At 59.5% G+C, this 112699-nt stretch carries 112 protein-coding genes, 1 other RNA gene and 3 pseudogenes (2 of these 116 cut by a window edge); 51 read left to right on the forward strand and 65 right to left on the reverse strand.

The window, feature by feature from the left end; all coding sequences use genetic code 11:
* The 6 genes in view from HZ993_RS07415 to HZ993_RS07440 are tightly spaced (at most 28 nt apart) and all read right to left on the reverse strand, a layout consistent with a single transcriptional unit that may run on beyond the window.
* Nucleotides 1-378: the beginning of a phage portal protein gene (locus tag HZ993_RS07415; RefSeq protein ID WP_209396599.1), read on the reverse strand. Its footprint begins 1131 nt before the window's first position; only the first 378 of its 1509 coding nucleotides appear in the window; it begins with the start codon at nucleotides 376-378; its stop codon lies beyond the left edge, outside the window.
* Nucleotides 378-599 carry a phage head-tail joining protein gene (locus HZ993_RS07420; RefSeq protein WP_209396600.1) on the reverse strand — a complete coding sequence of 74 codons (222 nt, stop codon included), beginning with the start codon at nucleotides 597-599 and terminating at the stop codon, nucleotides 378-380. The genes HZ993_RS07415 and HZ993_RS07420 overlap by 1 nt, the downstream gene beginning before the upstream one ends.
* Complete coding sequence (locus tag HZ993_RS07425) at nucleotides 599-991, reverse strand: hypothetical protein (RefSeq protein ID WP_209396601.1); 393 nt, start codon at nucleotides 989-991, stop codon at nucleotides 599-601. The genes HZ993_RS07420 and HZ993_RS07425 overlap by 1 nt, the downstream gene beginning before the upstream one ends.
* Nucleotides 991-1482, reverse strand: a complete 492-nt coding sequence (locus HZ993_RS07430) for a hypothetical protein (protein WP_209396602.1) — start codon at nucleotides 1480-1482, stop codon at nucleotides 991-993. Before HZ993_RS07430 ends, HZ993_RS07425 begins: the two co-directional genes overlap by 1 nt.
* 20 nt (nucleotides 1483-1502) lie before the next feature.
* The gene (locus HZ993_RS07435) at nucleotides 1503-3458 is read right to left on the reverse strand and encodes a phage terminase large subunit family protein (protein ID WP_209396603.1); all 1956 of its coding nucleotides are present in this window, start codon (nucleotides 3456-3458) and stop codon (nucleotides 1503-1505) included.
* Nucleotides 3459-3486: 28 nt separating this feature from the next.
* Nucleotides 3487-4026, reverse strand: a complete 540-nt coding sequence (locus HZ993_RS07440) for an elements of external origin (protein WP_209396604.1) — start codon at nucleotides 4024-4026, stop codon at nucleotides 3487-3489.
* A 103-nt stretch (nucleotides 4027-4129) separates the two neighbouring features.
* Between HZ993_RS07440 and HZ993_RS07445 the strand changes: the two genes are divergently transcribed.
* From HZ993_RS07445 to HZ993_RS07460, 4 genes are all read left to right on the forward strand, one after another.
* Nucleotides 4130-4369 carry a hypothetical protein gene (locus HZ993_RS07445; RefSeq protein ID WP_209396605.1) on the forward strand — a complete coding sequence of 80 codons (240 nt, stop codon included), beginning with the start codon at nucleotides 4130-4132 and terminating at the stop codon, nucleotides 4367-4369.
* Between the two features lie 73 nt (nucleotides 4370-4442).
* Nucleotides 4443-5021: a DUF3489 domain-containing protein gene (locus HZ993_RS07450; RefSeq protein ID WP_209396606.1), complete on the forward strand. Its 579-nt coding sequence runs from the start codon at nucleotides 4443-4445 to the stop codon at nucleotides 5019-5021.
* Nucleotides 5022-5144: 123 nt separating this feature from the next.
* Nucleotides 5145-5507, forward strand: coding sequence for a hypothetical protein (locus tag HZ993_RS07455; protein ID WP_245213862.1), 363 nt, complete (start codon nucleotides 5145-5147; stop codon nucleotides 5505-5507).
* Between the two features lie 100 nt (nucleotides 5508-5607).
* Nucleotides 5608-5976 carry a hypothetical protein gene (locus HZ993_RS07460; RefSeq protein WP_209396607.1) on the forward strand — a complete coding sequence of 123 codons (369 nt, stop codon included), beginning with the start codon at nucleotides 5608-5610 and terminating at the stop codon, nucleotides 5974-5976.
* On the opposite strand, the gene HZ993_RS07465 is transcribed toward HZ993_RS07460, so the two are convergent.
* The 17 genes from HZ993_RS07465 to HZ993_RS07545 form a co-directional block, all read right to left on the reverse strand.
* Nucleotides 5940-7211: a site-specific DNA-methyltransferase gene (locus tag HZ993_RS07465; protein ID WP_209396608.1), complete on the reverse strand. Its 1272-nt coding sequence runs from the start codon at nucleotides 7209-7211 to the stop codon at nucleotides 5940-5942. The genes HZ993_RS07460 and HZ993_RS07465 overlap by 37 nt on opposite strands.
* Nucleotides 7208-8614, reverse strand: coding sequence for a site-specific DNA-methyltransferase (locus HZ993_RS07470; RefSeq protein ID WP_209396609.1), 1407 nt, complete (start codon nucleotides 8612-8614; stop codon nucleotides 7208-7210). The genes HZ993_RS07465 and HZ993_RS07470 overlap by 4 nt, the downstream gene beginning before the upstream one ends.
* A 352-nt stretch (nucleotides 8615-8966) precedes the next feature.
* On the reverse strand, nucleotides 8967-9371 hold the full coding sequence (locus HZ993_RS07475; RefSeq protein ID WP_209396610.1) for a DUF6362 family protein: 405 nt from the start codon (nucleotides 9369-9371) through the stop codon (nucleotides 8967-8969).
* Nucleotides 9364-9573: a hypothetical protein gene (locus HZ993_RS07480; protein ID WP_209396611.1), complete on the reverse strand. Its 210-nt coding sequence runs from the start codon at nucleotides 9571-9573 to the stop codon at nucleotides 9364-9366. Before HZ993_RS07480 ends, HZ993_RS07475 begins: the two co-directional genes overlap by 8 nt.
* A 1-nt stretch (nucleotide 9574) precedes the next feature.
* A complete protein-coding gene (locus HZ993_RS07485; protein ID WP_209398335.1) occupies nucleotides 9575-10033 on the reverse strand; it encodes a crossover junction endodeoxyribonuclease RuvC in 459 nt (152 codons plus the stop codon).
* Between the two features lie 308 nt (nucleotides 10034-10341).
* Nucleotides 10342-12534, reverse strand: a complete 2193-nt coding sequence (locus HZ993_RS07490) for an AAA family ATPase (RefSeq protein WP_209396612.1) — start codon at nucleotides 12532-12534, stop codon at nucleotides 10342-10344.
* On the reverse strand, nucleotides 12531-13238 hold the full coding sequence (locus HZ993_RS07495; RefSeq protein WP_209398337.1) for a hypothetical protein: 708 nt from the start codon (nucleotides 13236-13238) through the stop codon (nucleotides 12531-12533). Before HZ993_RS07495 ends, HZ993_RS07490 begins: the two co-directional genes overlap by 4 nt.
* A gap of 56 nt (nucleotides 13239-13294) precedes the next feature.
* The gene (locus tag HZ993_RS24335) at nucleotides 13295-13558 is read right to left on the reverse strand and encodes a DUF6511 domain-containing protein (protein ID WP_245213863.1); all 264 of its coding nucleotides are present in this window, start codon (nucleotides 13556-13558) and stop codon (nucleotides 13295-13297) included.
* Between the two features lie 155 nt (nucleotides 13559-13713).
* On the reverse strand, nucleotides 13714-15387 hold the full coding sequence (locus tag HZ993_RS07505) for a DEAD/DEAH box helicase (RefSeq protein WP_209396614.1): 1674 nt from the start codon (nucleotides 15385-15387) through the stop codon (nucleotides 13714-13716).
* A gap of 12 nt (nucleotides 15388-15399) precedes the next feature.
* Entirely contained in the window at nucleotides 15400-16008 is a 609-nt protein-coding gene (locus HZ993_RS07510; protein ID WP_209396615.1) for a hypothetical protein, read from the reverse strand.
* 2 nt (nucleotides 16009-16010) lie between these two features.
* The gene (locus tag HZ993_RS07515) at nucleotides 16011-16904 is read right to left on the reverse strand and encodes an ATP-binding protein (protein WP_209396616.1); all 894 of its coding nucleotides are present in this window, start codon (nucleotides 16902-16904) and stop codon (nucleotides 16011-16013) included.
* Nucleotides 16901-17284 (reverse strand): radical SAM protein, encoded by a 384-nt coding sequence (locus HZ993_RS07520; protein WP_209396617.1) that lies wholly within the window; start codon nucleotides 17282-17284, stop codon nucleotides 16901-16903. The genes HZ993_RS07515 and HZ993_RS07520 overlap by 4 nt, the downstream gene beginning before the upstream one ends.
* Nucleotides 17285-17289: 5 nt before the next feature.
* A complete protein-coding gene (locus HZ993_RS07525; RefSeq protein ID WP_209396618.1) occupies nucleotides 17290-17760 on the reverse strand; it encodes a hypothetical protein in 471 nt (156 codons plus the stop codon).
* Complete coding sequence (locus tag HZ993_RS07530) at nucleotides 17757-17969, reverse strand: helix-turn-helix domain-containing protein (protein WP_209396619.1); 213 nt, start codon at nucleotides 17967-17969, stop codon at nucleotides 17757-17759. The genes HZ993_RS07525 and HZ993_RS07530 overlap by 4 nt, the downstream gene beginning before the upstream one ends.
* A 190-nt stretch (nucleotides 17970-18159) precedes the next feature.
* Nucleotides 18160-18384 (reverse strand): DUF2188 domain-containing protein, encoded by a 225-nt coding sequence (locus HZ993_RS07535; protein WP_209396620.1) that lies wholly within the window; start codon nucleotides 18382-18384, stop codon nucleotides 18160-18162.
* 55 nt (nucleotides 18385-18439) lie between these two features.
* On the reverse strand, nucleotides 18440-19375 hold the full coding sequence (locus HZ993_RS07540; protein ID WP_209396621.1) for a hypothetical protein: 936 nt from the start codon (nucleotides 19373-19375) through the stop codon (nucleotides 18440-18442).
* A 25-nt stretch (nucleotides 19376-19400) separates the two neighbouring features.
* Nucleotides 19401-20648, reverse strand: a complete 1248-nt coding sequence (locus HZ993_RS07545) for a hypothetical protein (RefSeq protein ID WP_209396622.1) — start codon at nucleotides 20646-20648, stop codon at nucleotides 19401-19403.
* Between the two features lie 234 nt (nucleotides 20649-20882).
* Here HZ993_RS07545 and HZ993_RS07550 point away from each other — a divergent pair, with 234 nt between their 5' ends.
* The 6 genes from HZ993_RS07550 to HZ993_RS07575 all read left to right on the forward strand — a co-directional run bounded on the left by HZ993_RS07550 (nucleotide 20883) and on the right by HZ993_RS07575 (nucleotide 26089).
* Nucleotides 20883-21203, forward strand: coding sequence for a helix-turn-helix domain-containing protein (locus HZ993_RS07550; RefSeq protein WP_209396623.1), 321 nt, complete (start codon nucleotides 20883-20885; stop codon nucleotides 21201-21203).
* Nucleotides 21200-22114, forward strand: coding sequence for an ImmA/IrrE family metallo-endopeptidase (locus tag HZ993_RS07555; RefSeq protein ID WP_209396624.1), 915 nt, complete (start codon nucleotides 21200-21202; stop codon nucleotides 22112-22114). Before HZ993_RS07550 ends, HZ993_RS07555 begins: the two co-directional genes overlap by 4 nt.
* A 385-nt stretch (nucleotides 22115-22499) precedes the next feature.
* Entirely contained in the window at nucleotides 22500-22961 is a 462-nt protein-coding gene (locus HZ993_RS07560; RefSeq protein WP_245213867.1) for a DUF2924 domain-containing protein, read from the forward strand.
* Nucleotides 22958-24319, forward strand: a complete 1362-nt coding sequence (locus HZ993_RS07565) for a recombinase family protein (RefSeq protein WP_209396626.1) — start codon at nucleotides 22958-22960, stop codon at nucleotides 24317-24319. The genes HZ993_RS07560 and HZ993_RS07565 overlap by 4 nt, the downstream gene beginning before the upstream one ends.
* Nucleotides 24316-24750 carry a LacI family transcriptional regulator gene (locus tag HZ993_RS07570; protein ID WP_209396627.1) on the forward strand — a complete coding sequence of 145 codons (435 nt, stop codon included), beginning with the start codon at nucleotides 24316-24318 and terminating at the stop codon, nucleotides 24748-24750. The genes HZ993_RS07565 and HZ993_RS07570 overlap by 4 nt, the downstream gene beginning before the upstream one ends.
* Before the next feature lie 172 nt (nucleotides 24751-24922).
* Entirely contained in the window at nucleotides 24923-26089 is a 1167-nt protein-coding gene (locus tag HZ993_RS07575; protein WP_209396628.1) for a hypothetical protein, read from the forward strand.
* 285 nt (nucleotides 26090-26374) lie between these two features.
* Here the strand turns inward: HZ993_RS07575 and ssrA are convergent.
* From ssrA to ompA, 4 genes are all read right to left on the reverse strand, one after another.
* Nucleotides 26375-26763: a transfer-messenger RNA gene (gene ssrA, locus HZ993_RS07580) on the reverse strand.
* Between the two features lie 12 nt (nucleotides 26764-26775).
* On the reverse strand, nucleotides 26776-27444 hold the full coding sequence (locus HZ993_RS07585; RefSeq protein WP_209396629.1) for an HAD-IA family hydrolase: 669 nt from the start codon (nucleotides 27442-27444) through the stop codon (nucleotides 26776-26778).
* 14 nt (nucleotides 27445-27458) lie between these two features.
* Nucleotides 27459-28172 (reverse strand): bifunctional 2-polyprenyl-6-hydroxyphenol methylase/3-demethylubiquinol 3-O-methyltransferase UbiG, encoded by a 714-nt coding sequence (gene ubiG, locus HZ993_RS07590; protein WP_209396630.1) that lies wholly within the window; start codon nucleotides 28170-28172, stop codon nucleotides 27459-27461.
* A 96-nt stretch (nucleotides 28173-28268) separates the two neighbouring features.
* Nucleotides 28269-28907: an outer membrane protein OmpA gene (ompA, locus tag HZ993_RS07595; protein WP_209396632.1), complete on the reverse strand. Its 639-nt coding sequence runs from the start codon at nucleotides 28905-28907 to the stop codon at nucleotides 28269-28271.
* A 213-nt stretch (nucleotides 28908-29120) separates the two neighbouring features.
* Here ompA and gyrA point away from each other — a divergent pair, with 213 nt between their 5' ends.
* From gyrA to HZ993_RS07655, 12 genes are all read left to right on the forward strand, one after another.
* Complete coding sequence (gene gyrA / locus HZ993_RS07600; protein ID WP_209396633.1) at nucleotides 29121-31766, forward strand: DNA gyrase subunit A; 2646 nt, start codon at nucleotides 29121-29123, stop codon at nucleotides 31764-31766.
* A 5-nt stretch (nucleotides 31767-31771) separates the two neighbouring features.
* Nucleotides 31772-32872 carry a prephenate dehydratase gene (pheA, locus tag HZ993_RS07605; protein WP_209396635.1) on the forward strand — a complete coding sequence of 367 codons (1101 nt, stop codon included), beginning with the start codon at nucleotides 31772-31774 and terminating at the stop codon, nucleotides 32870-32872.
* Nucleotides 32873-32893: 21 nt separating this feature from the next.
* Nucleotides 32894-33769: a prephenate dehydrogenase gene (locus HZ993_RS07610; RefSeq protein WP_209396636.1), complete on the forward strand. Its 876-nt coding sequence runs from the start codon at nucleotides 32894-32896 to the stop codon at nucleotides 33767-33769.
* A complete protein-coding gene (locus HZ993_RS07615) occupies nucleotides 33769-35775 on the forward strand; it encodes a bifunctional 3-phosphoshikimate 1-carboxyvinyltransferase/cytidylate kinase (RefSeq protein ID WP_209396637.1) in 2007 nt (668 codons plus the stop codon). Before HZ993_RS07610 ends, HZ993_RS07615 begins: the two co-directional genes overlap by 1 nt.
* 95 nt (nucleotides 35776-35870) lie before the next feature.
* Nucleotides 35871-37553, forward strand: a complete 1683-nt coding sequence (gene rpsA, locus HZ993_RS07620; protein ID WP_209396639.1) for a 30S ribosomal protein S1 — start codon at nucleotides 35871-35873, stop codon at nucleotides 37551-37553.
* 128 nt (nucleotides 37554-37681) lie between these two features.
* On the forward strand, nucleotides 37682-37993 hold the full coding sequence (locus HZ993_RS07625; protein ID WP_209396640.1) for an integration host factor subunit beta: 312 nt from the start codon (nucleotides 37682-37684) through the stop codon (nucleotides 37991-37993).
* Nucleotides 37994-38045: 52 nt separating this feature from the next.
* Entirely contained in the window at nucleotides 38046-38360 is a 315-nt protein-coding gene (locus tag HZ993_RS07630; RefSeq protein ID WP_209396641.1) for a lipopolysaccharide assembly LapA domain-containing protein, read from the forward strand.
* On the forward strand, nucleotides 38350-39507 hold the full coding sequence (lapB, locus tag HZ993_RS07635; protein WP_209396643.1) for a lipopolysaccharide assembly protein LapB: 1158 nt from the start codon (nucleotides 38350-38352) through the stop codon (nucleotides 39505-39507). Before HZ993_RS07630 ends, lapB begins: the two co-directional genes overlap by 11 nt.
* A complete protein-coding gene (gene rfaE1 / locus HZ993_RS07640; RefSeq protein WP_209396645.1) occupies nucleotides 39504-40439 on the forward strand; it encodes a D-glycero-beta-D-manno-heptose-7-phosphate kinase in 936 nt (311 codons plus the stop codon). Before lapB ends, rfaE1 begins: the two co-directional genes overlap by 4 nt.
* 15 nt (nucleotides 40440-40454) lie before the next feature.
* Nucleotides 40455-41474 (forward strand): ADP-glyceromanno-heptose 6-epimerase, encoded by a 1020-nt coding sequence (rfaD, locus tag HZ993_RS07645; RefSeq protein WP_209396648.1) that lies wholly within the window; start codon nucleotides 40455-40457, stop codon nucleotides 41472-41474.
* Between the two features lie 134 nt (nucleotides 41475-41608).
* Nucleotides 41609-42217, forward strand: coding sequence for a helix-hairpin-helix domain-containing protein (locus tag HZ993_RS07650; RefSeq protein ID WP_209396659.1), 609 nt, complete (start codon nucleotides 41609-41611; stop codon nucleotides 42215-42217).
* 135 nt (nucleotides 42218-42352) lie between these two features.
* Nucleotides 42353-43144 carry an ABC transporter substrate-binding protein gene (locus HZ993_RS07655; protein ID WP_209396662.1) on the forward strand — a complete coding sequence of 264 codons (792 nt, stop codon included), beginning with the start codon at nucleotides 42353-42355 and terminating at the stop codon, nucleotides 43142-43144.
* 54 nt (nucleotides 43145-43198) lie between these two features.
* Here HZ993_RS07655 and HZ993_RS07660 read toward each other — a convergent pair whose 3' ends face one another.
* From HZ993_RS07660 to HZ993_RS07695, 8 genes are all read right to left on the reverse strand, one after another.
* Nucleotides 43199-44929, reverse strand: a complete 1731-nt coding sequence (locus HZ993_RS07660; protein WP_209396675.1) for a PAS domain-containing sensor histidine kinase — start codon at nucleotides 44927-44929, stop codon at nucleotides 43199-43201.
* A 39-nt stretch (nucleotides 44930-44968) separates the two neighbouring features.
* Entirely contained in the window at nucleotides 44969-48628 is a 3660-nt protein-coding gene (locus tag HZ993_RS07665; RefSeq protein ID WP_209396677.1) for a hydantoinase B/oxoprolinase family protein, read from the reverse strand.
* Between the two features lie 36 nt (nucleotides 48629-48664).
* On the reverse strand, nucleotides 48665-49624 hold the full coding sequence (locus tag HZ993_RS07670) for a TRAP transporter substrate-binding protein (RefSeq protein WP_209396679.1): 960 nt from the start codon (nucleotides 49622-49624) through the stop codon (nucleotides 48665-48667).
* Between the two features lie 56 nt (nucleotides 49625-49680).
* Nucleotides 49681-50976, reverse strand: coding sequence for a TRAP transporter large permease (locus HZ993_RS07675; protein ID WP_209396682.1), 1296 nt, complete (start codon nucleotides 50974-50976; stop codon nucleotides 49681-49683).
* Between the two features lie 29 nt (nucleotides 50977-51005).
* On the reverse strand, nucleotides 51006-51518 hold the full coding sequence (locus HZ993_RS07680; RefSeq protein ID WP_209396684.1) for a TRAP transporter small permease: 513 nt from the start codon (nucleotides 51516-51518) through the stop codon (nucleotides 51006-51008).
* 125 nt (nucleotides 51519-51643) lie between these two features.
* Nucleotides 51644-52615, reverse strand: coding sequence for a TRAP transporter substrate-binding protein (locus HZ993_RS07685; protein WP_209396686.1), 972 nt, complete (start codon nucleotides 52613-52615; stop codon nucleotides 51644-51646).
* Nucleotides 52616-52638: 23 nt separating this feature from the next.
* Nucleotides 52639-53463, reverse strand: a complete 825-nt coding sequence (locus HZ993_RS07690; protein ID WP_209396688.1) for a putative hydro-lyase — start codon at nucleotides 53461-53463, stop codon at nucleotides 52639-52641.
* Nucleotides 53464-53581: 118 nt separating this feature from the next.
* A complete protein-coding gene (locus HZ993_RS07695) occupies nucleotides 53582-54502 on the reverse strand; it encodes a LysR family transcriptional regulator (RefSeq protein ID WP_209396691.1) in 921 nt (306 codons plus the stop codon).
* A gap of 116 nt (nucleotides 54503-54618) precedes the next feature.
* Between HZ993_RS07695 and HZ993_RS07700 the strand changes: the two genes are divergently transcribed.
* The 6 genes from HZ993_RS07700 (at nucleotide 54619) to HZ993_RS07725 (ending at nucleotide 58780) form a co-directional block, all read left to right on the forward strand.
* Nucleotides 54619-55587, forward strand: coding sequence for a TRAP transporter substrate-binding protein (locus HZ993_RS07700; protein WP_209396693.1), 969 nt, complete (start codon nucleotides 54619-54621; stop codon nucleotides 55585-55587).
* 18 nt (nucleotides 55588-55605) lie between these two features.
* Nucleotides 55606-56115 (forward strand): TRAP transporter small permease, encoded by a 510-nt coding sequence (locus tag HZ993_RS07705; protein ID WP_209396695.1) that lies wholly within the window; start codon nucleotides 55606-55608, stop codon nucleotides 56113-56115.
* Complete coding sequence (locus tag HZ993_RS07710) at nucleotides 56108-57409, forward strand: TRAP transporter large permease (RefSeq protein WP_209396697.1); 1302 nt, start codon at nucleotides 56108-56110, stop codon at nucleotides 57407-57409. The genes HZ993_RS07705 and HZ993_RS07710 overlap by 8 nt, the downstream gene beginning before the upstream one ends.
* Nucleotides 57410-57413: 4 nt before the next feature.
* Nucleotides 57414-57794 (forward strand): fluoride efflux transporter CrcB, encoded by a 381-nt coding sequence (gene crcB / locus HZ993_RS07715; protein ID WP_209396700.1) that lies wholly within the window; start codon nucleotides 57414-57416, stop codon nucleotides 57792-57794.
* Between the two features lie 108 nt (nucleotides 57795-57902).
* The gene (locus HZ993_RS07720) at nucleotides 57903-58457 is read left to right on the forward strand and encodes an NADPH-dependent FMN reductase (RefSeq protein ID WP_209396702.1); all 555 of its coding nucleotides are present in this window, start codon (nucleotides 57903-57905) and stop codon (nucleotides 58455-58457) included.
* Nucleotides 58458-58525: 68 nt separating this feature from the next.
* Nucleotides 58526-58780, forward strand: a complete 255-nt coding sequence (locus HZ993_RS07725) for a hypothetical protein (protein WP_209396705.1) — start codon at nucleotides 58526-58528, stop codon at nucleotides 58778-58780.
* 2 nt (nucleotides 58781-58782) lie between these two features.
* On the opposite strand, the gene HZ993_RS07730 is transcribed toward HZ993_RS07725, so the two are convergent.
* Nucleotides 58783-59748: a DUF6544 family protein gene (locus HZ993_RS07730; RefSeq protein ID WP_209396708.1), complete on the reverse strand. Its 966-nt coding sequence runs from the start codon at nucleotides 59746-59748 to the stop codon at nucleotides 58783-58785.
* Between the two features lie 250 nt (nucleotides 59749-59998).
* On the opposite strand from HZ993_RS07730, the gene HZ993_RS07735 reads away from it, so the two are divergent.
* The 3 genes from HZ993_RS07735 to HZ993_RS07745 are packed head-to-tail and all read left to right on the forward strand — an operon-like array spanning nucleotide 59999 to nucleotide 63660.
* Complete coding sequence (locus tag HZ993_RS07735) at nucleotides 59999-60601, forward strand: TRAP transporter small permease subunit (RefSeq protein WP_209396710.1); 603 nt, start codon at nucleotides 59999-60001, stop codon at nucleotides 60599-60601.
* Complete coding sequence (locus tag HZ993_RS07740; RefSeq protein ID WP_209396713.1) at nucleotides 60602-62410, forward strand: TRAP transporter large permease subunit; 1809 nt, start codon at nucleotides 60602-60604, stop codon at nucleotides 62408-62410.
* On the forward strand, nucleotides 62407-63660 hold the full coding sequence (locus tag HZ993_RS07745; RefSeq protein ID WP_209396715.1) for a putative Na+/H+ antiporter: 1254 nt from the start codon (nucleotides 62407-62409) through the stop codon (nucleotides 63658-63660). The genes HZ993_RS07740 and HZ993_RS07745 overlap by 4 nt, the downstream gene beginning before the upstream one ends.
* Nucleotides 63661-63687: 27 nt before the next feature.
* Here HZ993_RS07745 and fumC read toward each other — a convergent pair whose 3' ends face one another.
* The 4 genes and pseudogenes from fumC to HZ993_RS07765 form a co-directional block, all read right to left on the reverse strand.
* A complete protein-coding gene (gene fumC / locus HZ993_RS07750) occupies nucleotides 63688-65079 on the reverse strand; it encodes a class II fumarate hydratase (protein WP_245213868.1) in 1392 nt (463 codons plus the stop codon).
* Between the two features lie 51 nt (nucleotides 65080-65130).
* A complete protein-coding gene (locus HZ993_RS07755) occupies nucleotides 65131-65676 on the reverse strand; it encodes a bacterioferritin (protein ID WP_209396718.1) in 546 nt (181 codons plus the stop codon).
* Nucleotides 65677-65749: 73 nt separating this feature from the next.
* The gene (locus tag HZ993_RS07760; protein ID WP_209396720.1) at nucleotides 65750-66022 is read right to left on the reverse strand and encodes a hypothetical protein; all 273 of its coding nucleotides are present in this window, start codon (nucleotides 66020-66022) and stop codon (nucleotides 65750-65752) included.
* A gap of 137 nt (nucleotides 66023-66159) precedes the next feature.
* A pseudogene (locus HZ993_RS07765) lies at nucleotides 66160-66840 on the reverse strand (TRAP transporter substrate-binding protein); the annotation flags it as partial.
* Between the two features lie 130 nt (nucleotides 66841-66970).
* Between HZ993_RS07765 and HZ993_RS07770 the strand changes: the two are divergent.
* Nucleotides 66971-68133: pseudogene (locus HZ993_RS07770) on the forward strand (IS4 family transposase).
* Nucleotides 68134-68164: 31 nt separating this feature from the next.
* On the opposite strand, the pseudogene HZ993_RS07775 reads toward HZ993_RS07770, so the two are convergent.
* The 4 genes and pseudogenes from HZ993_RS07775 to xseB all read right to left on the reverse strand — a co-directional run.
* Nucleotides 68165-68587, reverse strand: a pseudogene (locus tag HZ993_RS07775) (ABC transporter substrate-binding protein); the annotation flags it as partial.
* A 204-nt stretch (nucleotides 68588-68791) separates the two neighbouring features.
* A complete protein-coding gene (gene dxs, locus HZ993_RS07780) occupies nucleotides 68792-70678 on the reverse strand; it encodes a 1-deoxy-D-xylulose-5-phosphate synthase (RefSeq protein ID WP_209396723.1) in 1887 nt (628 codons plus the stop codon).
* Between the two features lie 84 nt (nucleotides 70679-70762).
* On the reverse strand, nucleotides 70763-71761 hold the full coding sequence (locus tag HZ993_RS07785) for a polyprenyl synthetase family protein (protein ID WP_245213870.1): 999 nt from the start codon (nucleotides 71759-71761) through the stop codon (nucleotides 70763-70765).
* Nucleotides 71758-72021: an exodeoxyribonuclease VII small subunit gene (gene xseB / locus HZ993_RS07790; protein WP_209396725.1), complete on the reverse strand. Its 264-nt coding sequence runs from the start codon at nucleotides 72019-72021 to the stop codon at nucleotides 71758-71760. Before xseB ends, HZ993_RS07785 begins: the two co-directional genes overlap by 4 nt.
* A gap of 349 nt (nucleotides 72022-72370) precedes the next feature.
* On the opposite strand from xseB, the gene HZ993_RS07795 reads away from it, so the two are divergent.
* From HZ993_RS07795 to HZ993_RS07805, 3 genes are read left to right on the forward strand one after another with little or no spacing between them, the layout of a single operon-like run.
* Nucleotides 72371-73462 (forward strand): aromatic ring-hydroxylating dioxygenase subunit alpha, encoded by a 1092-nt coding sequence (locus HZ993_RS07795; protein ID WP_245213872.1) that lies wholly within the window; start codon nucleotides 72371-72373, stop codon nucleotides 73460-73462.
* A 3-nt stretch (nucleotides 73463-73465) separates the two neighbouring features.
* Nucleotides 73466-74353 carry a DMT family transporter gene (locus HZ993_RS07800; protein ID WP_209396738.1) on the forward strand — a complete coding sequence of 296 codons (888 nt, stop codon included), beginning with the start codon at nucleotides 73466-73468 and terminating at the stop codon, nucleotides 74351-74353.
* Between the two features lie 22 nt (nucleotides 74354-74375).
* The gene (locus HZ993_RS07805) at nucleotides 74376-75269 is read left to right on the forward strand and encodes a sulfurtransferase (protein ID WP_209396740.1); all 894 of its coding nucleotides are present in this window, start codon (nucleotides 74376-74378) and stop codon (nucleotides 75267-75269) included.
* Between the two features lie 60 nt (nucleotides 75270-75329).
* Here the strand turns inward: HZ993_RS07805 and HZ993_RS07810 are convergent, their stop codons facing one another.
* From HZ993_RS07810 to polA, 5 genes are all read right to left on the reverse strand, one after another.
* Nucleotides 75330-75842: an Imm42 family immunity protein gene (locus HZ993_RS07810; RefSeq protein WP_209396742.1), complete on the reverse strand. Its 513-nt coding sequence runs from the start codon at nucleotides 75840-75842 to the stop codon at nucleotides 75330-75332.
* A 161-nt stretch (nucleotides 75843-76003) separates the two neighbouring features.
* The gene (locus tag HZ993_RS07815) at nucleotides 76004-76834 is read right to left on the reverse strand and encodes a ZIP family metal transporter (protein ID WP_209396744.1); all 831 of its coding nucleotides are present in this window, start codon (nucleotides 76832-76834) and stop codon (nucleotides 76004-76006) included.
* Nucleotides 76835-76936: 102 nt separating this feature from the next.
* Nucleotides 76937-77842, reverse strand: coding sequence for a dienelactone hydrolase family protein (locus tag HZ993_RS07820; protein WP_209396746.1), 906 nt, complete (start codon nucleotides 77840-77842; stop codon nucleotides 76937-76939).
* An 84-nt stretch (nucleotides 77843-77926) separates the two neighbouring features.
* A complete protein-coding gene (locus tag HZ993_RS07825; RefSeq protein WP_245213873.1) occupies nucleotides 77927-79942 on the reverse strand; it encodes a methyl-accepting chemotaxis protein in 2016 nt (671 codons plus the stop codon).
* 63 nt (nucleotides 79943-80005) lie between these two features.
* On the reverse strand, nucleotides 80006-82861 hold the full coding sequence (gene polA, locus HZ993_RS07830) for a DNA polymerase I (protein ID WP_209396748.1): 2856 nt from the start codon (nucleotides 82859-82861) through the stop codon (nucleotides 80006-80008).
* Between the two features lie 120 nt (nucleotides 82862-82981).
* On the opposite strand from polA, the gene HZ993_RS07835 reads away from it, so the two are divergent.
* The 5 genes from HZ993_RS07835 (at nucleotide 82982) to HZ993_RS07855 (ending at nucleotide 86859) form a co-directional block, all read left to right on the forward strand.
* Nucleotides 82982-83971: a homoserine kinase gene (locus HZ993_RS07835; protein WP_209396750.1), complete on the forward strand. Its 990-nt coding sequence runs from the start codon at nucleotides 82982-82984 to the stop codon at nucleotides 83969-83971.
* Nucleotides 83968-84747, forward strand: a complete 780-nt coding sequence (locus HZ993_RS07840) for a BPSS1780 family membrane protein (protein WP_209396752.1) — start codon at nucleotides 83968-83970, stop codon at nucleotides 84745-84747. Before HZ993_RS07835 ends, HZ993_RS07840 begins: the two co-directional genes overlap by 4 nt.
* On the forward strand, nucleotides 84744-85463 hold the full coding sequence (locus HZ993_RS07845) for an iron dicitrate transport regulator FecR (protein WP_209396754.1): 720 nt from the start codon (nucleotides 84744-84746) through the stop codon (nucleotides 85461-85463). The genes HZ993_RS07840 and HZ993_RS07845 overlap by 4 nt, the downstream gene beginning before the upstream one ends.
* A 188-nt stretch (nucleotides 85464-85651) precedes the next feature.
* Complete coding sequence (locus HZ993_RS07850) at nucleotides 85652-86305, forward strand: hypothetical protein (protein ID WP_209396756.1); 654 nt, start codon at nucleotides 85652-85654, stop codon at nucleotides 86303-86305.
* Complete coding sequence (locus HZ993_RS07855) at nucleotides 86302-86859, forward strand: FlgO family outer membrane protein (RefSeq protein ID WP_209396758.1); 558 nt, start codon at nucleotides 86302-86304, stop codon at nucleotides 86857-86859. The genes HZ993_RS07850 and HZ993_RS07855 overlap by 4 nt, the downstream gene beginning before the upstream one ends.
* A gap of 59 nt (nucleotides 86860-86918) precedes the next feature.
* Here HZ993_RS07855 and HZ993_RS07860 read toward each other — a convergent pair whose 3' ends face one another.
* The gene (locus tag HZ993_RS07860; RefSeq protein WP_209396760.1) at nucleotides 86919-89303 is read right to left on the reverse strand and encodes a UvrD-helicase domain-containing protein; all 2385 of its coding nucleotides are present in this window, start codon (nucleotides 89301-89303) and stop codon (nucleotides 86919-86921) included.
* Nucleotides 89304-89430: 127 nt separating this feature from the next.
* Between HZ993_RS07860 and HZ993_RS07865 the strand changes: the two genes are divergently transcribed.
* The 3 genes from HZ993_RS07865 to HZ993_RS07875 all read left to right on the forward strand — a co-directional run bounded on the left by HZ993_RS07865 (nucleotide 89431) and on the right by HZ993_RS07875 (nucleotide 92122).
* Entirely contained in the window at nucleotides 89431-90027 is a 597-nt protein-coding gene (locus HZ993_RS07865) for a chalcone isomerase family protein (RefSeq protein ID WP_209396762.1), read from the forward strand.
* A gap of 131 nt (nucleotides 90028-90158) precedes the next feature.
* Complete coding sequence (locus HZ993_RS07870) at nucleotides 90159-91136, forward strand: GMP reductase (protein WP_209396764.1); 978 nt, start codon at nucleotides 90159-90161, stop codon at nucleotides 91134-91136.
* Nucleotides 91137-91252: 116 nt separating this feature from the next.
* A complete protein-coding gene (locus HZ993_RS07875) occupies nucleotides 91253-92122 on the forward strand; it encodes an NAD(P)-dependent oxidoreductase (RefSeq protein ID WP_209396766.1) in 870 nt (289 codons plus the stop codon).
* A gap of 84 nt (nucleotides 92123-92206) precedes the next feature.
* Here HZ993_RS07875 and HZ993_RS07880 read toward each other — a convergent pair whose 3' ends face one another.
* Nucleotides 92207-94138, reverse strand: coding sequence for a DEAD/DEAH box helicase (locus tag HZ993_RS07880; RefSeq protein WP_209396767.1), 1932 nt, complete (start codon nucleotides 94136-94138; stop codon nucleotides 92207-92209).
* Between the two features lie 207 nt (nucleotides 94139-94345).
* Nucleotides 94346-94921, reverse strand: a complete 576-nt coding sequence (gene orn, locus HZ993_RS07885) for an oligoribonuclease (protein ID WP_209396769.1) — start codon at nucleotides 94919-94921, stop codon at nucleotides 94346-94348.
* 37 nt (nucleotides 94922-94958) lie between these two features.
* Here orn and HZ993_RS07890 point away from each other — a divergent pair, with 37 nt between their 5' ends.
* Both HZ993_RS07890 and rsgA read left to right on the forward strand, forming a co-directional pair.
* The gene (locus tag HZ993_RS07890; protein WP_209396771.1) at nucleotides 94959-96245 is read left to right on the forward strand and encodes a M48 family metallopeptidase; all 1287 of its coding nucleotides are present in this window, start codon (nucleotides 94959-94961) and stop codon (nucleotides 96243-96245) included.
* A gap of 11 nt (nucleotides 96246-96256) precedes the next feature.
* Nucleotides 96257-97207 (forward strand): ribosome small subunit-dependent GTPase A, encoded by a 951-nt coding sequence (rsgA, locus tag HZ993_RS07895; protein WP_209396773.1) that lies wholly within the window; start codon nucleotides 96257-96259, stop codon nucleotides 97205-97207.
* A gap of 21 nt (nucleotides 97208-97228) precedes the next feature.
* Here the strand turns inward: rsgA and HZ993_RS07900 are convergent, their stop codons facing one another.
* The 6 genes from HZ993_RS07900 to rpsP form a co-directional block, all read right to left on the reverse strand.
* The gene (locus HZ993_RS07900) at nucleotides 97229-98149 is read right to left on the reverse strand and encodes a cobalamin biosynthesis protein (RefSeq protein ID WP_209396775.1); all 921 of its coding nucleotides are present in this window, start codon (nucleotides 98147-98149) and stop codon (nucleotides 97229-97231) included.
* 136 nt (nucleotides 98150-98285) lie between these two features.
* The gene (locus HZ993_RS07905; RefSeq protein ID WP_209396777.1) at nucleotides 98286-98978 is read right to left on the reverse strand and encodes a CoA pyrophosphatase; all 693 of its coding nucleotides are present in this window, start codon (nucleotides 98976-98978) and stop codon (nucleotides 98286-98288) included.
* A 58-nt stretch (nucleotides 98979-99036) separates the two neighbouring features.
* Nucleotides 99037-99408, reverse strand: coding sequence for a 50S ribosomal protein L19 (gene rplS / locus HZ993_RS07910; RefSeq protein WP_209396779.1), 372 nt, complete (start codon nucleotides 99406-99408; stop codon nucleotides 99037-99039).
* A 114-nt stretch (nucleotides 99409-99522) separates the two neighbouring features.
* Complete coding sequence (gene trmD, locus HZ993_RS07915; RefSeq protein ID WP_209396781.1) at nucleotides 99523-100269, reverse strand: tRNA (guanosine(37)-N1)-methyltransferase TrmD; 747 nt, start codon at nucleotides 100267-100269, stop codon at nucleotides 99523-99525.
* A gap of 10 nt (nucleotides 100270-100279) precedes the next feature.
* Entirely contained in the window at nucleotides 100280-100843 is a 564-nt protein-coding gene (gene rimM / locus HZ993_RS07920) for a ribosome maturation factor RimM (protein ID WP_209396790.1), read from the reverse strand.
* A gap of 55 nt (nucleotides 100844-100898) precedes the next feature.
* A complete protein-coding gene (rpsP, locus tag HZ993_RS07925) occupies nucleotides 100899-101150 on the reverse strand; it encodes a 30S ribosomal protein S16 (protein WP_209396792.1) in 252 nt (83 codons plus the stop codon).
* Nucleotides 101151-101270: 120 nt separating this feature from the next.
* On the opposite strand from rpsP, the gene HZ993_RS07930 reads away from it, so the two are divergent.
* Together HZ993_RS07930 and HZ993_RS07935 are read left to right on the forward strand one after the other, a co-directional pair.
* On the forward strand, nucleotides 101271-101804 hold the full coding sequence (locus tag HZ993_RS07930; RefSeq protein WP_209396794.1) for a GNAT family N-acetyltransferase: 534 nt from the start codon (nucleotides 101271-101273) through the stop codon (nucleotides 101802-101804).
* The gene (locus tag HZ993_RS07935) at nucleotides 101801-102274 is read left to right on the forward strand and encodes a TM2 domain-containing protein (protein ID WP_209396796.1); all 474 of its coding nucleotides are present in this window, start codon (nucleotides 101801-101803) and stop codon (nucleotides 102272-102274) included. Before HZ993_RS07930 ends, HZ993_RS07935 begins: the two co-directional genes overlap by 4 nt.
* On the opposite strand, the gene HZ993_RS07940 is transcribed toward HZ993_RS07935, so the two are convergent.
* From HZ993_RS07940 to HZ993_RS07970, 7 genes are all read right to left on the reverse strand, one after another.
* Nucleotides 102255-103265: an inorganic phosphate transporter gene (locus HZ993_RS07940; RefSeq protein ID WP_209396798.1), complete on the reverse strand. Its 1011-nt coding sequence runs from the start codon at nucleotides 103263-103265 to the stop codon at nucleotides 102255-102257. The genes HZ993_RS07935 and HZ993_RS07940 overlap by 20 nt on opposite strands.
* A 19-nt stretch (nucleotides 103266-103284) precedes the next feature.
* Nucleotides 103285-103932: a DUF47 domain-containing protein gene (locus tag HZ993_RS07945; RefSeq protein ID WP_209396800.1), complete on the reverse strand. Its 648-nt coding sequence runs from the start codon at nucleotides 103930-103932 to the stop codon at nucleotides 103285-103287.
* Nucleotides 103933-104019: 87 nt separating this feature from the next.
* Entirely contained in the window at nucleotides 104020-104388 is a 369-nt protein-coding gene (locus tag HZ993_RS07950) for a DMT family protein (protein ID WP_209396802.1), read from the reverse strand.
* A gap of 84 nt (nucleotides 104389-104472) precedes the next feature.
* A complete protein-coding gene (acnB, locus tag HZ993_RS07955; protein ID WP_209396804.1) occupies nucleotides 104473-107070 on the reverse strand; it encodes a bifunctional aconitate hydratase 2/2-methylisocitrate dehydratase in 2598 nt (865 codons plus the stop codon).
* 68 nt (nucleotides 107071-107138) lie between these two features.
* Nucleotides 107139-107756: a hypothetical protein gene (locus tag HZ993_RS07960; protein WP_209396806.1), complete on the reverse strand. Its 618-nt coding sequence runs from the start codon at nucleotides 107754-107756 to the stop codon at nucleotides 107139-107141.
* A 25-nt stretch (nucleotides 107757-107781) separates the two neighbouring features.
* Nucleotides 107782-108852, reverse strand: a complete 1071-nt coding sequence (locus tag HZ993_RS07965; protein ID WP_209396808.1) for a CoA ester lyase — start codon at nucleotides 108850-108852, stop codon at nucleotides 107782-107784.
* Between the two features lie 78 nt (nucleotides 108853-108930).
* Complete coding sequence (locus HZ993_RS07970) at nucleotides 108931-109917, reverse strand: malate dehydrogenase (RefSeq protein ID WP_209396810.1); 987 nt, start codon at nucleotides 109915-109917, stop codon at nucleotides 108931-108933.
* Between the two features lie 224 nt (nucleotides 109918-110141).
* Here HZ993_RS07970 and HZ993_RS07975 point away from each other — a divergent pair, with 224 nt between their 5' ends.
* From HZ993_RS07975 to sdhA, 4 genes are all read left to right on the forward strand, one after another.
* Nucleotides 110142-110918, forward strand: coding sequence for a GntR family transcriptional regulator (locus tag HZ993_RS07975; protein WP_245213968.1), 777 nt, complete (start codon nucleotides 110142-110144; stop codon nucleotides 110916-110918).
* A gap of 104 nt (nucleotides 110919-111022) precedes the next feature.
* Complete coding sequence (gene sdhC, locus HZ993_RS07980; protein WP_209396814.1) at nucleotides 111023-111466, forward strand: succinate dehydrogenase, cytochrome b556 subunit; 444 nt, start codon at nucleotides 111023-111025, stop codon at nucleotides 111464-111466.
* Nucleotides 111467-111517: 51 nt separating this feature from the next.
* Nucleotides 111518-111883, forward strand: coding sequence for a succinate dehydrogenase, hydrophobic membrane anchor protein (gene sdhD / locus HZ993_RS07985; RefSeq protein WP_209396816.1), 366 nt, complete (start codon nucleotides 111518-111520; stop codon nucleotides 111881-111883).
* 27 nt (nucleotides 111884-111910) lie between these two features.
* Nucleotides 111911-112699: the start of a succinate dehydrogenase flavoprotein subunit gene (gene sdhA, locus HZ993_RS07990; protein WP_209396818.1), read on the forward strand. Its footprint extends 1002 nt past the window's final position; only the first 789 of its 1791 coding nucleotides appear in the window; the start codon lies at nucleotides 111911-111913; the stop codon falls past the right edge of the window.

A 112699-nucleotide genomic window follows, 5' to 3' on the forward strand; every position in this document is an offset into this window, starting at 1 on the left:
ACCTTCGAGCATGGCGCGGCATGCCATCGCCTGCAGTCCATAAAAGTCGGTGAGTCCAGCTGCATCAGCTTCCACGGTCCAGTTGCGCCAGAGCGCCTGGACTGCCTCGCGTTGCTGCGCATTGGCCAGCATCGACTGGGGCTTGATACCCGTTCCGATGGCATTGGCCACATAGGACTCCAGCGCAGAGTTGGCCCACGCGTTGCGGCGCACCAGATCGCGGCTCTTTGCACGCAATTCATTCTGGTTGAACAACATGGCTGCAACCGCGCCGGGATTGCCCACCGACCAAGACAGTGCGCGCCTGCCGCCACCCACTCCGTCGTAGGTGGGCGTGGAGGCCAGCAGCCTCTTGCGAATAGATTTAAACCAGCCCATCAGGTGCCTTTAGACGTGTTGATACGGATCTGGCGTGGGGCACCGGGCCACAGACCCGTGGCCGTAGCCTGCTCCGAAAGCCCACGACGGACGTCACGCATGGCCACGCGCAGTTCTTCCACCGAGCGGTACTCCACCGTCTTGTCACCAAAGGTCACCCTGCGTTCACCTTTGGCAAGAGCGCTCTCTAATGCCTGGAGTTGGGTTTCTGTAAAGGCCATCAGCGATACACCACGAGGTTGATTTCAGAGGAGTCGTCAAACGACGATGCAGCGGTCGCGCAGGAGATGTCGACGTACTGCACAGTTTTAAGGTCGGAGCTGGCACGCACCAAGACCAAGCGCTGCTGGCCGGTATTGGTGCTGCTGCGAGCCAGCGCCGTCCAGCAGTAGTTCGTATCCGGCATCGCCACAGCGAAACGCACGCGGTACCGGCCCGCCGCTGTGCGCGCCACACTAGCGACGTTGTGCGAACCATGGATCACCACCTGACCACCCACGTAGCCAAAGCTCACCCATACCCGGGCAATACCGGGATGCGTCGCGTCGATCTTGGTTTTGACCTCAATGCCAATACGCGCAGCCAGGGCAGCAATGCTGGACGCAAGACTCATCAGACCAGTGCCCCATTGAAGATCAGGATAAAGTCGGTATCGGTGTTGCCCACATCGCTGGCTGCGACTGCCCCAATGTTGGTGCGGGCCTGAAGCTGTTCAGCCACCGTCAAGGTCTGCGCCGCATCGAAGCGCACGCGCAAATTGACGGCACTCAGAATCGCGTCAAGGCCGCTTGTGCCGTTCTGCAGAGCCTGCTGGATCTCCAGCAGAGTGTCATAAGCGGCGTCGGCACCACCCAAAATGTCGGCCTTGAGCGCGTCCAGCAGAGTCACGATCTTGTTGGACGAGTAGGTGCTGGTCGTGGCGATCTGGCTGTCGTCGATGGCGATCGCGGACAAGACTGCTGCCTTGAGTTCGTTAATGGCAGCGACCAGGCTCGATTTGTCGGTCGTCGACAGGCTGGCCAGACTGCCTGCGGTGGCCCGGACATCGTTAAATTCCTGAGCAACCCGGATGACCAGGCTCTCAATACGCGTAGCGAGACTCATAAAAACACTCCTTTAAAAATTCATGACAGCCATCGGCTGCGCACCACACGCCTGGCGACCCTGCGCCCGTCAGAAATAACAAGGCCACCGCTAGGGGTGGCCAGGATTTCAGTGGGGATTGCAACGGGTTCGGGCGGTGGTGCCAGACCAAGTTGCTTTTCCAACTCGCGCCAATGGCGCTCCTCGAACCGGTCCAGGCCTGCCGCACTGGCACTGGCCCGGGCATAGACATAGCAGTCCAACGCCTCGTTGCGCTCGCGCATCTTTTGCCACTCACGGATGGCGAAACCATTGCGGTCGCGCCGGGTGACCAGCTGCTCGGCACAAAGTTGCTGCACGTATTCCGCATCAACCTTGGGCAGGTGCACGAAACCAGCGGGGTACTTGACGGTGACTCCGTCCTCCTGGACGTCTGCGGCCTTGCGCAGGTTGTTGTAAAGCTCCAGCTTTGCCATGCCCACCGTGACGGAGAACACCTTGATACCCCGGCGCAGCTTCTTGCCGCCCTGCGTGATGTCGACAGCCGTCGGCGTGCCGATCAAGGCTGCACCGCGCGCTACGCCTTTGACCGCCATCACGCGGGAGTCACGGCAGGCACGCACAAATGCATACGCTTCCTGCGTGGCAAAGCCGGTATCCAGTGCAAACCGCACCAGGGGCAGCGACGCACCCGACTCGTGTGTCCAGGTCTCTGCGAGCATTGCCTGGAGTTGCTTCCAAACTGCGTCTCGCGCGGTATCACCCATCAGAACCCGGTGTTCGACCAACCAGCATTCCTTGCCTCTACCGAAGGCCCAGACCGAGGCTTCGATCCGGTCCTTCTGCACGTCCGCACCGCCCACTAGCAGCAGGCCGCCAAGGGGCACAGTGCCTATCGAATAGTCCTCACGGCGCTCAATGAGCCGCTGCCAGTCTGGCGCTTCACCTTCTTCGACCCAGGTCTCACCGAGTTCGGTGTTCTTGAAGGTCTTGATGGCCGCTGCTGAGCCAGATACCTTACTCACAGCGCCTTCCCAGGCCACAGCAATGTCCTTCCAACTGCGCCAGCCCACTGGGCTGTACAGGCTGGAGAGGTGAAAGCCTGCAGTCTTGGTGCCGTGCTCCGGGACCATGGCCCGCCACTCACCGTGCTCAAGCATCCAGGTTTTGTGGTGCTCAAGGATGGCGGTGTCACAAGACTCGCAGATATAAGCTGCGGTCTCTGCATGTCCTTTGTCCCAGCGCAATTGCTCGAATCTCAGCCATTGGCGGTGTGCACAGTGCGGACACGGCACGAAATAGCGCTGCTGGTCGGAGTCCTCGTACTCCCGTTCAATGGCACTCACACCAGAGATCGTCGGCGTCGAGACTATGAAAATCTTGCGCCGCGCGAAGGTCCGGGTGCGGGCCTCGGCCAGCGAAATCGCGTCGCCTTCGCCTTCCACGTCCAGCGGGTACCCATCAACTTCATCCAGGAACAGGTAACGCACTGGCATCGAGCGCAAACCCACCGCGCTGTTGGCACCGGTCATCACCAGAACACCACCCCGAAACTCCTTGGCCAGGATGGTGTTGCCCGAATCACGCGACCGGGCTGGAGAAATCAGAGCCGACAAGGCTGCGGACTCCTCAATCAACGGATCGATCCGTTGTTTGGAGTTGCGCTTGGCCATGTCCACCGTGGGCCAAACCGCCATCATGGGCCCTGGCGCGTGGTGGATCACATAGCCAATCCAGTTCGACCCCATCTCGGTCGCACCCAGCTGCGCCGCTTTCATGAACACCACCCGCTCCACCGCCGAGGTGGGCGACAGGCAATCCATGATGGCCCTCAGGTATGGCGTGCGGCTGGTGCGCCAGCGGCCCGGCTCAGCTGACGCTTTGCTGGAGAGCATGCGGTGCCGATCCGACCATTCCGAGACCGAAAGCAGCGGATCTGGAGTCAGCCCCTCCCGCCAAGCCCGCTCAATTTCTTGGGCACCTTCGTAATCTTCCATATACCGTGCCCCAACTTATTGCTCGGATTCAATCTACCCGGGGACGCAAGTCACCCAGTTCCTGCAGGTGGTCGCGCAGTGCGGCTTCTAGTGCCACGTGCATGGCGTGCGCATCCACGCCCAATTTGGCTGCCATCTGGGCTGAGACCCGTGCGGGCCAGTTCAGCCAGGCATCGCGCTCCGAGCGCGCCAGCTTGAAAACATGCGCGATGGCCTGCGGCCGATCCACCAGTTCACCCTTGAGCCTGGCCAGTCGGACCTTGTTCGTTTGCGCCTTGACCACTTCGTTGACGGTGCGCGCCTGAAGTAGTGATGTGCCGCCAGTACCCGGTGAGGATGGCAACACTGCGGACGATTCGCCGTTGGTCTCCCGGACCACCACGCTCTCTGCACGCTCCCTTGTTCCCCTTTTGGGCGCATCGGTATTGCGTGCCCAGTCGGCATCGGCCCGGTCCGCATCAATGGTTCCATCAGCTTCTGGCGTGACACGGCCAGTGCGAATTGCCTTGTGCACAGCGGTGTCGGTGACCCCCCTGTGGCGGGCATAGGCACGAATCGAGATTCCCATTGGATATTTCAAACATTTGTTTGTCTTCTTGCAGATTTAGCTTGGCTTCCATCTGGAACAGCGCGTTCATAGAGGCATCGCAACACCACACGGAAACAAGCAAATGAAATCGATCAACGCACAAGTCACCGACACCAACCACCGTCCACGCGGCGAGATGCGCATCCAAGTCGACTTTGACAAGACTGGCCCCAGTCTGGTCGAGCACGACGGCCAGACCTACTGCTACACGTACAAGGCGGGCACCAACCGCAAGACCGGATTGGAAGTGCGCGAGATGGCCACCATCGAGGACGCACGCCTTTGGATCACCCTGGACGGCACACAAGTGTGGGAAGACTGAAAGCCACCCCGCTGAAAAACACTACCAAGCAGCAAATCTTCAACCCAATCACCAACCGACCTAAGGATCTCAAATGACCACGATTCAACTCACCCACACCCAAACCCAAGTCCTGCAATACGCACTGGATCACAACGACGGCCAGGTCGTCTGGTTTCCTGAAAGCGTCAAGGGCGGAGCCCGCAAGAAGGTGCTCGACGGACTTTTCAACCGCGCCTTGGTCACCACCGATGGTGGCACCCACTGGTATGTCGCGGCCGAAGGCTACGACGCACTGGGTCGTCCACGCCCCACAGTCGCATCGATCGCACCTTTGGCACCCTTGGTCGCAGACCTGGAAATGGAGGCCACTGTGGCGCAACACGAGGCTCAGTGGGCCAATGAGGCACAAGCCTCAGCGCCCGCGGCACCGGCCACAGATCTGTCACCCGATCCCGTCAAGGTCCGCACCCGCGAAAACAGCAAGCAAGCCACTGTGGTCCAAATGCTCAAGCGTCCCGAAGGAACAACGATCGCGCAGATCTGCGAGGCCACCGGCTGGCAGGCCCACACGGTGCGCGGCACCTTTGCCGGAGCCTTCAAGAAGAAGCTGGGCCTGACCATCGAGTCCGACAAGGTCCAGGGTGGCGAGCGCGTTTACCGCATCGCCTAACTCAAAGTATTGATCGAAAAGATGCTGCAAATAGCTTGGCTTTTGATCGGAACAGCGCGTTCATGCAATTGTCGTGATTGACAACGAATAAACGGGATATCCACTATGAACGCACCCACCACCATGACATCAACCATGACCATATCCATCGAGCGCACGCCACTCACCATCACCCGAGAGGGCCTTGCCATCCAGGTCGAGGAGTTGAGCGTGCGCCTGCCCTTTGCCAGAAAACCTGCCGACCTCAGCGAGGTGGGCGGCTTTGGCAACACCAGAATCCTTGTCACCGAGACACGGGAGATGACCCAAAGCGACTTCGACTCCTTTGCCAGCAACCTGATGAAGTCACGCGACTGGCTGCGCGGCAAAGGTGGCGGGACCGGCGATGGCTACTTCTGCGTGGAGGTCCACGCGCCCGGTCGCCCGTACCTGTATGTCAACCCGGAGGGCGGCGACTACGCCCGGTATGTTGCCCGCCTCGGATGACTCAAAAAATAGATTGAAAAGATGCCAAGAACAACTTGGCTTCTCAGTGGATCAGCGCGTTACTACGGGTGTCGCAACAATCACCATCAAGGTCCAAACCATGAACACCAACACCAGCATCCCCGCCACTCAGAATGAAGACTGGGGCTTTTGGGGCACGATGCAAGATAAAGCACCAGCAGCATGGGCGATCGCATTGCCTGCCATTGCACAGATCACTGGCTGCGCTCCCGACGCAGTCCGCGCGTTTCTGGACAGCCGCCATGGACGCCACTTTGCGGACGAAGTGCAAAACCATCTGTATCTTGGCAAGGGCTTGGAGCAGGCGGTGCAAGCAGCCACCCAAAAGTGGATGGGCTGGAGCATCGGACGCCATACTGCCAAGGACTACGGAATCCCTCGCGGCCTGCCTTACCTCACAGGATTTGTAATTCACTGCGAAATTTCTGAAGAACAACTCGCTGACTGAGCATCAAATGCCACTCCGTCGGACTCGCGGGTGGCTTGCTTGCCAGTCCAGTCCTGCCAGCGGCGCACGATCACGTCCACGTACTTGGGATCCAACTCGATCATGCGGCCCACGCGCCCCGTTTTTTCTGCTGCGATCAAAGTGGTGCCGGAACCGCCAAAAGGATCCATCACCGAATTTCCCGGCCGACTCGAGTTGCGAATGGCACGCTCCACCAGTTCGACCGGCTTCATCGTGGGGTGCAAATCGTTCTTGTGGGGCTTCTTGATCTGCCACACATCACTCTGGTCCCGGTCGCCACACCAATGGTGCTTGCCACCCTCGGGCCAGCCATAGAGGATGGGTTCGTACTGGCGCTGGTAATCCGAGCGCCCCATGGTGAAGGTGTTCTTGGCCCAAATCACAAAGGTCGACCACTTGCCACCTGCTTCCCGAAAGGCTGACTGGAGTACGTCCAGCTCACTGGAGGACATGGCCACGTAAATGGCACCCTTGCAATTGGCGACCGTAGGCGTCAGCGCCGCCAGCAGGAAGTCATAAAACCCATCGCCCAGGTTGTCGTTGAGGATGGCGCGGTTTTTACCGCGCATCTTGTCCTTGGCGGTATTGGCGTAGTTGACGTTGTAGGGTGGATCGGTGAACACCATGTCCACTTCCTCGCCTTGCAGCAACTGCGCATAACTCTCCGCCAACGTGGAGTCGCCACACAAAAGCCTGTGTGGACCAAGCAACCAAACGTCGCCAGCGCGTGAGATTGCGGTCTCAAGGACCTCCGGCACGTCATCGTCATCGGTGTTGCCTGACTCATCACCGCCGCCTCCGGCCATCAATTCGGCCAGCGCATCGGCATCGAAGCCGGTGAGCGACATGTCGAAGTCGTCGAGCTGCAGGGCCTCCATTTCCACGCGAAGCATGGTCTCGTCCCAGCCTGCGTTCTCCGCAATCCGGTTGTCCGCAATGACCAGGGCTCGGCGTTGCGTGGAGCTCAAGTGCTCCAGCACCACCACCGGGACCATCGCCATGGCAAGCTTTTGGGCTGCGGCCACCCGGCCATGACCCGCGACGATCACACCGTCGGCACCGACCAGGATGGGGTTGGTAAATCCAAACTCTGCGATGGACGCCGCAATCTGCGCCACCTGTTCGTCAGAGTGGGTCCGGGCATTGCGGGCATAGGGAATCAATTTTGCAACAGGCCATTGCTGGATCTTGTCTGCCAGCCAGGAAGTGGTCATTGCACCACCTCAGCCGACTTACTGCGCTCGGCCACCACTGCCCCATAGGTCTGACCGGTCGAGAGCAGTTTGACCGGCACGCCGGGAAAGGTCTGTTGAAAGCGTTTGATCGCAACGTCCACGTACTCGGGCGCAATCTCAACCGAGCGACACTGGCGAACAGAGCGCTGGGCAGCCAGCATGGTGGTGCCACTCCCACCAAAGGGCTCGTACACGATGCCCCCAGTGCTGGAATAGGCCTCCAGAATGAACTCAGGCAGCGCGACCGGGAACACTGCCGGATGATCAATGTCTTGGCCGATCTTGCCCTTGTGGCGCATCACCCGGATCACCGAGTCAGGAATCTTGCTGTCCTGTGTCGGCTGACCCTTGTGTGCCCAGCCACCGACTTCACCTTCCTTGCTGCGCATGGCGGTGGAGGACCCGTCCGCGCGCAGGTGCGATTCTTCACCCGCATGCTTGCAGGGAACGATCTTGTTGGGTGTACGGCTTTGCCGGTTGAAATGGAAAACGAACTCAAAACTCGGGGCCAACCGTCCTGACCAGTCACCCGGCATGCCCGGACCCTGGTCCCAGACGTACCAAGCAAAGCGCCGCCACTCTTGCGTGCGCATCCAACCAAGCCAGCCGTCCCAGTACGCAACGACCTCGTTGTCGCGGTGGATCAAGCCCAAATTGACCAGAACCTGTGCGTCGTCAGTCACCGGCAGTTTGGCAAACACACCACGCATCAGGCCATCCCAATCGGTGATTCCGCCACTGGTGTAGTCCCGCTGATTGCCATAGGGTGGCGAGGTGAAGCACAGAGTGGCTTTGTCACCCTGCATCAGAGTGGCGACCACAGACTGATCGGTGGCATCGCCACAAATCAACCGGTGCTGGCCCAAAGCCCAAACATCACCCGTCCTGGAGATGGCGTCCACTGGCGTTGGCGGAACATCGTCCGCTGCGTCCTCACCATCGTCAGGATCGCCCCCATCGGAATCGGTTGCACTTTGTGCGCCAAACATGGTGTCCAGTTCGACATCGTCAAATCCTGTCAGGGTAAGGTCGAATCCTGCGTCGGTCAGCTCGGCAAGCTCAAGCCCCAGCAACTCCTCATCCCAACCCGCATCGAGTGCCAATCGGTTGTCGGAGATCACGTAGGCGCGTTTTTGGTTGGGCGACAGGTGTGCCAGTTCGATGACCGGCACTGCGTCCAAGCCTAGCTTACGGGCAGCCGCCAACCGACCGTGGCCAGCAATGACGCCGTTCTCACCATCGACCAAAACCGGGTTGGTCCAGCCAAACTCCACGATGCTGGCGGCAATCTTGGCCACTTGCGCCTCACTGTGCGTGCGGGGATTGCGGGCGTACGGAATGAGCGCCTCGACCTTTCGGTACTCGACGTTGAGTGTTTTCAAGCGACGGATCCTCAAAATAGAAAACCCGCCGACAGTAAATACCGTGGGCGGGTCGAAGGGAAAACTGGATGGGCCTGCGGGGCGGTCTGGGCTGCAACCCTGCAAACCCTGCAAACCTGGGTTTGCACTCTGTCGCTAGGGGACTCTTGCGCTCGCTCCCCCCGCATAGCATTTCGGTGAGGGAGGACCCGTCGAAATCTGACGGGCCATCTGATTTCTCAGACCTCTCGCAACCATAGCTGTAAATGTAGAGCAATGACCTGTGAAATGCGACACCCTGTTTTGAAGGTGAATCCGCATCGGCTGTCGAAGGTTGGCATCTGTTCTACCCACTTATCAATTCCCTTCAAACTTACGCACGAACCTTCAAGGCACTGTTGAGTTGCTCGGTTACGCGCTGAAGCGACTGTGCCCACCTGCGTTGTGCTGTCTTGGTGCAGCAGCCAAAGCGAATGCTGATCTCGCGCCAGCCGTAGCGCTTGGCTCGCATCCACACGAGGTGACGCTGCTCAACCTCCAGCCACTGAACCCAGTGCATGACCTCAAGCATGGCATCGACCTCACTCGGACTGGGTTGGAAGTGCATCTTGGGTCGTTCATCTGCCGACATGCGTTCCCACTCTGACCGCACCACTGTGGGCCAGAGGGTGAAGTAACCCTGCACACGAACAGGTGGCAGGCGACGTGCCGTGCTGGCAGCCTCCTCAAAGCGGTTGGCCACATCATCGGCAGTCCAGTTTGTCTTGATGTTAGCCATTGCGCTTGCCCCCCTGACCAAACAGCCGCTCACCGATCCGTTTGACAAACGCCTGCTCGACGAAGTCCAGGCGCGAGTCCGTCTCGCTGACCACCAGGATGTGCTGCTCGCGCCATCCCGTGCGTTTGATCTCATCCAGGTCTGCAACCTGTGGCTGCAAGCGACCCAGCGGGCATTGGTAACGATGGGGTGTGATCTTCATGTCAAAGCTCCTGTGTATCGATCGCCCAACCCAACAGGGCCAGAGCATCTGCTTCGTTGTCGTCGGTGACCGGGTGGCCTTTCGCACGCATGGCCGCAATGACCTCTGCCTTTCCAGCGTTGCCTTTGCCCGTGGCGTGCTTCTTGATCGTGCCCACAGGGATGCCCTGGTATGGCACGTTGTGGTGCTCGCACCAGGTCGTGAGCGTGGCCATGAGGCCTCCGTAGACGTGAGCGGCATCGACACCGCTGTGCCGACGCACCTCCTCAAAATAGACCGAATGGATTTCACCGACCGCGCCTGTGATCTCTGAGAGCCAGCGCTTGAACCGCAGGTAGCGCATGCCACCGCCTTCAAAGCGTTGGGGTTTGAAGTTCACAAAGCCATGTGCGATCTGCCCGTCGCGTGAACGCAATGCCCAACCGGTGGTGGTGCCCAGGTCTAGGGCCAGCACAACCAGTCGTGTCGATCGGGCTTTACTTCCATCCGCATCAACACTCCCACGTAGGTCAGAGGGAACTGCTGTTCCCTCTCCTACGTAGTAGGAGAGAGAGTTTTCGCCAACTGCAATATCCCCGAAAACCCAATAGGCATGAGGGTTAGCGCCAGTTGGCAAGTTGGCAGTCTTGCCAACTGCCAGCTTTGCCAACTTCGGCATAAGCTGTTGATTTTTAAAGGAATGAAGTTGGCAGGGGTTTGCCAACTGAGCCCAGTTGGCAAAAGTGGGGTTCCAGTTGGCAGCGATTCTGCCAACTTGCGCGCACGGATTCATGTGGACTCCTTCGGGTCGGTGATGTCGTCTTGGTAAACCCACACATCCGGGTTCTCAACGGGCATTGCAGCACCGGATTGCGGGCATTTGTAGTGGGTGGGAAGCACTGCGAGCGCCCGAATAGGCAGCTCGCCAGTGAGCGGGTCAGGCGTGTCGCCCGGCATGTTCAGGACCATGCCTTCGACGCACAAATAGCCGAACTTGCTGCGGCCACAGGACGGCAGACCGTAGTCCTTGCCATTGCGGAAATACTTGATGTAGCCCTGGGTGGACAGGACCGAGAGACGCTCGCGAATGGTGCGCTCGCCGCCAAGACCTGCCTTGCCCTCGAAGGTCTCTGCGAATTGATTGCCGGTGTAGCCGCGACCCTGAGCTGCCTCCTCAAACAGGATCTGCAAAATGGCATCCCGTTTGCGGCGGCGCTCTGCGTCAAGGCGCTCACCGTACTCCTTCAGGACCAGACGATCATTGACATCGACTTGTCGCCATTCATCGTCAACCTTGTCAACAAACTTGTTGGGAATGGCAGCACCGTTGCGCAGCTCATAAATCAATTGCCGAGTGGTGCGCGCCTCGTCGGGACGCTGCAGCAACATGCCAGTGGAGTAATAGCCGCGCAAACTTCCTGCCCCGGCAAGCGCCTGAAACGGGTCCTCTTCGAACTGTTTTTTGGAGAGTTTCTTGGTGTGGTGAGCCAGAATCACACCCGCGTCGACATTGACCTCACGACGGATCCGATCCACCCGTTGCGACAGAAAGAACAGCATGGCACCGTTGTCGTTCTCGCCACCGGCATCGCCGCCATCAAAGACATTGCGAATCGGGTCGATAACGATGATGTCGGGTGGCGGACCGCCAAAGGCCATCTGAATGGTTGGAATGATTTGGGCAAGACCCGCGTCGTTGAGCAGCGTTTGAAGCTGGGGAGTGGCCACAAAATTGACTCTGGCCAACAAAAGTGCGGGTTCTGACAGTCGGATCTTTTTGGCACGTTCGCGCAGGTAGTGGTATTGCACTTCGGCTTGCAGATAGAACACCCGCAGTGGCCGTGCTGGTGTCATGCCCAAAAACGGCTGCCCTGCCGACATGTGGGTTAGCCATGCCAGCAAAAAGTCACTCTTGCCGACCTTGGGCGCTCCGCCGAATACCAGCATCCCACCAGGAGTCACTACCCGGGGAGCAATGAGATCATCTGGCAAGGGCGTATCGTCATCCAGCAGCTGACCGAGGGTGAAACTTGGCAGCAAAGGGGTGGCTGCCTTGACGACCCTGCGCTCGCCGTCTCCGATGAACGCTTTGCAATCAAACCCTTCTGCCAAACCGTCTGCAGCATCCCACTTGGCGGGCTTGTCAGTCGGTGGGACCAGGATCGCCACGGAATTGCATCCTGCAAGTGCACAGGCCTTGGCCGCGTTCTCTGCATACTCCCAACCCGGTGAATCCCGGTCTGGCCAGATCAGGACATCCTTACCTCTGAGCGGACTCCAGTCTGTCTTGTCGATAGGAGCCTTGGCCCCATTCATGGCCGTCGTGGCGACAATGCCCAGGCCAATCAAGGCGTCGGCACATTTCTCGCCCTCTACCAACACAATTGCGCGTGAGGTTGATACGGTTGGCAGGTTGTAGATAGGTCGGGGGTCGGGCGCGCGCCACATACGGGCACGCACGTCCCAAGGGCGAAACTCCTTGCCGGTTGGCGGGTCATACCGGTAGACACACGCAATGAGTTCGCCCTGGGCCGTGCAGTAGTCCCACTTGGCGGTATATGGCCCCAACTCATCTATCGGCACAGTGCGCGTGTCGCGCATGACGGGTCGGACGATGGGTGGTGCAAAACCCAGCCATTGCCGGATCTCATCGACAACCCGCGGAAAGTCATGACGCGCTGACAAGCCTTGGGACATCGCCCAAAGGTCAAGGACATCACCACCGTCCTCCGTCGAGAAGTCCTTCCACAACCCGCGTCTGGAACCATCCAGTTCGACCACCATGCTTTTGCCTGGTGTGCCGTCGACATCACCAATGTAGAACTTGCTGCCTCTTATCCGCCCCTGCGGAAACAGGTAGTGGAGAACGGATTCGAGTCGATCTAGCAGCGCTGCCCGCAGCGTCTCAGTATCGGCAGCCAGGTCGTCGCGCTGCTCAGGAGCGTTGTTGTAGTCCAACCAGACAATGTTGTCCTGGGTCATGCACCACTCCAGCACCGATCCTGCCAAGCGCAGAACTTGCACTCCAGATGGGTCGGCGTAGTGGTATGGCGTGCGAGCGTCTCCCCCACAGCTGTGGCGGTAATCACCCGCACTCCGCGATCTGACATGCGCTGCGCCAGCCCGCCGTCGAAAGGCAATAACTCGAACCAAAGCTCCTGGGTGTCCTTGTTGATCGCAGTGAACAGCGCCGGGTTACTTGCAACGCCGGGTACCGATGCCTCCATGTAGGCCTGGTAAATGGCCACTTGAGCCGCATAGATGGGTTTCGACTTAGCCACGCCTTGTTTGACGGTATCCCGCCAGGACTTGTCATTCATGGTTTTGAACTCCCAGATGGCCGGGTAAGCCATGCCGAAATCCCCAAGAACCGGAGGACCGCCATTCAGGATGCCGTCGACGTGACCCTGAATCCGGTCACCCGCCACAGAGAAGCCAAACTGACCACCTTGTGCCTTACGGGTATACAAGTCGAACCCTGCCAGCTTGAGCCAACGGATTGCCAAGTCCTCCAGGGTGTGCCCGACTTCAAATATGCGCAGCAGACGGCCGGAAAACTCACGATTGACGTCTACAGGCGTCCTTGTGTACTCATATTGAAGCGCGCGCTCACAGGCCACGCCGAGTCGGGACGCGCCCAGGTAATTGCGCGGCACCTGGCTCTCGCGTTCCCGCGCCAATCCCATATCGATCAACGCGCTGATCTGTTCATCAAGCTTGGGGCGGTGATTGAAGTCCAACGTCACATTGCACCCCTTATTTCCGCAGTCGTCTGCTGCTGCGCGATGCGCTGCTCCAGAAACGTGCGGTCTCGGGCTGCCATGCGCTCATGCTCCGCGAGCATGTGCGCCTGATATGCCGAGACCACTACATCGACCAGAGTCAAGACTTCCTCGCGGCTGTAATCCGCCAGAGGTCGCGTCATACCAATTTCCCCAACATACTCACCCAATGGTGAGAGACAGGATCGCATCGCGGCGATTTCCATTTCCGTGGGATCAATCATGTGTCCCTCCGTTTTGTTCATGATTTGAGAAAAGGCGTTCTGGCACGCCATAGAACAGAACACCCACCGGTCCGAATACCTGCCTGGATCGCTGCGGCGCAAGCGGGCGTTAAACCAGCCCAGCCCCTTGGCCTGGCGACTGCAGACAGCGCATTTCAAGCTGCCTCCCGGTAGTTGTCGTTGGCAGCGACGACCAGGCGTTGGATCTGTGCCTTGTTGAACTGAAAGGAGAGCAGCGCCGATGCCTGATATCGGGTCAGGCCAAAGTCGGCACGCATCGGCTCGGGCAGAAAGCGCAGTTGCTTTTCAGTGGGCGGCTCGTTGAGCCAGCGCCGCGTCTTGTGAGCGGAATCCTCCGACTCATGGTCGTTAAGCCAATCGTCGGCCTTAGCCATGCACACAGTACGCTCGCCAACTGCCAATAGATGGGTACCCATGCCTTGACCGCCACCCACTGCATGCCAGCGACCAGCCAGGAAAAACACACCACCCCAAGCTGTGAATCCGGTGGCCATCAGTGCGTCGTCACAGCCAAAAAGGTCACACCAGCGAAAGTTGGAGCGCTTGAGCAAATCGATTTCACTCATCACGAAGTCGCTCAAAACACCGCCATCCTGCGGCTGACGCTCCCATGTATGGCCACAAAACGGACACTCCATGACCGCCAAGGGAACAACGGCACCACATTCCGGGCAATCTTTGGTTAGGGCCTCACCATCGTGCTGGTGGCCATCCAAGTTGACATCCTGCTCCAGTGCGCCATGCATGAGGCTGGCCGTACCAAAGTCGAGCACGATGCAGTCTGTCTTGATGACGTGCGGATGTTCCTCGGGGTCCACTGTGCGCAGGCCCCGGCCCACCATCTGAATGAAGGTGGATTTGTAGGAGCTTGGCCGCAGCAACACAACACAGGCGGTTGGTGTGAAGTCATAGCCTTCGGTAAGGATGGCCACGTTGACTATGACCTGCGCATCGCCGCATTCGAAGCTGGCGATACAGGCTTTGCGTTCGCTCTCTGGTAGATCGCCATGAATGACCACTGTGGGAACACCGGCCGCATTGAAGCCATTGCACACGCACTGGGCATGAGCGACGGTCGAACAAAACACGATGGTCTTGCGATCGCTGGCTTTTTCCTTCCAGTTCCTGATGACGGCATCGGTGATTAGGGTTTTGTTGAGAATGGACGCGACTTCGTCCATGTCAAAGTCCACTGCAGTGCGCCGCACCTTGCTCAACGCTTCCTGCGCGCCGACATCGATCACAAAAGTACGCGGCGGAACCAGGTGCCCGCTTGCAATCATCTCGGCCAGAGTGATCTGATCTGCAAGATTGGAAAACACATCACGAAGACCCTGACCATCGCCCCGGTTCGGAGTAGCAGTCAGGCCGCAGATAGCAGCATCCGGATTGCGGCTTTGCACCTTGTCGATCACTGCTCGGTAGCTGGGCGATGACGCGTGATGCGCTTCGTCAATCACCAGCAGGTCCAGAGTCGGAATCTGGTCCAGATTTGCACCCTTTGAAAGGGTCTGCACCATGGCAAAGGTGGCCCTGCCGGACCAGGATTTCTCGTTGGCATCGACCACCGAAGTGGTCAGGCTTGGATTTACACGAGAAAACTTGGTCCGGTTTTGACCAGTGAGCTCGGTGCGGTGTGCGAGGATGCACGCTTTAGCGTCCGGCTCGGCCAACACACTGCCAGCCACCGCCGACAGCATGATGGTCTTGCCAGAGCCAGTGGGAGCAACAGCCAGCGTGTTGCCATACTGGCGCAAGGCCGCCAGCGTGCGCTCAACCAATTGGGTTTGACGGGGACGGAGCATCATGGCGGCGGCTCCTTACTGCGCCCAGCTGGGGCGACCCGGCACTGGCGAGCGACCGGTAGCCTGCGCATAGGCGTTCGGGGCCGGTGATGCCTGCGATGGCGGTGCAGACGGCTGGCGTGCGGCGCCCATGAGTGCGGCGTAGTCCTTATGGTCTGGCGTGACTGCTGACTTGATGACGCTCTTGTCCTGGCCGTTCTGGTCCTTATCCCAATCGACTTTGCCGAGAAATTCAATGCCTTCCAGGTCCGAGAAACCACTGATACGGCGCGCGTTTTGTGCAGCAGGACTGCTGTCGCCTGGGTGGATGCCGCGCGCAGAATTGAGAATGGCCTTCACGAAGGTGCGACCCATGTTGGCCCACTCTGGGCCCTTGGGGCTGTGCAGGCCAATGAGGGACCACATCTTGCGACGCGCATATTCACCCTCCATCACCACAAATTCGCAGTTCAGATAGACGGAACCAGTGTTGATGTTGCGCGTGGCAAAACCACCAGTCCAGCCTTGGGTCGCGTCGTCGTGACCGCCGGGTTTGATGGTCATGCGCACACGCACGACAGTGCCTTTTGGGATCAGGTCGAACGAAGTTTGTTCGGATGCGGAATTGAAATCGAAGTAGGTCATGATCAGATCTCCTGAGTTGCAATGGATTCGGGGATGGCGGGAGCACCAGCGGTACTGGCAGAAATGGGGCGCGCAAAGGCAAGTCGCTCGCTGGCGGGCTTGGCGGGGCCAGCGATCTTTTCCATGAGGCGACCCAGGTGCGGCTCCTCAATGGCATCGAGTCGACCGGAACGGTCCTTGGCTGGGTATCCCCAGGTGTTGAGCGTGTGGCAGACGAATGCCCGGTAGTTCACTCCGTCGTCCCCCTTGACCTCAGCCAAGGTGACGACCTCATCAACAATTCCTGGCAACTCCAGACCGGTCTTCGAGCCGTCGATCTGCAAAGAGAAAATACGGCGATTGAAATCGTCCAGTGACTCATTGAGGATGCCGACAAACCAGACGTTCTTGCGACGGGTGTGTTGCAGATGCGTGAGCCAGGCAATCATTTCCTGGCCCATCAAGCCGTAGGCACCACGGCTGTCGGGCTTGCCAGTCTTCTCGGAGTACGCCTGAGGCTGTCCCTTGCTCCACTGCAGGCACAGACGACCGGCGACGGTGATCGAGTCCACAAATACTGTGTCGTATTTGTCCAAATCTGTGGGTTCGCCAAAGCGTGTGCAAACCGCATCGAAATGCGCTTTGCTGTAAGGCTGGTCATCGCGCAACGCTGGGTTAGGACCACCAATGAAGACAGCGAAATCACGGCATTCCTGCCATGTGCGTGGACGGATGGTGTCGCCCGCCCAACCCTCGACCGCCAAGTCACCTGCTTCCAGGTCAAAGAACAAGGTGGCTGTAGCTTTCAGTGTCCAAAGCTGAGACGTCTTGCCTATGCCGCTTTTGCCAACGAGCACGCCCTTGACGCCACGCTGCTCAGCAAGGCGCTGGTCCGCAGTAATGATGGGGAGTTTCATTTGCGCAACTCCTCATCAGACAGGGACGCAAAAGCATCTGCAACCGTCGTGGTGCCAAGTGCACCGCGTTTGCGCGCTGCCTCGTACAGTTCTTTCAAGGCTCCCGAGCGGCGAATGATTGCGCTGCATTCAGCTTCGGTACCCTGGATGGCAAATGCAATGTCATCAATCGTCGCATCAGTCAGATTACGAATCACTTCGTCGGGACGGGTTGTGCCATTCGCGGGAATGCGTACAGAATCGGGCAAAGCTACCGAATGAAACGACAGGTGCTTGCGCAGCCGTGACATCAGCGACTTCGGTGCGCTCGGCGCGAGAACGAGGGGCTTGGGGCCGGAAACCTTTGCGGCGGTCGGTTTTTTGAAACTTGGAAACTTCATGGTGGTTACTCCTGAATGAGTGCGAGACGGAAGCTGGGCTTGCCAGTTTTGAGGGTGCGCGCCTGCACGAAGGCAGACTTGAGTGATTCAGGCCATGCGCCGAACTTGGTTTCGGACACGCGGTAGCTGATCTCCACGTACTGGACGGGGTCATCGCCATTGGCTGCAATGCGGCGAGTGATTTCTGCCAACTTGGACTGATCCCAGTCGACCTTCTTGGGCAGGTCGGCAGTGATACGCACACGACCATCGTCAAAATGGACAACGCCCGTGTCCTTGCCCGCTTCCAGGCGAAGACCATGCGCACGATCGGCGAACTTGAGCTCAATGGCGCGATCAACGTGATCAGCTTTTGCTTTGGCCGCAGTTAGCTGATCAGCGGCTTCGTTCTTGAGCTGGAACAGAACCTCACTGGAATGCGCTGCCAAATCTCCAGCGGGTGTGGCGATCGCCTGTTCAAGGGTCAGTTGGCTCATGCTGCACCTCCTGCGTCTGCACGCTCAGAGGTACTCTTGCGCAGGCTGTTAGTCTCGAACGCTTCCACGTCCTCGACGCGGTACAGCACGCGCCCTTGCAGTTTCAAAAATACCGGTCCGATACCTTCGGTCCGCCAGCGTTCCAGTGTGGCTTCGCTAACGTCCCAACGGTCGGCCAGTTGGCGTTGGTTGAGGTGTTTGACACTCACGTTTTGGTCCTTTCATGTGATTGCTAAAACGTGCTGCCAGTTTCGAATTGGGGGGGTGGGCAAACCGGTGGGCAAAGTGGACAACCAGGGTGGGCAAATTCAGCAAATAGGCCTGGTGCAATCCAAACGGACGAAAAAAAGCCCGGATGTTTAGTCCGGGCTGTGTAGGAGAGTCTGGCCAGGGTGCTGGTCAGCCTTTCGGCGGATAAGGGTCGTTTCCGTAGCTATTGCGCTCGCGGATACGACCGTTTTCTCCATGAATCAAAACTTCACTTTTTTGATTCATGGCGATTTCTCGTGCCGCGCGTTCAGCTTCTGACTGGGTGCGGTGATGCGAGGTGTCGCGACTATTTCCAGCGCCGCGAACAGCCCATTGGTCATCGCGGGGTACAACGTGTTGATTTTTTCCGGCCATGGTGGGTCCTCATGAAGTTGGTCAATGCTTGGGGTATTTGGGGCTTACTCTCTGATCAATACCCCCTTTCCAAAACCAGGAAATCCGGGTGCAACCAGTAATTGCCTTGTTGGTCGCTCTGGACGAAGGTGTCAAACACTGTGCGATGGTGTTTCTTGATATCGGCATAGCGGAAGTTCTCAGCTATACCTAGTGCGGCTGCGATCTTGCGTTTGTGGACCTCATCACCGTCGGCCTCATCTAGTACTTTCAGGAATCCGTAAACCTGGGGTGACAATGAAATTTCGGTTCCCGCAATCAGTGCAACACGCTTGCTGTCCAGAAGGCGCAGTGAAGTCTCATCTGTAACTGCTGTGCGGGCGAGTCCATCAAAATAGGCATCCAGACCTTCAATTGCAAAATTCCCTTTGCGCAGTTGCGCAATGGCTTGCAGCGGAATGAATAGACGCCCCTTCAAGTTCGTGGACTGCAGTGCCAGTAGATCACTTGTTGTGATTACAGCCTCCGTTCCAGGAGACGCAAGTCGGTCGATTTCCCCCTGAATTGCGTTCGCGTCACCACTGAGCAAACACCCAAAAAAGAAGTTGTGTCGCTTGCGCTTGTGCTCCCGCGCGCCAAGATGCCAGAGTCTCCCTCTTACCACCTCGGAAACTGGGTGCCGAATTTTCAATCCTAAGGCTGCATTGAGCCAAATCGCCACCTTGGATGGATTTACCTGCCAAAGCCTTGCTCGCTCTTTTGGCAGATCAACCCACCCACATTCGCCGCAATAGCATTGATAGGGGAGTTCAGCTCCTGCATGTGTTGGCACTGGTCGAACTGAAACACTCAGGCAGTCAGGGCAAAGCACACACTCCGCAACGTCACCAGACAAGCTCAACGCCTCATTGCTGCGCAAATGTTGGTAAATCGATGGCTGTCCACTTGCCCAAACGGAATCTGGCAGCAACTGATGTGTCGGCTGCTCCAGAAGCGCGCAGAGTGCGGCCATGGCTTGTGCATTGATTGGCCCCAACTCAGACCTCTCCGCTGTTTTCGGTTGCCGGTGCTGGCACAGTCGAGTTCGGTGGGAGCTGCATTACCCCAAGCGCCTGCATCAGTGCCTCTGCCAGCCCCGCGTCAGCCTCCTCCATGTCACGCAGATTGCTGATTCCTGTGGGCTTCAGTCCAATGTGCACCGAGCGCCCCTTACGGGACTCGCCCTCCGGGTCGAAATACAGACTGACAACAGCACTGATGATGTTGAATCCTCCCCCCATCAACGAGTGAAGGTGTTGAGCCTGTAGGCATTCCAGGGCATCCGGTGCGGTCCGCTCGGAGGGAGGCTTGATAAAGTAATCGCATAGCGGTGCCGAAATCGATCGCACGCGGAACTCCGAAATCCGCACCTTGCCAACTCCGTGATCACGCAGGTCCAATCCACTGTGCTCATCACAGTTGACGCCGTGACGCAAGCGATTCAACAGAAAGAGTGGTTGCGGCACCGCCAAGGGTTCGATTGGATGCTTGAATACATGAGTGCCAAGAGGCGCAAGGATCTTTTTGCGGGCTTTCTCACCGCCAAAGACCAACAAGTCCATCACACCGCTGTCCGGATAGATGATCACTGTCATGCGCAGCGGCGGACGGATGTCACGCCATGTGGTTCGATCGTCTGCACCGAACTCAAGGTTGCGTTGCAGGTTGTCTTCAACACGAATATCGAGCTGTACCCCACCGTCCAGATGGCGTGTCAGCACGTCAATCTCACAAGCCCGGGGACGGCCCTTGCGAGGCGTAAATGCCTCTGCCAATGCTTGCCTGAGTGGATCGATATCCGCCGCCGTGCAATGCAATACCTGACTTGGCGGCAGATGGATGCGCCGCCAAATACGCTTGCCAACTTCCGCATCAGCATTCAGGAAAGCCTCAGCGATGGCAAAACGTCCAGGCCAGTTTGTCATAGCCCACAGCGCACGCTCCGCATCACTCACATGGTGCTCAAAATCATCCAGCATCGCGTCACCCAGCGGCACGGTATTGCGCAACGCTTGGACACCACGCAAATGGGCCAGAGTCTTGACACGACGAAGTTCAGCGTATGTGGACGCTTGCCTGTCGTCGGTCAACGCCTCCAGCGCTGACAAGATGGGTTGGTGCAACTCCTCTGCAGCTTGCTCCCAAGAGGCACCCTCGAGCAACGGAATTGCTCGTGCATTGAAATAGAAATTCCAACTGCGCGGTGGGATCAATCGAACGAGGTCACGGTAATTGAAGGCTGCCATTGGTGGTTTTCTCCTTTAAAGACATGGCCGCCATACGCCTCCCTTAACTTGGCGCATTCAGGGCCTACAGTGTTGGGTCGACAGTACTCACCAAGCATTGACGACCAATATCGTTCGGTGTACCGAACTTGATTGAATTATGAATGGCTCCTAATGGGTTTGTCAAGCAGGTACGCAATCGTTCGGTACGGTGGTATTATTTTGGGCTTGAATCAAACAATTTAGGAGAAAACAGTGCCTTCACCCCTGGGCGACAAGATCCGCGCACTGCGAAAACAAAAAAAGCTCAGCCTTGAGCAACTGGCAGAGCTGACAGAGTCCAGCAAAAGCTACATCTGGGAGCTGGAAAATAAAGACGATCCGAAGCCATCGGCTGACAAGATTGGCAAGATTGCGGCCGTCCTCGAGGTCACTGCCGAGTTCCTGCTCACAGAATCTTCGGCCACACCGGACGAGGCAGTGCTTGATGAAGCGTTCTTCCGCAAATTCAAAACCATGTCCGAACCGGACAAGAAGAAGATCCGAAAAATCCTGGATGCCTGGGAGGACGAATGACGGAGGCGAAAGGTCCCATGGTTGAGGCCAACCGCATCTCGAAGATGCTCAACATGGTGCTCGGCCCAGAACGATTTCCGGTCAAGGTTGATGAGTTGGCGCAGGAATATTCGCGGCAGTGCTTTGCAGATTCCCCGATCGACAAGGTTCAAGGCGAAGACCTCGACGGATTCGACGGCCTTCTGAAGGCAAACAAGTCACGATCGAAGTGGTTGATCCTCTATAACAGTGCAGTCCGATCCGAGGGCCGCAAGCGTTTCACGATCGCGCACGAGTTTGGCCACTATCTTCTGCATCGTCATCAGCAGAGCGAATTCCAATGCGGTGACGATGACATTGAGACTGGTGATCGCAACAAGAACGACATTGAAACCGTCGCAGATCAGTTTGCATCAACTTTGTTGATGCCACTTGACGATTTCCGAAAGCAAGTTGACGGGCAGTCAGTCAGTTTTGATCTCCTGGGACACTGTGCCGATCGGTATGGCGTATCCCTGACTGCAGCTGCATTGCGATGGATTGAGATCGCAGACAAGCGAGCAGTCCTTGTGGCCAGCCGCGACGATCACATGCTTTGGGCAAAATCGAACGAGTCTGCGTTCAAGTCTGGCGCGTATTTCGCAACACGCAAACGGACAATCCCCGTCCCGCGCGCGTCATTGGTTTACAGCGATAACTGTTCAGGAGCCGCGCAATCTCAGTCAATACAGGCAAAGGTCTGGTTTCCGCGTGAGCCTGCCTATGTTGAACTGACAGAGATGTCGAAGATCGCAGGAAATTACGACTACACGCTATCCCTGCTATTGATGCCTGAAGCCGAGTGGCGGCAGCCTCAGCACGACGACGGCGAGCCCGAGGAAGATAGCTTTGACCGATTCATAAATAACGGCCAATTTCCAGACAGAAAGTAATCGGCCCCAGTCCGGCTTTTCGCATTAGCCCGCATCCACCAGCGTTCGCCCGCAACTCCCTCATGGCGTTGGCCGCAGCCCTTCAGGACAATTTTGCTTCGAGCAAGTTGGACAAAAAGGACCGCTAACCAATGCATGAAATCAACCACACACCACCGGAGCGAATGACTCCAGAGCAACGCCGACTTGAGGTCGCGTCGCTTTTAGCCAGAGGGTTGGCGCGCCTTCGGACAGCACATCCCGCCCAGTCCGCAATCGTTGTCAAAAGCAGCGATGTTTCACTTGCCTTTTCTGGCAACCAGCGCGTTCATTCAGACCCCGTCAACAACAGACATACGGAGTCCTGATGAGACCAAGCAAGCCAACCCCCACCACGCCACTGTCTGTGGCATCGCAAATTTCTCAGTTGCCCGAACTGGCCATGGCGGACATCAAGTCGCTTTGGCAACGGCTGTTCCACGCTGCGAACCCCACCCACAACCGGCAATTTCTGGAACGCCGGATTGCCTACAAATTGCAGGAAATCGAGTTTCGCAAGGTCGACCCAGGACTTCTTGATCGCAATAAGCGCCGCATCGAAAACTTGATTGAAACCGGCAAGGTCAAGACTCGCGATCCTGACTACCGTCCTGTGGCTGGCACCATGCTCACCCGCGAGTACCAGGGCAAGGAATATCGCGTCATTGCCAGCGCCGATGGCAATTACAACTTTGACGGCCGGACATTCCAAAGCCTGTCCCAGATCGCGCGGGAAATTACGGGCACGCGGTGGTCGGGGCCGGTTTTTTTTGGTCTCAAAGCGCGTACCGAGAAAAAGGCAGCGACTAGGAAGGGAGGTAGGTCATGAGCGACGTGCTGAAACGGCGCATGCGCTGCGCCGTCTACACCCGTAAGTCCAGTGAAGAAGGGTTGGATCAGGAATACAACTCGATTGATGCGCAGCGTGACGCAGGCCATGCATATATTGCCAGTCAGCGCGCCGAAGGCTGGATTCCGGTCGCCGACGACTATGACGACCCGGCCTTCTCCGGCGGAAACATGGAACGCCCCGGACTCAAGCGCCTGATGGCCGACATTGAGGCAGGCAAGGTTGACGTGGTTGTGATCTACAAGATTGACCGACTGACGCGCAGCCTGGCCGACTTTTCCAAGATGGTCGAAGTGTTTGAGCGCCAGGGTGTGTCCTTTGTCTCCGTGACGCAGCAATTCAACACCACAACCTCCATGGGGCGACTCATGCTCAATGTGTTGCTTTCGTTTGCACAGTTTGAACGCGAAGTTACAGGGGAGCGGATCCGGGACAAGATCGCGGCCAGCAAGCGCAAAGGCATGTGGATGGGCGGTGTCCCACCCCTTGGCTACGATGTGGAAAACCGACGCTTGGTCCCCAATCCACAGGAGGCCAAATTGATCCGCCACATCTTCACCCGGTTCGTTGAACTGGGGTCCAGCACCAAACTGGTGAAAGAACTGAAACTTGATGGCGTGACCTCAAAAGCGTGGACTACGCAGGACGGCAAGGTTCGTGAGGGCAAGCCCATTGACAAGGGTTTGGTTTACAAGCTTCTGGGCAACCGAACCTACCTGGGCGAACTTCGCCACAAAGAGCAGTGGTACCAGGCCGAACACCTGGCGATCGTCGATCAGCCTGTTTGGGACAGCGTGCACGCCATCTTGGCCACCAATGGACGCTCTCGCGCCAATGCCACACGAGCGACAACTCCATTCCTGCTGAAAGGTATTGTCTTTGGCCATGATGGTCGGGCATTGACACCTTGGCACAGCACAAAGAAAACAACCGGAAAGCGGTACCGCTATTACTTGCCCATGCGTGACCTCAAGGAGCATGCTGGTGCATCCGGATTGCCTCGTATGCCAGCGGCTGAATTGGAGTCGGCGGTACTCGACCAACTGCGCAACATTCTGCGCGCCCCAAATTTGCTCAGCGACCTGGTGCCGCAAGCAAAGAAACTGGATCCAACTCTGGACGAAGCCAAAGTCACGGTGGCCATGACGCGCTTGGACCTGATCTGGGATCAGCTGTTTCCGGCAGAGCAGACTCGCATCGTGAAGATGCTGATCGAGAAGGTGATTGTGTCGCCGAGTGACCTTGAGGTCAGGTTACGGGCGAATGGCATTGAACAGCTGGTCCAGGAATTACAGGCGGATCGAGCGAGCACAAAGCGTGAAGAGGCAATGGCATGAATGAGGTGCGCATCCACAAAACAGGGGAGCCAGAAATCATCCAGTCAAGCGACGGTAGGCTGACTTTGTCGGTTCCCATCCAGTTCAAACGGCGTGCTGGACGCAAGCAAGTGACGCTGCCCAATGGTCAACCCAGTCTACCTCGACCGTGGGATACGGCTGCGACTTCATTGCAACTGGCCCTGGCCAGGGGCCACAAATGGCTGGCAATGATGGAGTCTGGAGAGGTCAGCACCTTGACCGAAATAGCCAAGAAGGAGGGTATCGACAACAGCTACGTCAGCCGGATGGTCAACCTGACAACCCTGGCACCGGACATCATTGACGCCATTCTGCTCAATGAATTGCCGGACCATCTGACACTGTTCGATCTAGCTGTGGACCCACCCGCGCTGTGGGATGAGCAGCGCGCACGGCTTCAGATTGTGTAGACCAGCCGATGTGACTGGGATAGAATTTCCGCAGGTGCCCACCATACTTGCACACGAGTAAAAAAAGGCGTTTCCTCACAATTGTTGAAAACCTCTCTTTGAGCCTCGCCGTCGGGGACTTAAACGTGTGCGTCTGACCCGAAATTGGCGTGGCACACAGGAAAGGTTCGTTATGACAATCAAAGAGCTCGCGTATTCCGCGCAGCAACAACTCCAAGCCAGCACCGGCAAACCCCTCAAGAGAGCGCACATCTACGAACTGCTGGCAGCCTCGTTCGGCTTCAACTCCTACGCCGCACTCGGGGTTGATTCCATTTTTACGCAGCAACGCCCGGGAGACAAGCGCCTTGGCGCCGACAGCGCTTTAGTTAGTGGGCGCTGCATCGAGCTTGGGTATCCACCGGAAATCGTGGATCTGGTCTCGGTTTCGCTAGGGTCCTTCCTGGCAGAGCGCCAGATTGGCATCGTGCGGATTTCAGCGTTGATCAGCCAACTTCGAGGGGATTGGTCCGGCCCAGAAGGCAATCCGATTGGCGGCGACACTGAGCAGTTCAACGGCGAGAAAGTCGATTGGTTCGCTGATCGGTGGGGCGATAGTGAAGAAGGTGATTTCGCACCGCTCATGCTAGATGGGTTGGAAACTGCGGCCAGCAAAGGCAACGCTCTCGCTCACTACGCACTGGCGCTGATCCATGCCCCCGACAACGATGAAGACACCGATCAGGGTGCTGGAAGCCCTTATTGGCATTCCCAGGCACAAAAAGGTCATGTGCTCACCGGCGTAGAAAAGGAGTGGGCAGACGCTCATGCAGCTCGACTCGCCCAGGATGATAAGTACGCCCGCCATCTTCGCGAGGCCGGTCGACTCGGCAACCAACATGCGCTCATCGACCTTGCGGAGCGGTTTGACAATCCGTCGTTCTTTGAGGTGCCGCGTCACGATGTTGGGGCAGATCCATCGGCCGTTGCCGAGATTGCCGAGCGGCTCGGGCGCGTGGCTGATGCAAAGCACTGGCTTACCGTGGCTGCCGAGAGTGGGGACACCCGTGCCATGCTCCGCTTGATCGAAGAACACGATCAGGGAGATCTGGCTCGGCGCTGGACTTGGGTGTACCTGTCTCGGCTGGTAGGCACGGACCTCTCCAAGGACGATCACTACGCAATCAACGAGGACGGCTCGGAGTACGACGACGATGTTGGCGGTCCCGTCTATGCAGCGGGCCGCGACGGCGTAGATCTCGAGTCTCTCAGTGCGGAGCAAGATGCCACAGCCAAGGATGCCGCGCGGAAACTTTTCGATCGAATTCAACGAGCTGCTGCTCCGACGCACCGAGGGTAGGGTGGCGGAAGTTGCTCCCTCCGGGTAGCAATGACGAAATCTAACTGATTGATTAGTCCGGACGTAACCCATTGATTTTTATGGGCATGAACCGAAAATCTTGCGGACTTCGGGTCGTTTGGGGTGCTCTCCGCTGCGGAGACTATCGGCACGGAGAGAGCAAAAGTGGCGAATTTCTGGGTGCCAGGAATAACCGCGAAGTCCGCAAGAACCCTCGGGAACCCCAATGAACACGCGGGGATAGGCAAAAAAAATCCAACCGGAGACCCGGTTGGATTTTTAATCTGGTGGAGCTGGCGGGATTTGAACCCGCGTCCGCAAGCCTTCTTCGAACAGTTCTACATGTGTAGCCGTCTGGTTTAAGTCTCGCCTTTTGCATCGCGCAGTGGCACGCTACGCAAAACGCCAGTAACCTATTTTCTCGACCCGCCCTAAGTCACCCAAGGCGGGCCCAGCCGAATGAAATTACCCCACAGCCTGGACAGCCCGACCTTGCGATCTGACTACCCTTGCCCAGCCTATCGGCTTGCTGTTGTGAGGCTCACGTGCAATTAAGCAGCGAGTGCGAAACGTTCGTCGTTTGCAGTTAGTTTTTTTCTGCGGTTTTACGAGGTAACAGAACCTCGACATGCCCTGCTGCGCGTCCGAACCCACGTCGAAACCAGTGCAGCCCCAAGTCTTCTATTTTAGGCGCTTGCCAGCAATTGCAAGAGCGCAAGTGGTGAATTAATCTCGGCGTGGGCGCCCCAGGCGTGAATTTCGGTCTTTTTACCCAAATAACCGTAACTGGCAGCAACGGTTTTCATGCCGGCAGCCAGACCAGCCACAACATCGCGCTCGTCATCCCCCACATACAAACACTGTGCAGCATCCACGCCCAACTGCCGTGCGGCCTCCAGCAAAGGCGCCGGATGGGGCTTGGCGTGTGGTGTGGTGTCACCACTCACAATCGTCCCCGCATTGGCGAACAAGGGCATGGCACGGGTCAGCGGGTCCGTGAAGCGCGACGACTTGTTGGTCACCACACCCCAGGGTAGTTTTCGCTGCTCCAAATGGGCAATCAGCTCCTGAACGCCATCGAAGGCATAGGTGCGCTCGGTCATACAGGCCGCGTAGTTAGAGAAAAACTCTTCCCGCATGGCATCAAAACCCGGGTCTTGCGGAGCAATGCCAAAGGCGATCTCCAGCATGCCACGGGCGCCCGCACCGGCCATATGGCGGTAAGAAACCAGGGGCAGAGAGGGCATGCCACGCGCAACACGCATTTGGTCTGCAGCTGCGCCCAAATCTGGTGCACTGTCAATCAGGGTGCCGTCCAGATCAAACAGAACGGCGGCGATATTCGGAAAAAGCACGGTGTTGGGCAAGACTAGAGAGGCTTTTGGGTGGCCAACAGGTAGTTGACACTGGTGTCGCGGCTCAGGGAGTAACGTGTGGTGATGGGGTTGTATTCTAGGCCGCTGGTTTGGCGAACGTCCAGCTCTGATTGGCGGCAGTAACCGGCCAATTCACTGGGGCGTATCATTTTGGCGTACTCATGGGTGCCGCGTGGCAACATGTTGAGCAGGTACTCGGCCCCCACAATCGCAAACAGAAAAGACTTGGCATTGCGGTTGAGCGTGGAGAAGAACACCCAGCCACCGGGTTTGACCAGATCGGCACAGGCCTGCACCACGGACGCAGGGTCGGGCACATGCTCCAGCATCTCCATACAGGTCACCACATCAAAGGAGGCCGGGGCTTCTGCCGCCAGTGCTTCGGCACTGACTTCACGGTAGTTGATATTGGGGGTTTGCGCCTCTAACGCGTGCAGTTGGGCTATTTTGAGCGCTTTTGTCGACAAGTCGATACCCAGCACATCTGCAGCGCCCCGTCTGGCCATGGAATCGGCCAAAATACCGCCCCCGCAGCCCACATCGAGTGCGCGAAGACCGGTCAGGGGACAGATGGAGTGGATCCAATCCAGCCGCAGCGGATTGATCATGTGCAGCGGGCGGAATTCGCTGTCCATATCCCACCAGCGGTGGGCCAACTCGGAAAATTTGGCTAACTCAGCCGGGTCTGCGTTCACTGTATCGTTCATGCCGCAATTATGTCCAGATTGGGGCGACCACATTTCAACAGGCAACAAAAAACCCGCCGAAGCGGGTTTTTTGGAGATTAGCCTGGGCTAGTCGAATTACTTGTTGGTACGTGTACCAACAACTTCGATTTCCACGCGGCGGTTCTTGCTACGGCCTTCGGCGGTCTTGTTGTCAGCAACGGGTTGCTTCTCGCCCTTGCCTTCGGTGTACACGCGGCTCTTTTCGATACCTTGAGACACCAAGTAAGCCTTCACAGCTTCGGAACGCTGAACGGACAGCTTCTGGTTGTAAGCATCAGTACCGACGGAGTCAGTGTGACCCACAGCGATGATGACTTCCAGATTGATGCCCTTGACCTTGCTGGCCAGATCGTCCAACTTGGCTTTGCCTTCGGGCTTCAGGACAGCCTTGTCGAAGTCAAAGAATGCGTCAGCAGCGTAAGTCACCTTGCTGGCAACTGCGGGAGCAGGTGCTGGAGCGGGTGCTGGCTTGGCAGCAGGTGCTGGAGCGGGTGCTGGAGCAGGTGCTGGAGCGGGTGCTGGAGGAACAATGGCGCCATCGCAGCCAGGGGCTGCAGTTGCAGGAGTCCAGAAATTGCTGCGCCAGCATTCGCCAACAGAGTTCTTCCACACTTCACCGGAGCTGTTTCTCCAGTTTTGGATCTCTTGTGCACCAGCAGCGGTGGCGAGTACTGCGGCAGCGAGGGCGATTGCTACTCGATTCAATTGTTTCATGGCGTTCCTTTTGCGTAACAAACTGCAGCATCGCTGCGAATAATTTTAGGGACGCCCCAAATAGGGACGTTCCGGTCATTGTGCCATACCACAACGACTACTTTTGACTGCTATTGCATAGTCCTGCGCACAATTGGCCCGAATGTTGCCATCTAACGACATCTGCCGGGCCGTAGAATCCTGGGTTGTCTTTGATATAGCTTTAAGCCATCCATGACCCAGTTCGCCAAAGAAACCCTGCCCATCAGCCTTGAAGAGGAAATGCGGCGCAGCTACCTCGATTACGCCATGAGCGTGATTGTGGGCCGCGCCCTGCCCGATGCGCGCGACGGCCTCAAGCCCGTTCACCGGCGTGTGCTGTTCGCCATGCACGAGCTGAACAACGACTGGAACCGGGCTTACAAGAAGTCGGCCCGCATTGTGGGCGACGTGATCGGTAAGTACCACCCCCACGGCGACCAGTCGGTGTACGACACCATCGTTCGCATGGCGCAGGACTTCTCCATGCGCCACATGCTGGTGGATGGACAGGGCAACTTCGGATCGGTGGACGGCGACAACGCGGCGGCTATGCGGTACACCGAAATCCGTTTGGCCAAGATTGCACACGAACTGCTGGCCGACCTGGACAAGGAAACGGTTGATTTCGGCCCCAACTACGACGGCTCCGAAAAAGAACCCCTGGTACTGCCCACCCGCTTGCCCAATTTGCTGGTCAACGGCTCCGGCGGCATTGCCGTCGGTATGGCCACCAACATCCCGCCGCACAACCTGAACGAAGTGGTGGATGCCTGCCTGCATTTGCTGAAGAATCCGGAAGCCTCGATTGACGAGCTGATGGAAATCGTGCCAGCCCCCGATTTCCCAACTGCCGGCATCATCTACGGCATCAATGGCGTCAAGGACGGCTACCGCACCGGCCGCGGCAAGGTGGTGATGCGCGCGCGCTGCCACTTCGAGGACATCGACAAGGGCCAACGCCAAGCCATCATCGTGGACGAACTCCCCTACCAGGTCAACAAAAAGACCTTGCAGGAGCGCATGGCCGAGCTGGTGCACGAGAAGAAGATCGAAGACATCAGCCACATCCAGGACGAGTCCGACAAATCGGGCATGCGCCTGGTAATCGAACTCAAGCGCGGCGCCGTTCCCGAGGTGGTGCTCAACAACCTGTACAAGCAAACGCAGTTGCAGGATACGTTTGGCATGAACATGGTGGCCCTGATCAACGGCCAACCCAAGCTGTGCAACCTGAAGGACCTGATCGAGGTCTTCCTGCAGCACCGCCGCGAAGTGGTGACACGCCGCACCGTGTTCAACCTGCGCAAGGCCCGCGAACGTGGCCATGTGTTGGAAGGCTTGGCCGTTGCCTTGGCCAATATCGACGACTTCATCCGCATCATCCGCGAGTCACCCACACCGCCGGTTGCCAAGGCCGAGTTGATGACCCGCCCCTGGGACAGCAAGCTGGTGCGCGAAATGTTGACCCGCGTGCGTGCCGATGGCGGCCTGATCAATGCCGATGACTACCGTCCCGACGGTCTGGAAAAAGCCTTTGGCATGGGCAGCGATGGCCTGTACCGTCTGTCTGACACCCAGGCACAAGAAATTCTGCAAATGCGCCTGCAACGCCTAACCGGGCTGGAGCAGGACAAGATTGTTGCCGAGTACAAAGAAGTGATGGCCGAGATCGACGACCTGCTGGACATTCTGGCCAAGCCCGAGCGGGTTTCCATCATCATCGGTGAAGAACTGGGTGCCATCAAACAGGAATTTGGCCAATCCAAATTGGGCGCACGCCGCAGCCTGGTCGAACACTCTTCCTACGACCTGAGCACCGAAGACCTGATCACCCCCACCGACATGGTGGTGACAATGAGCCACAGCGGCTACATCAAGAGCCAGCCGCTCAATGAATACCGCGCGCAAAAACGCGGTGGACGCGGCAAACAGGCCACCGCCACCAAGGAAGACGATTGGGTAGACCAGCTGTTTGTGGCCAACACCCACGATTACATGCTGTGTTTCTCCAACCGTGGCCGCATGTACTGGCTCAAGGTCTGGGAAGTGCCCCAAGGCTCGCGCGGTTCGCGCGGACGCCCCATCGTCAACATGTTCCCACTGCAAGAAGGCGAGAAGATTAACGTGGTGCTACCGCTCACAGGCACCAACCGCACCTTCCCGGCCGACCACTACATCTTCATGGCCACCAGCATGGGAACGGTCAAGAAGACGGCCTTGGACGAGTTCAACAACCCCCGCAAGGGCGGCATCATTGCCATTAACCTGGACGACGGCGACTATCTGGTTGGCGCCGCGCTGACCGATGGCAAACACGACGTGATGCTGTTCAGCGATGGTGGCAAGGCCGTGCGTTTTGACGAAAACGACGTGCGCGCCCTGGGCCGCAACACACGCGGCGTGCGCGGCATGGACCTGCCAGACGGCCAGTCAGTCATCGCCATGCTGGTGGCCGAGGACGAGCAGCAAAGCGTGCTCACGGCCACCGAGAACGGCTACGGCAAACGCACCAGCATCACCGAATACACCCGCCATGGCCGCGGCACCAAAGGCATGATTGCGATCCAGCAATCCGAGCGCAACGGCAAGGTGGTGGCAGCAACGCTGGTACATGTGGACGACGAAATCATGCTGATCACCGACAAGGGCGTGCTGGTGCGCACCCGCGTCAGCGAGATCCGCGAACTCGGCCGTGCCACACAAGGCGTGACCTTGATCGGTCTGGACGAAGGCTCCAAGCTCAGCGGCTTGCAACGCATCGTAGAAAACGACGCGAATGCGGCCGGAGAAGACGACACGTCTGACGCAGCGGACGGCAACGAGGCCAGCGACCAATAAGAACCATGACAGAACCGAGTGCACCCCTGCCCAATCTGTCGGAGCTGCGCGTCCAGATTGACGCCATAGACCAGCAACTGCTGCGCTTGCTCAATGACCGGGCACTGGTGGCCGAGAAGGTGGGCGAAGTTAAAAAGCGCGAAGGCACAGCCTTCTTCAGGCCAGACCGTGTGGCGCAGGTTATCGACAAAATCCAGACCGCGAACCCAGGCCCCCTGAAGGACGCCCATGTGGCCGACATCTGGCGTGAAATCATGTCGGCCTGCCTGGCGTTGGAAGCGCCACAACGGGTGGCGGTGTTGGGCCCGGCGGGTACCTTTTGTGAGCAAGCCGCCATTGAGTTTTTTGGCGGTGCCGCCAACCTGATCTATTGCGCAAACTTTGACGAGGTCTTCCACGCCACGGCCGCTGGCAGCGCCCAATACGGTGTGGTGGGTGTCGAGAACTCGACCGAAGGCATGGTCACCCGCTCCTTGGACCTGTTCCTGCACTCGCCAACCCATGTCATCGGCGAGGTGACCCTGCTGGTGCGGCACAACCTGCTGCGCCTGGAAAACTCCCTGGAAAATATTGAAGCCGTGCTGGCCCACCCATTGGCGCTCGCCCAGTGCCAGGCCTGGCTGACCAAACACTTACCCCACGCGGAGCGCCGCCCCGTTTCCAGCAATGCCGAGGGTGCACGCCTGGCCACCACCAACCCCGCGTGGGCGGGTTTGGCCAGCGAACGCGCTGCCACGCAGTTTGGCTTGCACATCGCAGCCCATGCGATACAGGACGAAGCCTACAACCGCACACGTTTTGCGATCATTTGCCTGCCGCAGACACTGGGCACACCGCCGCCATCGGGCAAGGACTGCACCAGCCTGATCGTGTCCGTACCCAACAAGCCCGGTGCCGTGCATGACCTGCTGGTGCCGCTGAAGGCGCATGGCGTGTCCATGACGCGTTTCGAATCACGCCCTGCACGAACCGGCCAATGGGAATACTATTTCTATATCGACCTGCAGGGCCACCCCTCGCAGCCCCACGTGGCGTTGGCGCTCCAGGAGCTTCAGCGTCTGTGTGCCTTTTACAAAGTACTGGGTACCTACCCGGTCGCCGATTGATGCCAATCTTCAGGAACCCTTATGTTTGAACAGCTTGGCTTGATCGGATGCGGCCTGATGGGCGGCTCGTTTGCACTCGCACTCAAACGTGCGGGTTTGGTCAAACGTGTGGTCGGTTACAGCAAGTCGCCCAGCACCACGGAACGCGCCCGGTTGATGGGCGTCATCGACGTGGAAGCGCCCTCCGCGCTGCTGGCCGTGTCGGGTGCCGATATTGTGCTGATTGCGGTGCCGGTAGCTGCCACCGAAGCCACGTTCAAGGCCATCAAACACCTGGTCACGGCCAATATGTTGGTCATGGATGTGGGCTCCACCAAACGTGACGTGATCGATGCGGGCCGCCGCGCTCTGCGTGAGCACGTCGGGTCGTTTGTGCCTGCCCACCCCATCACGGGCAAGGAAGTCTCGGGTGTGGACAACGCCGACCCCGATTTGTACGCGGGTCGCCAGGTCATCCTGACACCGATCGAGCGCACGCTGACCGTGCAGCTGCAAAAAGCTGTGGACGTGTGGACCGCGCTGGGTTGCCGGGTGCTGAAAATGTCGCCCGAACAACATGACGCCGCGTTTGCAGCCGTCAGTCACCTGCCGCATCTGATTGCCTTTGCGTTGATGAACGCCATTTCGGGCCAGCCTCAGGGCAAGGACTACCTGTCGCTGGCCGGCCCAGGCTTCCGCGATTTCAGCCGTATTGCCGCCAGTGACCCCAAGGTCTGGCGCGACATCCTGATTTCCAATCGGGAAGAGCTACTGGCCCAGTCCAAAATTTTCCAGCGCAACCTGCATGCGTTGGAGCTGATGATTTCCAGCGGCAACACCGAGGCGCTGGAAGGCCTGCTGGAGCAAGCCAGCATCACCCGTGGCACCTGGAGCATGACCTCCCGACACAATCCCTGATGTATTCCACCGCATTTTTAGACATCCCCCCACTGGCCGGCGCCGCTGGCACGGTCACCCTCCCCGGCTCCAAAAGCATCTCCAACCGGGTTCTGCTGCTGGCGGCCATGTGCACCGGCACCACCACCGTCCATGACCTGTTGGATTCGGACGACACCCGCGTCATGCTGGACGCCCTGCGCGTGCTGGGCTGTGGCCTACGCCAGTCGGGAACCACCGTGCAAATTGACGGATTGGGCGGCAAACCGGTGTCTACACACGCCAAACTATTCCTGGGCAATGCGGGCACTGCCATGCGCCCGCTGACCGCCGCCTTGGCGGTACTGGGTGGTGACTTCGAGTTGAGCGGCATCCCCCGCATGCACGAGCGCCCCATCGGCGACCTGGTGGATGCCCTGCGCCAACTGGGTTGCCGCATTGACTATTTGGGTAACGACGGCTTCCCGCCGCTGCACATTGGCACGCCGGCCTTGGTCCTGGATGCGCCTATCCAGGTACGGGGCGACGTATCCAGCCAGTTTCTGACCGCACTGCTGATGGCTCTGCCCCTGGTTGCACAGAAGGACATCGTCATCGAGGTTGTGGGGGAGCTGATTTCGCGCCCCTATATCGAGATTACCCTGAAGCTGCTGGCGCGTTTTGGCGTCGTTGTGCAGCGTGACGGCTGGCAGCGCTTCACCATTCCGGCGGGGTGCCAACTGCAATCCCCGGGTGACATCCATGTCGAGGCCGACGCTTCATCTGCTAGCTATTTCATAGCGCTAGGTTCAATAGCGACGGGGGCTACAGGCCAAAATTCCATAAAGATACTGGGCGTTGGGGCCGATTCGATCCAGGGCGACATCCGTTTTATGGAGGCGGCCCAGCAAATGGGCGCACACATCGCAAGCGGGCCTAACTGGCTGCAAATCTCCCGTGGCAGCTGGCCCCTGAAGGCCATAGACCTGGACTGCAACCACATCCCCGATGCAGCCATGACGCTGGCAGTGATGGCGCTGTATGCAGAAGGCACCACTACGCTGCGCAATATCGCCAGCTGGCGTGTCAAGGAAACGGACCGGATTGCCGCCATGGCCACCGAACTGCGCAAGCTGGGCGCCACCGTCGTGGAAGGCGCGGACTTTATCCAGGTGACGCCGCCCGCCGCCAAAGAAGCCTGGAAAGCAGCCAGCATCCACACGTATGACGACCACCGGGTTGCCATGTGTTTCTCGCTGGCAGCCTTCAATCCGGCCGGGATTCCGGTGCGTATTGAAGACCCCAAATGTGTGGCCAAGACCTTCCCCGACTATTTTGAAGCCCTGTTTTCGGTCGCGCACACGCCACAACCCGGCATTCCTGTGGTCTGTGTGGACGGCCCCACCGCTTCGGGCAAAGGCACGCTGGCCGTGGTGCTGGCACAAAAGCTGGGCTACCACTTTCTGGATTCCGGTTCGCTCTACCGCATCACCGCATTGGCGGCCCAGCGCGCGGGCCTGGGGCTGGATTTGGCGCACGAAGCGGCCATCGCGGAGCTGGTCAAGGGCCTGCACATCCACTTCACCAACGGCCGGGTTCTGCTGGACAGCGATGACGTAAGTGACACCATCCGCACCGAAGAAGCCGGCATGAACGCATCCAAAGTGTCCGCTTTGCCCCGCGTACGCGACGCTTTGATCGATTTGCAGCACAGTTTCCGCCAATTGCCGGGCCTGGTGGCCGACGGCCGCGACATGGGTACGGTGATCTTTCCGGACGCCCCGCTCAAGGTATTTCTGACCGCCAGCGCCGAGCGCCGGGCCGAGCGCCGTTATAAGCAGTTGATTTCTAAGGGTATTTCAACTACACTCCCATCTCTTCACGCGGACCTGGAGGCACGTGACGCCCGGGATTCATCCCGAGTGGTCGCACCGCTCAAGCCCGCAGAAGACGCCCGGTTGCTGGACAACTCGGATTTGACGGTTGAAGAATCGGTAGATCTGGTGTTGGACTGGTGGCAGGGCAAACAGCCTTTTCAAACCGTTTGAAATAGCTGGTCGGTCCTCACCGCCCCTCTCGCGCAGCAGCGCACTGGTGGTGTGGTTCAACAACTTAACCCCGCGGTCATTTGACCGCAAAGCAAATGTCAGAATCTTTCGCAGACCTATTTGAAGAGTCACAAAAACGCTCGGAAACCCGCATCGGTGAAGTCGTTACCGCTGAAGTCGTTCGCATCGAACACAACTTCGTCGTGGTCAACGCCGGCCTGAAGTCCGAAGCGTATGTTCCATTGTCCGAATTCAAGAGCGACAAGGGTGAACTCGAAGTTCAAGTAGGTGAGTTTGTGTCCGTGGCTATCGTCGCCATGGAAAACGGCTACGGCGACACCATCGTCAGCCGCGACACCGCCAAGCGCCTCGCTTCGTGGATGTCTCTGGAAAAATCTTTGGAATCCGGCGAATTCGTCACCGGTACCACTTCCGGCAAGGTCAAGGGCGGTCTGACCGTTCTGGTCAATGGCATCCGTGCCTTCCTGCCCGGTTCGTTGGTTGACACACGTCCTACCAAGGATCTGTCTCCGTACGAAAACAAGACCATGGAATTCAAGGTCATCAAGCTGGACCGCAAGCGCAACAACGTCGTGTTGTCCCGCCGTGCCGTGGTCGAAGCCTCCATGGGCGAAGAGCGCGCCAAACTGATGCAGACCCTCAAAGAAGGTTCTGTGGTCCAAGGCGTGGTCAAGAACATCACCGAATACGGTGCGTTCGTGGACCTGGGCGGTATCGACGGCCTGCTGCACATCACCGACATGGCATGGCGCCGCGTCCGTCACCCATCCGAAGTGGTGACCGCTGGCCAAGAGATCACTGCCAAGATCCTGAAGTTCGACACCGAAAAGAACCGTGTCTCGCTGGGTCTGAAGCAAATGGGCGACGATCCTTGGATGGGCGTCAACCGCCGTTACCCCCAGTCGACCCGCATGTTCGGCAAGATCACCAACATCGCCGACTACGGCGCGTTTGTGGAACTCGAACCCGGAATCGAAGGCCTGGTCCACGTGTCCGAAATGGACTGGACCAACAAGAACGTTGCTCCTTCCAAGATCGTTGCCCTGGGTGACGAAGTCGAAGTCATGGTTCTGGAAATCGACGAAGACAAGCGTCGCATCTCCTTGGGCATGAAGCAATGCAAGGCCAACCCATGGCAAGAGTTCGCTCAAAACACCAAGCGCGGCGACCGCGTGAAGGGCCCGATCAAATCCATCACCGACTTCGGCGTGTTCGTCGGTCTGGCTGCTGGTATCGACGGTCTGGTGCATTTGTCCGACCTGTCCTGGAACGAAACCGGCGAAGCTGCCGTGCGCGAATTCAAGAAGGGTCAAGAAGTCGAGGCTTTGGTCTTGGCTGTGGACGTGGACCGCGAGCGCATCTCCCTGGGTATCAAGCAGTTGGATTCCGATCCTTTCACCACCTTCGTGTCGATCAACGACAAGGGCCAGGTTGTGACCGGTAAGGTCAAGACGGTTGATCCTAAGGGCGCTGAAATCGACCTGGGCGATGACATCATCGGTTACCTGCGCGCTTCCGAAATCTCCCGCGACCGCGTGGAAGATGCTCGCAACGTGCTGAAGGAAGGCGACGAAGTGACCGCTGTGGTTGTCAATGTGGATCGCAAGACCCGCAACATCCAGTTGTCCATCAAGGCCAAGGACATGGCTGACCAAGGCGAAGCCATGGCTGCCCTGAGCCAGTCTTCTGCCCGCGAAAACGCTGGCACCACCAGCCTGGGCGCTTTGTTGCGCGCCAAGCTCGACAACAACAACTAATCAGCTGGGGACAGGGTTAAATCTGTCCCTCAAGATTATTTGACATGCTGTTGAATTGAACAAACGGCCGGCGCCCCAAGCGTGTGTTTGGGAACCGGTCGTTTTTTCTTGGATAAAAATACTTTGCCATGACACGCTCCGACCTTGTTGAAGAACTCGCCAACCGTTTTGGCCAGCTCACCCATCGCGATGCCGAATTTGCCGTCAAGGCCATTCTGGACGCCATGAACGACGCCCTGGTCGCAGGCCACCGCATAGAAATTCGCGGTTTCGGCAGTTTCTCGATCAACCACCGCCCGCCCCGCATGGGTCGCAACCCCCGCAGCGGCGAAAGTGTGGCCATCCCCGAGAAGCGTGTACCCCATTTCAAGCCTGGCAAAGCCCTGCGCGAATCCGTGGACCAGCGCACCGCTGAACTCGAAGGCAAAGTCAAAGCCTGACAGGCTTGGGGCGCTTCTGCCCCGTTAGAATCCCTCGACACCGAGGAGATCAATGAAACAACTTGCATGGTTTTTGAAGTGGGCGCTGAAGGCGGCCATTTTTTTTACCCTCTTCGCCTTCGCACTGAACAACCAGCACGATGCCACTGTGCGTTTTTTCTTCGGCCAGCAATGGACGGCGCCGCTGGTTCTGGTGGTGCTGAGTGCATTTGCGCTGGGCCTGGTGATTGGCGTACTGGGCATGGTGCCCCGCTGGTGGCAACACCGCCGTGCGGCGGCCCTGGCGCGCAAGGAATCCGCAGCCGCAACCAGCCTGACACCCACCGAAAAACCTTCCGCACCGCAGCAACCCCCGTATGGAATTTGACCTGAGCCTGATATTGCTGGCCTTGCCCATTGTTTTTGTGCTCGGCTGGCTGGCATCGCGGTTTGACCTGCGCCAACTGCGCATTGAAAACCGGCAAGCACCCAAGGCCTACTTCAAAGGTCTCAATTTCCTGCTGAACGAACAACAGGACCAGGCGATAGATGCCTTTATCGAGGCGGTACAAAACGACCCCGACACCTCCGAACTGCACTTCGCACTGGGCAACCTGTTTCGCCGCCGCGGCGAATACGAACGCGCGGTGCGGGTACACCAACATTTGTTGTCACGCGGCGATCTGGCGCAGGATGACCGGCACCGCGCCCAACACGCGCTGGCACTGGACTACCTCAAGGCCGGCCTGCTGGACCGCGCGGAAGAGGCCCTGCTCAAGCTCGATGGCACCCGCTTCGAAGCCCAGGCCCACCTGGCCCTGCTGGCCAACTACGAACGCTCCCGCGACTGGGAACACGCCGCGCAAATTGCACGCAGCCTAGAATCCAAGGGCCAGGGCAGCTTCAAGGGGCGGCTGTCGCACTATTTGTGTGAACAGGCACACGCCTGCATCGCCACTAACGATATGGCCCAGGCCGAACAGCACCTCACCCAGGCCATGCACACTGCGCCCGACGCACCGCGCCCCCGCATGGACATGGCCAAGCTCCAGTTTCTGCAAGACAAACCCGCACTCGCCTGCGAAACACTGACCCAGGCCCTGGTCACCGCCCCCACCGCCATAGGCCTGATTGCACCCCTGCTGGCCCAATACGCCATTGCCGCAGGACAAGGCGTGCGGACGCTGGCCCGCCTGAAGGCCGCTTATGCCCATACACCGTCACTCGACGTGCTGGACGCCATCGTGGCGCTAGAGGCGGCCAGTGGCGCCCCTACCGCCACCGCACGAGAGTGGTATGCCCGCCACCTGGAAATTGAACCCTCGCTGGTGGCAGCCGCCAAATGGATTGCAGGCGAAAAACTGGAGCACGAACAATTCCACCCCCAAGTGCAGCGCGCACTGGACCAGGCCGTCAAACCACTCACTCGCTACCGCTGCGCCGCCTGCGGGTTTGAGGCCAAACAACATTTCTGGCAATGCCCCGGCTGCCAAGCCTGGGACAGTTACCCCGCCCGCCGTGTAGAAGAACTATGACTATCTCCAAAGAAAAAATGGCCACCGCCCAGGTGCTGGTGGTCGGCGATGTGATGTTGGACCGTTACTGGTACGGCGCCGTCGATCGCATCTCGCCCGAAGCACCGGTGCCCGTGGTGCGCATCACGCGTGAAGAAGAGCGCAACGGCGGTGCGGCCAACGTGGCTTACAACGTGGTCACACTGGGCGCGCAGGCTTCACTGCTGACCGTGGTGGGGGACGATGAAGCCAGCCACAAGCTCGAAGCCCTGGTGGCACAAACCGGTATCCAGCCCCATTTCGGGCGCGATGCGGAGCTCAAGACCACGGTCAAGCTGCGGGTGATTGGACGCCAGCAGCAGTTGTTGCGCCTAGACTTTGAAAACACACCCAAGAACGAGTTGCTGGCCTCACAAACGGCCGCGTTCGAAAACCTGTTGCCGGTGCACGGGGCCGTGCTGTTCTCGGACTACGGCAAGGGTGGACTGGGCCACATCACCGACATGATTGCCCGCGCGCGCGCCGCCGGCAAACCGATCCTGGTTGACCCCAAGGGCAGCGACTTTGCACGTTACACCGGCGCCACCGTCATCACCCCTAACCGCGCCGAGCTTCAACAGGTCATTGGCGCCTGGGCAGATGAGGATACCTTGCGCAGCAAGGTACATGCCCTGCGTACCGCGTGCAAGCTGGACGCGATTTTGCTGACCCGCAGTGAAGAAGGCATGACCTTGTTTGATGCCCAGGGCGACTTACACGTCAGCGCTGTCGCCCGTGAGGTGTTCGATGTGACCGGCGCAGGTGACACGGTGATCGCCACCATGGCGGCCCTGGTGGCCGCAGGCATGAGCCTGCGCGACGCCGTGCCCATCGCCAACCGGGCCGGTGGTGTGGTGGTGGGTAAGTTTGGTACGGCTACCGTCAGTTACGACGAGCTGTTCACCAACCGCTGAAGAGGAACAGAAAACATGACACGTATTGTTGTAACCGGCGCCGCAGGTTTTATTGGCAGCAACATCATCAAGGGTCTGAATGCGCGCGGCATTGACGACATCATTGCGGTGGACGACCTCAAGCAGGGCGACAAATTCCGCAACCTGGCCGGCCTGCGCATTGCCGACTATGTAGACGCCGACATCTTTTACGAGGCCTTTGCCGGTGGCTCCTATGGCCAGATCGAAGCCGTGTTCCACGAAGGTGCCTGCAGCGACACCATGGAACTCGATGGCAAATACATGATGGCCAACAACTACACATTGTCGTGCCAGTTGTTCCACGCCTGCCAGAAGCGCGGTGCACGCCTGTTGTATGCATCGTCGGCAGCCACCTACGGCGGCTCGGACACGTTTCGTGAAGAACCGGCCTTTGAACTGCCGCTCAATGTCTATGGCTACTCCAAGCTCTTGTTCGACCAGCGCATGCGCAGAGAATGCGGCAGTGATTTTCAGCGCACCAAGGCCGGCAAGACCAACCAGGTCGTGGGCTTTCGTTACTTCAATGTCTATGGCCCGCACGAGCAACACAAGGGCCGCATGGCCAGCGTGGCCTACCACCAGTTCCACCAGTTCCATGCCGAGGGCAAGGTCAAGCTGTTCGGCGACTACGGTGGTTATGCAGCCGGTGGCCAGATGCGCGACTTTGTCTACATCGACGACGTGGTGGCCGTCAACCTGTGGTTCTTCGACCACCCCGGCGAATCTGGTATCTACAACCTGGGCACAGGCCAGGCACAACCGTTCAACGATGTGGCACTCACCGTGGTCAACACCCTGCGCGAGCAGCGTGGTGAAAGCGCGCTGTCGCTACAGCAGGCGGCCGCAGATGGGCTGATCGAATACATCGCCTTCCCCGAGGCCTTGCGTGGCAAATACCAAAGCTACACCCAGGCCGATCTCAGCGCGCTGCGCAGCACCGGGTGCCAACACGCGTTTGCCAATGTGCAAAGTGGTGTGCGCGCCTACGTACAGGCATTAACAGCCAGTCGCTGACCAAGGGTAGGTGCGGGCGGGGTTGTCGGCCGGTCAGTCAACCGCGCCAAGCTAAGGTACGTTGTAGGCTGGACACCAAGACTCTGGTGCCAGCCTCTTAGTTAACCACTCCACACACTCCTGAAGGAATGCACATGTTGAAGAAAATCCTGGTCCTCGCCGTGCTGCTGTACGCAAGCCTTTCTTTTGCTGCAGTCGATGTCAACAAAGCCACTGCGGCAGAGCTCGACGGCATCAAAGGTATTGGCCCCGGCATCTCCACCAAGATCATTGACGAGCGCAAGAAGGGCAATTTCAAAGACTGGAACGACTTCGTCGAACGCGTCAAAGGTGTGGGTGAAGGCAATGCCGCCAAGTTCTCTGCCGAAGGCATGACCGTCAACGGCGCAGCCTTCAAGGGCGCCGCTGCTGCACCAGTCGCCAAGGCAGATGCCAAGCCTGCCGCTGCTGCACCAGCCGCCGCACCGGCGCCTGCAGCAGCCCCCGCTGCCAAGGAAGAAAAGAAAGACCCCAAGGCCGAAGCCAAGATGAAGGCTGAGGAAGCCAAGAAGGCCAAGGCCGAAGAAAAAGCCAAGAAGGCAGAAGAAGCCAAGGCCAAAAAAGAAGCTGCCAAACAAGCCAAGGAAGATGCCAAGAAAGCCAAGGCTGACGCTGCTGCAACCGCAGCTCCTGCCACGCCCGCAGCACCTGCGGCACCTGCCGCCAGCGCACCCAAGGCCACTGCCAGCGCCGCCAAGAAATAAGCGCTACGCCGCTGACCCCACCCACCCGCTTCGGCGGGTTTTTTGTTTCTGGTTTTCGCCATTGCGGCGACGGATGCGCCAGCGTATGCTCGCGCTTGCCAGACCGGCCAGAACCCCAAGACAAAGGCACACCCCATGACCCCATTGCCCCTGGTGAAGCTGAGTTGCATGGTGCTTTTGGCAGGCGCTGTGTCAAGCGCCCATGCACAGTGCACACGCCTGGTCTTGGCTGCAGACCCGGACTACCCACCCCTGCACTGGTACGACGGCAACACCATGCACGGCGCTTCCATCGCCATTGCCAAGCGGGTGCTGGACGATCTCAAAATCCCCTATGAGGTGCGTTACCTCGGCCCCTTCCCCCGGGTGATGGCGGCAGCCGAACGGGGCGATATCGACATGGTGGCCACCCTGAAAAAAACGCCGGAGCGCGAAGCGTTTTTGCTGTACCCCAAAACAGCGGCCTTTGTGAACCCGGTCGCCGTCTTCACATCCAGAGACCGCCCCATCACCTTCAACAGCCGCGCAGACCTGATTGGCCTCAGGGGCGGCATCACACGCAGTAATGTCTTTGGTGATGGTTTTGACGAATACATGAAGCAGAACCTGACCATCGAAGAGGCCAACAGCCCCGCGAACAATTTCAGCAAACTTGGCGCGGACCGGTTGGACTACTTCATCACCGGGTATTACACCGGCATGGCCCACCTGCTCAAGCGCGGCGACGAAGAGCGTTTTGTCGCCAAGTCACCGTTCCTGGTGGAGACCGCCAACTACATGGTTCTGACACGCAAAGGCCAGTGCGCCGACAAACTCGACGCCATTGACACCCGCCTGTCCCTGCTCAAGAAAAGTGGCGCGCTGGATGAGCTGATACGACAGAGTTTTGCCCAGTGGAAGGCCAACCCGGTGGTGGTGGTGAAGTGACTTCAAGCAAAACGTGCCTCTAGCCCCCGTGATTGCTAACAGTAGTGCTATTATTTATATAGCTACTGGCATGCGGTTCAATTGCGAAGACTGAGCCGACCCCACCCGGTCGAGCACACGTTTGCAGGCGGGTGCGACCAAGGGGATGGTGATGGTGAATGTCGCACCCTGCCCCTCCACACTGTCCACCGCCACCGTGCCACCCAGCACACCCGTGGTGATGTTGTGCACGACGTACAAGCCCAGGCCCGAACCCCCTTGCCCCAGCCGGGTGGTGAAGAAGGGTTCAAACAGGTGGCGCCTGTGCGCCAGCGGAATGCCACTACCGAAGTCACGCACGCTGATGGTGGCGTGGTCTGCCCCCACACAACACGCGTCCACCGCTATATGACCCGCGGTTTGGCCCTTGTCGTAGCCATGCAAGATGGCGTTTTCAATCAAGTGTGTCAGTACCTGGCCCAAAGGACCTGGAAAACTGTCGAGCGCCGCGTCCTGCAGGGCATCACATGTGAGCGTACAAGCCGACTTGGCCACCAGGGGTTTGAGCGTCAGCAATATCTCTGCAATCGCCGTGGCCAGGGAAAACTGCCGGCGCTGCGAACTGGTCTGATCTACCGCCACCTGCTTAAAACTGGTGATCAGCGTGGCTGCGCGGGTAATGTTGCGCCCCATCAGGTCGGTGGCCTGGCGCGAATCGTCCAGAAAACTTTGCAGGTCTGAGCGTTTGAGCCCCGCCTCCGCCAACTGCGCCAGTTCGGCGACACGGTAGTCCAGTGCACTCACGGCCGTCACGCAGTTGCCAATGGGTGTATTCAACTCATGGGCAACACCCGTGACCAGCGAACCCAACGCTGCCAACTTTTCCGATTGGACCAACTGGTCTCGGGCCAGCTCCAGCGTGGCCAGGGCCTGCGTCAACTCCTGGTTGACCAACAGCAACTCCGCAGTGCGCTGGGCCACACGCGCCTCAAGCTGGGTATTGAGCGCCAACACTTCCTCTTGTGCGAGCCGACGCTCGGTGACATCGAAATAGGTGAACACCACCAGCGTACGGGTGGCCTCCACAAATGATCGGCTGGACAGCGATACCCAGCGAATGGCACCATCGGCGCGCTGGAGCTGGGCTTCTTCGTTATGTATAGCCTCGCCACGCAAAGCGCGGTCCAACCGATGCACCCGCTCCTGGGGATTGACCCACAACCCCAGGGTCAGGCCCGACTGACCCTGGGCCGCGGCGCGGTCAAAGCCAAAGGTTTCAAACCAGGCGTCGTTCCAGACCGTCGAACTGAAGCCATCGCTACTGGAGGAATATCCCATGGGCATGGGGGACTGGTCAAACAGCCGAACAAAACGCGCCTCACTTTCCTGCAAGGCGATGCTGGCGGCCCGCGCCAGCGTCACGTCTTCCATCAACCACACCGCACCTTCATCAGGGTTGTCTGCATGGACCCAACTGGCCGTTACCCGGCACCAGATGGGTTCACCCCGGTGGTTGCTGTAGCACAGCTCTCCATCGAATCGTCCATGCGCAGACAGCGCAGGGTAGACCAATGCACCATTCTCCGCCCAGGCCTGGTCACTGGCATACATGACCCGCGTGGGCTGGCCCTGCATCTGGTTATGCTCCCAGCCGAAGATGGCCTCAAACGCCGGGTTGCAACGCTGGATGCGCCGGTCCCTGGTGAACAGAATGCCCGTCGCCGCCCGGTCAAAGATCATCTGCTGTTCTCGCAGCAGACGCTCGGTCAGCGCAACGGCTATGTCGACACTGTCTTTGGAGTTCATGGTCGATCCCCGATCCGGTCGGTGCAGTTGGCGGCGGCGTTACGCGCCGTACCCACCACCCCCTGGTGTGGATATTTCGAAGATGTCGCCAGCGTGCATCTCGGCCTGGCCGATATGCCCCAATTGCTCCACCTCCCCATTGGCCCGCAGCACCCGATTGACACCCACCTGCCCTGGCTGGCCACCCGCCATTCCAAACGCGCCGTGGCTGCGGCCGTTGGACAGAATGCTGGCCGTCATGTTCTCCAGGAAACGCACACGGCGCACACCACCGTCGCCACCGTGCCACTTGCCAGCGCCACCCGAACCGGCGCGGATTTCGTAACTCTCCAGGCGCACCGGGAAGCGGAACTCAAAAATCTCGGGGTCGGTCAAGCGCGAGTTGGTCATGTGGGTCTGGACCACGCTGGTCCCGTTGAAGCCACCCACTACCTCGCCTGCGAGATTGGTCATCACGCCAGCGCCCGAGCCACCCGAAATGGTTTCGTAGTACTGGTACTGCGCATTGCCAAAGGTGAAGTTGTTCATGGTGCACTGGCTGGCCGCCATCACACCCAGGGCGCCGTACAGGGCATTGGTGATGCAGCTCGATGTTTCAACATTGCCCGCCACCACCGAGGCCGGCGGATTGGGGTTGAGCATGGAGCCCTGCGGAATGATCACCTCCAGCGGCTTCAGGCATCCGGCATTCAGCGGAATGTCGTCGTCCACCAACGTGCGGAACACATACAGAACCGCCGCCATACACACCGCTGTGGGTGCATTGAAGTTGTTGATCTGCTGGGGCGAGGTACCGGTGAAATCGATCACCGCACTGCGCTCCTTGGCATTGACGCGAATCGCAACCTGGATCTGCGCGCCGTTGTCCAGCGGCAGCGTAAAGGCTCCGTCTTTCAAACGGGTGATGACGCGGCGCACGGACTCTTCCGCGTTGTCCTGCACATGGCGCATGTAAGCCTGCACCACGTCCAGGCCAAACTGCTCCACCATCTTGCGCAGCTCTTGCACACCCTTTTCGTTGGCAGCGATCTGCGCGTTCAGGTCGGCCATGTTTTGCTGGGTGTTACGTGAGGGGTATTCACCACTGCTCAGCAGCGCCACCATCTCGGCCTCGCGCAGCACTCCGCGGTCCACCAGCTTGAAGTTGTTGATCTGTACGCCCTCTTCCTCGATGCGCGTGGAGAACGGAGGCATGGAGCCCGGTGTAGTGCCGCCCACATCCGCATGGTGACCGCGGCTACCAACGTAAAACGTGGGCTTGCCGTCCATGTAGACCGGCGTAATGACGGTGATGTCAGGCAGGTGGGTGCCACCATGGTAGGGATCGTTGAGCACATAAACGTCACCCGGCTGCATGGTGTTGGCGTTCTCGCGCACTACAGTCTTGATGCTCTCGCCCATGCTGCCCAAATGCACTGGCATGTGGGGTGCATTGGCGATCAGGTTGCCGGCGGCATCGAACAACGCGCAACTGAAGTCCAGGCGCTCCTTGATGTTGACCGAGTAAGCGGTGTTCTGCAGTTGCAGGCCCATCTGCTCGGCAATGTTCATGAACAGGTTGTTGAACACCTCCAGCAGCACCGGGTCCACGGTAGTGCCTACTGCATATTTGATAGCACGCTTTGCAGTGCGGACGAGGGCCAGGTGGTCAAACTCTGTAAGAGTTGCCTGCCAGCCGGGCTCCACCACGGTGGTCGCGTTTTTCTCTGCAATGATGGCCGGTCCGGGGATCACGTCACCGGGACGCAAATCTTCGCGCACCACCAGCGCTGCCTGTACCCACTCGCCGCCGGAGTACATACGCACCATCTCGCGCACCGCGCCGCTGGCCTGCAAATCGCGCGGCGCGTGCATGGCGTGGCGGGGTTCCGCCGGTGCATCACCGGCAATCACGGCCTCGACCGACACCGCTTCCACAATCAGCCCCTTGCCCTCCATCAGGAAGGCAAAGCGCTGGCGGTAGGCAGCCTCAAAACCGGCCACGATGCGGGCTGCCACGTCTGCGGCGTTTGCACCGGCCGTTGGGTAGGGCACCACCAACGCGGCATCGCTGCCCTCGTAGCGCACATGTACGCGGCGGTGGGTGGTGATGTGACCATGGTTGACCTGCTGGCGGGTCAGCTCACCCTGGGCATGGGCGGCCAACTCATCCAGCTGGACCACGATGGCTGCCAGGGCTTCGGGATTGAGTTTGACCTCCACCGCTTGTTCGCGTATCACCGACTGGTCGGCCAGACCCATGCCATAGGCGCTGAGCACACCGGCCAGCGGGTGCACAAACACTCGGGTCATGCCCAGGGCGTCGGCCACCAGGCAGGCGTGTTGGCCACCGGCGCCACCAAAACATTGCAACGTGTAACTGGTGACGTCATAACCACGGGCCACCGAAATTTTCTTGATGGCGTTGGCCATCTGTTGCACAGCGATGTTGATGAAACCTTCGGCAACCTCTTCGGCCGGGCGCTGGGTCCGCTCGGCCAGCTCACCAAACTTGGTCTGCACAGCCTCCAGGCTCAGGGCTTCGTCAGCATGGGGCCCAAACACCTTGGGAAAATAGCGCGGCTGAATCTTGCCCATCATCACATTCGCGTCGGTCACGGCCAGTGCACCACCCCGACGGTAGCTGGCCGGGCCAGGGTTGGCACCTGCACTCTGTGGCCCCACGCGAAAGCGCGAACCGTCAAATGCCAGCAACGATCCGCCACCCGCCGCCACGGTGTGGATGCTCATCATGGGTGCACGCATGCGAACACCGGCCACCTGGGTCTCGAACTCGCGTTCAAACTCACCAGCGTAGTGCGACACGTCGGTAGACGTTCCTCCCATGTCAAAGCCAATGGTTTTCTCTATGCCCGCAATGGCCGCGGTGCGCGCCATGCCCACAATGCCACCGGCCGGGCCGCTCAGGATCGCGTCCTTACCCTGGAAGCTGTGCGCGTCTGTCAATCCGCCGCTGGACTGCATAAAGAACAGCTTCACACCGGGCATCTCACCGGCCACCTGCTCCACATAACGGCGCAGGATGGGTGACAGGTAGGCGTCCACCACGGTGGTATCGCCCCGGCTGACAAACTTCATCATCGGGCTGGTTTCATGCGAGGTGCTCACTTGGGTGAAACCGATCTCGCGTGCCAGGTGGGCTGCAGCCTGTTCATGGGCGGTATAGCGGTAGCCGTGCATGAAAACGATGGAAACACTGCGTAGCCCCCGTGCATATTGCTTGGTCAGCTCTTCTTTTAATAGCGCTTCATCCAGGGCCTGGACGACTTCACCATGGGCACCCATGCGCTCCTGCGCCTCCACCACAGCGCTGTACAGCAGCTCAGGCAACATGATGTTGCGGTCAAAGATGCGGGGGCGGTTCTGGTAGGCAATGCGCAGGGCATCGCGGAAGCCGCGCGTGGTAACCAGCAGGGTGGGCTCGCCCTTGCGCTCCAGCAGCGCGTTGGTGGCCACGGTGGTGCCCATCTTCACACACTCCACCAGATCGGGGGTCACAGGTTCACCTTTTTGTAGGCCCAGCAGGTGGCGTATGCCGGCCACCGCCGCGTCCTTGTACTGCTCGGGGTTTTCGCTGAGCAGTTTGTGGGTGACCAGGGTGCCGTCGGGGCGTTTGCCCACGATGTCCGTGAACGTGCCGCCACGGTCAATCCAGAATTGCCAGAGTTTGCGGTCGAGGGTGTTGTTATGGTTTTGCATAGTAAGAAGTCTCTTGTAAGGAAGTGACAGACAGGTCTAGTTGAAGTAATAGGGAACAAAGATATCGCTTGCGCCGTGGCCTACCGAGCGCACCCATTCGCGGGAGAATCGTTCGCCAATGCGTTTGAGATCGGACTCCAGCTCGGCGGATATACGGTCCACCTTGATGCCGTTGGCCTGCAGTTCTTTGGTGGCCGATTGGGCAATCGCCTCGCTGGCCACCCAGCCCCGGCTTTCCGCTTCGGCCGCGGCCTTCACCACGGTGGCACGGGCATCGGGCGCCAGCGCGTCAAAGGCCTTGGCGTTGACAAATACGATGTTCTTGGGAAACCAGGCGCTGATTTCGTAATAGTGTTTGAGGGGGCCCCAGACCTTGTTTTCCACACCGGTCACAGCCGAGGTGATCATGGCGTCCATGCGGCCTTCATTGGCGGCTTTGCCCACATCCACCATGGCCACATCCACCGAACGGGCGCCCAGCATTTCGGCCAGGCGCACCGTGGTCTGGTTGTAGGTGCGCATCTTGATGTTCTTGAAGTCGTTCATGGACTTCACCGGCTGTGTGGTGTACAGCCCTTGGGGGGGCCAGGGCACGGCGTACAGAATCTTCAGGCCGCGCTGGGCAAACTCACGCTCCATGCCCGGGCGCTGCAGCTCCCACAGGCGCTGCGCACGTTTGTAAGAGCCCACCACAAAAGGGATGGAGTCCGCCCCGGCAATGGGAATGTCCTTGACCATGCTGGTCATGATAGTTTCGCCGGCCTGCACCTTGCCTTCTTCTACGGCCTGGCGTATGTCACCCAGCTTGAACAGGCTGCCATTGGGCGCCAGATCGATGGCCAGCTGGCCCTTGGTTGCGGCCTTTACGTCCCGTGCGAACTGCGCAATGTTCTCCGTGTGAAACGACTCGGCCCGGTAGCCGGTGGCCAGTTTCCAGGATGTTTGGGCGTGCGCTACCGAGGCCGCGCACAGGGCCGCAATCAGAATCGTTTTCATGGGAGTCTCCGAAGAGGTTAAGGGGGTGCCTGGTAGCCCCAGGCGGGGCAAGAACGTCAGCTCATGTTGCGGGGCATCCACAACACAATGTCGGGCACAAAGTAGGTCAGGAACACCATGACCACCATGACCATGAAGAAGGGGAACGCCACCTTGGCCAGGTACATCAGTTGTTTCTTGGTCAGGCCCTGCAACACAAAGAGGTTGAAGCCCACCGGCGGCGTGATCTGCGCCATTTCCACCACCAACACGATGAAGATGCCGAACCAGATCAGGTCAAAACCGGCCTTCTCTACCGTGGGCAACAGCACCGCCATGGTCAGCACCACCATGGAGATGCCATCCAGGAAGCAGCCCAGTACGATAAAGAAGCCAATCAACATCACGATCAGCATCAGTGGCGACAGATTGAGGCCACCGATGAATTCAGCCAGGTGCCGTGGCAAGCCTATAAAACCCATGGCCAGTGTCAGAAAGGCAGCACCGGCCAAAATCAAACCGATCATGCAGTACACGCGGCAGGCAGCCATCAGTCCCGACTTGAAGGTGGACCACGACAGTGACCGCTCGATGGCAGACAAGAACAAGGATCCACCAACACCCAGTGCCGCCGCTTCGGTGGCAGTGGCCACACCCGAATAAATGGAACCCAGCACCAGTGCAATCAGCGACACCACGGGGATCAGGTTGCGTCCCTCGTAAATCTTCTGCACAAAACTCATGGAAGCGTCGGCGGCGGGTATCTTGTCCTTGTTGAACAGCGACCACACAATGATGTAACCACTGAAGAGCGCAGCCAACACCAGGCCCGGTATCACACCAGCCATGAACAGCTTGGCAATCGACACATTGGCCGCCACGCCATACACAATCATGATGATGGACGGCGGAATCAAGAGGCCCAGGGTGCTGGCGCCGGCCAGGGTACCGATGGAGATGTCATTCGGGTAACCGCGCTTCTTGAGCTCGGGCAAAGAGATCTTGCCGATGGTGGCGCAAGTAGCGGCGCTAGACCCCGACACGGCCGCAAAAATCGTGCTGCCGATCACATTCACATGCAGCAGGCGACCGGGCAGCCAACCAACCCAGGGTGCCAGGCCCTTGAACAGGCCTTCCGACAGTTTGCTGCGGAACAGGATCTCACCCATCCACAAAAACAGCGGCAAGGCGGTCAGCGTCCAGCTGGATGTGGACCCCCAGATAGTGAGCAGCATGGCGTCACCCACCGGGCGCTGGGTGAACAGCTCCATGGCAATCACCGCGACCCCCAGCAGAGACAGACCGATCCACAGGCCGGAGCCCAGCACAATAAAGAGCATCAGAATCAATGCCGCGGCAATCAAGATATCCATGGTGTTCTCGCTTTAGTTATGGATGGGGTTTATTCGGCACGGGCGGATTCGCCATCGACTTCTTCAAAAAAGGCGCGACCCTGGATACGGCTGACCAAGGCATCGATAAACGCCACGGCAAAACCAATACAACCCAACAGCATGAAGACTTGGGGAATCCACAGCGGGGTGACATCGGCACCGGCTGACACGTCGTGGTAAACGTACGACTGCCACACCATGCGACCGGCATACCAGGCAAAGAAAATGGTCAGTGCAGACGCTGCGGCCAGGCACCAGTACTCCAAGATGTTGAGCACGCGGGGGTGGCAGTTTTGCAGCACCATGTTGACGCGGATATGGTCACCGTGGCGCAGGGATGCTGGCAAGGCCAGGAACAAGGTAGCGGCTATGGCGTAGCCTGCATAGGCATCCAGGCCGGGTATGTCCCACAGAAATTGGCGGGCTGCAACACCGAGCAGGATGATGCCAAACGTAGCAACCATGGCCACGCCCGAGAGGGCCAGCAGCAGCTTATAGAAATTTTTGACGAGCGTATTCATGGCGTACTCCTGGAGGACCACACAAGTTGGGTTTATGGGGGGGGTTGCAGGCCTGCGCAACAGGCTTCCTGCTCCGTACCGGGCAAGGGCGTCCGCCCTGCCCCGATACGTGTGATGCGCTGGATTTACCGCTTTTTGTACGCTTCGATGATGGCGATGCCATCGGGACCGGCGGCGGCCATCCATTCTTTCACCATGGTGTCACCAATGGCACCCAAGCCGTCCCGCACTTCGTCAGTCGCCAGGCCCGTGGTCATGCCGTTTTTGCCCAGTTCTTTCACATAGGCAAAGTCCTTGGCCTTGCTGGCTTCCCAGCCACGCACTTCGGCGGCTTTACCGGCAGCGATCACGGCGTCCTGGGTGGCCTTGTCCAAGGCATCAAAGGCCTTCTTGTTCACCACCGTAGCATTGCGTGGCAACCATGCATTAACGATGTAGAAAAACTTGGTTTGTTCGTACAGCTTGCTGTCAATACCACTCGCGCTGGATGTCAGAAAATTGTCTACCGCACCCGTAGCCAGCGCCTGGCCCAATTCAGCCAGCTGAATGGTCACGGGCTGCGCCTTGACCAGTTGTGCGATTTTGGTCGTGGCAGGGTTGTAGGCTCGCATTTTGGTGCCAGCAAAGTCAGACATCTTGGTGATGGGCTTGATGGAGTACAAAGACTGGCCGGGCCATGGCACCGAGAACAAGAGCTTCATACCCTGGCTCTCCAGTAGTTTTTCGGTGGCGGGCTTGGCAGCTACATACAGCCGTTGCGCCGCACCGTAACTGGTGGCCAGGAAAGGAACGGAGTCCACGCCAAAGATGGGGTTCTCATTGGCATAGGCCGACAGGATGAACTCACCGGCCTGGGTCTGGCCGCTTTGCACAGCACGTTTGATTTCGGGCATCTTGTACAGCGACGCACCGGCGTGCACCGTGATCTTGAGCTTGCCACCCGTGGCCTTGGCCACGTCATCGGCAAACTGCTGCACGTTCTCCGTCTGGAAGGTGTTGGTGGCATAACCGGTGGGCAAATCCCACTTGGTCTGGCCAAAGGCCAGGGGTGCTGCCAGTGTGGAGGCGCAGGCAATGATGAAGGCTAGTTTTTTCATGGTGGTACCTCGGGTGGTTGCGGTTAAAAGGAAGCGAGTTGTTGGTTGAGCAAATCGGTGATCAGCATCGCCCCGGGCGCGTGGGTGATGCAAAACGCCGGGCGGGCCTGGACCAGGGCTGCCTGTGGTGTCACACCACAGGCCCAGAACACGGGGATTTCGTCGTCCATGACCTCTACGGCGTCGCCATAGTCCGGCGTATCCAGGCGGGTGATGCCAATTTGCGCCGGGTCTCCCATGTGCACGGGTGCACCATGCACATTGGGGAAACGCGAGGTCACCTGCACCGCACGGATGGCGGCTGCGGCTTTCATGGGGCGCATGGACACCACCATGGGGCCGCTGAAGATGCCGGCCGGCTGGGTCTGGATGTTGCTGCGGTACATGGCCACGTTTTTGCCCTGTTCGATGTGGCGCAGTGGCAGACCGGCCTCCAGCAGCGCCTGCTCAAACGAGAACGAGCAGCCCAGCACAAAGGTCACCAGGTCGGCACGCCACAGCGCAGAAATATCGGTGGGCTCGTCCACCACTTCACCATGGCGCCACACGCGGTACCGCGGCAGGTCGGAGCAAATGTCGATATCACCACCCAGCGTCGGCAGCTTGGCCTGGCCCGGCTCGGACACGGCCAGCAAGGGACAGGGTTTGGGATTGCGCTGGCAGTAACGCAGAAAGTCGGTAGCCAGGCTTTCGGGGAGGATGACCACATTGCCTTGCACATGGTCGCTGGCCAGGCCACTGGTGTGGGAATGCCAGTCGCCCTGGCGGATCAGCTTGCGCACATGTTGCGCTTTGCCGACCTTGTCAGCGTCGAATACCGAGGCGATGGATTGCGATGCACGAGTCACTTGGTTTCCCCAATTCACATGTCAATTCGATGACGATGGGCGAATTGTGGGAGCCAGGTTGGTGTTCTGCAAATTCAAAATATTTCGCTACTGGCATCGATTTTTTTGATATACAGGGTTAACCCTTTATGGGGTTTTTGACAGTCTTTTTTGGTGCATGGGATGCACCTTCCACGAAGGCAATGGCCGACTTGACCACGGTCTCCACGGTTTGCGAGGTTGGGTCTTTGCGGTAACTGGCGTGTATGGGCAGGGCCTGCAATCGGGCATCACAACTGAGCAGTTTCAGACTGGCAAAACCCGTCAGGCGCTGCACGGCGGCCTTGGGAAGCAGGGCCACGCCAAAGCCGCCTTGCACCAGTTGCACCATGGCCGAAATCGAGGAGATGGCGTGCACCCTTTTGGGCTCCATCTGGTTCTGCCGGAACAGATCGAGCAACGTGACATGGGGTTGTGAGCCTTTTTGAAAGGTCAACAACTCCATTTCGGCCAGTTCATCGAGCCGGTATTTTCTTTTTTTGTGCAGGTTGGGGTTGCCCACAAACGCCATGTCCATGGTCGGCAATGCGCGGTTGCGCACCCCGTCGGCCGATGCGGGCAACACGGCAAACACCAAATCCAGGGTGCCGCGCTGGATCTGGTCCATCAGAATGGGTGTGGTTTCCACCGTCAGCTCCAGCTCCAGGCCGGGCTGTTCTTCTCGCAGCTTCTCCAGCCAGGGGATCAGCCAGGAGTGCAGTACCGATTCAATCGCACCGATGCGCATGGAAACCGCCATGGGTGCACCGGAGCCCATCTCGGCCTTCACCTCGCGCTGCAGCTCCAGCAGCTTTTGGGCATAAACCAGAAAACGCGCGCCCGCGGCGGTGAGCTTGAACTGTTTGTCACGCCGGTCCAGCAGCAGCACGCCCAGCTCGTCTTCCAGCGTGGCAATGCGGCTGGACATGGCGGACTGGGTCAAAAACAGCTTGTCGGCCGCGCGGGAAATGCTCTTGAGTGAGGCCACCCAGTAAAAGGCTTCTACAAAACGCAGGTTCATGGTGACTAGTTTCCGGCTGGCCTTGGCCAACGGGGGTGGCCCGTAGCACTTGGCGTAGTATTTGCACGTATCCTATTGTTACCGTCAACCTCTACCCCTGTCACCCTGGAGCTTCGATGAAGATTACACATGCACTGACACTGGCACTGCTGGTGACCCACGCGGCAAGCTTCGCTCAGACCAAATGGGACCTGGCAAGCGCCTACCCGGCCACCAACTTCCACACCGAAAATCTGCAACAGTTTGCCAGCGACGTGGACAAGGCCAGTGCCGGCAAGCTCAAGATCACCATACACGCCAATGCTGCGCTGTTCAAAGCCCCCGAGATCAAACGTGCGGTGCAGGGTGGCCAGGCCCAGGCGGGCGAAATCTTGCTGGTGAACTACCAGAACGAGTGGCAATTGTTTGGTGCCGACGGCCTGCCCTTCCTGGCCGACAGCTACGATGAATCGACCAAACTGTACAAGGCACAAAAGCCCGCTCTGGAGAAGAAACTGGGTGATCAGGGCATGAACCTGCTGTATGCCGTGCCCTGGCCACCGCAGGGTATCTACAGCAAGAAGCCCCTGGCCACAGCGGCTGACCTGAAGGGCATCAAGTGGCGCGCCTACAGCCCGGCCACCAGCCGTATTGCCGAACTGGTGGGCGCGCAGCCGGTAACCGTGCAGGCGGCAGAGCTGTCGCAGGCCTTTGCCACCGGCGTGGTCGAGGCAACCATGACATCCGGCGCCTCCGGGGTGGACAGCAAGCTGTATGAAAACCTGAAGTACTACTACGACATGCAGGCCTGGTTGCCCAAGAACGCGGTCATCGTCAACAAGGCCGCATTTGACGCGCTGGACAAGCCCACGCAGGCCGTGGTGCTGAAGGCTGCGGCAGATGCCGAAGCGCGGGGTCTGGCCGCCAGCAAACGGGTCAACGTGGAGTCCATCGAAAAACTCAAGGCCAATGGCATGGCCATCGTGGTGCCCTCTGCCCAACTCAAGGCTGACATGAAAAAAGTGGGCGACACCATGGTCAAGGAATGGCTGGACAAGTCCGGCCCTGAAGGCAAGGCCGTGGTCGATGCCTTCAGCAAACCCTAAACCAGCCCCAACGGCGTGATGCGCAAGGCTCTCAATGCACTGTACGACGGCGCGGCTGCCCTGGCCGCCGTGTTTTTGTTCGGCCTACTGGTCATGGTGCTGCTCTCGATTGGCGGGCGGCAACTGCACTTTTATGTGCCCGGTACCGATGCGTATGCCGGCTACCTGATGGCGGCCAGTGGTTTTCTGGCACTGGCGCACACACTCAAACGGGGCGAACATATCCGTGTGACCCTGGTGCTGGCCGCCCTGTCTGGCCGCTGGAAAAAGGCTTTGGAAGTGTGGGCCCTGGGCTTTGCCACGGTGCTGTCCTGCCTGTTTGCGTTTTACTGCTGCCGCCTGTCCTGGCAGTCGCACACGTTCAACGACATCTCCACCGGTAGCGACGCGACGCCACTGTGGATTCCGCAAATTGCCATGGCACTGGGTACCGTGATTTTGGCGATTGCCTTTATCGACGAGCTGGTACTGGAAATTCGGGGCCACCGCACCACCCACACCAGCGAAGAACCTCTGCGCAATGAATGACCTCACCATCACCGCCGCCCTGCTGGTGTCCTTGTTGCTGATACTGGGCAGCGGTGTGTGGGTGGGCCTCACGCTGACCGGTGTGGCGTGGATCGCCATGGCCCTGTTTTCTGCGCGTTCTGGCGGCGACGCCATGGCCGTCACCGTGTGGGGCTCCAGCAGCAGTTGGACGCTGACCGCCCTGCCCCTGTTTGTGTGGATGGGTGAGATTCTGTTCCGCACCCGGCTTAGCCAGGACATGTTCAAGGGCCTGGCGCCCTGGGTACAGGTGCTGCCCGGGCGGCTGCTGCACACCAATGTGATTGGCTGCACCATTTTTGCTGCGGTGTCAGGGTCGAGTGCCGCAACCTGCGCCACCATTGGCAAGATGACACTGCCCGAGCTCACCCGGCGCGGTTACCCGGACCACATGGTCATCGGCACACTGGCCGGCGCTGCGACGCTGGGCCTCTTGATACCGCCATCCATCATCATGATTGTGTATGGAGTGGCGGCCGAGGTGTCCATCTCCAAGCTGTTTATCGCCGGGGTGCTGCCGGGGCTTTTGCTGGCGGGCCTGTTCTCGGGCTACATCATGTTCTGGGCACTGCGCCACCCCGACCAGGTGCCCGCAGCCGATAGCCAGACCAGCTTTGTGCAGAAGCTGGCAGCATCCCGCAGCCTGATCCCCGTGGTCTTGTTGATCACCGCCGTGCTGGGCTCCATCTACTCCGGCATTGCCACCGCCACTGAGGCCGCAGCCGTCGGCGTGGTGGGCTCGCTGGTATTGTCTGCGGCCCAGGGCTCCCTGAACTGGGCCACGTTTAGAGACGCCATCATGGGCGCCACCCGGCTGTATTGCATGATCGCCCTCATCCTGGCCGGTGCCGCGTTTTTGACGCTAGCCATGGGTTACATCGGCCTGCCCCGCCACCTGGCCGAGTGGATTGCCACGCTGGGTCTGAGCAAGGCTCAGTTGATCATGGCGCTGTCGGTGTTTTTCATCCTGCTGGGTTGTTTTCTAGACGGCATCTCCATGGTGGTGCTGACCATTGGTGTGCTCATGCCCACGGTGCAGGCCGCCGGCATTGACCCCCTGTGGTTTGGCATTTTTGTGGTGCTGGTGGTGGAGATGGCACAGATCACCCCGCCGGTGGGCTTCAACCTGTTTGTGCTGCAGGGTATGACCGGGCGCCAGCTCACCTGGATTGCCAGGGTGACCATGCCCATGTTTTTCCTGATGTGTGTAGCGGTAGCGCTGATTTATGTTTTCCCCGGCATCGTCACCTGGCTGCCACAACACATGGCGAAATAAACCTATGTGGCCTGTGCTTGCTATTTGTATCGGTGCCAGCGCTGGCGCCCTGGGGCGCTGGGGCCTGGGCCTGTGGCTCAGCCCGGGCGGCGCCATCCCGTGGGGTACGCTGGCCGCCAACCTGGTTGGGGGTTACCTGATCGGCATCTGTGTGGCGGTGTTCCAGGCCCTGCCGCAGCTGGACCCCGTGTGGCGGCTGGCGCTGGTCACCGGTTTCCTGGGTGGCCTGACCACCTTCTCCAGCTTCAGCGCGGAGGTGGTCGCCCTGCTGATGCAACAGCGTTATCTGATGGCTTTGGGCACGGCCAGCCTACATGTGGCGGGCTCGCTGCTGCTGACGGTGGCCGGGATCTGGACGGCCAACCACTGGCTGGCGCCTGCGTAGATTCCACGGTCTTCTGGGTGGTAGTGGCTGCCCGCGTGCTGCCTGTGTGCGTTACAGCACGGTGATTGCAGGCGCTTGCGCGCACCATAGGGTCTTTAGGAGCCCGCCATGAGCCAGTACACCATTGCCGTTTTTGTCGGCAGCCTGCGCCGCGATTCGTTTAACCGCAAACTGGCCCACGCCATGGCGAATCTGGCACCGGCAAACTTCACCTTCGAACAATCCCAAATCGACGACCTGCCGCTGTACAACCAGGACGACGACGACCTGCCCGCCTTGGCCGTGGTGCGCCTGAAGGCCGAAATCAAGAAGGCCCACGGGCTGCTGTTCATCACCCCCGAATACAACCGCTCGCTGCCGGGCATGCTGAAAAACGCGATAGACCATGCGTCGCGCCCCTACGGCCAAAGCGCCTGGACCGGCAAGCCCGCCGGTGTGTTGGGCGTATCAGTAGGGGCCGTGGGTACCGCGCTGGCACAACAACATTTGCGCAATGTGCTGGCCTATCTGGATGTACCCACGCTGGGCCAGCCCGAGGCCTTTATCCAGGCCAAGGACGACCTGTTTGACGCCAGCGGCAACATCGGTGAATCCCACCGCAGCTTTATGCAGGGCTGGATGAACCAGTATGTGGACTGGGTCAAGCACTATACAGTCAAATAGGCCTCTAGCCCCCGTCAAATATCACTCAATCGCTATCAATAGCATAGCAATTACTTAAAGAGAACACCATGCTGCTGTCACCCACCCGGATCGCTGAATCCACCTGGACCGTCCCCCTGGTTGCACTGCTGCTCGTGGGCATGTTGGCCGCGTTATATGCGGTGGTCAGCAACGCTGCCGAAGCCGGCCAGTTGCGCCGAAATGCCAGCGCCACACAGGCTGCAGCGGTCAAACGCTGCGACGCCTTGCCCGGCTGGCACCTGGGCAAAGTCTGCCGCCAGGATCTGGACGTGCAAGCGTCCATTGCGCTGGCGGCCCGCTAGGCCTACAAACGCGGCATGTCGTAGTCCAGCTTGGCAAGCTTGCCGCGCCAGTAGGGCCAGCGGCCCTTGGGGGTGATCCAGGCCACCTCGGCCTCCATCGGCACCCGCATGCCGTCCTGCAACTGGTAGGCGGACAGGCGCACCTCCCACGGCATGGTCACCATCGCCCCGTCCAGCAAGGCACTGCGCTCGGTGCTGGTGATGCGTTCTACCAAGCCATCGGCACCAAAGGTGAACAACAGGCTCACGGTCAGGCTGCCATCGGTCAGCGTGGCCTGCGCGGACTGTGCGTCCACCGCCTTCCACTGCACACCCTGGCTGGGCAGCAACACGGTGGGGTACCACACACTCTCGGCAAAGTACCGAATCAACTCCCCACGTGTTATGTCTTCCGTGCCTTCGACCCCACCCACATCGACCAGGCCAAACACGGACGGTTGCAAGCTGCCAACCCCCGCCACATAGGCATCGACCACCCGCACGGTGATACCGGGCGACATGCGGATGGCCGCGTCCCACACAAAACCCGGCCGCTTGGTGGCCACCCGCTGGCGGGCGGTAAAGGGCTCCCACTGTTCGACCATGGGTGTGCTGCTGCGGTTAAAACTGCCGGTCTGCTCCAGGTACAAGCGGCGCACCAGGGGCTGGTTCATGTTGAGCGCCTGTGACAGGTAGCGCCGCACCACGGGCGGCACGGCCTTCAACTCTTCGTCGTCATACCGCTGGGAGCGTGTAGCGGGGGTCGCCGCCTCTAGCGCTGCCAGGCGGGCATCCACATCGCGGGTCCAACGGAAATTGGCCGTGGCTGCCAACAAGACGGTCAGCACCAGCAGCGTTACGCCGCCACGCACGGCCCACTTCAACGGAGCCCATTTTTTGAGCGGCTGGTCGGGCGCGTAACTGGGCACCACAAAGTCGGCCAACACCGGGGGCTTGTCATCAGGGGGCAATGGTTTGACTGTAGTCATGGGATGGAAGAAGGGGGTAAGAACCGACGCGCGGCACAACCGTTGACTGCACTGACCACGGCCCCGAATTTTAACGACCAAAACCAGCTGACGCCGAATGAAACCCCTGGTAAACCCTAGGTCTCCAGCCGCTGTTACGTCAGGGTTTGTTCAGCCGCAGACTGGGCATTAGCCCTTAGACTCTGCTGGCACATAAATGGACCGTGCGGGCTTGCACCGCGCGCACCCCACAACCTTTGGCGGAGACACCATGACACCATTTCTTTCGCTGTCCCGGCTGATCGACACGATCAGCACCTGGGTCGGCAAACTCACCATGTGGCTGATCTTGGCCACCACACTCATCAGCGCGGGCAATGCGCTGGTGCGCAAGGCATTTAACCAAAGCTCCAACGGCCTGTTGGAGATTCAGTGGTACCTGTTTGCCGCCGTGTTCATGCTGGGCGCGGGCTACGGGTTTCTGAAAAACTCGCATGTTCGTATTGACTTTATCTCCACCAAGCTGAGCGACCGTGCCCGCAACTGGGTGGACGTGGTGGGTATCGTGGCGGTGTTGTTTCCGTTTTGTGCGATTGGTATTGCGCTGGGCTGGCCCTTCTTCCTGCAGGCCTATACCAGCGGCGAAATGTCACAAAACGCCGGTGGCCTGATCCGTTGGCCGGCTTATGTTTTGATCCCTCTGGGTTTTGGCTTGCTGATGTTGCAGGGTGTGTCCGAGCTGATCAAACGCATCGCGTTCCTGACCGGCAACGGCCCTGACGTGCTCAGCGGCGAAGAGGCCAAGTCCGACGAGCAAAAGCACCTGGAAGAACTAGAAGCCCAGGCCGCCCGCCTGCTGGCAGGAGACAAATAAATGCAAACCACCTTTCTGGCACAACAATTTGTGCCCCTGATGTTTATTGGCCTTTTTGTACTGCTGCTCACCGGTTTCCCCGTGGCATTTGGTCTGGCCGCCACCGGCCTGGCTTTTGGTTTTATCGGTATTGAGGCCGGCATCTTCCCCGCGGCCATGTTCCAAGCGCTGCCCTTGCGTATCTTCGGCATCATGCAGAACGACACGCTGCTGGCGATTCCCTTCTTTACCTTTATGGGAATTATTCTGGAACGCTCCGGCATGGCAGAGGACCTTCTGGAGACCGTGGGCCAGGTCTTTGGCCCCGTGCGGGGTGGTGTGGCCATTGCCGTGATTCTGGTGGGCGCCCTGTTGGCTGCTACCACCGGTGTGGTGGCTGCTGCCGTGATCTCCATGGGCCTGATCTCGCTGCCCGTGATGCTGCGCTACGGCTACAGCCGCACCATTGCCACCGGCACCATCACCGCATCGGGCACTTTGGCGCAGGCCATTCCGCCCTCCCTGGTGCTGATTGTGCTGGCTGACCAGTTGGGCCGCTCCGTGGGAGACATGTACTCCGGTGCGCTGATTCCAGGTTTGCTGCTGGTGGGTTTGTACATCGCCTTCATTGTGGCTGTGGCCATCTTCAAGCCCGCCATGGTGCCGGCCCTGCCGCCCGAAGCCCTGTTGTTCAAGGAAGACAACGGCGCCTCTGGCCACCGCTCGCTGCTGGTGCTGGTACTGATCTGTGCAGCTGTGGGTTACAGCTGGGCCCAGGTCCACAACGGTCTGATGACCCAGTGGCTGGAGCGCGCCGTGCCATCCGCCGGTGATGAAATTGTGATCCTGTCATTGACCCTGGCCTCACTGACCGGCTTGGCACTGGCCATCATCAACAAGGTGACCAAACTGCACCTGCTGTCGCGTCTGGCCGAGCAGGTGACCTTTGTGCTGATGCCACCGCTGATCCTGATCTTCCTGGTGCTGGGCACTATCTTCTTGGGTGTGGCCACCCCCACCGAAGGTGGTGCGATGGGAGCCCTGGGCGCCATGATTCTGGCCATTGGCAAGGGCCGCTTGAGCTTTAGCCTGACCAAACAGGCGCTGGAAAATACGGCCAAGTTGGCGTCCTTCGTGTTGTTCATCCTGATTGGCTCCACCGTATTCAGCTTCACCTTTAATGCGGCCGATGGCCACATCTGGGTCGAACACCTGTTTGACAAGATTCCCGGTGGTGCCTGGGGCTTCCTGGTTGTGGTGAACGTTCTGGTGTTCATCTTGGGCTGCTTTATCGACTTTTTCGAAATCGCCTTCATCGTGATTCCTTTGTTGGCGCCTGTGGCCGAGAAGATCCTGCCCGGCCTGGTGCCCGGCATGACCCCCGACCAGGTCATGATCTGGTTTGGTGTGATCATTGCGATGAACCTGCAGACCTCGTTCCTGACGCCACCCTTTGGTTTTGCGCTGTTCTACCTGCGCAGTGTGGCGGCCAAGTTTGACTACAAGGACCGGGTAACTGGCCAGATGATCCCGTCCGTCAAGACAATTGAAATCTACAAGGGCTCCATTGCCTTCATCATCTTGCAGTTGATCATGGTGGTGGCCGTCATCGCCTTCCCGGTGCTGGTCACTGGCGGCATTGAAAAGCAGGAGTCCCTGAGCTCCGAGCAGATCATGAACCAGCTGGAAATGCCCAAAACCGAAGAGGCTGCGGACCCAACCGCCGGCATGGACACCGGTGCCAAGACCGACGAACCCGCCAAAGCCGAAGATGACCCGATGAAGGCCATGCTGGAAGCCAACGAGAAAGACGCAAAGAAGAAGCCATGACAACCATGCAAATGGTAGGGGCGGCGCTGTTCGGCATCGCCATCCTCCACACCTTTTCGACCAAGTTTTTCGAGTGGCTGGCCCACCACCGGCCCGCCCATGCTGGCCTGTGGCACATACTGGGCGAAGTGGAGGTGGTGTTTGGCTTCTGGGCCATGGTCATGATGTTTGCCATGATCGCCATCCTGGGCACACAAGAGGCTGCCACCTACCTGGACACCCGCAATTTCACCGAACCCCTGTTTGTGTTCGCTATTGTGGTGGTGGCCGGCAGCCGCGCCGTGCTGCATCTGGGTCGGCAATGTGTGGGCGTGATTGCACGTTTTGTGCCCCTGCAGGGTGGCATGGCTTTCTACTTTGTGGCCCTGTCGTTTCTGCCACTGCTGGGCTCCTTCATCACCGAGCCCGCGGCCATGACATTGGCCGCCATGATGCTGCGTGACCGCGTTTTTGGCGCGGGGGTGTCGACCAAACTCAAGTACGCCACACTGGGTGTTTTGTTTGTCAACGTGTCCATTGGGGGCACCCTGACGTCCTTCGCCGCACCACCGGTTTTGATGGTGGCGGCCAAGTGGAACTGGGACAGCTGGTACATGTTCTCCCACTTTGGCTGGAAAGCGGCCGTCGCCGTGTGTGTGAACGCCATGGTCACCACCGTGGTTTTCAAGCGCGAACTGGCCCACTTGCCCAAAGCGGTCACAAGCAATGAATCCCCCATGCCTGCATGGGTGACGCTGGTCCACGTGGTGTTTCTGGCCGGCGTGGTGATATTGGCGCACCATCCAGCGGCTTTCCTCGGCCTGTTTTTGTTCTTCATCGGTTTTGCGCAGGCTTACCCCAAGTTCCAGGACGAGCGCCTGCTGCTGCGCGAAGGCCTGTTGGTGGCATTTTTCCTGGCCGGCCTGGTCGTACTGGGCGGGCAGCAGCAGTGGTGGCTGGAGCCGCTGTTGTTGGGCATGGATGCCTCCACCGTGTATGCCGGCGCCACCGCCCTGACCGCGGTCACAGACAATGCCGCGCTGACCTACCTCGGGTCTCTGGTCGAGGGGCTGAGCGATGAATTCAAATACGCGCTGGTGGCCGGTGCTGTAACCGGTGGCGGGTTGACCGTGATTGCCAATGCACCCAACCCCGCAGGTTTTGCCATCTTGCGGGGCAACTTTGAAGACGAGTCCATCCACCCGCTGGGCTTGTTGATTGCCGCAACGCCACCCACCATCACCGCCATCATTGCGTTTCGCATGCTCTGAAGGCCCTGTAGGCCCTGCAACACGGGCCTACACCATGCTCTGCGGCAGCACCCAGGCATCAAAGTCCGCAGCCGCCACAGACCCCAAGGCCAGGGCTGCAGCCCGCAAGGACAAGCCGTGCTGGTGCGCGTGTTTGGCAATCTCCGCCGCCTTGTCATAACCAATGTGCGGGCTCAGCGCGGTGACCAGCATCAGTGAGTTGGCCACCAGTTCCGCAATACGCGCACGGTCGGGCTCCAGCCCCTGGGCGCAGTGGTGGTCAAAACTGGCCATCGCGTCGGCCAGCAGGCGCACGCTTTGCAAAAAGTTGTGGATGATCAGCGGCTTGAATACATTGAGTTCAAAGTTGCCCATGGCGCCGCCTATGCCCAGCGCCACATCGTTGCCCATGACCTGGCAACACACCATGGTCAGCGCCTCACACTGCGTGGGGTTGACCTTACCCGGCATGATGGAACTGCCGGGTTCGTTCTCTGGCAGGCGCAACTCACCCAGGCCGCCACGGGGGCCGCTGGCCAGCCAGCGCACGTCGTTGGCAATCTTCATCAGCGCAACAGCCAGTGTTTTCAACGCCCCGTGGGCACTGACCAGTTCGTCGTGGGCTGCCAGCGCGGCAAACCGGTTGTCGGCGCAACGCAACGCCAGGCCCGTCTCCTGCGCAAGGCGTGCAGCCACCCGGGCGCCAAAGTCGGGGTGGGTGTTCAGACCAGTACCGACCGCGGTGCCACCCACGGCCAGCTCCAACAAAGGGTCCAGGCTGCGTTCGATGGCCTCTTGCGCGTGCACCAGCTGCGCCACCCAGCCCGAAATTTCTTGACCCAGGGTGATGGGCGTAGCGTCCTGCAAATGGGTGCGGCCCATCTTGACCAGGGTGGCAAACGCATCGGCCTTGGCGATCAGCGTAGCCTGCAACGCATTCAGGGCAGGCAGCACGTCTTCAGTCAGTCCGGCCAACGCGGCCAGGTGCATGGCCGTCGGAAAAATATCGTTGGACGACTGGCCCATGTTGACATGGTCGTTGGGGTGGACCAGGCGGCCCGTTCCGCGCGGGCCACCCAGAATCTCGGAGGCGCGGTTGGCCAGCACCTCGTTCATGTTCATATTGGTCTGGGTGCCGGAGCCGGTTTGCCACACCGACAGCGGAAACGCATCGTTGTGTTTGCCCGCCAGCACCTCGTCCGCCGCCTGCGTTATGGCTTGGGCCAGCTTGGCATCCAACAGGCCTAGTGCACGGTTGGCATGGGCGGCAGCCCGTTTGGTGCGGGCCAGCGCAACCAGCAGGGCCTGCGGCATACGCTCGGTTGAGATGGCAAAGTGCTGCAGCGAGCGCTGGGTTTGCGCACCCCATAAGGCGTCGGTGTGGACGGCGATGTCACCCATGGAGTCGTGCTCCATGCGTTGCGCGGCGGTGGTGCTCATGGCAGTGCTTCCTCGTGCAACCACCTGGCTACGGACAACGCGCCACAGCGGTTATTCGGATTGTGGCAAATCCTGCAGCAGATCAGCAAGCTCGTCGGCGTGTTCTTCTTCGACGGCCAGAATACCTTTGAGGATGTCGCTGGTGGTGGGGTCGTCGTGGCCCAGGTAACGGATCATGTCGCGGTAGCTGGTGATGGCGACACGCTCGGCCACCAGGTCTTCGCGGATCATGTCGACCAGCGTGGTGCCGGGCATGTATTGCGCGTGGCTGCGACCGGTCAGGCTGTCGGGTGCAAAGTCGGGCTCGCCACCGAGCTGCACGATGCGTGCAGCCAGCAGGTCGGCATGCACCAGTTCTTCGTTGGAATGGGCCAGGAACTCGGCTGTGATGCCGCGGGCATGGATGCCACGCGCCATGAAGTAATGCCGGCGGTAACGCAGCACACACACCAGTTCGGTGGCCAGCGCCTCATTGAGCAGGATGATGACCGCCTCACGGTCGGCGCTGTAGTCTGCGGTGACGGCACCCTGCTCCAGGTGTTTGCGCGCATCGCTGCGCAGGGTTTTGACATCGGTCAGATGGGGCTTGTTGTGCATGGTGGTCTCTCGTGAAAGTAAAGCGCCAAGAGTGCCCCAGTTGGCCGCCGCAATCGGTGCGATGGCACACCGTTCAGTGTGCGGTCAGCGAGAAACTGCTGTGCTCCGCTTGGGTTGCGCCACCGCGCACGGGCGGCAGATGGGGCTCCCACATGATCCACTTGGCGTCCAGCCCTTCGTTGATGGGCATGTTGCAGCTTGGCACACTGGACACGGTGAACCGGGTGGCCTCTTTGAACTCCACCCAGCCTTCGGTGTTGGACCAGAATCCGGCGCCATTGCCTCTGACCAGTTGGTGGGTGGAATACAGCACAAACTGCATGTGGTGGGGGGTGTGTTGGTTCATGGTGATGGCTCCACAAGGGGAAAACACACCCATGCTAGGTCGCCCCCTGTGCAGAGGTCCGTGCGCCCTCGCACACACAGGCATAAAAAAAGCCCTGCAGTTGCAGGGCTTTGCGGTGTGCTGGCTAGAGCAGCAGCTTACAGCTTTTGCGCTTGCATGAAGCTGTCGAAACGTGCTTCAGTGAAGCGGAACCACAGGTTCTCGTCCTTGCGGAATTCGGCGTAGTCAGAGTAGACCTTCTTCCAGTTTTCGTTCTTGGTGCTGATTTCAGCATACAGAGCCATGGACTCTTTGTAGGCCAGATCCAAAACGTCTTTGGGGAAAGGCAGAACCTTGGTCTTGGCGCCCACCAACTGCTTCAGGGCATCGGGGTTCTTGGCATCGTACTTGGCCTGCATTTCGGTGTGGGCAAACGCCGCAGCACATTCGATGATGGTTTTGTTTTCAGCAGACAAACCGGCGTAGGCCTTGTCGTTGACAAACAGGTCCAACTGGGGACCGCCTTCCCACCAGCCGGGGTAGTAGTAGAACGGAGCCACTTTGTTCAGACCCAGCTTCTGGTCGTCGTAAGGGCCTACCCACTCAGCGGAATCGATCGTGCCTTTTTCCAGCGCGGTATAGATTTCACCGCCAGGGATGTTTTGTGGCACGCCACCCATGCGCTCCAGCACACGGCCAGCAAATCCACCAATACGCATTTTCATGCCCTTGATGTCAGCCACCGACTTGATTTCCTTGCGGTAGAAACCACCCATTTGTGCACCGGTGTTGCCCATGGGGAAGTTCACGATGTTGTACTTGGCGTCACTACTGTCCGGTAAATTCTCCCAAAAAAGGGCTCAAACCTAAGCTGGCTGGGGGTTTCAAGAGGTTTTGTGATTCGGACGATTTCAAACGCGATTTTTTGCAGTTGCGTATCGTGACCTCATTTTTCGAGGTTTCCGCTCTATGCACACTGGCCGCACAGTATTTGCACAACTTCTCGAAGTGGTGCCATTCAAGCACTTCGAGCATCTCGTAAACAAATACCAAGCCAACCGCTGGACACGGGACTTCACCGCATGGAGCCACTTCATCTGCATGGCCTACGCACAGTTCACGCGCAGGGAAGGCTTACGCGACCTGATCGTGTGCCTGAACTCGCAAAGCACCAAGCTCTACCACTGCGGCCTACGTCAGCGTGTATCGCGCTCCACGCTGGCCGATGCCAACGAACGGCGTGACTCACACCTGTTCGAAGCACTGGGGCAACGCCTGATCGAAATCGCTTTGGATTTATACAAAGACCATGACATTAGCTTGAGTCTCAAGGAGCCGCTGTATGCCATGGACTCCACGACCATCGACCTGTGTCTTAAGCTGTTTCCCTGGGCGGACTTTCGGTCCACCAAAGCGGGTATCAAAGCCCACACCGTGATCGACCTACGGGGTGCGATTCCGGTCATGCTGTCGATCACCACAGGCAAAATCAGCGACGTGGGGCAACTCGATGCATTGAGACTGCCAAAGGGCTCCATCGTCGTGCTGGATCGCGGCTACGTGGACTTTGCGAGGCTGTACCGTTTGGTGCAACGGGAGTGCAGCTTTGTGGTGCGCGCCAAAGACAACCTGAGCTTCAATTGCCACGAAGCGCACGCCATCGATATCCAGGCCGGCGTGTACTCGGATCAAACCATTGTGCTGACTGGCGAACGCTCCAAAAATGTCTACCCCGCGCCCTTGCGCCGGGTACGTTTCTATGACGCAGTAAGTTGTTTGGAACTCGTTTTTCTGACCAACCGCTTGACTTATCCGCCCTCACCATCGCAGCCATCTACAAGCAGCGCTGGCAAATTGAATTGTTCTTCAAATGGCTCAAGCAGAACTTGAACATCCAGCACTTCTTTGGCAACTCTTTGAACGCCGTGCGTTCGCAAATCTGGATTGCGGTGTGTACTTATTTGATAGCCTTGGTCGCACACCACGGGCTACGCACGGAGTTGTCACTACGCAATTTCTTGCATCTGGTGGAGGTCAACATGTTTGAGAAAATTACTTTGGCTCAGATGGTCGACAACGCACTCAAAGATGAAAGCTTTGAAGAGCTGAAGTCGCAGGTTGAGCTATTCTGAAAATTGGTCAGAATTTACCGGACAGTAGTGACTTGGCGTAGAACTCGCGCATCAGCTTGCCGCCGTTGCCTTGGTACATCCAGGCCGTCATCTGGCGGCTGTTCAGACCAAAGGGAATGGCGCAACCCAGTGCAAAGGTTTCGTCCTTGCCATGGAAGTAGTAAGGCGCGGTGTGGGCCATTTCGACCGTACCGTTTTGCACGCCGTCCACCACACCAAATGCGGGCATCAACTCGCCGCCAGCGTGGGTGGTGATGGTGAACTTGCCACCGGACATTTCACCAACCTTTTTGGCAAATGTATCTGCTGCACCAAAGATAGTGTCCAGAGCCTTGGGGAAGCTGGACGCCAGGCGCCAGCGGATGGCTGCGCCCTGTGCATGGACAGCAGGCGCTGCACCGGCAGCCAACACGCCAGCGATGCCAGCGTTTTTGATGATTGAACGACGATCCATTCGTGGTACTCCAAAAAGAGGTTTGAAACAATCTCACCGCGATGGAGATTCCACACGGCAAGGACTGCTATGAGTCAGAGCGCATTGTAGGAACCGATATCACCCCACCCGTGGGGGTTTTCCCTCGATAACAGAGCCGAAATGCGGCTCTTCAGGATTCTGAAAGGATTGAATGCAGAGTCTGTTTCTACACGTGGCGGCGGCCTAGGCGGCCCGCGCAACGGGTGCCAGCAGTTCCGCAAAACGGCGCGTGATGGAGGCCTGGATACCGGCCGCATCCAGCCCCTGCAGGGTCAGCAAACGCGCTGGGTCGCCGTGTTCGATAAACGTGTCGTCCAGGCCCAGCTGCAACACCGGCAAGGCCATACCGGCGGCCACCAGGGCCTCCAGTACCGCACTGCCCGCACCGCCCATGGCACAGCCTTCTTCCACGGTCACCAGGGCTTGGTGGTTGCGTGCCACTTGCAGCAGCAACTCGGTGTCCAGCGGCTTGGCCCAGCGCATATTGACCACCGTGGCGCCCAGGGCCTGCGCCGCCTCCAGTGCAGGGTGCAGCAACGTGCCAAATGCCAGGATGGCAATGCCCTTGCCCTGGCGGCGGATCTCGCCCTTGCCAAAGGGCAGGCCTTCCAACCCGGGCTGCTGAACCGCACCGATGCCAGCACCGCGTGGATACCGCACAGCCACCGGATGGTTTTGCGCAAACGCCGTGCTGAGCAGTTGGCGGCATTCGTTCTCGTCCGACGGGCAGGCCACACTCATGTTGGGGATGCAGCGCAGGAAGGCGATGTCGTAGGCGCCTGCGTGTGTGGCGCCATCGGCACCGACCAGGCCCGAACGGTCCAGAGCAAACACCACCGGCAGGTTCTGGATGGCCACGTCGTGGATCAACTGGTCATAGGCACGCTGCAAAAAGGTGGAGTAGATCGCCACCACGGGCTTCAGGCCCTCACAGGCCATACCGGCGGCGAAGGTCACCGCGTGTTGCTCGGCAATACCCACGTCGTAATAACGGTCCGGGAAACGTTTGTGGAACTCCACCATGCCCGAGCCCTCGCGCATGGCGGGGGTGATGCCGACCAGGCGAGGGTCGGCCTCGGCCATGTCACACAACCAGTGGCCAAACACCTGGCTGAAGGTGGGCTTGGGCGCCACGGCGGGTTTTTGCACACCCACGGCCAGGTCAATCTTGCCGGGAAAGTGGTAAGTCACCGGGTCGGCCTCAGCCAGTTCGTAACCCTTGCCCTTTTTGGTTACCACATGTAAAAACTGCGGGCCTTCGAGCTGTTTGATGTTTTCCAGCGTCGGAATCAGCGAATCCAGGTCGTGGCCGTCAATGGGGCCTATGTAGTTGAAACCAAATTTCTCGAACAACGTGGCGGGCACGACCATGCCCTTGGCATGTTCTTCGATGCGTTTGGCCAGTTCAAACAGGGGCGGTGCGCCCTTGAGCACGGTCTTGCCGGCGTTTTTGGCAGCGGTGTAAAAACGGCCACTCATCAGCTGTGCCAGGTAGCGATTCAGCGCGCCTACGGGCGGGCTGATGCTCATGTCGTTGTCGTTCAGGATCACCAGCAGGTTGGTGTCTGCAATACCAGCATTGTTCAGCGCCTCAAAGGCCATGCCGGCCGTCATGGCGCCGTCACCAATGACAGCCACCACACGCCGGTCTTCACCCTTGTGTTTGGCGGCCAGGGCCATGCCCAGCGCAGCGGAAATGGAGGTGCTGGAGTGTGCGGTGCCAAAGGTGTCGTAGGCGCTTTCGGTTCGCTGCGGGAAGCCGCTCAAGCCGCCGAGCTGGCGCAAAGTGGCCATGCGGTCACGTCGGCCCGTCAATATCTTGTGGGGGTAGGTCTGGTGGCCCACGTCCCAGACGATGCGGTCTTCGGGTGTGTTGTACACATAGTGCAGGGCCACCGTGAGTTCCACCGTGCCCAGGTTGGAGCTGAGGTGCCCGGTGGTCTGCGCCACGCTGTCGAGCAGATAGTTGCGCAGCTCATCGCTGAGCTCGCGCAGCTGTGCACGTGGCACGTCGCGCAGGTCCTGCGGGTCATTGATGGTGTGCAACAGGGGGTACTTATCTTTTGACATGTGCTATAATTTTAGTAGCTGCATACCCATATTATTCGGGGGCTAGCGGCTGATTTCATCAATAATCACTGGGCGGGCCGCGCTTCAGTGCGCCCGGTTGACCACCATATTGGCCAAGGCACGCAGAGCCTCGGTATGGGCCAGGCCGCTGGTATCCAGCGCGTGCAGGGCCTGCCCCAGCAACTGCTGCGCGTAGGCCTGGCTGGCCTGCAAACCCATCAAGGACACATAGGTGGGTTTGTTGTTGTCGGCATCCTTGCCGGCGGTCTTGCCCAGCGTGGTGGAGTCGGCTGTCACATCCAGTATGTCATCGACCACCTGGAACGCCAAGCCCATGGCTGCGCCATAACTCTGCAGTGCCTGCAGCGCCTGGGCACTGGGCGTTGCGCACTGCGCACCCATGACCACACTGGCCTGCAACAGCGCGCCGGTCTTGAGCTCGTGCATCTGGCGCAACTGGGATTCGGTCAGGGGCAGGCCCACGCTGGCCAGATCGATGGCCTGGCCACCGGCCATGCCGGCACTGCCCGCGGCACGGGCCAGCAGGGCACACAAACGGGCCTGTGTGGCGGGCAACACGGAGCCGTCTTGTGGGGTCAAAAATTCAAAAGCCAGGGCCTGCAAGGCATCACCGGCCAAGAGCGCGCTGGCTTCGCCAAACTGCACGTGCACGGTGGGTTTGCCACGGCGCAACACGTCGTTGTCCATACAGGGCATGTCGTCGTGCACCAGGGAATAGGCATGGATCAGCTCCACGGCACAGGCGGCGCGCAAGGCAGCCTCATGTGTGGCGGCACCATCGCCCAGGCACACGGCCTCGTGTGCGGCCAGCACCAGCAGGGGACGCAGGCGTTTGCCACCATCCAGCACAGCGTAACGCATGGCCTCGACCAGTTGGGCAGGGGCACCGTGGCTCAGGCCCTGGGGCACATCGGCGGTGACCCAGCGGCTCAGCGCCTGCTCGACCTGGTGCAGGCGGATGCTGCTCCAGGCGTCCAGGTCAAAGGCGGTAGGCGCCGCTGCGCCTGCATTGCGCGCGGGGGCATCCAGTGTGTTGTCGGCCGTTGGGGTCATGGTGCTCATTGGGGCTTCCACGCTTTGAGCGTGCCATCGTCCAGGACCTTGATCTGGTCTTCTACCGCCTGCAGTTTGTCGCGGCACACCTGCAGCAGCTGCGCGCCGCGCTGGTAACCCGACAACAACTGGTCCAGCGGCAAGGCGCCCGATTCGAGCTGGCCCACCAGTTGCTCCAACTCACCCAGCGCAGCCTCGTAGGTCGCGGGCACGGGGGCTGCTGTGCCGGTATCAGCGGCGGGTTCGGTTTTGGCGGGGGCCTTGGGCATGGGCGGGTCGGAAAGGAAAAAGGGGGCAGAAATCTGCAAAACGCGATTTTAGGCGCTCGCAGGGGCCCAAACCTAGGGCGTTGTGCCCACGGGGTACAATCGCCAACCCTAGGCAGCTCTCAAGGTAGCTGCCTCCACGACCCCCGGCAACGGGGGTTTTGCATCCAGAGGACCGAGAATTGTGCAAACAATGTGCAGAACTGACGCTCCACCGATCGTCAAAAAACCCGTAAAGCCCGCCCATTCCGCTATCCCCCCAGGGCTGCGGGTTCCGACAGAGTCAACCACCACCACTCCGTCACAACTACCAGTTTCAAGCTATTTTGATAACGCGCTGTACCAGCGCGAGATGCAAACTATCTTCCAGAACGGGCCCCGGTATGTGGGGCATTCGTTGAGCGTGCCCAATGTGGGCGATTACTACGCCCTGCCGCAAGAGCAGGAAGGGCGGGCGCTGATCCGCAAAGCCAGCGGCGTGGAGCTGATCTCCAACGTCTGCCGCCACCGCCAGGCGCTGATGCTCAAGGGGCGTGACTCGCTGATACACCCCGCCACCGACAACGGCCGCCAGGTCGCCAGCGCGGGCGGCAACATCGTCTGCCCGCTGCACCGCTGGACCTACAGCGGCGCCAACACCCATGGTGCGCCATCCCCTGCCGGCACGCTGATTGGTGCCCCCCACTTTGAGCAAGACCCCTGCCTCAACCTCAAGAACTATCCGCTGCAGGAGTGGAACGGCCTGCTGTTTGAGCAAAACGGGCGCAATGTGGCGGCCGACTTGGCCGGCATGGGCCCCCGCGCCGCGCTGGACTTTGACGGTTTTGTGCTGGACAAGGTGGTCATGCACGAGTGCAACTACAACTGGAAGACCTTTATCGAGGTCTACCTGGAGGACTACCACGTAGGCCCCTTCCACCCCGGCCTGGGCAAGTTTGTGACCTGCGACGACCTGAGCTGGCAGTTTGCCGACAACTTTTCGGTGCAGACGGTAGGCGTAGCGGCGCAACTGGCCCGTGCAGACGCAGGTGCCGGCTCGCCCGTCTACGAACGCTGGCACAAGGCGCTGCTGGACTATCGCAACGGCGTGCCCCCGAAGCAGGGCGCGATCTGGTTGACCTACTACCCCCACATCATGGTGGAGTGGTACCCGCATGTGCTGACCGTGTCGACCCTGCACCCCATGGGGCCCAACAAGACCATGAACATGGTCGAGTTTTATTACCCCGAAGAGATTGCCGCGTTTGAGCGCGAGTTCGTCGAAGCCCAGCAGGCCGCCTACAACGAAACCTGCCTGGAAGACGACGAGATCGGCGAACGCATGGACGCCGGCCGCGCCGCCCTCTATGCCCGCGGCGACGACGAAGCCGGGCCGTACCAGACGCCGATGGAAGACGGTATGCCCCACTTCCACAACTGGTACCGCCGACAAATGGGACTCTAGTCAGTGCAAGCCTTGTGGATGGTGCTGGGCGCGTTTCTGTTTGCCACCATGGCAGTCGGAATCAAGTTCGCATCCACCAGTTTTGGCACGGCGGAGCTGGTGTTCTACCGCGGCATCGTCAGCGTGCTCTTTATGGCGGTGGTGCTAAGGGCACGGCGTACCCCACTGCGCACCCCCGTACCCATGATGCACCTGTGGCGCAGCACGGTAGGTGTGTTGTCGCTCAGCGCCTGGTTCTACGCCATTGCCCACTTGCCGCTGGCCACCGCCATGACGCTGAATTACATGAGTGGCGTCTGGGTGGCGGCCTTTATCGTAGGTGGCGCCCTGCTCTACGGCCAGCCCCAGCGCCAAGGCCCATTGATGGGCACCGTTCTGTTGGGTTTTGCCGGTGTGGTGATGACACTGCGCCCCACCATTGACCAGAACCAGCTGTTTGCCGGCGTGATTGGTCTGCTGTCGGGCATGGGCGCAGCCCTGGCCTATTTGCAGGTGACCGCCTTGGGCAAGGTGGGTGAGCCCGAAGTGCGCACCGTGTTTTATTTCTCCGTTGGCACGGCCGTGGTGGGTGCCGTGGGTTCCTTGTTCACCGGGTTCACGCCCTGGTCTGAAGTCAGCTGGACGGCCGCTGCCTGGGTGATACCGATTGGGGTGCTGGCCTCGCTGGGCCAATGGTGCATGACCCGCGCCTACAGCCACGGCGCCACGCTGGTGGTGGCCAGCATGCAGTACACCGGCATCGTGTTCGCCTCTATCTACAGTCTGGCACTGTTTGGCGAATACATCGCGCCCATTGGCTGGGCCGGTATCGCCGTTATCGTGGCCAGCGGCGTGTTGGCTACGGCCTTGCGTTCGCGTGCCCTGCCCGATACTCCCGCCGAAGACCATTGATCTTGAAAGAAGGCCCCACACCATGTACACCACCCTGATCTCCGTAGACCAACTGCAGGCCCTGCGCGCCAGCGGCCAGCCCCACACCGTGTTTGACTGCAGCTTTCTGCTAACCGATCCTGCCGCCGGTGAGGCCATGTATGCCGAGACCCATATCGCAGGCGCGGTCTACGCCCACCTGGACAAACACCTCAGCGCCGCCAAGGACCCTGTCACCGGCAAACCCGCACCGGGCAGCAGTGCATCGGGCGGACGCCACCCACTGCCCGCACGTGAAACCTTTGCAGCCTGGCTGGGCTCGGTCGGTTTTGACAACACACAACAGGCTGTGGTGTACGACCGCCAGGGCGCCAACTACTGTGGCCGCCTGTGGTGGATGCTGAAATGGGCGGGCCACGAAAACGTGGCCGTGCTGGACGGTGGTCTGCAGGCCTGGCAAGCAACCGGGGGCGCTGTGGAAAGTGGGCCTGCACCCAGCCGTTCTGCATCAAATTACGCTCTAGCCCCCGAGAAGACTGTATTGACTGCTATCGATACCGTAGCAAAACAGGTTGGCAAGTCGACAGGCCCCGGTGGCCAGACCATCATCGACGCACGCGCCACGCCCCGCTTCCGCGGAGAGGTGGAGCCATTGGACCCGGTGGCCGGCCACATACCCGGCGCGCTGAACCGGCCGTTCAACCTCAACATCGGAGCCGACGGGCGTTTTCGCCCCGCTGTCGAATTGCGTGCGGAGTTCGATACGTTGCTGGGTGGGCGTGACCCGGCCACCGTGGTGCACCACTGTGGCAGCGGCGTCAGCGCCGTGCCCAACATCATCGCCATGGAAATCGCTGGCCTGGGCCGCACGGCCTTGTTTGCCGGCAGTTGGAGCGAATGGTGCAGTGACCCGGCGCGGCCGGTGGCGCAGGGTTAGGGATTGGACTCGTCGCTACTAACCCAAACAGCATTCCGGGAATCGCGGGCAGGACAGCGCTCAGCGAACTTCCGGAAGGGACACCGAGTCCTTTGTTTGCTGGAAGACGGACCATGCTTCTCTGACGACACTATCGAATTCATTGGCGGGAAGAAGTGCAACACCTTTGAAGTTGCTATTTGACCCGTAATACAACCGATCAACGTCACCATCCTTTACAAGAAACATGACATCCCCGTCGTCATACACACCGAAGGGCACTGCCAGATATTCTCGACCTTCTGGCTGACCAGTATCAGCACTTGGAAACGTGTACTCATTAAGCAAGGTGTAGATTTCACTGTCACTTTGGCCAAAGTGGTCTTTGATGAAAGAACCTTGCGTTAGGTGCAGGGCTGCGTGGTGGAGCAATTCAAAGAGATTGGAGCCCACTTCATGAACGATATTCTTGCGATTTCCAAGCAAGGTGAAATTCACGTAGACGTCGAAAACGCCGTTATGAATGGTTGGCGTACTCCAATCAATAACAATATTCCAAGCAATGGCAAATTTTGAGGGATCGCCGATCAACATAGGTTGCACCTTCTATAGTTTTACGCCTAGCATCCCGCACTCCAGCACCAGGCAAGGCGCAGGTGTTCTGCGCAGGTCAAGGAGGAGGCCGAAGGCGGGGGGACACGGAGCAGAACACCTGCGCCCTGCCTGGTGCGGGCGAAGAAAGTTGCCGCATGAAGTCAGTGCGCGTGGGCCAAACTGCTCATCACGGTCACCAACCCAATACCCAAGCCCAACCAGGTGATCTGGGCGAATGTTTCAGACAGCGACAGGCGCTTTTGCAGCTGGGGTATCAAATCGGCCAGCGCCACGTAGACAAAACTGCTGGAAGCCACCACCAGAAAATACGGCAGGTAGTCGTGTAAGGCATCGACTAGCCAATAACCGGCCAGCCCACCCAAGGCGGTGACGGCGCCGGCCAAGGACACTTTGACCAGGGCCATGCGTTTGTTGCTGGCGCCCGAGCGCAAGACCATCAGGTCGCCCATGTGGTGGGGCACCTCGTGGGCCAACACGGCCAGCGCGGCAATGGCGCCCAGACGCATGTCGGCCATAAACGCCGAGGCAATCAGGATACCGTCGCCAAAACAGTGCACGCTGTCACCGGTCAGGATGGCCCAGCTTCCGGGCTGGCTGGGTGCATGGGCAGCAGGCACGCCGTGTGCATGGCCGCCATGGTCATGGCTGTGGCTGTGGCTGTGGTGATCGTGGTGGTCATCGCCGGCATGGTGGTGGTGCTCATGGCCGTGGTGCCACAGCTCGGCCTTGTCCAGCAGGAAAAAAAACACCAGGCCCAACAACAGGGTCAAAAACAACTCATGGGCGCCCACCGGACCTTCAAACGCTTCCGGCAGCAGGTGCAAAAAAGCAGTGGCCATCAAGGCACCAGCCGCCAGGCTGAGCATGTGTTGTGTATAACGGGCCAACACACCAAAACTCAGGGCCGCGGCCAACCACACGGAGCCTATCCCTGCCACCAGGGTTCCTACCAAAATTGCTACCAAAGTCATAGCGTACTACGTAGATTCCTAGGGGGCTAGAGCCCCAAAACACTAAAAGTCAAAAAACAAAACCGCCCCGAAGGGCGGTTCTGGCTGAGCCGGGATGGCGAATCAGACGCCATGGGCCTTGAACCACTCCAGCGCCCGCTGGAAACCGTCTTCCGCGGCTTCCTTGCGGTAGCTGGGCCGGTAATCCGCATGGAAAGCATGGGGGGCTTGAGGGTACACCACAAACTCGCTGGCCTTGGCGGCCTTGTTGCCTTTGGCACCGGCATCAGCCAGTGCGTCCTTCATTTCGTTGACCGTGGTCAGCGGAATGCCACCGTCCTGGCCGCCATACAGGCCTAACACCGGCGCCTTGAGCGTAGCCGCCAATTGCACGGGGTGTTTGGGTGTGAGGGCAGATGCGGCACCCACCAAACGACCGTACCAGGCCACACCGGCCTTGACGTTTTTGCTGTGCTCGGCATACAGCCAGGTGGCACGGCCACCCCAGCAAAAACCGGTCACGCCAACACGTTTGGTGTTGCCACCGTTTTCGCTGGCCCATTTCACGGCACCGTCCAGATCGGCCATCACCTGCGCATCGGGCACCTTGGCCACCACTTCGGCCAGCAGTTTGCTGACATCGGTATATTTGCTGGCGTCACCCTGGCGGGCATACAGATCGGGGGCGATGGCAAGGTAGCCTGCCTTGGCAAAGCGGCGGCAGGTGTCGGCAATGTATTCATGCACGCCAAAAATTTCCTGCACGACCAGGATCACCGGGAGATTGCTCTTGCCCTCGGGGGCCGCGTAATAAAACGGCACCGAAAAGCCTTCCATGTCGTAAATGCCCTCACCCGCGGCCAGGCCCGTGGTGGGTGTCTTGACGGCGGTTTGGGCCATGATGGGCATGGCAGTGGCGGCATAACCTACACCCAAAGCGGTCTTGAGCGCGGTGCGGCGGGTGGCGCCGGCCTCCGTCGTCTTTCCAGGCAACAGCGAATCCAGTCCGTTCTTCACTTCATCCAGCATGTCTATCTCCGTGGTGGGGTTAAAAGCGTTCCAGTGTAGGCAGTAAGGTCTGCCCTGTGTGACCCAGGGGACTCTTGATCTCCGTTAAAAGGTCTCCCAATCGTCGTCCCCTCCGGCGGGAGTAACCTTGGTGCTGGTTTTGGGGGGCGCTGGCGTAGCGGATGAAAGGGCAATCTTGGCGGCAGCGGGACGCGCCACCGCGCGTACGGGTGCGGACTTTGCAGCGGATGGCGGCACCGGTGCTGCCTTGGCAGGCGTGGCGGCGCGGGCCCTGGGCTGCACCACACTGTGCTCGGAGTCACCGAGTTTGAATACGGCCACCACCTGCACCAGGTCTTGCGCCTGACCCTTGAGTCCCGTGGCTGCGGCAGCCATTTCTTCCACCAGGGCCGCATTCTGCTGGGTGGTCTGGTCCATCTGGGTCACTGCTTCACCCACCTGGGCCACACCCGACGCCTGCTCGCTGCTGGCCACACTGATCTCACCCATGATGGAGGTCACACGCTGGATAGAGCCCACCACCTCGGCCATGGTCACACCGGCCTGGTCGACCAGGGTGGTGCCGTGCTCCACACGCTCGACACTGGCGTTGATCAGTTGTTTGATCTCTTTGGCGGCCTCTGCCGAGCGGCCGGCCAGGCTGCGCACCTCGCTGGCCACTACAGCAAACCCGCGGCCCTGTTCACCGGCCCTGGCAGCTTCCACCGCGGCATTCAGCGCCAGGATATTGGTCTGGAAGGCGATGCCGTCGATGACGCTGATGATGTCGCTGATCTTCTTCGAGCTGTCGTTGATGCCCTTCATGGTTTCCACCACCTGGCCCACGACCTCACCCCCTTTGACCGCCACGGTGGACGCACTCTGGGCCAACTGGTTGGCCTGGCGGGCGCTGTCGGCATTTTGTTTGACGGTGGAGCCCAGCTCCTCCATGCTGGCCGCGGTTTCTTCCAGCGCGCTGGCCTGTTGTTCGGTGCGGGCAGAGAGGTCGTTGTTGCCCTGGGCGATTTCTGCACTGGCCGTGGCTACGCCCTCTGCGCTTTGCCGCACCTGGGCCAGCACACCCTGCATCTTGCTGACAAACTGGTTGTAGCTTTGCCCAATGGCGGCCAGTTCGTCATTGCCATCGGCCGACAGTCGCAGCGTCAGATCACCACTGCCTGCGCCGATCTCGTGCATGGTGTCGCGCAGCACCAGCATGCGACCCAGCAGACGGGTCAGCAACATGCCCATCAGGGCGACCGCCACCAATGAAATCACAAAGCTGCTGATGAAGGATGCACGCGACATGGCGGTGATGCCGGCCAAGGCCTCGTCCTTGTGCAGGGCCACCACCAGCAGCCATTCGGTGCCGGGGATAGGCTCCATATGTACCAGGCGGTCCACGCCGTCTACCATGATGTCGGTCAGGCTGTCCTTGGACTGGCTGGTCAGGCCCGCGCCGCCCAGGCTGGGGGCAATGTCGGTCACGGGTTTGAGCACCATGCCCACGTTTTCATGCACCATGACCTTGCCAGCCTTGCTGACAATGAAACCAAAGGTGTTGGGTGTTGGGCGGATGGAGGCCACGTTGGAGGCCACGCCGTCCATGAACACATCGAGCGCCGTCACGGCTTTGACCGTACCGCCGTCCTTGACTGCACCCGCAAAGGTAATCACCAGTTTCTTGGTGGCGGCATCCACATAGGGCTCTGTCAGCGCAATGCCGCTGGACGCCGAGGCCTGCTGGTACCAGGGGCGGCCGGTGGGGTCGTAACCGGGTGGCAGATCCTGCTTCTCGGAGAAGATCATGCGTTTGTCGGGGTAACCCACGTAGGCGGTGTCCACACCGCCGGCAATCTTGGCCTGTTTCAAAGCCTCCACCGGGTCCGGCATGTCGGCCGTGGGGGCCATGCTGCGCACCACCTGCTGACGGGCGGCAACCCACAGGCCAATACTCTCGGCATGGGAGCGGGCCAGCGCGGTGGTTTGGGCGTTGAGGGACTGCAGGGCATGGTGTTTGGCAATCACCATGTTGGTCACGGTCAGGATGATCAAGCCGACGAAGGTCAGCAAACCCACCACAAAGATGATGCGGCTGCGCAGACTGGAAAACTGAGGCATGGTGTGCTCCTTATTCGCACCCACAGCTTACCCCATGGTCACACAATCTGTAACAAAAAAACTTCAGTGCGCCTTGTCCCAGTTGGGGCCCACGCCGACCTCGGCCAGCAGCGGTACTTTCAACTCCGCCACACCGGCCATCAGGCGCGGGATTTCGGTCCTGAGCCAGTCCACCTCAGCCTCAGGCACTTCGAACACCAGTTCGTCGTGCACCTGCATGATCATCTTCGTGCCGCGTTGCTCACGGTCCAGTACCTGCTGCACGGCATTCATGCTGAGCTTGATGAGGTCGGCCGCCGTGCCCTGCATGGGCGCGTTGATGGCGGCGCGCTCCAGGCCCGCCAGCTGCGCGCCCTTGGCACTTTGGATGCCGCCCAGTTGCAGGCGCCGGCCAAACACGGTTTCCACATAACCCTGCTGGCGGGCCAGCGCACGGGTGGACTCCATGTAGTTCTTGACTCCCGGGTAACGCTCAAAATAACGGGCGATGTAGTTCTTTGCGGCCGTGTTGTCTATGCCCAGGTTGCGCGCCAGACCAAAGGCACTCATGCCGTAGATCAGACCGAAATTGATGACCTTGGCGTAGCGGCGCTGTTCGCTTGACACTTGGTCCACGGGCACACTGAACACCTCGGCTGCGGTGGCGCGGTGCACGTCCAGGCCGTCGTGGAAGGCCTTGAGTAACGCTGCGTCGTCGCTGATGTGGGCCATGATGCGCAGCTCGATCTGCGAGTAGTCGGCGCTGGCAATCACACTGCCAGCCGGTGCCACAAAGGCCTCACGCACACGCCGGCCCTCGGGTGTGCGGATGGGGATGTTTTGCAGGTTGGGGTCGTTGCTGCTCAAGCGCCCGGTCACCGCCACCGCCTGCGCATAGTGGGTATGCACACGGCCGGTACGTGGCAGGGCCAGTTGGGCCAACTTGTCGGTGTAAGTACCCTTGAGCTTGGCCAGGCCGCGGTGCTCCAGCAGCTTGGCCGGCAGCGGGTAGTCTTCTGCCAGTTTCTCCAGCACTTCTTCGTCCGTGCTGCGCGCGCCGGTGGCGGTTTTCTTGACCACCGGCATGCCCAGCTTGTCGAAGAAGATTTCGCCCAGTTGTTTGGGGCTGCTGAGGTTGAACGGCTGGCCCGCGATTTCATAGGCCTCGGACTCCAGCTGCAGAATGCGCTGGCCCAGTTCATGGCTTTGTTTGGCCAGTGTGGGCGCGTCGATCAGCACACCATTGCGCTCGATGCGGTACAGCGTCTCGCTGCTGGCGATTTCGAGTTCGTAGATGAACTTGAGTTTGTCATTCGCCTCCAGCTGCGGCCACAACACGCGGTGCACATCCAGCGTCTGGTCCGAGTCTTCACAGGAGTATTCCGCGGCCTTGGCAATATCGACCTGGTCGAACGAGATCTGGTTGGCACCCTTGCCACACAGGTCTTCAAAACTGATGCCGCTGCGCCCCACATGGCGTTCGGCCAGGCTACTGAGGCCGTGGGGCAGGTGCACTTCCAGCACATAACTTTGCAGCATGGTGTCGTGCGCGTAGCCCTGCACCTCGATGCCGTGGTTGGCAAAGACATGGCGGTCGTATTTGATGTGTTGGCCCAGCTTCTTTTTCGCGGCGTCTTCCAGCCAAGGCCTGAGTTTGGCCAGTACTGCGTCACGGTCCAGTTGTTCTGGCGCGTCGGGGTAGCGGTGGGTCAGCGGGATGTAGGCGGCCTCCCCAGGCTGGACGCTGAAGGAGATGCCGACGATTTCAGCGCGCATCTCGTCCAGCGAGGTGGTTTCGGTGTCCAGCGCGGTCAGCTCTGCAGCCTGCAGCTTGACGAGCCAGGTGTCAAACTGCTCCCAGGTCAGGATGGTGTCGTAGGAATGGGGGTCGGATCCACGCAGCGCAGCGGAGCTGGCTCTGACCCCCATTCCGGTGTCGGAGGAAGTGTCGTCATCGAACAGACCGGGCGACGACGTCTTCGCTCGCCCGGAAACGGGGTCAGAGCCGGCGCCGCTTTGCGGCTTGGATCCGACCCCATTTCCTGCGGCCAGCTGAGCCTCCAGCGACTTGGCCAGTCCCTTGAACCCATACTTCTCGCAAAATATGCGCAGAGCCCCCGTATCTTGTACTCCTACAGCTATCGAATCCATAGCAGGCAAGCCAGATACCCAACCCGTCAGATCACAATCCGTCTTGATGGTCAGCAGCGAACGCCCCGTGGGCAGCCAGTCCAGCGCCTGGCGCAGGTTCTCACCCACCACACCTTTGATGTTGGCGGCGTTGTCCACTACGCCCTGCAGCGAGCCGTATTCCTGCAACCACTTCACAGCCGTCTTGGGGCCGACCTTGGAGACACCCGGCACGTTGTCCACGGTGTCACCCACCAGGGTCTGGTAGTCCAGCATCAGACTGGCCGGCACACCAAACTCGGCCTCCACCCCCGCCATGTCGCGGCGCTTGCCATTCATGGTGTCAATGATGGTGATGTGTTCGTTGACCAGTTGGGCCAAGTCCTTGTCGCCGCTGCTGATGATGACTTCGATGCCCTGGCTGGCGGCCGCGGCGGCCAGCGTGCCGATGACGTCGTCGGCTTCCACGCCCGGCACATCCAGCACCGGCCAGCCCAGCAGGCGCACCACCTCGTGGATGGGCGCAATCTGGCTGCGCAAATCATCCGGCATGGGGTCGCGGTTGGCCTTGTACTGGGGGTAGATGGTGTCGCGGAAGGTCGGGCCCTTGGCGTCGAACACACAGGCCACATACTGGGCCGGGTACTCCTTGCGCAGGGACTGCATCATATTGACCATGATGCGTATCGCACCGGTCTTTTGCACCGTGCCGTCGGGCAGCGTGATGCTCATATCGCCGCCGCCTGCAAAAAAGGCACGGTACAGGTAGCTGGAGCCATCAACCAGCAGCAGGGTTTTCTTATCAGTCATGCGTGCATTTTGCCCTGAGGGCAGCTCTACAATCCGGACACGCACTTCTCTCTTACTACCATCACCCGGCCCCCTCCTCCTGAATCAGGGCCGGCTTCTGACTTTCGGGCTCACTGACACATGGCGGTTTACACAGAGGTCTCATTCGACGAGGCCGCGGAATTCTTGCAAAGCCTGCAATTGGGAACCCTCCAGACGCTGGCGGGGTGCTCGGGCGGTATTGAAAACACCAACTATTTCGCCACCACCGACGAAGCGCCCTATGTGCTGACGCTGTTCGAGCGGCTGAGCATGGAGCAGTTGCCCTTCTACCTGCGGTTGATGAAACACCTGGCCCACCATGGCATCCCCGTGCCGGACCCGGCCACCAACCGCGATGGCGACGTGGTGCATGCCTTGAAGGGCAAACCGGCCGCCGTGGTCAACCGCCTGCGGGGCAAGAGTGAACTGGCCCCCACCGCGGCGCATTGTGCAGAAGTCGGCGCCATGCTGGCCCGTATGCATTTGGCTGGGCGCGACTTCAGCATGCAGCAGCCCCATTTGCGTGCGCTGGACTGGTGGAACGAAACCGTGCCGGTCATCCTGCCCTTTGTTCCCGCCGACCAGGCCGCCCTGTTGCAACGTGAACTGGCCTACCAGAACCACGTGGCCACGTTTTCGGCCTATGGCGCCCTGCCCCAAGGCCCCATCCACGCCGACCTGTTCCGTGACAACGTGATGTTCGAGACCCCGGAAGGCGGCACAGGCCAGCCGGTTCTGAGTGGATTCTTCGACTTTTACTTCGCCGGCATCGACACCTGGCTGTTTGACATTGCCGTGTGCCTGAACGACTGGTGCATAGACCTGGCCACCGGTGCCCGTGACGATGCCCGCACACACGCTTTTATGGATGCATATGTTTCCGTGCGGCCACTGACCGCGCAGGAGCGCCAGTTGTTACCGGCGATGGTGCGCGCCGCTGCGCTGCGCTTCTGGATTTCCAGGTTGTGGGACCTGCACCTGCCGCGTGAGGCCGCGGTTTTGCAGGCCCATGACCCCGACCACTTCCACCGTGTACTGCGCCAGCGTATCCTCTACCCCATGACCTCTTCACACATCGGCGCCGCATGAAACTCCACATCGTCCCGGCCAGCAGGGGCGCCCAATGGGTCAAGTTGGGCATGCGAACGTTCTTCAAACAACCTTTGGCGATGTCCGGGCTGTTCTTCATTTTCCTGGCGGTGATGTCGGTGCTCAGCGTGTTGCCCGTGGTCGGCAACGCGATTGCCTTTGTGCTGATGCCGGGGGTCACACTGGGGTTGATGGCCGCCACACTGGAGTCCAGCAATGGCAAATTCCCCATGCCCACCATTCTGGTAGCGGCCTTCAGGGCCGGGTCGCTGCAAAGGCGTCACATGTTGGTGTTGGGCGCGTTGTACACCCTGGGCATTGTTCTCATCCTGTGTGCAACACCACTGATCGACGGTGGAGGCTTCGCCAAACTCATGCTGTTGGGCGAAGCGCCAGCCGCCGATGCCCGGCAGGACATGGACTTTCAACTGGCGATGTTGTTCGCGTCGGGGCTCAACATGCCGCTGACCCTGCTGTTTTGCCACGCCTCGGCATTGATTCATTGGCATGGCACAAGCCCGGTGAAGAGCCTCTTCTTCAGCCTGGCGGCCATTGCAGGAAATTTCAGGGCGTTTGTCGTATACGGGTTGGTCTGGATGGGCGTTTTCTTCGGATTCGGCATCATCATGGCCATATTGGTTGCCGCAGTGGGCACCGTAGAAACCGTTGCCGCCATTGCCTACCCCGCTGCCATGCTGGTCGCGACCATGGTTTTTACGTCCATTTACTTCACGTTCCACGACAGCTTTGAGTTCACTCCAGGAGATGACACATGACCCAGCACTATCTTGAGGGAAGAAGCGAAAGCGAGCTCCTGTGGTTCCAGCGGCGTAGTTTTTTGCAGGCCGCAGCGGCCTGGTCGGCCGTCGGGGGTCTGAGCGCAGCCCATGCACAGGCCCGGGGCAACGTGGTGGAGTTGCGGGGTGATGCAACGGTGAACGGCAAGGCCCTGGAGCCCAACCAGTCGGTGCAAACCGGCGACGAAATCGCCACCGGCCCACGCTCCACACTGATCTTTGTTGTCGGCAACTCCGCTTTCCATGTGCGCCAAAACTCCAATATGGTGGTGGAGCGCGGACCTACCATCAACGCCGTCAGCCTGTTACGCCTGCTAACAGGCGCCGTGGTCAGCGTGTGGGGCAAGGGCAGCAGCCGCCAGATCGTGACACCTACGCTCACAGCCGGCATTCGGGGAACCGGGGTCTACACCGAAATATTCTCCCAGCAAGGCGGCCGTACGTACTTCTGCAACTGCTATGGCGTGGTGGACCTGGCCTCGGGCAACGACCGCGAAGTCTCGGAATCCAACTACCACCAAGCCGTGTGGGGCGAACCCATGTTGGACGGCCGTGCCGCCCTGACCCCCGCCCGGGCCATCAACCACACGGATGAAGAACTGGAATATCTGGCACGCCTGATCGGTGAACGCACGGCTTGGCAAATCAGTGGCAAAAAAGGCAGCAAAGAGACGGAGCGTGAATACGGGGGTTGAAATACCCAGGTGTTGCCAAAGCCACAACAAATCCCCTAAACAACATGAAAAAAGCGGTAGAAGGTGTTGATTTGTCTTGTTTTTATGGTTCTGATCGCCTGATAATGAAACACGTTGATGGCGCGGCAATGGCGTCTTTGTTTTAATAACCTTGGATAAAGGGGGCTACCTTGATTCCCAAAACTCTGATGCAGATGGCAATCGGTGCCGGCGCGGCGTTGCTGGTCGGCTGTGCTTCATCGCCGATTCCGGTTTCTGCAAATTTTCCTATTACGGTTGAGCCCAAAGTTCGTTCCGCTGGCCACTGGGCCCTGTTGTCCAACGATGTGGTGAAACAAACGCTGGAGTCGTTGGGCAAGCTGGGCGTTAGCGGCAATTTGTATGTCGCCCTCCCCGCCAACGCGACGTCGTTTGACCGGGCGTTTCAAAACTTCCTGATCACCGATCTAGTCAAGAGTGGCCGCGTGGTACAGCAGTACCCCGACAAAGCGCTGGAAGTGAGCTACCAGACCCAGGTGGTGCGCCACAACAGCCCACGTCCCCATTTTGTTCCCGGACGTTTCACCATGATCACCGCGGGCCTGTATGCAGCCTACGGCCTGGGCCTGGCACCGGTTGGTGACAAGATGGCCGGTGGCCTGGCGTATGCCGCGGGTGCGGACTACATCGCCAGCGAATACTCGGGTGGCCCAACCCACACCGAATTGATTTTGACCACCACCATCGCCCAAGGCGGTCGCTACCTGGTGCGCAAGACCGACATCTACTATGTAGAAGAAGCTGACACCACCTTGCTGCAATACAGAGCTCCCGCTCCCGTCATGAAGGTAGTAGGCCCATGAACTTCAAATTGATACTCACCGCCGCCACCGCCGTGGCTTTGTTGGGTGCCTGCGGCACGCCAAGCAATGTCCGCACGGATCCCACGTACGACGAAGCGGCTGCCAGCAAATTCGTGTCGCTGAACAAAGAAGCCGTCAGCAAGCTGGTTGCAGACTTTCCCGGTGGCGATTCACCCGTTTTGGTAGCCACCGTTGTGAATGTCAACGACATGCGCCGCACGGCTCCTTTGGGCCGCACGCTGTCTGAGCAATACGCTTCGCAATTGGCGACTTCTGGCTTTAATGTCAAGGAAATGAAGCTGCGTGGCGACGTGTTCATCCGTGAAGAAACCGGTGAACTGCTGTTGTCCCGTGAAATCAAGGACATTGCGCGCAGCCACAACGCCAGCATGGTGCTGGTCGGTACGTATTCGGCCGCTGCCAACTTCACCTATGTCAGCCTGAAGTTTGTACGCACCGAAGACAGCCGCATTGTGCGCGCCTATGACTACGCCCTGCCCAACGACAAGGACGTCACCAAACTGCTGCAGGTTGCTAACGCCAACGCGCGTTAATAAGCACTTTAGACCCCAAAAAAAGCCCGGCTCGCCGGGCTTTTTTTATTCTGCTCTGCTCAGGGCACTGGCGTCAGCTTGGCCACGCTGAGCGCCAGCCATTTGGTGCCGTGGCGGGGGAAGTTGATCTGGGCCCGCGCATCATCGCCAGCACCTTCCAGCGTCAAGACCGTGCCCTCGCCAAACTTGGCGTGGAACACCAGCATACCCAAACGCAGGCCATGTTTGCTGGGATCTTCCTTACGCACAACGGTTTGGTTAAAAATACCTCCAGCCCCAGTGGAACCTGAATAGGATGCTCCTGATTGCATAGCAAAATCTGCATTCCAGCTACGGCCAAAATTCTGGTTCTTGGGGGTCAGCCATTTCAGCGCGGCCTCGGGCAACTCCTCAAAGAAGCGACTTTTCATGTTGAAACGGGTCTGGCCATGCAGCATGCGCGACTGCGAATGGCTCAGGTACAACCGCTTGCGCGCGCGGGTGATCGCCACATACATCAGGCGCCGCTCTTCCTCCAGGCCGTCACGGTCGTTCATGGAATTCTCATGCGGGAACAGACCTTCCTCCATGCCGGTGATGAAGACCGCGTCAAACTCCAGACCCTTGCTGGAGTGCACGGTCATCAGCTGGATGGCGTCCTGCCCAGCCTCGGCCATGTTGTCACCCGCCTCCAGGGCGGCGTGGGTCAAAAAGGCCACCAGCGGCGACAGGGTCTCACCCGTGTCGCCCAGCACATCCGGTGGCAAATCGGGAGCGTTGGGGTCCAGCCCCTGGCTGGCCGGGCTTTGGCCCGCAGCGGACACGATCATGGCGGCGGCATCGCGGCCAAAACCTTCCTGCATCACAAAACTCTCGGCGGCGTTGACGAGTTCGTCCAGATTCTCCAGGCGGTCGGCACCTTCGCGGTCGGCCTTGTAGTGCTCGACCAGGCCGCTGTGGTCCAGCATGTGCGCAATGATGTCGCGCAGGTTCATGCCCGCCGTCTGCTCGCGCAGCACATCGATCTTGGCAACAAAGCCTGCAATCACCGCGCCCGCGCGACCAGGCAGTACGCTTACGGCGTCGTGCAACGAGCAGCCCTGTACACGCGCCAGGTCCTGCAATTGCTCCAGGCTGCGCGCACCAATGCCGCGCGCCGGAAAGTTGACGACCCGCATGAAGCTGGTGTCGTCGTTCGGGTTCTCCAGCAGGCGCAAGTAGGCCAGCGCATGTTTGATCTCGGCCCGCTCAAAAAAGCGCAGACCGCCATAGACGCGGTAGGGCATGGCGGCATTAAACAGCGCGGTTTCTATCACCCGGCTTTGTGCATTGCTGCGGTAGAGCACGGCGATCTCTTTGCGCGCAAAACCCGCCTCGGTGCCGTTGTCGCGCACCAGTTGTTTCATCTCCTCGACCATCCACTGCGCTTCGGCAAAGTCGGTGGGGGCCTCATAGACCCGCACCGGTTCGCCCGCGCCCTGGTCGGTGCGCAGGTTCTTGCCCAGGCGTTTGCTGTTGTGGCTGATCAGCGCATTGGCCGAGTCCAGGATGTTGCTGTAGCTGCGGTAGTTCTGCTCCAGCTTGATCTGGTGCTGCACGTTGAACTCGGTCACAAAGTCGGCCATATTGCCCACCCGTGCACCGCGGAAGGCGTAAATGCTCTGGTCGTCGTCACCCACCGCAATCACCGCACCGCCCGGCGTGTCCGGGCTGGCGTTGGCACCCTGACCAGCCAACATCTTGATCCAGGCGTACTGCAGCTTGTTGGTGTCCTGGAACTCGTCGATCAGGATGTGGCGAAAGCGCCGCTGGTAGTGCTCACGAATGGGATCGTTATCGCGCAGTAACTCGTAGGAGCGCAGCATCAGTTCGCCAAAGTCCACCACGCCTTCGCGCTGGCACTGTTCTTCGTACAACTGGTAGATATCGACCTTGCGCCGGGTCTCGTCGTCGCGCACTTCCACCATATTGGGGCGCAGGCCGTCTTCCTTGCAGCCACTGATAAACCACTGCAGTTGTTTGGCCGGAAAACGCTCGTCGTCCACATTGTTCTGCTTGCACAGGCGCTTGATGGCGCTCAGCTGGTCTTGGGTGTCCAGGATCTGGAAGGCCTGGGGCAGGTTGGCCATCTTGTAGTGTGCACGCAGGAAACGGTTGCACAGGCCGTGGAAGGTGCCTATCCACATACCGCGCACGTTCACGGGCAGCATGGCAGAGAGGCGCGTCATCATTTCCTTGGCCGCCTTGTTGGTAAAGGTGACAGCCAAAATTCCGCCCGGCGCCACGTAACCACCTTGTAACAACCAGGCGATGCGGGTTGTCAACACACGGGTCTTGCCCGAGCCTGCGCCGGCCAATATCAGCGCGTGTTCTGCGGGCAATGTGACGGCAGCACATTGCTCGGGATTGAGGGTGGCCAGCAAGGGGGAAATGTGGTCGGCAGCGGTAGGGGGGATCGAAAACATGACTGATTGTAGAAAGCCCGCGGTAACTGGTCTGCTTGCTCTCTAGGTGTCTTCCCGAATGCACGCCAAAAGGCACTGCCAACCAGTATCATGGCCCGGGCTATACCACGTTAAGGCGCTACGCTGCATGATCTTTACAAACAAGCTTCTCAAATTACTTCTGCTTGCAACCACGGCACTGCTATGGGGCTCACCGGTGCTGTCGGCCACGCTGGATGTGGGTGGTGTGAAGGTCGAAGAGTCGCTCACCATCTACAACAATACGCTGCTGCTCAACGGTGCGGGTCTGGTGTCGAATGGAAAGGCGCCCAGTTATGTCGCGCAAATTTACGCCAAACAAAAGTTCAAAACGCTGGACGAACTGTTTGCCGTGCCCGGCCCCAAAAGGCTGGTGCTGACCGCGGTCAAGGAAGTGGACACCGGCCCCATCGTCAAGATGTTCAACCGCAGTGTGGACGAAACGGCTGGCAAAAGTGACCGGGCCAAACTGATTCCCGGCCTGATGAGTATTGGTGAAATCTTCAAGGCCAACCGGGTGCTCAAGCCCGGTGAAGTAATGACCCTGGACTGGGTGCCGATCTCAGGCCTGGTCATCTACCTGGGCGGCAAGCTGCAGGGCCAGCCCTACCGCGATGCGGAACTGTTCCGAGCCGCCATGTGGGTTTGGATGGGCGATTTTCCGGTGGACGCCAAGGTAAAGGACGCGCTGCTGGGCCGTATGTAGGGAATTTCCACACGAAACATTACGGTTGTATACAATCGGTCACCGGGCCCAAGCAATTGGGACCCGGTTTTTTTATGCCGGGTCCCGTCCAAGCGCCTATTGTTGACATCACAAACTAAGGAGCTTGGGCCATGGAAATTTTTGACTACGACAACATTCTGCTGTTACCCCGCAAGTGCCGGGTGGAGAGCCGCTCGGAATGTGATGCCGGTGTAGAGCTGGGGGGACGCAAGTTCCGTATCCCCGTAGTACCGGCCAATATGAAAACCGTGGTCAACGAGGACATCTGCGTCTGGCTGGCCCAAAACGGGTATTTCTACGTGATGCACCGGTTTGACTTTGACAACCTGCAATTTGTCAAAGACATGAAGGCCAAGGGCCTGTTTGCCTCGATCTCGCTGGGTGTCAAACCTCCCGATTACGCGACGGTAGACGCCTTGTTGGCGCAAGGCCTGGCACCCGAATACATCACCATCGACATTGCCCACGGCCATGCTGACAGTGTGAAGAACATGATTGCCTACATCAAGGACAAGCTGCCGACCAGCTTCATCATCGCTGGAAATGTGGCAACACCAGAAGCAGTCATCGACCTGGAAAACTGGGGTGCGGACGCCACCAAGGTGGGTATCGGCCCCGGCAAAGTCTGCATCACCAAACTCAAGACCGGTTTTGGCACCGGCGGTTGGCAATTGAGTGCCTTGAAGTGGTGTGCACGTGTGGCGACCAAGCCCATCATTGCCGATGGCGGCATCCGCGAACACGGTGACATCGCCAAGAGCATACGCTTCGGCGCCACCTTGGTCATGATCGGCTCCATGCTGGCTGGCCACGAAGAAAGCCCCGGCCAAACCGTGGAAGTGGATGGCAAGCTGTACAAGGAATACTACGGCTCGGCCAGCGACTTCAACAAGGGCGAGTACAAACACGTGGAAGGCAAGCGCATCCTGGAGCCCATCAAGGGCAAGTTGGCGGAGACCATGGTCGAGATGGAGCAGGATATCCAAAGCTCGATCAGCTACTCGGGTGGCAAAAAGCTGATGGACATCCGCAAGGTGAACTATGTCACGCTGGGCGGTGACAACGCGGGTGAACACCTGCTGATGTAGGCCCGCGCAACCAAAGCGTCACCGAGCCCGTCAGTTGCCTGACAGCAATCCCCGCCCAACTGCCACCCCCTAGCAGCGATGGCGGGGTATTCTGGTGCCATGCGGAGGACAACAGCATGAAAATTGCAGTACTGGGTATTGGCCTGATGGGATTTCCAATGGGCCGGCGTCTGTGCGAGGCCGGACACACCGTCCACGTGTGGAACCGCACGCTGAGCAAGGCGCAGCGCCTGGCCAGCGCCGGGGCTATCGTCCACGCCCTGCCGACAGACGCCGTGCGTGATGCGGACATCGTCATCACCCTGCTGGACAACGGCGCCATCGTCGGACAGGTACTGTTTGACATGGGTGTAGCAGACGCCATGCCGAGCAGCTGTTTGGTGGTTGATATGTCTTCCATCAAGCCGGCAGAGGCCAGGGACCACGCGGCACGGCTCAACGAGCGGCATATTGCCTATCTGGACGCCCCGGTATCCGGTGGCACCATTGGCGCGGACAACGGAACACTGGCCATCATGGTCGGCGGCAAAGCCAGCAGCTTTGAGCGCGCCCTGCCCGTGCTGAACGTCTTTGGCCGCGCAACCCATGTAGGCCCTACTGGTGCCGGCCAACTGACCAAACTGGCCAACCAGATGATTGTGGGCGCCACGATTGGCATCGTCGCAGAAGCGCTGCTGCTGTGTGAACGCGGCGGCGCACACATGGGCAAGGTCAAGGAAGCCATCACTGGTGGTTTTGCCGACAGCCGCATCCTGCAAGTACACGGCCAACGCATGGTGGAGCGCGACTTTACGCCGCGCGGGCGCATGGCGGTGCAGCTCAAGGATTTGCGCAACGCCATGGCTACCGCAGGCGAGATTGGTTTTGATGCCCCTATTACCGCGCTGTTCGAGCAGTTGTATGCCCAGGGCATCGAGCACGGGCTGGCCGACCTGGACCACTCGGGCTTGTTTGTGGAATTGGCCAGTCGCAACGGCATGGACTGAAAACGTTCGCGCATAAAAAAAGGACCTTTGGAGGTCCTCTTTTTATGGTTTGCTGACGGTCAACCCGTCAGCGGTGATCCATCATCAATCAAACGTGCGGGCCGCGCGCTTCTTGGCATCACGGGGCACAAACACCTTGCCAGCATTGCCGGGTTTCACACCCATGGGCTTGCTGAAGGCGGGCTTGCGGGCCGCGAAATCACCGCGCGGTGCGCCACCACCGAAGTCACCACGTGGGGCATCGAAGTTGCCGCGTGGCGCCTGTTGGAAATCACCACGGGGAGCGAAGTCTCCGCGGGGAGGACGTGCATCACCGCGGGGTGCGCCTTGGCCGCCGGCAAAGCGGTCGTTAAAACCACCCTTGCGTTCGTAGCTGAAGCCTTCTTTGGCTGCGCCGCCGAAATCACGTGCGCTGTTGCCAAAGTCGCGTGGGCCTGCAGCCGGTGGGCGTCCACCGAAGCCGCCACCACCGTGGCCACGGTTGCCACCAAAGCCACCTTCACGGGGGCCGTTGTTGAACTTGCGGTCACCACCGAAGCCGCCACCGGGGTTGGCACGGCCCGCAAAGCTGGGGCGTGACTCAGGTGCGCGCTGTTGTGGCTCCAGGCCAGGAATCGTTTCAGCCTTGATGGGCTGGCGTGTGTAGGCTTCGATGTCGAAAATCTTGCGGCGGTCGCGCATTTCGGCAAAAGTGATGGCCAGGCCATCGCGACCGGCACGGCCAGTACGGCCAATGCGGTGGGTGTAATCCTCAGCCTTCATCGGCAAGCCGAAGTTGAACACGTGGGTAATGGTGGGCACGTCAATGCCGCGGGCGGCCACATCGGTCGCCACCAGGACTTGCACTTGGCCATTGCGCAGCGCCATCAGGCGGCGGTTGCGCAGACCCTGGCTCAGGGCACCGTGCAGGGCCACGGCGTCAAAACCGTCTTGCTGCAGGTCATTGGCCAAGCCATCGCACTCGATCTGCGTGCTGGCAAAAACGATGGCCTGGTTGATACCGGTATCGCGCAACCAGTGGTCCAGCAGCTTGCGCTTATGCTGGGCGTTGTCGGCCCAGAACAGCACTTGCTTGATGTTGACGTGTTTTTCTTGTGGGTTGTCGATGGTCACGCGTTGTGGCTCGCGCATCACGCGGGCAGCCAACTGCTGAATACGTGGGGCGAAGGTTGCGCTGAACATCATGGTCTGCTTGCGGGCGATGGTGAGCTGGTTGATCTCGGCCAAGTCATCCGAGAAGCCCAGGTCCAACATGCGGTCGGCTTCGTCCACCACCAGGAATTGAACCTGGTCCAGCTTGATTTGCATGGAGCGTTGCAGGTCCAGCAAACGGCCCGGTGTTGCAACAACCAAGTTGGCGTTTTGCAGCTTGGCGATTTGCAACTGGTAGGGCATGCCGCCCACGATGTTGGCGATGCGCAGACCACGGCAATGTTGCACCAGGTCGATCGCATCGTTGGCCACTTGTTGGGCCAGTTCGCGGGTGGGGCAGACGATCAAGGCGCCAGGGGCTGGGGCCTTGAAGTTGCGGGGGTTGGTGGGGTCTTTGCGCTTGGAGCGCTTGGGAGGTGCTTCGCCACGGGCTACGGCTTCGGCCACTTCACGCTCAAAGGCTGCGCGCTCGTCGGCTTCGGCTTGGGCCAATTGTTTCAGCAATGTGTGCAACACGGGCAGCAGGAAGGCTGCGGTCTTACCGCTGCCGGTCTGGCTGGAAACCATCAGGTCGATGAATTTGCCAGCCTTTTCGCCATCGCGCTCACCCGGCAAGGCCAGGGGAATGGTCTTCATCTGAACCGAGGTAGGCTGGGTATAACCCAGATCCTTGACCGCAGCGACCAGCTCAGGAGCCAGACCCAGGGTCACAAAGCCATTGGGCACTTCAGGAACGTCGGCTACTTCAGGCGTGTCCATGCCAGTGTCAACGTCGGCTGTGGTTACAGCGTCGTTGGCGAAAGATGTGTTGTTGGAAATTTCGGCAGGCGCAAAGGCACCTGTCACTTCAAAAGCGTCAGTCATTGTTTTACTCACACGCGAGTGCCGCAGGGATTGCGACTGCTCCGTCAATGGTTAAAAAACATCAACCATCAAACGGAACCTGCGTCTGAAAAACTGTTCAGCGCTTGGGGCCCGACTTTGCGAACCCGGTGAATGAAGGGAGATGTACAAATATGCACTGCTGTTTGCAGCGCAGCCTTGGATTATGGCATGAATTCGGGTTTCTACCTAATCCAATTTTAAAAAATGCTTTCGGTAGTGCTCCAGCTCATCAATCGACTCGTGCACATCGGCCAGGGCTGTGTGGCGCTGCTGCTTCTTGAAGGATGCATGCACCTCGGGCCGCCAGCGCTTGGACAGCTCCTTCAGCGTGCTGACATCCAGGTTGCGGTAGTGGAAAAACGCCTCCAGCTTGGGCATGTACTTGACCAGGAAACGGCGGTCCTGCCCGATCGAGTTGCCACACATGGGCGAACCATTGGCCGGCACATACTGCTTGAGAAACGCAATCAGCGCATCCTGCGCCTGCTCTTCGGTCACGGTCGATGCCTTCACCTTATCGATTAGGCCACTTTTGCCATGGGTCCCCTTGTTCCAGGCGTCCATCTTGTCGAGTTGGGCGTCGCTCTGGTGGATCACAAAGACGGGGCCTTCGGTGCGGTTCTCCAGATTCGGACCGGTCACGATGACCGCGATTTCGATGATGCGCTCGGCTTCGGGGTCCAGGCCCGTCATCTCGCAATCGAGCCAGACCAGGTTTTTGTCGGATTTGCTCAAAGGGCTTGTGGTGTTGGGTGCGTCCATACTGGCAATTGTCGCCTATGGCCTAAACTCAGAGACCATGAATGAACTCTTCTCGGGCAACACCGCCTCCCTGAACACGACGGTCGCCTTCGCGCTCGCCCTTACCCTGAGCCTGGTGCTGAAGTTCTGGCTGGCCAGCCGCCAGATCCGCCATGTGGCGCAGCACCGCAGCGCGGTACCCGCTGCGTTTGCAGAAAAAATCACGCTGACGGCACACCAAAAGGCCGCTGAGTACACCATCACCAAAACCCGCTTTGGCCTGCTGGAACTGTCCTGGGGCGCGGCCATTGCCATCGCCTGGACCCTGCTGGGGGGGCTATCGGTGTTGAACCAGTGGCTGGTTAGTGTCATGGGCCACGGCATCGGCCAACAAGTGGCGCTGCTGGTCGCGTTCATGGCCATCGGCAGTGCTTTGGATTTGCCCTTCACGCTGTACCAGACCTTTGTCATCGAAGAGCGTTTTGGCTTCAACAAAACCAGTCTCAAGCTGTGGCTGCAGGACTTCGCCAAATCGCTGCTGTTGTCTGCACTGATCGGCCTGCCCTTTATCACGCTGGTGATCTGGATGATGGGCGCCACCGGCCCCTGGTGGTGGCTGTGGGTGTGGGGCGTGTGGATGGGCTTCAACCTGCTGGCCCTGCTGATCTACCCGACCTGGATTGCACCATTGTTCAACAAGTTCCAGCCGCTGGAAGACCCGCAGGTCAAGGAACGCGTGTCGCAGTTAATGGCGCGCTGCGGCTTCACCTCCAAAGGTTTTTTTGTGATGGACGGCAGCAAACGCAGCGCCCATGCCAATGCTTATTTCACCGGCTTTGGTGCCTCCAAACGGGTGGTGTTTTATGACACACTGCTGGCCCAGCTGAGCCCGCCAGAAGTGGACGCGGTGTTGGCCCATGAGCTAGGCCACTTCAAACACAAACACGTCATCAAACGCATCGTCTCCATGTTTGCGATCAGCCTGTTGGGATTTTTTGCACTGGGTTGGCTGAGTCAGCAACTCTGGTTCTACACCGGCCTGGGTGTGCTACCCAATCTGGGTGCGCCGAATGACGCCCTGGCGCTTTTGCTGTTCATGATGGTGCTGCCCTTGCTTGGCACCTTCATGGGTCCGCTGTTTGCGCAACTGTCGCGCAAACACGAGTTCGAGGCCGACGCCTATGCCGTGGCGCAAACCAGCGGCCCGGCACTGGCCGGCGCCCTGCTCAAGCTGTTTGAAGACAACGCCTCCACGCTGACACCCGACCCGGTCTATGTGCAGTTCTACTACTCACACCCGCCGGCCACCGAGCGCCTGGGGCGTATTCTGGGCACGGCGCACTAAGCGCGGCACACATGGCAACACCCTCCCCTTTGGAACCCGGACTGGTCATAGCAGGCCACGGCCGCCACGTATGGGTGGAAACGCCGGACGGTCGGCGCCTTATTTGCCACCCGCGCGGCAAGAAGAGCCAGACCGTGGTCGGCGACCGCGTGTTGTGGCAAGCCACTGAAGACGAGGGCACGATCGAAAAGGTGGAGCCGCGGCGCAACCTGTTTTACCGGCAGGACGAGATCCGCACCAAGATGTTCGCGGCCAACCTGGACCAGGTGCTGATACTGATCGCCGCCGAGCCCGAGTTTTCCGAGAGCCAGCTGTCGCGCGCGCTGATTGCGGCCGAGGCCGAACACATCCGCCCCATCATCGCGCTGAACAAAAGCGACCTGGCCGAGCCATTTGGCCGCGCGTGGGCCCGCATGGGTGTGTACCGCGACATGGGTTACACCGTGATGCCCATGGCGCTCAAACCGGTGGGTGATGCCGATCCGCAAACGGAGCACAAGCTGGACGCCGTGCTGGCCGGCAAAACAACCCTGGTGCTGGGGCCATCGGGCTCGGGCAAAAGCACGCTGATCAACCGCCTGATCCCCCAGGCCCACGTGTTGACCAATGCGATATCTACCGCGCTGAACTCGGGCAAACACACGACCACCAGCACCACGTTGTACTGGGTGGATGCAGCAACCCGGACCACGGCGGTCATCGATTCACCCGGCTTCCAGGAGTTTGGCCTGAACCACATCGAACCCATGCACCTGGCCAGCCTGATGCCCGATATCAAGGCCCACGCCCAAGACTGCAAGTTCTACAACTGCAGCCATTTGCACGAGCCGGGCTGTGGCGTGATCACCGCCCTGCAAAAGGCGTCTGATGGATTTTTGGCCCCTGGCCCCCGTGAAATAAGCACAAGTCGCTATAAAATATATAGCAGTTTGTTTGCCGAACTGTCTGAGAAGCGCTACTAAGCGCACCTCGCCAAGCTGCTCCTAGCCCAGCAACCTGGCCAGCGACAGCAACGCCAGGAACACCATCCACATCACCACGGTGCGCCACACCAGGCCGACCACCGCACGCAGGTGCACCGGTTGCGGTGTTGCCCCCACGCCAGGGCTTTCTGCATCGCCAAGTTTCACATTGACCGCGCCAGCCGTTGCGGCCAGCACCACGCCATTGTTGTCGCCGGGGTACTGCGCCTCGCGCTGGCGCCAACTGTCGACGGCCTCTTCAAAGCTACCGACAAAGGCAAAACCCAGGGCCGTGATGCGGGCAGGCACCCAGTCCATGGCATACCAGGCCAGGCTGGCGCTGATCTTCAGCGCATCACTCAGCGGTGCGCTGGAGGGACGCAGAGGCCGGTTGGTGTAACGCGCCACATACTCGGCCACGCGGTACAACACGGCGGCCCGCGGGCCCAGACCCAGGGCGGCCAGCAGCGAGTACCAGGCAAAGACACCAAACACGTGGCGGTGTGCGTTCAGCACCGAATGCTCGATGACATGGCGCACGATCTGGCTGCGCGGCAGGGCGCTGACATCCATGCGCATCCATTGCGCGAGCTCCTTTCGGGCCACGTCTTCTTCACCGGCCAGCAGCGCGTCGCGTATGGCAGTGAAGTGGTAGCTGAACTGGCGAAAACCCAGCGTGGAATACAAGATCGCGATGCTCCACACTGCAGCCGCAATCCAGCCAATGGACCAGACCAGCAGCCAGTGCACCGCAAACACCAGGGCGGCGGGCACCACCACGGCGATCCACCAAGCCAACCAGGCGTGGTGGGCCTTGCCGGTATCCAGATTGCGGATCACCCAACGCGTCCAATTGCGCACACCCAGGTGAATCGGATTGCCCTGCCCCAAGGGACGCGCCTGCTCCAGAAGCAGCGCAAATAGGATGGAGAGAAAACTCATGGGGCAATCATAGCGACCCCAACCACGCGGAATCAGTTGAGGACAAAGCTACGCTTCGCGACGGTCTGTCCCGCAAGGACACCCCCGGTCAGTTGAGGACAGAGCTACGCTGCGCTGCGGTCTGTCCCGCACGGTCTCAGAAAAGCAAAAAGCGGTAAAAGTTGCGCAACATGCCTGCCGTGGCGCCCCAGATAAACCGCTCGGCCGTCGCATCGGTGTAAGGCATGGACAGCCATTCGCGGCGGGAGCCAGCCCAGTCCACTGCGTGGCGGCGGTGGTTGGCGGGGTCCATCAAAAAATCCAACGGCACCTCAAAGACATCGGCCACCTCGTGCGGATTGGCCGTAACCGAATGGGCGGCATCCACCAGGGCCACGACCGGGGTCACCAGGAAGGCGCTACCCGTGGTGTAGATGGGCAAGGTGCCCAGCACCTGCACAAACCTGCGCTCCAGGCCGATTTCTTCTTCGGCTTCGCGGAGCGCCGTATCAATGGCGTCGGCATCTTCGGGATCGGCCTTGCCGCCCGGAAAGGCGACTTGGCCGGAGTGGCTGGACAAATGGGTGGTGCGTTCGGTGAGTAAGACGGTGAGGCCGCTGTCCCGCATGACCAGGGGCATCAGCACCGATGCGTGCACGGGGGCACGTTGCGAGAAGCGGGGTTCGGCCAGCAACTCGGGCGTCCAGGCATGGGCACTGGCAAAACGCCGCACCAGATCCTGTGCCTGCAGGGCCTGCGCGGGTACCTTGGGCAGTTGGGCGTCAACGCCCACCACCGGCACCTGGCGTGGGTCAAAATTCAGCGGGGGAGATGATGGCGGAGTGGTCATAAAAAAACCGCCACAAGCTTTCGCCGGGCGGTTTGGTGGGAAGCAAGGGCTTGAAAAATTAAGCCGCTGTCTTCTTGGCTGGCAGCTTTTCCTTGATACGTGCCGACTTGCCGCTGCGGTCACGCAGGTAGTACAGCTTGGCACGGCGCACGTCACCACGGCGCTTGACTTCGATGCCGGCGATCAGCGGGCTGTAGGTCTGGAACGTACGCTCAACGCCTTCACCGCTGGAGATCTTGCGAACGATAAAGCCGCTGTTCAGGCCGCGGTTGCGCTTGGCAATCACAACACCTTCGTAGGCCTGCACGCGCTTGCGGCTGCCTTCAACCACGTTGACGCTGACAACAACAGTGTCGCCAGGTGCGAATTCGGGGATGGTCTTGCCGAGACGAGCAATTTCTTCTTGCTCAAGAATTTGGATCAGGTTCATGGTTTTCTTTCGTGATCTTGCGCGCGCCTGCACCGGAGGGTGCGAAGTCAGTGTGTTGAAAACGCACTGCTTTGGCCGTACAGAGGATCTGGTTAGCCTTGCATTATAGCAAGTTCAGCCCTGGGCCTGCAATACCGCCTCGTCCTGACGGCTCAGCAGGCCTGCCGCACGGGCAATCTCCAGCAAATCGGGGCGGTGTTGGGCCGTTAATTTGAGCCGCTGGTCGCGCCGCCAACGTTCGATCTGACCATGGTGCCCGGACAGCAACACATCCGGAACGCCCACACCGGCCCACTCTTCGGGGCGCGTGTAGTGGGGGCAATCCAGCAGGCCATCCAAGGACGGGTTGAAGCTGTCCATATGGTGGCTGTCGGAATCCGACAAGACCCCAGGCTGCAAACGTGCCACGGCGTCCAGCAAGGCAATGGCCGGCACTTCGCCACCCGACAGCACAAAATCGCCCAGGCTGATTTGCTCGTCCACCTGGGTGTCAATAAAGCGCTGGTCTATTCCTTCGTAACGGCCGCAGACCAGGATGGCACCGCTGCTATTGGACCAGCGTTGCACCGCGGCATGGTCCAGGCGTTTGCCTATGGGAGAGAACAATACGACTGGGGCTGCGTCGGTGCGCTGCGACCGGATATGGGCCAGAGACAACTCCAGCGGTTGCGCCATCATCACCATGCCGGGGCCGCCACCAAAAGGGCGGTCATCAACACGGCGGTAGTTGCCAGTTGCGAAGTCGCGGGGGTTGGTGCATTGCACATCCACCTGGCCGGACTCAAAGGCCCGGCGGGTGATGCCTACCGATAAAAACGGGGTGAAGAGTTCAGGGAACAGCGTGATGACGTCGAAGCGCATACGCAGAAACTCAGTAGTCAGCTTGCCAGTCCACGCGAATGCGGCGTGCCTTCAGGTCGACGTCGTCCACGTAGACAGACACAAACGGGATCATGCGCTCGGCGGTCTTTCCGTCTTCTTGGTATTCCATCACCAGCACGGTCTGTGCGCCGGTGGACAACAACTCTTTGACGGTGCCCAAGGCGATGTCTTCCCGGTTGATGACGTCCAATCCGATCAGGTCGACCCAATAATATTCATCCTTGGCAGCCGTGGGGAAGCTGGAGCGTGAGACAAAAATGCGGGAGCCGCGCAAGGCTTCGGCCGCCGTGCGGTCATCCACGCCATGGGCAGTGGCAACAACGGTGTCGGAATGCTCTTTGGCTTCCTTGACGGACAGGGCAGCAACGCCCGTGAACGTCTGCGCACCGCGCTCGGTGGGCAACAGGAACCAACGCTTGGAAGAAAAGAGCGCCTCAGGATCAGCGCTGTAGGGTAAGACTTTGAACCAACCCTTGATGCCCCACGCGTCCGCAATCCGTCCGACTTCAATGGCATCCGCTGGCAATTCAGCAGCTTCGAGTCCGGTGAGCATACGCGTAAGGTGCCGACCAGAGAGCACTAGGCCCTCTTCGCGGCACAGTGGCTTATTAAGCGGCCTTCTTGGCGGCTTGGTTGATCAGGCGTTCCACGGTGGGGGAAGCCTGGGCGCCAACGCCCTTCCAGTAAGTCAGGCGATCCTGCGCAATGCGGATGCTTTCTTCACTGGCAGTAGCAATGGGGTTGTAAAAACCGATACGCTCGATGAAGCGTCCATCACGGCGTGTGCGCTTGTCAGCCACAACGATGTTGAAAAACGGGCGTGCTTTTGCACCGCCACGGGCGAGTCGAATGACGACCATGATTTATCCTTTGGGTGGTGGAAATGATTTCCAACCTTTACATTCAAAGTTGAGACACGCAACTGACCACCCGGCCAGTGACACTCTGAATAGCTCTCCATTATAACCTGTTCCCCATCCATGACCAAGATTCGCCCAAGCCTCGACTCCGACCTCCCCGCGATCACTGCCATTTACACCCACCATGTACTGCATGGAACCGGCACCTTTGAGACCACGCCACCCAGCGAGCAGGACATGGCGTCCCGGCGTGCGGACGTTCTGTCCAAGGGCCTGCCCTACCTGGTCATAGAAACCGCCGACGGAGTGTTGGGTTTTGCCTACTGCAACTGGTTCAAGCCCCGTCCGGCCTACCGTTTTTCAGCCGAAGACTCCATTTACCTGGCCCCAACAGCCGCGGGCAAAGGCCTGGGCCGTCTGCTGCTGGAAGAACTGATGGCACAGGCCGAGCGAGCCGGCGTGCGCAAATTGATCGCGGTGATAGGAGATTCTGCGAACCTGGGCTCCGTAGGCGTGCACAAGGCCTGCGGCTTCCAGCCAGTGGGCGTGCTGGCCAACTGCGGCTGGAAGTTCGACCGCTGGCTGGATGTGGTGCTGATGGACCGCGTCATCGGCCTGGGCAGTACCCAGGCTCCGGCACAATCACAGGCATGAAAAACAAAACCCTGGCCGCTTGGTTGACCTTCGTCGGTGGGCCTTTTGGGCTGCACCGCTTTTATCTTTTTGGCTGGGCCAATCGCCTGGCCTGGCTGCTACCGATACCCACGGTCCTCGGGCTGTACGGCGTGCACCGCGCCCGCACCATGGGTCTTGACGATCCCTTGAGCTGGGTGCTGATTCCCATGTTGGGCTTCACCATTGCGGGATGTGCCATCAACGCCCTGGTCTACGGACTCATGAATACCGACAAGTGGAACGAACGCTTCAACCCCGGATCCGCAGCCGACGCACCGGCAGGTCAAACCAATTGGTTGACCATAGGCGCCTTGGTGGTGTCACTCTTGCTGGGTACCACGGTACTGATGGCCAGCATGGCCTTCAGCTTCCAGCACTTTTTTGAATACCAGGTGGACGAGGCCAAAAAGCTCTCTCAACCGGGCCTGGTTAAAAAATCTGCAGACTGATCCAGTACGCGACCGCAGCCACAAAGGCACTGGCAGGTATGGTGAAAATCCATGCCCACACAATATTGCCAGCGACTCCCCAACGCACCGCACTGGCGCGCTGTGTAGAACCCACACCGACGATCGCACCCGTGATGGTATGGGTTGTTGACACCGGAATACCCAAGGCTGTTGCCAAAAACAGGGTGATGGCACCGCCGGTTTCTGCACAAAACCCACCTACGGGTTTGAGTTTGGTGATGCGTTGGCCCATGGTCTTGACGATGCGCCAACCGCCAAACATGGTGCCTGCCCCTATCGCCGCATAACAGCACAGTACCACCCAGTTGGGCGGAGCGGCATCACCTGCGGCGGTATAACCGGTAGCGATCAACAACATCCAGATGATGCCGATGGTTTTTTGTGCGTCATTACCGCCGTGACCCAGGCTGTAGGCGCCCGCAGACACCAGTTGCAACCGCCTGAACCACTTATCCACTTTGGATGGCCGCGTTCTGCGGAATATCCAGGCAACGGCGACCATCATCAGTGAGCCCAATACAAAGCCCAACAAGGGGGACACAAAAATAAAGGCGACTGTTTTGAGAATCCCGGTGGACACCAGCGCGCCAGCCCCCGCCTTGGCGATCACCGCCCCCACAATGCCGCCAATGAGGGCATGTGAAGAGCTACTGGGAATACCGTAATACCAGGTGATGACATTCCAGGTGATAGCACCCACCAATGCACCAAACACGACGTGGGTGTCCACGATACCCGGCTGCACAATGCCCTTGCCAACCGTGGCCGCCACACTGAGCTGAAAAACCAGTATTGCCACAACATTAAAAAAGGCGGCAAACAATACGGCTTGCCCTGGCTTCAACACACCCGTGGAGACCACGGTTGCAATCGAATTGGCTGCATCATGAAAACCATTCATGAAGTCAAACAGCAATGCCAGAGCCACCAGCATCACGACTACCCACAGGGTCGTTTGTACGATTTCCATAGCGGTGTCTGCGATGCGATCAGGAGTTTTCGAGGATGATGCCCTCGATCACATTGGCCACGTCTTCACACTTGTCGGTAATGGTTTCCAGCAGCTCGTAGATGGCCTTGAGCTTGATGACCTCTCGGACATCGGGCTCTTCTCGGAACAACTTGCTCATGGCGGTGCGCATCACGCGATCGGCATCAGACTCCAAACGGTCGATTTCTTCACAGGTCTTGAGTGCAGCCTCTGCGGTGCTGGGCTCGGCGATATGGGCCAATAATTTGACGGCATCACGCAGACGCTCACAACATTTCACGCTCAAATCCGTCAGACGCGTGATTTCTTCGGTCATGTGCCGCACGTCATACAAGGCCATCGTCTCAGCCGAGTCCTGGATCAGGTCAGCCACATCGTCCATCGTGTTGATCAGCGAGTGGATCTGTTCGCGGTCAATGGGGGTGATGAAAGTAATGTGAATGGCCTTGTTGCACTCATGCGTGACGCGGTCGGCCGCGCGCTCGGCGTCATCCACCTCTTGGTTGTACTTGGCGCGCAAATCCAGGTCACTGTAATTGGCAACCAACTTGGCGAAGGCCTGCGCAGCCTCCACGATGCGGTCCGCGTGCTGGTTGAACATTTCAAAAAAATTGCCCTCACGCGGCAGGAGTTTTCCAAATAGCATCACGGTTCCTTCACCCAAACAACAAAACTTCTTGACGTTTTCAAGACGGCGAAGTTTAACCGCACGGCCCAAAAGGACATTCGCTGGTTAACCCGAGCGGAAAATAAAGTAAACCGCGCCCACCAGGCACAAACCAGCCCATACGTAGTCCAGTTTGAACGGCTCGTTCATGTACACCATCGCAAAGGGCACAAATACGCTAAGCGTGATCACCTCTTGCAGGATCTTGAGCTGCGCCAGGGTGAACCCGGCCTGCTGAAAACCGATGCGGTTGCCGGGCACCTGCAACAGGTACTCAAAAAGCGCAATGCCCCAACTTGCCAACGCGGCGAAATACCAGGGTGACGTTGCCATGTTCTTCAAATGCCCGTACCAGGCGAAGGTCATGAAAACGTTACTCGCAATCAGCAGGAGTACGGTCTGAACAGAAAAGGGGAGTGTCAGGTGCAGATTCATGGCGGGCATTATCTGTCCCCAACGAAAAAACCCCGTGGCCTGAACCACGGGGTTTTTAGAAGTCAATGCTAGCGAATGCAGGCTTTAGACAGCGACGCCATCTTTCACAGTGGCCGCGGACTCGGTGTAGTCGTCAATCTTGTCAAAGCTCAAATACTGGTACACCTTGTCGCTTGCCGCGGTGAGCACACCCATATCGGCCAGGTACTCTTCCTTGGTCGGAATACGACCCAGCTTGGAGCAGATGGCCGCCAGTTCGGCAGAACCCAGGTACACATTGCTGTTTTTGCCCAGGCGGTTGGGGAAGTTGCGGGTGGAGGTGGAGAACACGGTTGCGCCCTCCTTCACCTGCGCCTGGTTACCCATACACAGGCTGCAGCCCGGCATTTCCATACGCGCACCGGCGCTGCCCAGCACACCGTAGTGGCCTTCGTCGCTCAGTTGTTTGGCGTCCATCTTGGTCGGTGGGGCGACCCACAGCTTGACCGGGATGTCGCGCTTGTTTTCCAACAGCTTGGACGCTGCGCGGAAGTGGCCGATGTTGGTCATGCAGGAGCCGATGAACACCTCGTCGATCTTGGCGCCCGCCACGTCGGCCAATGTCTTGACATCATCTGGATCGTTGGGGCAGGCCACGATGGGTTCGTGGATATCGGCCAGGTCAATTTCAATAACCGCTGCGTAGTCCGCATCCGCGTCGCCCTTGAGCAATTCGGGGTTTTTCAACCAGGCTTCTTGCGCGGCAATACGGCGGGCCAGTGTGCGGGCATCGGAATAACCATTGGCAATCATCCACTTCATCATGGTGATGTTGCTGTTGACGTATTCGATGATGGGCTCTTTGTTCAGGTGCACGGTGCAACCGGCAGCAGAGCGCTCGGCCGATGCATCGGACAACTCAAACGCCTGTTCCACTTTCAGGTCTGGCAGACCTTCGATTTCGAGAATGCGGCCCGAGAAGATGTTCTTCTTGCCCTTCTTCTCGACGGTGAGCAGACCGGCCTTGATGGCGTACAGCGGGATCGCGTTGACCAGGTCACGCAGGGTCACGCCGTTTTGCATCTTGCCCTTGAAACGCACCAAGACAGACTCAGGCATGTCCAGGGGCATCACACCCGTAGCAGCCGCAAACGCCACCAGGCCGGAGCCCGCAGGGAAGCTGATACCAATGGGGAAACGGGTGTGGCTGTCACCGCCGGTGCCCACCGTATCAGGCAACAGCAGACGGTTCAACCAGCTGTGGATCACGCCGTCGCCAGGGCGCAGCGAGATACCGCCGCGGGTGCTGATGAAGTCGGGCAACTCGTGGTGCATCTTCACGTCCACGGGCTTGGGGTACGCTGCCGTGTGGCAGAAGGATTGCATCACCAGATCAGCGCTGAAGCCCAGGCAGGCCAGGTCTTTCAGCTCGTCGCGGGTCATGGGGCCGGTGGTGTCTTGCGAACCAACCGAGGTCATCTTGGGTTCGCAATAGGTACCAGGGCGCACGCCTTGGCCTTCGGGCAGACCACAAGCACGTCCGACCATCTTCTGCGCCAGGCTGAAACCTTTCTTGGTATCCACCGGGTTCTGCGGCAGGCGGAACAATGTGGAGGGCTTCAAGCCCAGGGCTTCGCGTGCCTTGGCAGTCAGTCCACGGCCGATGATCAGGGGGATACGGCCACCGGCGCGTACTTCGTCAAACAACACATCACTCTTGACCTGGAAGGATGCGATTTCCTTGCCTTCCTTGAAGGCCTTGCCGTCGTAGGGGCGCAACTCGACCACGTCACCCATGTTCATGGAATTCACATCCAGTTCGATGGGCAGAGCGCCTGCATCTTCCATGGTGTTGTAGAAGATAGGGGCAATCTTGGTACCCAAGCAGACGCCGCCAAAGCGCTTGTTCGGCACATAGGGGATGTCTTCACCAGTGAACCACAACACGGAGTTGGTGGCGGACTTGCGGCTGGAGCCGGTACCCACCACGTCACCCACATAAGCCACCAGGTTGCCACGCGCGCGCAGGTCTTCGATGAACTTGATGGGGCCGCGTTTGCCGTCTTCTTCGGGCGTGATGCCGTCGCGCTTGTTCTTCAACATAGCCAAGGCGTGCAGCGGGATATCGGGGCGGCTCCAGGCATCGGGCGCGGGCGACAGGTCGTCGGTATTGGTCTCGCCGGTCACTTTGAGGATGGTGACGGTGATGGACTGGGGTACTTCGGGGCGGCTGGTGAACCACTCGGCATCGGCCCAGCTTTGCAAAACCGCCTTGGCAAAAGTGTTGCCCTTGTCGGCCTTTTCCTTGACGTCATGGAACTGGTCGAACATCAGCAGGGTTTTCTTCAGGCCTTCAGCGGCCTCGGCAGCCACGGCTGCATCGTCCAGCAAATCGACCATGGGGCTGATGTTGTAGCCGCCCAGCATGGTGCCCAGCAGTTCGGTAGCGCGGGCGCGGGAGATCAGGGCACACTTTTCAGTGCCATGGGCCACAGCGGCCAAGTAGCTGGCCTTGACCTTGGCGGCATCGTCCACACCGGCGGGCACGCGGTGGGTGATCAGGTCTACCAGAAAGGCTTCTTCGCCTGCAGGTGGCGCCTTCAACAACTCAATCAGTTCACCGGTTTGCTTGGCAGACAAGGGCAGCGGCGGGATACCCAGGGCGGCACGTTCGGCCACATGGTCACGGTAGGCTTTCAACATCGTATTTACTCCTTCTTATGCAACACAAATTACTCGCCAGCCCCCGTCAAAAGGGACTGGACTGCTATCTATTTTGATTTTTTCTTGGCCTTGGCCTTGGGTGGTGGCTCGGGGTTGGGAACCAGCTCCTGCACGGCTCCACCGGCACCAATGGGCACCAAAGCGTCCTTGGGAGCGTCCAGCAAACCAGGCTGCGGGTTGCGCTCCAGCGCTTGGGCCACCAGCAACTGGTCGGGGTTCATACATTCGTCCGCCAGGCGTTTGCCTTCTTTCTGGTTCATCAACATGGACTTGTTGCCCAGCTGTATCCACACCGCGCCGCTGGATTCTTCTTCCAGGCGCACGGCTCCGGTGCTGGTCACCACGGGCAGCATGGTGTAACGTTTGTTACCCATATCCAGAAAGAAGCGCCCTGGCGAATGCTCGTCATGCGTCATCAGCACCACCGAACCCAATTCGCAGTTGATTTTGCCGACCAGCACCTTTTCGGCGATCCCCATTTGCTCGGGCGACAACACCACAGGCGTCATGGCTACTTGTTCTGCCGCCAGCGCACGCGCGGCACCCCTTGCGGGGGTATGGGTGGCTTTGGCAGCCGCCTTGGCGGTGGGTTTATCGGCCGCAACCGCCGGAAAAGCCATGGCCAGTGCCAACAACAGCAGGCCGGGTGTGAATTTATTCGTCATGGAAAGTTGTGTCCTCGTTTTTATATTAGTGAACCCGAGACGGGAAATACTGGCGCATCGGCTCAGGAACGGTGCATCCGGTTTGGTGGGCCCGCTCCAGCACCTGCCAAAAATACCGAAAACTTGCGCGGTCGTGTAATTTGCCATCGACCGCGATGGGAGCCCAATCCGCCGCAATGGCCTGCTCGACGATGCGTGCAGCCAAGTCAATCTCAGCCTCTGACGGCGTAAAGGCCCGCAGGATGGGGCGGATTTGGGATGGGTGGATGCTCCACATCCGCGTGTAACCAAAGGACATGGCTGCAATCTGTGCGGAGCGTTCAATCACACTGGTATCACGCAGCTCCGTCACCACACAGTGGGATGGAACCTTGCCCGACGCATGGCAGGCGCTGGCGATATCCAGCTTGGCCCGTACGACCAAGGGGTGGTGGAATTGGTCCAGCGTGACTGCATCGTCTGCAGCACGCACACCCATGGCCGTGTGGGGGATGGCGCCGGCGTGGGCCGATACAAAATCCATCAGGCCAAAACTGATGGACTGGACCCGGGGATGGGCCGCAATCTCAAACGCCCTGTGCGCGGCCGCTGGGGATTCGATCAACACATGCAGTGGTACATCGCCGTCCCGCTGGCCGGGCCGCACGGCAGCGTCGATGGCGGCAACGGCAGTCTGCACATCGGCCAGTGACTCCACCTTGGGAACCATGATGTAACTCAGGGATTGGGCTGCACCGCCCATAACGATGTCCACATCCGCCGCAAAAGCTGGGTGGTCCACCGCGTGCAGGCGGGCGCCAATGCGACGCTTCAGCTTACTTGCTACCAAATCAGGAGCGGCATGTGCAGCATTGGCGAGGGCTACGACCAGATTTGCCTGATCACGCTCACCGCCAACGGGCGCTCCGTCTTCGCAGTCCAGTGTCACGTCAAACACGCAGACACCGAACTCTTGTGCCATCTCCGCCTGCAGCTGCAGGCTTTTGACCATCCGCGCTTCGACACCGCTGTAGTGGTCGCAAACAGGCAATATGCCTGCCGCGCCCTGGGCGCCCAAGAGTACGTCGCGGGGGTGTTGAGCCCCCACGCTTGCCATTCCATGTGCTGCGCTGCCCCCCAAGGGGGCTGTGCTTGCTTGGGGCGGCCCAGCGCTGCGCACGGTCACTTTCGCTTATTACAGCAGGTGGGCGACGCCAGCTTGCTCGTCTTGCAGTTCTTTCAGCGTGACGTTGATACGCTCTTGCGAGAACGCGTCCACTTCCAGGCCTTCCACCAGCTTGTATTCGCCGCCTTCGCAGGTCACGGCAAAGCCAAACATGGTGTCCTTGGGGATGCCGTACTGGCCATCCGATGGGATACCCATGGTGACCCACTTGCCATTGGTGCCCAGCGCCCAGTCGCGCATGTGGTCGATGGCCGCGTTGGCAGCGGACGCGGCGGAGGACACGCCACGGGCGGCGATGATGGCCGCGCCGCGCTTGCCTACGGTGGGCAGGAAGGTATCTTTGTTCCAGACTTCGTCGTTGATCATGGCCTTGACGCTTTCACCATTGATGGTGGCGAAGCGGTAGTCGGCGTACATGGTGGGCGAGTGGTTGCCCCACACGGTCATCTTCTCAATGTCGGCCACGGCCTTGCCGGTCTTGGCGGCGATCTGGCTCAGGGCACGGTTGTGGTCCAGGCGCAGCATGGCGGTGAAGTTCTTGCGTGGCAGATCAGGCGCGCTCTTCATGGCGATGTAGGCATTGGTGTTGGCGGGGTTGCCGACCACCAGCACCTTGACATTGCGGCTGGCCACAGCGTTCAGGGCCTTGCCCTGCGCGGTGAAGATTTCTGCGTTGACGGCCAGCAGTTCGGCACGCTCCATGCCAGGGCCACGGGGGCGCGAACCGATCAGCAGTGCGTAGTCCACATCCTTGAAAGCAGCCAGCGGATCGCTGTGCGCTTCAATACCCACCAGCAGCGGGAATGCGCAGTCTTGCAGTTCCATGATCACGCCCTGCAGGGCTTGCTGGGCTTTTTCAACCGGCACTTCCAGCAGGCTCAACACCACGGGCTGGTCTTTGCCCAACATTTCGCCAGAGGCGATGCGGAACAGAATGGCGTATCCAATTTGACCGGCTGCTCCGGTGACGGCAACGCGAACGGGCTTTTTGCTCATGGTGATAACTCCAGGAAGTGTTGTAAAAACGGCGACTGTTCGTGGACCCAAGCAAAAGGGCTGAATCCTTCAGAATGTCTCAGAGTTTACCCTTGAAATAGTCACAAAGTCAATTTGTCTTATGTCTTATATAAGATATGATTGCACATGATTTCGAGACTGACTCCAAGCTGACTTACAGAAGCCCACGCATGTCCGCAACGTCCACACTGCAGAGTACCAATATGTCCGCCGGCGAACCCGAGACCGGCGGTGTGGCCCTGTCTGCACCCGCCACGCCAGCGTTCAGCCCCCTGTACCAGCAGATCAAGGTTTTGATACTGCAAAGCCTGCAAGCTGGCGAATGGAAACCCAGCACGGCCATACCCAGCGAGATCGAACTGGCCGGTCGTTTCAAGGTCAGCCAGGGGACCGTGCGCAAAGCCATCGACGAGTTGGCTGCTGAGAACCTGCTGGTGCGCCGCCAGGGCAAGGGTACGTTTGTAGCCACCCACGCCGAACGCCAGATACAGTACCGCTTCCTCAAGCTGATTCCCGACAACGGTGATCCGAACAGCGAGGGCCCGGCCCAGCGCCACATCATCGATTGCAAGCGCACGCGGGCCTCGGTAGAGGTGGCCAAGGCGCTGGCCATTCGCACCGGCGACGCCGTGCTGCAGGTGCGCCGCGTACTGTCCTTTGCCAACATTCCCACCATTCTGGAAGACCTGTGGCTGCCTGCTGCGCCGTTTAAAGGCTTGACGGCTGAGCGGCTGCGGGACTACAACGGCCCCATGTACGCGTTGTTCGAAACCGAATTTGATGTGCGCATGGTGCGCGCCGAAGAAAAAATCCGCGCAGTTCTACCCGACGCCGAGCAATGTGAACTACTCAAAACCGATGCAAAAACACCGCTACTGAGCGTGGAGCGTATTGCCTACACCTACAACGACGCCCCCATGGAGATGCGCCGGGGCTTGTACCTGACCAGCAAACATTACTATCGAAATGCGTTAAATTGAACAGGTTGTTGCTGCAAGTCCGGCGTCAGCCTGCTGCAGTGCAATAGAATTTTGGTCCGTCACGGCAATAATTACATACGGTTACCTACACAGAAAGCCCCTCCATGTCTGAGCTCCCCTCATCCACCCGGGCCAAGCGGCCCGAGTTCCGCAACATCAACGCCTTCAAAGACTTGCCAACGTATCGCATGACCGTGGCAGCCATCGTGTCCATCTTGCACCGTGGCAGCGGGTTGTTCATGTTTTTGTTGATGCCCTTCATCATCTGGATGTTTGACACATCCGTCAGCTCCGAATATTCGTTTGCGCGGTTTACCTCCGCGTTCAACCACGGTATTGGTTTTGTTCCCGGTTTCATCGTCAAGCTGGCAGCCCTGTTGCTGATCTGGTCCTACCTGCACCATTTCTTTGCCGGTTTGCGCCACATCCGCATGGACCTGTTCCACACGGTCAGCAAAGAAGCGGGCCGCTCGACCGCCCAATGGACCTTGGTGCTGAGCCTGGGCCTGACCGTCGTTTTCGGCGCCAAGCTGTTCGGTCTGTACTGATCGCAACATCCCGCCGCTTCTGCATACGATTTTTAAAACCAGGAACTGAACATGTCTGTTAACTATGGATCCAAGCGCGTTGTTGTCGGCGCGCACTATGGTCTGCGCGACTGGCTGGCCCAGCGCGTCACCGGCCTGCTGATGGCTCTCTTCACACTGATCGTGTTGGGCCAAGTCCTCTTGAGCAAAGGCCCTATGGGCTACGACAAATGGGCCGGCATCTTCTCCACGCAGTGGATGAAGACCCTGACCTTCTGCGTCATCATCTCCCTGCTGTACCACGCCTGGGTGGGCATGCGCGAAATCTTCATGGATTACATCCAGCCCGTTTATGTGCGGCTGGCACTCCAAGTGTTCTCCATTGTCTGGCTTGTTGCCTGCGCAGGCTGGGCCATCCAGGTCCTGTGGCGCCTTTGATTCCACCGAACAATAGAGATTGAACCCATGACCTACTCCCCTGTAACTCGAAAATTTGACGTCGTTATCGTCGGCGCCGGCGGCTCCGGCATGCGCGCATCGCTGCAACTGGCACGTGCCGGTTTGAATGTGGCGGTGTTGTCCAAAGTATTCCCCACCCGTTCACACACCGTGGCTGCCCAAGGCGGCATTGGTGCATCGCTGGGCAATATGAACGACGACAACTGGCACTACCACTTCTACGACACCGTCAAAGGTTCGGACTGGCTGGGCGACCAGGACGCCATCGAATTCATGTGCCGCGAAGCCCCCAAGGTCGTGTATGACCTGGAACACATGGGCATGCCGTTTGACCGCAACCCCGACGGCACGATTTACCAGCGTCCGTTTGGTGGCCACACCGCCAACTACGGTGAAAAGGCTGTTGAACGCGCCTGCGCCGCGGCCGACCGCACCGGACACGCCATGCTGCATACGCTGTACCAACAGAACGTTGCAGCCAAAACCAGCTTCTTCGTGGAGTGGATGGCACTGGACCTGATTCGCGACGCCGAAGGCGATGTGGTGGGCGTCACTGCCCTGGAAATGGAAACCGGCGATCTGCATGTGTTGCACGCCAAGACCGTACTGCTGGCCACCGGCGGCGCGGGACGTATTTTTGCGGCCTCCACCAATGCCTTCATCAACACCGGCGACGGCCTGGGCATGGCGGCGCGCGCCGGCATCCCTTTGCAAGACATGGAGTTCTGGCAATTCCACCCAACCGGCGTAGCCGGCGCTGGTGTGCTGCTGACCGAAGGCTGCCGCGGCGAGGGC

It is taken from the genome of Rhodoferax sp. AJA081-3 (assembly GCF_017798165.1).
Classification (GTDB): domain Bacteria; phylum Pseudomonadota; class Gammaproteobacteria; order Burkholderiales; family Burkholderiaceae_C; genus Allorhodoferax.

What these genes read in the sequence shown, in the direction of transcription:
- HZ993_RS07420 (WP_209396600.1), bottom strand. Translation starts at nt 599, where the DNA reads ATGGCCTTTACAGAAACCCAACTCCAGGCATTAGAGAGCGCTCTTGCC.
- HZ993_RS07425 (WP_209396601.1), bottom strand. Translation starts at nt 991, where the DNA reads ATGAGTCTTGCGTCCAGCATTGCTGCCCTGGCTGCGCGTATTGGCATT.
- HZ993_RS07430 (WP_209396602.1), bottom strand. Translation starts at nt 1,482, where the DNA reads ATGAGTCTCGCTACGCGTATTGAGAGCCTGGTCATCCGGGTTGCTCAG.
- HZ993_RS07435 (WP_209396603.1), bottom strand. Translation starts at nt 3,458, where the DNA reads ATGGAAGATTACGAAGGTGCCCAAGAAATTGAGCGGGCTTGGCGGGAG.
- HZ993_RS07440 (WP_209396604.1), bottom strand. Translation starts at nt 4,026, where the DNA reads ATGGGAATCTCGATTCGTGCCTATGCCCGCCACAGGGGGGTCACCGAC.
- HZ993_RS07445 (WP_209396605.1), top strand. Translation starts at nt 4,130, where the DNA reads ATGAAATCGATCAACGCACAAGTCACCGACACCAACCACCGTCCACGC.
- HZ993_RS07450 (WP_209396606.1), top strand. Translation starts at nt 4,443, where the DNA reads ATGACCACGATTCAACTCACCCACACCCAAACCCAAGTCCTGCAATAC.
- HZ993_RS07455 (WP_245213862.1), top strand. Translation starts at nt 5,145, where the DNA reads ATGACATCAACCATGACCATATCCATCGAGCGCACGCCACTCACCATC.
- HZ993_RS07460 (WP_209396607.1), top strand. Translation starts at nt 5,608, where the DNA reads ATGAACACCAACACCAGCATCCCCGCCACTCAGAATGAAGACTGGGGC.
- HZ993_RS07465 (WP_209396608.1), bottom strand. Translation starts at nt 7,211, where the DNA reads ATGACCACTTCCTGGCTGGCAGACAAGATCCAGCAATGGCCTGTTGCA.
- HZ993_RS07475 (WP_209396610.1), bottom strand. Translation starts at nt 9,371, where the DNA reads ATGGCTAACATCAAGACAAACTGGACTGCCGATGATGTGGCCAACCGC.
- HZ993_RS07480 (WP_209396611.1), bottom strand. Translation starts at nt 9,573, where the DNA reads ATGAAGATCACACCCCATCGTTACCAATGCCCGCTGGGTCGCTTGCAG.
- HZ993_RS07490 (WP_209396612.1), bottom strand. Translation starts at nt 12,534, where the DNA reads ATGACCCAGGACAACATTGTCTGGTTGGACTACAACAACGCTCCTGAG.
- HZ993_RS07495 (WP_209398337.1), bottom strand. Translation starts at nt 13,238, where the DNA reads ATGGGATTGGCGCGGGAACGCGAGAGCCAGGTGCCGCGCAATTACCTG.
- HZ993_RS24335 (WP_245213863.1), bottom strand. Translation starts at nt 13,558, where the DNA reads ATGATTGATCCCACGGAAATGGAAATCGCCGCGATGCGATCCTGTCTC.
- HZ993_RS07505 (WP_209396614.1), bottom strand. Translation starts at nt 15,387, where the DNA reads ATGATGCTCCGTCCCCGTCAAACCCAATTGGTTGAGCGCACGCTGGCG.
- HZ993_RS07510 (WP_209396615.1), bottom strand. Translation starts at nt 16,008, where the DNA reads ATGACCTACTTCGATTTCAATTCCGCATCCGAACAAACTTCGTTCGAC.
- HZ993_RS07515 (WP_209396616.1), bottom strand. Translation starts at nt 16,904, where the DNA reads ATGAAACTCCCCATCATTACTGCGGACCAGCGCCTTGCTGAGCAGCGT.
- HZ993_RS07520 (WP_209396617.1), bottom strand. Translation starts at nt 17,284, where the DNA reads ATGAAGTTTCCAAGTTTCAAAAAACCGACCGCCGCAAAGGTTTCCGGC.
- HZ993_RS07525 (WP_209396618.1), bottom strand. Translation starts at nt 17,760, where the DNA reads ATGAGCCAACTGACCCTTGAACAGGCGATCGCCACACCCGCTGGAGAT.
- HZ993_RS07535 (WP_209396620.1), bottom strand. Translation starts at nt 18,384, where the DNA reads ATGGCCGGAAAAAATCAACACGTTGTACCCCGCGATGACCAATGGGCT.
- HZ993_RS07540 (WP_209396621.1), bottom strand. Translation starts at nt 19,375, where the DNA reads ATGGCCGCACTCTGCGCGCTTCTGGAGCAGCCGACACATCAGTTGCTG.
- HZ993_RS07545 (WP_209396622.1), bottom strand. Translation starts at nt 20,648, where the DNA reads ATGGCAGCCTTCAATTACCGTGACCTCGTTCGATTGATCCCACCGCGC.
- HZ993_RS07555 (WP_209396624.1), top strand. Translation starts at nt 21,200, where the DNA reads ATGACGGAGGCGAAAGGTCCCATGGTTGAGGCCAACCGCATCTCGAAG.
- HZ993_RS07565 (WP_209396626.1), top strand. Translation starts at nt 22,958, where the DNA reads ATGAGCGACGTGCTGAAACGGCGCATGCGCTGCGCCGTCTACACCCGT.
- HZ993_RS07570 (WP_209396627.1), top strand. Translation starts at nt 24,316, where the DNA reads ATGAATGAGGTGCGCATCCACAAAACAGGGGAGCCAGAAATCATCCAG.
- HZ993_RS07575 (WP_209396628.1), top strand. Translation starts at nt 24,923, where the DNA reads ATGACAATCAAAGAGCTCGCGTATTCCGCGCAGCAACAACTCCAAGCC.
- ubiG (WP_209396630.1), bottom strand. Translation starts at nt 28,172, where the DNA reads ATGAACGATACAGTGAACGCAGACCCGGCTGAGTTAGCCAAATTTTCC.
- ompA (WP_209396632.1), bottom strand. Translation starts at nt 28,907, where the DNA reads ATGAAACAATTGAATCGAGTAGCAATCGCCCTCGCTGCCGCAGTACTC.
- gyrA (WP_209396633.1), top strand. Translation starts at nt 29,121, where the DNA reads ATGACCCAGTTCGCCAAAGAAACCCTGCCCATCAGCCTTGAAGAGGAA.
- pheA (WP_209396635.1), top strand. Translation starts at nt 31,772, where the DNA reads ATGACAGAACCGAGTGCACCCCTGCCCAATCTGTCGGAGCTGCGCGTC.
- HZ993_RS07610 (WP_209396636.1), top strand. Translation starts at nt 32,894, where the DNA reads ATGTTTGAACAGCTTGGCTTGATCGGATGCGGCCTGATGGGCGGCTCG.
- HZ993_RS07615 (WP_209396637.1), top strand. Translation starts at nt 33,769, where the DNA reads ATGTATTCCACCGCATTTTTAGACATCCCCCCACTGGCCGGCGCCGCT.
- rpsA (WP_209396639.1), top strand. Translation starts at nt 35,871, where the DNA reads ATGTCAGAATCTTTCGCAGACCTATTTGAAGAGTCACAAAAACGCTCG.
- HZ993_RS07625 (WP_209396640.1), top strand. Translation starts at nt 37,682, where the DNA reads ATGACACGCTCCGACCTTGTTGAAGAACTCGCCAACCGTTTTGGCCAG.
- HZ993_RS07630 (WP_209396641.1), top strand. Translation starts at nt 38,046, where the DNA reads ATGAAACAACTTGCATGGTTTTTGAAGTGGGCGCTGAAGGCGGCCATT.
- lapB (WP_209396643.1), top strand. Translation starts at nt 38,350, where the DNA reads ATGGAATTTGACCTGAGCCTGATATTGCTGGCCTTGCCCATTGTTTTT.
- rfaE1 (WP_209396645.1), top strand. Translation starts at nt 39,504, where the DNA reads ATGACTATCTCCAAAGAAAAAATGGCCACCGCCCAGGTGCTGGTGGTC.
- rfaD (WP_209396648.1), top strand. Translation starts at nt 40,455, where the DNA reads ATGACACGTATTGTTGTAACCGGCGCCGCAGGTTTTATTGGCAGCAAC.
- HZ993_RS07650 (WP_209396659.1), top strand. Translation starts at nt 41,609, where the DNA reads ATGTTGAAGAAAATCCTGGTCCTCGCCGTGCTGCTGTACGCAAGCCTT.
- HZ993_RS07655 (WP_209396662.1), top strand. Translation starts at nt 42,353, where the DNA reads ATGACCCCATTGCCCCTGGTGAAGCTGAGTTGCATGGTGCTTTTGGCA.
- HZ993_RS07660 (WP_209396675.1), bottom strand. Translation starts at nt 44,929, where the DNA reads ATGAACTCCAAAGACAGTGTCGACATAGCCGTTGCGCTGACCGAGCGT.
- HZ993_RS07665 (WP_209396677.1), bottom strand. Translation starts at nt 48,628, where the DNA reads ATGCAAAACCATAACAACACCCTCGACCGCAAACTCTGGCAATTCTGG.
- HZ993_RS07670 (WP_209396679.1), bottom strand. Translation starts at nt 49,624, where the DNA reads ATGAAAACGATTCTGATTGCGGCCCTGTGCGCGGCCTCGGTAGCGCAC.
- HZ993_RS07675 (WP_209396682.1), bottom strand. Translation starts at nt 50,976, where the DNA reads ATGGATATCTTGATTGCCGCGGCATTGATTCTGATGCTCTTTATTGTG.
- HZ993_RS07680 (WP_209396684.1), bottom strand. Translation starts at nt 51,518, where the DNA reads ATGAATACGCTCGTCAAAAATTTCTATAAGCTGCTGCTGGCCCTCTCG.
- HZ993_RS07685 (WP_209396686.1), bottom strand. Translation starts at nt 52,615, where the DNA reads ATGAAAAAACTAGCCTTCATCATTGCCTGCGCCTCCACACTGGCAGCA.
- HZ993_RS07695 (WP_209396691.1), bottom strand. Translation starts at nt 54,502, where the DNA reads ATGAACCTGCGTTTTGTAGAAGCCTTTTACTGGGTGGCCTCACTCAAG.
- HZ993_RS07700 (WP_209396693.1), top strand. Translation starts at nt 54,619, where the DNA reads ATGAAGATTACACATGCACTGACACTGGCACTGCTGGTGACCCACGCG.
- HZ993_RS07705 (WP_209396695.1), top strand. Translation starts at nt 55,606, where the DNA reads ATGCGCAAGGCTCTCAATGCACTGTACGACGGCGCGGCTGCCCTGGCC.
- HZ993_RS07710 (WP_209396697.1), top strand. Translation starts at nt 56,108, where the DNA reads ATGAATGACCTCACCATCACCGCCGCCCTGCTGGTGTCCTTGTTGCTG.
- crcB (WP_209396700.1), top strand. Translation starts at nt 57,414, where the DNA reads ATGTGGCCTGTGCTTGCTATTTGTATCGGTGCCAGCGCTGGCGCCCTG.
- HZ993_RS07720 (WP_209396702.1), top strand. Translation starts at nt 57,903, where the DNA reads ATGAGCCAGTACACCATTGCCGTTTTTGTCGGCAGCCTGCGCCGCGAT.
- HZ993_RS07725 (WP_209396705.1), top strand. Translation starts at nt 58,526, where the DNA reads ATGCTGCTGTCACCCACCCGGATCGCTGAATCCACCTGGACCGTCCCC.
- HZ993_RS07730 (WP_209396708.1), bottom strand. Translation starts at nt 59,748, where the DNA reads ATGACTACAGTCAAACCATTGCCCCCTGATGACAAGCCCCCGGTGTTG.
- HZ993_RS07735 (WP_209396710.1), top strand. Translation starts at nt 59,999, where the DNA reads ATGACACCATTTCTTTCGCTGTCCCGGCTGATCGACACGATCAGCACC.
- HZ993_RS07740 (WP_209396713.1), top strand. Translation starts at nt 60,602, where the DNA reads ATGCAAACCACCTTTCTGGCACAACAATTTGTGCCCCTGATGTTTATT.
- HZ993_RS07745 (WP_209396715.1), top strand. Translation starts at nt 62,407, where the DNA reads ATGACAACCATGCAAATGGTAGGGGCGGCGCTGTTCGGCATCGCCATC.
- fumC (WP_245213868.1), bottom strand. Translation starts at nt 65,079, where the DNA reads ATGAGCACCACCGCCGCGCAACGCATGGAGCACGACTCCATGGGTGAC.
- HZ993_RS07755 (WP_209396718.1), bottom strand. Translation starts at nt 65,676, where the DNA reads ATGCACAACAAGCCCCATCTGACCGATGTCAAAACCCTGCGCAGCGAT.
- HZ993_RS07760 (WP_209396720.1), bottom strand. Translation starts at nt 66,022, where the DNA reads ATGAACCAACACACCCCCCACCACATGCAGTTTGTGCTGTATTCCACC.
- dxs (WP_209396723.1), bottom strand. Translation starts at nt 70,678, where the DNA reads ATGTCAAAAGATAAGTACCCCCTGTTGCACACCATCAATGACCCGCAG.
- HZ993_RS07785 (WP_245213870.1), bottom strand. Translation starts at nt 71,761, where the DNA reads ATGAGCACCATGACCCCAACGGCCGACAACACACTGGATGCCCCCGCG.
- xseB (WP_209396725.1), bottom strand. Translation starts at nt 72,021, where the DNA reads ATGCCCAAGGCCCCCGCCAAAACCGAACCCGCCGCTGATACCGGCACA.
- HZ993_RS07795 (WP_245213872.1), top strand. Translation starts at nt 72,371, where the DNA reads ATGCAAACTATCTTCCAGAACGGGCCCCGGTATGTGGGGCATTCGTTG.
- HZ993_RS07805 (WP_209396740.1), top strand. Translation starts at nt 74,376, where the DNA reads ATGTACACCACCCTGATCTCCGTAGACCAACTGCAGGCCCTGCGCGCC.
- HZ993_RS07810 (WP_209396742.1), bottom strand. Translation starts at nt 75,842, where the DNA reads ATGTTGATCGGCGATCCCTCAAAATTTGCCATTGCTTGGAATATTGTT.
- HZ993_RS07815 (WP_209396744.1), bottom strand. Translation starts at nt 76,834, where the DNA reads ATGACTTTGGTAGCAATTTTGGTAGGAACCCTGGTGGCAGGGATAGGC.
- HZ993_RS07820 (WP_209396746.1), bottom strand. Translation starts at nt 77,842, where the DNA reads ATGCTGGATGAAGTGAAGAACGGACTGGATTCGCTGTTGCCTGGAAAG.
- HZ993_RS07825 (WP_245213873.1), bottom strand. Translation starts at nt 79,942, where the DNA reads ATGCCTCAGTTTTCCAGTCTGCGCAGCCGCATCATCTTTGTGGTGGGT.
- polA (WP_209396748.1), bottom strand. Translation starts at nt 82,861, where the DNA reads ATGACTGATAAGAAAACCCTGCTGCTGGTTGATGGCTCCAGCTACCTG.
- HZ993_RS07835 (WP_209396750.1), top strand. Translation starts at nt 82,982, where the DNA reads ATGGCGGTTTACACAGAGGTCTCATTCGACGAGGCCGCGGAATTCTTG.
- HZ993_RS07840 (WP_209396752.1), top strand. Translation starts at nt 83,968, where the DNA reads ATGAAACTCCACATCGTCCCGGCCAGCAGGGGCGCCCAATGGGTCAAG.
- HZ993_RS07845 (WP_209396754.1), top strand. Translation starts at nt 84,744, where the DNA reads ATGACCCAGCACTATCTTGAGGGAAGAAGCGAAAGCGAGCTCCTGTGG.
- HZ993_RS07850 (WP_209396756.1), top strand. Translation starts at nt 85,652, where the DNA reads ATGCAGATGGCAATCGGTGCCGGCGCGGCGTTGCTGGTCGGCTGTGCT.
- HZ993_RS07855 (WP_209396758.1), top strand. Translation starts at nt 86,302, where the DNA reads ATGAACTTCAAATTGATACTCACCGCCGCCACCGCCGTGGCTTTGTTG.
- HZ993_RS07860 (WP_209396760.1), bottom strand. Translation starts at nt 89,303, where the DNA reads ATGTTTTCGATCCCCCCTACCGCTGCCGACCACATTTCCCCCTTGCTG.
- HZ993_RS07865 (WP_209396762.1), top strand. Translation starts at nt 89,431, where the DNA reads ATGATCTTTACAAACAAGCTTCTCAAATTACTTCTGCTTGCAACCACG.
- HZ993_RS07870 (WP_209396764.1), top strand. Translation starts at nt 90,159, where the DNA reads ATGGAAATTTTTGACTACGACAACATTCTGCTGTTACCCCGCAAGTGC.
- HZ993_RS07875 (WP_209396766.1), top strand. Translation starts at nt 91,253, where the DNA reads ATGAAAATTGCAGTACTGGGTATTGGCCTGATGGGATTTCCAATGGGC.
- HZ993_RS07880 (WP_209396767.1), bottom strand. Translation starts at nt 94,138, where the DNA reads ATGACTGACGCTTTTGAAGTGACAGGTGCCTTTGCGCCTGCCGAAATT.
- orn (WP_209396769.1), bottom strand. Translation starts at nt 94,921, where the DNA reads ATGGACGCACCCAACACCACAAGCCCTTTGAGCAAATCCGACAAAAAC.
- HZ993_RS07890 (WP_209396771.1), top strand. Translation starts at nt 94,959, where the DNA reads ATGAATGAACTCTTCTCGGGCAACACCGCCTCCCTGAACACGACGGTC.
- rsgA (WP_209396773.1), top strand. Translation starts at nt 96,257, where the DNA reads ATGGCAACACCCTCCCCTTTGGAACCCGGACTGGTCATAGCAGGCCAC.
- HZ993_RS07900 (WP_209396775.1), bottom strand. Translation starts at nt 98,149, where the DNA reads ATGAGTTTTCTCTCCATCCTATTTGCGCTGCTTCTGGAGCAGGCGCGT.
- HZ993_RS07905 (WP_209396777.1), bottom strand. Translation starts at nt 98,978, where the DNA reads ATGACCACTCCGCCATCATCTCCCCCGCTGAATTTTGACCCACGCCAG.
- rplS (WP_209396779.1), bottom strand. Translation starts at nt 99,408, where the DNA reads ATGAACCTGATCCAAATTCTTGAGCAAGAAGAAATTGCTCGTCTCGGC.
- trmD (WP_209396781.1), bottom strand. Translation starts at nt 100,269, where the DNA reads ATGCGCTTCGACGTCATCACGCTGTTCCCTGAACTCTTCACCCCGTTT.
- rimM (WP_209396790.1), bottom strand. Translation starts at nt 100,843, where the DNA reads ATGCTCACCGGACTCGAAGCTGCTGAATTGCCAGCGGATGCCATTGAA.
- rpsP (WP_209396792.1), bottom strand. Translation starts at nt 101,150, where the DNA reads ATGGTCGTCATTCGACTCGCCCGTGGCGGTGCAAAAGCACGCCCGTTT.
- HZ993_RS07930 (WP_209396794.1), top strand. Translation starts at nt 101,271, where the DNA reads ATGACCAAGATTCGCCCAAGCCTCGACTCCGACCTCCCCGCGATCACT.
- HZ993_RS07935 (WP_209396796.1), top strand. Translation starts at nt 101,801, where the DNA reads ATGAAAAACAAAACCCTGGCCGCTTGGTTGACCTTCGTCGGTGGGCCT.
- HZ993_RS07940 (WP_209396798.1), bottom strand. Translation starts at nt 103,265, where the DNA reads ATGGAAATCGTACAAACGACCCTGTGGGTAGTCGTGATGCTGGTGGCT.
- HZ993_RS07945 (WP_209396800.1), bottom strand. Translation starts at nt 103,932, where the DNA reads ATGCTATTTGGAAAACTCCTGCCGCGTGAGGGCAATTTTTTTGAAATG.
- HZ993_RS07950 (WP_209396802.1), bottom strand. Translation starts at nt 104,388, where the DNA reads ATGAATCTGCACCTGACACTCCCCTTTTCTGTTCAGACCGTACTCCTG.
- acnB (WP_209396804.1), bottom strand. Translation starts at nt 107,070, where the DNA reads ATGTTGAAAGCCTACCGTGACCATGTGGCCGAACGTGCCGCCCTGGGT.
- HZ993_RS07960 (WP_209396806.1), bottom strand. Translation starts at nt 107,756, where the DNA reads ATGACGAATAAATTCACACCCGGCCTGCTGTTGTTGGCACTGGCCATG.
- HZ993_RS07965 (WP_209396808.1), bottom strand. Translation starts at nt 108,852, where the DNA reads ATGGCAAGCGTGGGGGCTCAACACCCCCGCGACGTACTCTTGGGCGCC.
- HZ993_RS07970 (WP_209396810.1), bottom strand. Translation starts at nt 109,917, where the DNA reads ATGAGCAAAAAGCCCGTTCGCGTTGCCGTCACCGGAGCAGCCGGTCAA.
- HZ993_RS07975 (WP_245213968.1), top strand. Translation starts at nt 110,142, where the DNA reads ATGTCCGCCGGCGAACCCGAGACCGGCGGTGTGGCCCTGTCTGCACCC.
- sdhC (WP_209396814.1), top strand. Translation starts at nt 111,023, where the DNA reads ATGTCTGAGCTCCCCTCATCCACCCGGGCCAAGCGGCCCGAGTTCCGC.
- sdhD (WP_209396816.1), top strand. Translation starts at nt 111,518, where the DNA reads ATGTCTGTTAACTATGGATCCAAGCGCGTTGTTGTCGGCGCGCACTAT.